Annotated in this window: 97 protein-coding genes and 5 tRNA genes (2 of these 102 running past the window's edge); 6 read left to right on the top strand and 96 right to left on the bottom strand. The window is 38.8% G+C overall.

The window, feature by feature from the left end; genetic code table 11:
* The 26 genes from QKW49_RS17550 to purR all read right to left on the bottom strand — a co-directional run.
* Positions 1–287 carry the 5' portion of a hypothetical protein gene (locus tag QKW49_RS17550; RefSeq protein WP_282863956.1) on the bottom strand. Its footprint begins 73 nt before the window's first position, so only the first 287 of its 360 coding nucleotides appear in the window; it begins with the start codon at positions 285–287; its stop codon lies beyond the left edge, outside the window.
* Positions 288–358: 71 nt separating this feature from the next.
* Complete coding sequence (spoIIE, locus tag QKW49_RS17545) at positions 359–2,764, bottom strand: stage II sporulation protein E (protein WP_282863955.1); 2,406 nt, start codon at positions 2,762–2,764, stop codon at positions 359–361.
* Positions 2,765–3,118: 354 nt separating this feature from the next.
* Positions 3,119–3,194, bottom strand: a tRNA-Val gene (locus QKW49_RS17540).
* Positions 3,195–3,201: 7 nt separating this feature from the next.
* A tRNA-Glu gene (locus QKW49_RS17535) sits at positions 3,202–3,276 on the bottom strand.
* Positions 3,277–3,282: 6 nt separating this feature from the next.
* Positions 3,283–3,359 (bottom strand) — tRNA-Met (locus QKW49_RS17530).
* Positions 3,360–3,585: 226 nt separating this feature from the next.
* On the bottom strand, positions 3,586–4,116 hold the full coding sequence (locus QKW49_RS17525) for a DUF2179 domain-containing protein (protein WP_282863954.1): 531 nt from the start codon (positions 4,114–4,116) through the stop codon (positions 3,586–3,588).
* Between the two features lie 139 nt (positions 4,117–4,255).
* Positions 4,256–4,332, bottom strand: a tRNA-Met gene (locus tag QKW49_RS17520).
* Between the two features lie 22 nt (positions 4,333–4,354).
* Positions 4,355–4,443, bottom strand: a tRNA-Leu gene (locus tag QKW49_RS17515).
* Positions 4,444–4,648: 205 nt separating this feature from the next.
* Complete coding sequence (locus QKW49_RS17510) at positions 4,649–5,092, bottom strand: S1 RNA-binding domain-containing protein (RefSeq protein WP_282863953.1); 444 nt, start codon at positions 5,090–5,092, stop codon at positions 4,649–4,651.
* A 91-nt stretch (positions 5,093–5,183) separates the two neighbouring features.
* The gene (locus QKW49_RS17505) at positions 5,184–5,468 is read right to left on the bottom strand and encodes a septum formation initiator family protein (protein ID WP_282863952.1); all 285 of its coding nucleotides are present in this window, start codon (positions 5,466–5,468) and stop codon (positions 5,184–5,186) included.
* Positions 5,469–5,571: 103 nt separating this feature from the next.
* Positions 5,572–6,081, bottom strand: a complete 510-nt coding sequence (yabQ, locus tag QKW49_RS17500) for a spore cortex biosynthesis protein YabQ (protein WP_282863951.1) — start codon at positions 6,079–6,081, stop codon at positions 5,572–5,574.
* 30 nt (positions 6,082–6,111) lie between these two features.
* On the bottom strand, positions 6,112–6,417 hold the full coding sequence (gene yabP, locus QKW49_RS17495; protein ID WP_282868169.1) for a sporulation protein YabP: 306 nt from the start codon (positions 6,415–6,417) through the stop codon (positions 6,112–6,114).
* A gap of 361 nt (positions 6,418–6,778) precedes the next feature.
* Entirely contained in the window at positions 6,779–7,027 is a 249-nt protein-coding gene (locus tag QKW49_RS17490; RefSeq protein ID WP_282863950.1) for an RNA-binding S4 domain-containing protein, read from the bottom strand.
* A 328-nt stretch (positions 7,028–7,355) separates the two neighbouring features.
* On the bottom strand, positions 7,356–9,074 hold the full coding sequence (locus tag QKW49_RS17485; RefSeq protein WP_282863949.1) for a methyl-accepting chemotaxis protein: 1,719 nt from the start codon (positions 9,072–9,074) through the stop codon (positions 7,356–7,358).
* A 90-nt stretch (positions 9,075–9,164) separates the two neighbouring features.
* Entirely contained in the window at positions 9,165–9,527 is a 363-nt protein-coding gene (locus QKW49_RS17480) for a response regulator (RefSeq protein WP_282863948.1), read from the bottom strand.
* A 705-nt stretch (positions 9,528–10,232) separates the two neighbouring features.
* Positions 10,233–10,508 carry an HU family DNA-binding protein gene (locus tag QKW49_RS17475; protein WP_282863947.1) on the bottom strand — a complete coding sequence of 92 codons (276 nt, stop codon included), beginning with the start codon at positions 10,506–10,508 and terminating at the stop codon, positions 10,233–10,235.
* 72 nt (positions 10,509–10,580) lie between these two features.
* Positions 10,581–11,393: a nucleoside triphosphate pyrophosphohydrolase gene (gene mazG, locus QKW49_RS17470; RefSeq protein ID WP_282863946.1), complete on the bottom strand. Its 813-nt coding sequence runs from the start codon at positions 11,391–11,393 to the stop codon at positions 10,581–10,583.
* Between the two features lie 278 nt (positions 11,394–11,671).
* Positions 11,672–13,276, bottom strand: a complete 1,605-nt coding sequence (locus tag QKW49_RS17465) for a polysaccharide biosynthesis protein (RefSeq protein ID WP_282863945.1) — start codon at positions 13,274–13,276, stop codon at positions 11,672–11,674.
* A gap of 224 nt (positions 13,277–13,500) precedes the next feature.
* Positions 13,501–14,049 carry a stage V sporulation protein T gene (gene spoVT / locus QKW49_RS17460; protein WP_282863944.1) on the bottom strand — a complete coding sequence of 183 codons (549 nt, stop codon included), beginning with the start codon at positions 14,047–14,049 and terminating at the stop codon, positions 13,501–13,503.
* A gap of 154 nt (positions 14,050–14,203) precedes the next feature.
* A complete protein-coding gene (locus QKW49_RS17455) occupies positions 14,204–15,250 on the bottom strand; it encodes a peptidylprolyl isomerase (RefSeq protein ID WP_282863943.1) in 1,047 nt (348 codons plus the stop codon).
* A gap of 70 nt (positions 15,251–15,320) precedes the next feature.
* Positions 15,321–18,842, bottom strand: a complete 3,522-nt coding sequence (gene mfd, locus QKW49_RS17450) for a transcription-repair coupling factor (protein WP_282863942.1) — start codon at positions 18,840–18,842, stop codon at positions 15,321–15,323.
* A gap of 1 nt (position 18,843) precedes the next feature.
* Positions 18,844–19,410: an aminoacyl-tRNA hydrolase gene (pth, locus tag QKW49_RS17445; protein WP_282863941.1), complete on the bottom strand. Its 567-nt coding sequence runs from the start codon at positions 19,408–19,410 to the stop codon at positions 18,844–18,846.
* A 212-nt stretch (positions 19,411–19,622) separates the two neighbouring features.
* Entirely contained in the window at positions 19,623–20,579 is a 957-nt protein-coding gene (locus QKW49_RS17440) for a ribose-phosphate pyrophosphokinase (RefSeq protein WP_282863940.1), read from the bottom strand.
* Entirely contained in the window at positions 20,576–21,952 is a 1,377-nt protein-coding gene (gene glmU, locus QKW49_RS17435) for a bifunctional UDP-N-acetylglucosamine diphosphorylase/glucosamine-1-phosphate N-acetyltransferase GlmU (protein WP_282863939.1), read from the bottom strand. The genes QKW49_RS17440 and glmU overlap by 4 nt, the downstream gene beginning before the upstream one ends.
* Before the next feature lie 164 nt (positions 21,953–22,116).
* Positions 22,117–22,419: a septation regulator SpoVG gene (gene spoVG / locus QKW49_RS17430; RefSeq protein WP_282863938.1), complete on the bottom strand. Its 303-nt coding sequence runs from the start codon at positions 22,417–22,419 to the stop codon at positions 22,117–22,119.
* Positions 22,420–22,587: 168 nt separating this feature from the next.
* A complete protein-coding gene (gene purR / locus QKW49_RS17425; RefSeq protein ID WP_282863937.1) occupies positions 22,588–23,406 on the bottom strand; it encodes a pur operon repressor in 819 nt (272 codons plus the stop codon).
* 351 nt (positions 23,407–23,757) lie between these two features.
* Between purR and murC the strand changes: the two genes are divergently transcribed.
* Together murC and QKW49_RS17415 are read left to right on the top strand one after the other, a co-directional pair.
* Complete coding sequence (gene murC / locus QKW49_RS17420; RefSeq protein WP_282863936.1) at positions 23,758–25,179, top strand: UDP-N-acetylmuramate--L-alanine ligase; 1,422 nt, start codon at positions 23,758–23,760, stop codon at positions 25,177–25,179.
* A gap of 156 nt (positions 25,180–25,335) precedes the next feature.
* Positions 25,336–26,829 (top strand): helix-turn-helix transcriptional regulator, encoded by a 1,494-nt coding sequence (locus tag QKW49_RS17415; RefSeq protein ID WP_282863935.1) that lies wholly within the window; start codon positions 25,336–25,338, stop codon positions 26,827–26,829.
* A 52-nt stretch (positions 26,830–26,881) separates the two neighbouring features.
* Here QKW49_RS17415 and fabZ read toward each other — a convergent pair whose 3' ends face one another.
* The 6 genes from fabZ to QKW49_RS17385 form a co-directional block, all read right to left on the bottom strand.
* Positions 26,882–27,316 carry a 3-hydroxyacyl-ACP dehydratase FabZ gene (gene fabZ / locus QKW49_RS17410; RefSeq protein ID WP_282863934.1) on the bottom strand — a complete coding sequence of 145 codons (435 nt, stop codon included), beginning with the start codon at positions 27,314–27,316 and terminating at the stop codon, positions 26,882–26,884.
* 242 nt (positions 27,317–27,558) lie between these two features.
* Entirely contained in the window at positions 27,559–28,695 is a 1,137-nt protein-coding gene (locus tag QKW49_RS17405; RefSeq protein WP_282863933.1) for a phosphodiester glycosidase family protein, read from the bottom strand.
* Between the two features lie 18 nt (positions 28,696–28,713).
* Positions 28,714–29,073, bottom strand: coding sequence for a rod-binding protein (locus QKW49_RS17400; RefSeq protein WP_282863932.1), 360 nt, complete (start codon positions 29,071–29,073; stop codon positions 28,714–28,716).
* Between the two features lie 128 nt (positions 29,074–29,201).
* Positions 29,202–30,005: a flagellar basal-body rod protein FlgG gene (gene flgG / locus QKW49_RS17395; protein ID WP_282863931.1), complete on the bottom strand. Its 804-nt coding sequence runs from the start codon at positions 30,003–30,005 to the stop codon at positions 29,202–29,204.
* A gap of 179 nt (positions 30,006–30,184) precedes the next feature.
* Positions 30,185–30,958 (bottom strand): flagellar hook-basal body protein, encoded by a 774-nt coding sequence (locus QKW49_RS17390; protein ID WP_282863930.1) that lies wholly within the window; start codon positions 30,956–30,958, stop codon positions 30,185–30,187.
* Between the two features lie 15 nt (positions 30,959–30,973).
* Positions 30,974–31,990: a rod shape-determining protein gene (locus QKW49_RS17385; protein WP_282863929.1), complete on the bottom strand. Its 1,017-nt coding sequence runs from the start codon at positions 31,988–31,990 to the stop codon at positions 30,974–30,976.
* A gap of 295 nt (positions 31,991–32,285) precedes the next feature.
* Here QKW49_RS17385 and spoIIID point away from each other — a divergent pair, with 295 nt between their 5' ends.
* The gene (gene spoIIID / locus QKW49_RS17380; RefSeq protein WP_282863928.1) at positions 32,286–32,546 is read left to right on the top strand and encodes a sporulation transcriptional regulator SpoIIID; all 261 of its coding nucleotides are present in this window, start codon (positions 32,286–32,288) and stop codon (positions 32,544–32,546) included.
* A gap of 50 nt (positions 32,547–32,596) precedes the next feature.
* Here spoIIID and QKW49_RS17375 read toward each other — a convergent pair whose 3' ends face one another.
* From QKW49_RS17375 to QKW49_RS17355, 5 genes are all read right to left on the bottom strand, one after another.
* Positions 32,597–33,454 (bottom strand): M23 family metallopeptidase, encoded by an 858-nt coding sequence (locus QKW49_RS17375; RefSeq protein WP_282863927.1) that lies wholly within the window; start codon positions 33,452–33,454, stop codon positions 32,597–32,599.
* Positions 33,455–33,541: 87 nt separating this feature from the next.
* Positions 33,542–34,888: an enolase C-terminal domain-like protein gene (locus tag QKW49_RS17370; RefSeq protein WP_282863926.1), complete on the bottom strand. Its 1,347-nt coding sequence runs from the start codon at positions 34,886–34,888 to the stop codon at positions 33,542–33,544.
* A gap of 525 nt (positions 34,889–35,413) precedes the next feature.
* Positions 35,414–36,415: a stage II sporulation protein D gene (gene spoIID, locus QKW49_RS17365; protein ID WP_282863925.1), complete on the bottom strand. Its 1,002-nt coding sequence runs from the start codon at positions 36,413–36,415 to the stop codon at positions 35,414–35,416.
* A 157-nt stretch (positions 36,416–36,572) separates the two neighbouring features.
* Positions 36,573–37,826 carry a UDP-N-acetylglucosamine 1-carboxyvinyltransferase gene (murA, locus tag QKW49_RS17360; protein WP_282863924.1) on the bottom strand — a complete coding sequence of 418 codons (1,254 nt, stop codon included), beginning with the start codon at positions 37,824–37,826 and terminating at the stop codon, positions 36,573–36,575.
* Positions 37,827–37,858: 32 nt separating this feature from the next.
* Positions 37,859–38,608 carry a YwmB family TATA-box binding protein gene (locus QKW49_RS17355; protein ID WP_282863923.1) on the bottom strand — a complete coding sequence of 250 codons (750 nt, stop codon included), beginning with the start codon at positions 38,606–38,608 and terminating at the stop codon, positions 37,859–37,861.
* Positions 38,609–38,877: 269 nt separating this feature from the next.
* On the opposite strand from QKW49_RS17355, the gene rpoN reads away from it, so the two are divergent.
* The gene (gene rpoN, locus QKW49_RS17350; protein WP_282863922.1) at positions 38,878–40,245 is read left to right on the top strand and encodes an RNA polymerase factor sigma-54; all 1,368 of its coding nucleotides are present in this window, start codon (positions 38,878–38,880) and stop codon (positions 40,243–40,245) included.
* Positions 40,246–40,345: 100 nt separating this feature from the next.
* On the opposite strand, the gene QKW49_RS17345 is transcribed toward rpoN, so the two are convergent.
* The 15 genes from QKW49_RS17345 to QKW49_RS17275 all read right to left on the bottom strand — a co-directional run bounded on the left by QKW49_RS17345 (position 40,346) and on the right by QKW49_RS17275 (position 57,185).
* Entirely contained in the window at positions 40,346–41,002 is a 657-nt protein-coding gene (locus tag QKW49_RS17345) for a V-type ATP synthase subunit D (RefSeq protein WP_282863921.1), read from the bottom strand.
* A gap of 181 nt (positions 41,003–41,183) precedes the next feature.
* A complete protein-coding gene (locus QKW49_RS17340) occupies positions 41,184–42,557 on the bottom strand; it encodes a V-type ATP synthase subunit B (protein WP_282863920.1) in 1,374 nt (457 codons plus the stop codon).
* A 1-nt stretch (position 42,558) separates the two neighbouring features.
* Positions 42,559–44,328: a V-type ATP synthase subunit A gene (locus tag QKW49_RS17335; protein WP_282863919.1), complete on the bottom strand. Its 1,770-nt coding sequence runs from the start codon at positions 44,326–44,328 to the stop codon at positions 42,559–42,561.
* Between the two features lie 247 nt (positions 44,329–44,575).
* The gene (locus QKW49_RS17330) at positions 44,576–44,896 is read right to left on the bottom strand and encodes a V-type ATP synthase subunit F (protein WP_282863918.1); all 321 of its coding nucleotides are present in this window, start codon (positions 44,894–44,896) and stop codon (positions 44,576–44,578) included.
* Complete coding sequence (locus QKW49_RS17325) at positions 44,889–45,893, bottom strand: V-type ATP synthase subunit C (RefSeq protein ID WP_282863917.1); 1,005 nt, start codon at positions 45,891–45,893, stop codon at positions 44,889–44,891. Before QKW49_RS17325 ends, QKW49_RS17330 begins: the two co-directional genes overlap by 8 nt.
* Positions 45,894–45,980: 87 nt before the next feature.
* Entirely contained in the window at positions 45,981–46,577 is a 597-nt protein-coding gene (locus QKW49_RS17320) for a V-type ATP synthase subunit E family protein (RefSeq protein ID WP_282863916.1), read from the bottom strand.
* Positions 46,578–46,593: 16 nt separating this feature from the next.
* Positions 46,594–47,088: a V-type ATP synthase subunit K gene (locus QKW49_RS17315; RefSeq protein WP_282863915.1), complete on the bottom strand. Its 495-nt coding sequence runs from the start codon at positions 47,086–47,088 to the stop codon at positions 46,594–46,596.
* Positions 47,089–47,090: 2 nt separating this feature from the next.
* On the bottom strand, positions 47,091–49,055 hold the full coding sequence (locus tag QKW49_RS17310; protein WP_282863914.1) for a V-type ATP synthase subunit I: 1,965 nt from the start codon (positions 49,053–49,055) through the stop codon (positions 47,091–47,093).
* Positions 49,042–49,368 carry a hypothetical protein gene (locus QKW49_RS17305; RefSeq protein WP_282863913.1) on the bottom strand — a complete coding sequence of 109 codons (327 nt, stop codon included), beginning with the start codon at positions 49,366–49,368 and terminating at the stop codon, positions 49,042–49,044. The genes QKW49_RS17310 and QKW49_RS17305 overlap by 14 nt, the downstream gene beginning before the upstream one ends.
* Before the next feature lie 136 nt (positions 49,369–49,504).
* Positions 49,505–50,659, bottom strand: coding sequence for a UDP-N-acetylglucosamine 2-epimerase (non-hydrolyzing) (wecB, locus tag QKW49_RS17300; RefSeq protein WP_282863912.1), 1,155 nt, complete (start codon positions 50,657–50,659; stop codon positions 49,505–49,507).
* Positions 50,660–50,946: 287 nt separating this feature from the next.
* Positions 50,947–52,029: an MraY family glycosyltransferase gene (locus QKW49_RS17295; protein ID WP_282863911.1), complete on the bottom strand. Its 1,083-nt coding sequence runs from the start codon at positions 52,027–52,029 to the stop codon at positions 50,947–50,949.
* Positions 52,030–52,353: 324 nt separating this feature from the next.
* Positions 52,354–53,358, bottom strand: coding sequence for a tryptophan--tRNA ligase (gene trpS / locus QKW49_RS17290; protein WP_282863910.1), 1,005 nt, complete (start codon positions 53,356–53,358; stop codon positions 52,354–52,356).
* A gap of 60 nt (positions 53,359–53,418) precedes the next feature.
* A complete protein-coding gene (locus QKW49_RS17285; RefSeq protein WP_282863909.1) occupies positions 53,419–53,583 on the bottom strand; it encodes a hypothetical protein in 165 nt (54 codons plus the stop codon).
* Between the two features lie 137 nt (positions 53,584–53,720).
* Complete coding sequence (locus QKW49_RS17280; protein WP_282863908.1) at positions 53,721–54,917, bottom strand: PLP-dependent aminotransferase family protein; 1,197 nt, start codon at positions 54,915–54,917, stop codon at positions 53,721–53,723.
* Between the two features lie 219 nt (positions 54,918–55,136).
* On the bottom strand, positions 55,137–57,185 hold the full coding sequence (locus QKW49_RS17275; RefSeq protein ID WP_282863907.1) for a methyl-accepting chemotaxis protein: 2,049 nt from the start codon (positions 57,183–57,185) through the stop codon (positions 55,137–55,139).
* Positions 57,186–57,492: 307 nt separating this feature from the next.
* On the opposite strand from QKW49_RS17275, the gene gltX reads away from it, so the two are divergent.
* Positions 57,493–58,947: a glutamate--tRNA ligase gene (gene gltX, locus QKW49_RS17270; RefSeq protein WP_282863906.1), complete on the top strand. Its 1,455-nt coding sequence runs from the start codon at positions 57,493–57,495 to the stop codon at positions 58,945–58,947.
* 163 nt (positions 58,948–59,110) lie between these two features.
* On the opposite strand, the gene QKW49_RS17265 is transcribed toward gltX, so the two are convergent.
* The 9 genes from QKW49_RS17265 to QKW49_RS17225 form a co-directional block, all read right to left on the bottom strand.
* The gene (locus QKW49_RS17265) at positions 59,111–67,681 is read right to left on the bottom strand and encodes a choice-of-anchor I family protein (RefSeq protein WP_282863905.1); all 8,571 of its coding nucleotides are present in this window, start codon (positions 67,679–67,681) and stop codon (positions 59,111–59,113) included.
* Positions 67,682–68,041: 360 nt separating this feature from the next.
* The gene (locus tag QKW49_RS17260; protein ID WP_282863904.1) at positions 68,042–69,733 is read right to left on the bottom strand and encodes a glutamine--tRNA ligase/YqeY domain fusion protein; all 1,692 of its coding nucleotides are present in this window, start codon (positions 69,731–69,733) and stop codon (positions 68,042–68,044) included.
* 285 nt (positions 69,734–70,018) lie between these two features.
* Positions 70,019–70,507 (bottom strand): deaminase, encoded by a 489-nt coding sequence (locus QKW49_RS17255; protein ID WP_282863903.1) that lies wholly within the window; start codon positions 70,505–70,507, stop codon positions 70,019–70,021.
* 509 nt (positions 70,508–71,016) lie between these two features.
* Positions 71,017–71,649 carry a uracil phosphoribosyltransferase gene (gene upp / locus QKW49_RS17250; protein WP_282863902.1) on the bottom strand — a complete coding sequence of 211 codons (633 nt, stop codon included), beginning with the start codon at positions 71,647–71,649 and terminating at the stop codon, positions 71,017–71,019.
* A 26-nt stretch (positions 71,650–71,675) separates the two neighbouring features.
* Positions 71,676–72,113: a ribose 5-phosphate isomerase B gene (rpiB, locus tag QKW49_RS17245; protein WP_282863901.1), complete on the bottom strand. Its 438-nt coding sequence runs from the start codon at positions 72,111–72,113 to the stop codon at positions 71,676–71,678.
* Between the two features lie 267 nt (positions 72,114–72,380).
* A complete protein-coding gene (tsaB, locus tag QKW49_RS17240; RefSeq protein WP_282863900.1) occupies positions 72,381–73,094 on the bottom strand; it encodes a tRNA (adenosine(37)-N6)-threonylcarbamoyltransferase complex dimerization subunit type 1 TsaB in 714 nt (237 codons plus the stop codon).
* Positions 73,095–73,155: 61 nt separating this feature from the next.
* Positions 73,156–73,647: a tRNA (adenosine(37)-N6)-threonylcarbamoyltransferase complex ATPase subunit type 1 TsaE gene (gene tsaE / locus QKW49_RS17235; protein WP_282863899.1), complete on the bottom strand. Its 492-nt coding sequence runs from the start codon at positions 73,645–73,647 to the stop codon at positions 73,156–73,158.
* A gap of 127 nt (positions 73,648–73,774) precedes the next feature.
* Complete coding sequence (locus QKW49_RS17230) at positions 73,775–75,445, bottom strand: formate--tetrahydrofolate ligase (RefSeq protein WP_282863898.1); 1,671 nt, start codon at positions 75,443–75,445, stop codon at positions 73,775–73,777.
* 52 nt (positions 75,446–75,497) lie between these two features.
* Complete coding sequence (locus QKW49_RS17225) at positions 75,498–75,887, bottom strand: thioesterase family protein (protein ID WP_282863897.1); 390 nt, start codon at positions 75,885–75,887, stop codon at positions 75,498–75,500.
* 186 nt (positions 75,888–76,073) lie between these two features.
* Between QKW49_RS17225 and QKW49_RS17220 the strand changes: the two genes are divergently transcribed.
* Complete coding sequence (locus QKW49_RS17220) at positions 76,074–77,231, top strand: MFS transporter (RefSeq protein ID WP_282863896.1); 1,158 nt, start codon at positions 76,074–76,076, stop codon at positions 77,229–77,231.
* A 115-nt stretch (positions 77,232–77,346) separates the two neighbouring features.
* Here the strand turns inward: QKW49_RS17220 and ftsH are convergent, their stop codons facing one another.
* The 35 genes from ftsH to secA form a co-directional block, all read right to left on the bottom strand.
* Positions 77,347–79,209 (bottom strand): ATP-dependent zinc metalloprotease FtsH, encoded by a 1,863-nt coding sequence (gene ftsH / locus QKW49_RS17215; RefSeq protein WP_282863895.1) that lies wholly within the window; start codon positions 79,207–79,209, stop codon positions 77,347–77,349.
* Between the two features lie 148 nt (positions 79,210–79,357).
* A complete protein-coding gene (hpt, locus tag QKW49_RS17210; protein WP_282863894.1) occupies positions 79,358–79,903 on the bottom strand; it encodes a hypoxanthine phosphoribosyltransferase in 546 nt (181 codons plus the stop codon).
* The gene (gene tilS, locus QKW49_RS17205) at positions 79,904–81,316 is read right to left on the bottom strand and encodes a tRNA lysidine(34) synthetase TilS (RefSeq protein ID WP_282863893.1); all 1,413 of its coding nucleotides are present in this window, start codon (positions 81,314–81,316) and stop codon (positions 79,904–79,906) included. It lies immediately after the preceding gene.
* A gap of 354 nt (positions 81,317–81,670) precedes the next feature.
* The gene (gene dnaB / locus QKW49_RS17200) at positions 81,671–83,005 is read right to left on the bottom strand and encodes a replicative DNA helicase (RefSeq protein WP_282863892.1); all 1,335 of its coding nucleotides are present in this window, start codon (positions 83,003–83,005) and stop codon (positions 81,671–81,673) included.
* A gap of 200 nt (positions 83,006–83,205) precedes the next feature.
* Entirely contained in the window at positions 83,206–83,655 is a 450-nt protein-coding gene (rplI, locus tag QKW49_RS17195) for a 50S ribosomal protein L9 (RefSeq protein ID WP_282863891.1), read from the bottom strand.
* Positions 83,656–83,896: 241 nt separating this feature from the next.
* The gene (locus QKW49_RS17190; protein WP_282863890.1) at positions 83,897–85,903 is read right to left on the bottom strand and encodes a DHH family phosphoesterase; all 2,007 of its coding nucleotides are present in this window, start codon (positions 85,901–85,903) and stop codon (positions 83,897–83,899) included.
* Positions 85,893–86,879, bottom strand: a complete 987-nt coding sequence (locus QKW49_RS17185) for a DUF2232 domain-containing protein (protein ID WP_282863889.1) — start codon at positions 86,877–86,879, stop codon at positions 85,893–85,895. Before QKW49_RS17185 ends, QKW49_RS17190 begins: the two co-directional genes overlap by 11 nt.
* Before the next feature lie 48 nt (positions 86,880–86,927).
* The gene (locus QKW49_RS17180) at positions 86,928–87,284 is read right to left on the bottom strand and encodes a MazG-like family protein (RefSeq protein WP_282863888.1); all 357 of its coding nucleotides are present in this window, start codon (positions 87,282–87,284) and stop codon (positions 86,928–86,930) included.
* A gap of 57 nt (positions 87,285–87,341) precedes the next feature.
* Positions 87,342–88,166, bottom strand: a complete 825-nt coding sequence (pheA, locus tag QKW49_RS17175) for a prephenate dehydratase (RefSeq protein ID WP_282863887.1) — start codon at positions 88,164–88,166, stop codon at positions 87,342–87,344.
* Positions 88,167–88,275: 109 nt separating this feature from the next.
* A complete protein-coding gene (gene rpsR, locus QKW49_RS17170; protein WP_282863886.1) occupies positions 88,276–88,527 on the bottom strand; it encodes a 30S ribosomal protein S18 in 252 nt (83 codons plus the stop codon).
* A gap of 35 nt (positions 88,528–88,562) precedes the next feature.
* On the bottom strand, positions 88,563–88,988 hold the full coding sequence (gene ssb, locus QKW49_RS17165; RefSeq protein ID WP_282863885.1) for a single-stranded DNA-binding protein: 426 nt from the start codon (positions 88,986–88,988) through the stop codon (positions 88,563–88,565).
* Positions 88,989–89,016: 28 nt separating this feature from the next.
* The gene (rpsF, locus tag QKW49_RS17160) at positions 89,017–89,304 is read right to left on the bottom strand and encodes a 30S ribosomal protein S6 (protein ID WP_282868168.1); all 288 of its coding nucleotides are present in this window, start codon (positions 89,302–89,304) and stop codon (positions 89,017–89,019) included.
* A gap of 205 nt (positions 89,305–89,509) precedes the next feature.
* A complete protein-coding gene (locus QKW49_RS17155) occupies positions 89,510–90,364 on the bottom strand; it encodes a class II fructose-1,6-bisphosphate aldolase (protein ID WP_282863884.1) in 855 nt (284 codons plus the stop codon).
* Positions 90,365–90,443: 79 nt separating this feature from the next.
* Entirely contained in the window at positions 90,444–91,079 is a 636-nt protein-coding gene (locus QKW49_RS17150; protein ID WP_282863883.1) for a hypothetical protein, read from the bottom strand.
* 101 nt (positions 91,080–91,180) lie between these two features.
* Positions 91,181–91,903: a DUF554 domain-containing protein gene (locus QKW49_RS17145; RefSeq protein ID WP_282863882.1), complete on the bottom strand. Its 723-nt coding sequence runs from the start codon at positions 91,901–91,903 to the stop codon at positions 91,181–91,183.
* A gap of 303 nt (positions 91,904–92,206) precedes the next feature.
* A complete protein-coding gene (locus QKW49_RS17140; RefSeq protein ID WP_282863881.1) occupies positions 92,207–93,091 on the bottom strand; it encodes a DNA glycosylase in 885 nt (294 codons plus the stop codon).
* A 1,072-nt stretch (positions 93,092–94,163) separates the two neighbouring features.
* Entirely contained in the window at positions 94,164–94,985 is an 822-nt protein-coding gene (locus tag QKW49_RS17135; protein ID WP_282863880.1) for an Asp23/Gls24 family envelope stress response protein, read from the bottom strand.
* Positions 94,986–95,003: 18 nt separating this feature from the next.
* On the bottom strand, positions 95,004–95,639 hold the full coding sequence (locus QKW49_RS17130; protein WP_282863879.1) for a redox-sensing transcriptional repressor Rex: 636 nt from the start codon (positions 95,637–95,639) through the stop codon (positions 95,004–95,006).
* 223 nt (positions 95,640–95,862) lie between these two features.
* Positions 95,863–96,543, bottom strand: coding sequence for a GntR family transcriptional regulator (locus tag QKW49_RS17125; RefSeq protein WP_282863878.1), 681 nt, complete (start codon positions 96,541–96,543; stop codon positions 95,863–95,865).
* Positions 96,544–96,786: 243 nt separating this feature from the next.
* Entirely contained in the window at positions 96,787–97,953 is a 1,167-nt protein-coding gene (locus QKW49_RS17120; protein WP_282863877.1) for an isocitrate/isopropylmalate family dehydrogenase, read from the bottom strand.
* A gap of 267 nt (positions 97,954–98,220) precedes the next feature.
* Positions 98,221–99,594: a 2-isopropylmalate synthase gene (locus QKW49_RS17115; protein WP_282863876.1), complete on the bottom strand. Its 1,374-nt coding sequence runs from the start codon at positions 99,592–99,594 to the stop codon at positions 98,221–98,223.
* A gap of 435 nt (positions 99,595–100,029) precedes the next feature.
* Positions 100,030–101,064: a tRNA (adenosine(37)-N6)-threonylcarbamoyltransferase complex transferase subunit TsaD gene (tsaD, locus tag QKW49_RS17110; RefSeq protein WP_282868167.1), complete on the bottom strand. Its 1,035-nt coding sequence runs from the start codon at positions 101,062–101,064 to the stop codon at positions 100,030–100,032.
* 19 nt (positions 101,065–101,083) lie between these two features.
* Positions 101,084–103,495 (bottom strand): ATP-binding protein, encoded by a 2,412-nt coding sequence (locus QKW49_RS17105; RefSeq protein ID WP_282863875.1) that lies wholly within the window; start codon positions 103,493–103,495, stop codon positions 101,084–101,086.
* Positions 103,496–103,519: 24 nt separating this feature from the next.
* Positions 103,520–103,963 (bottom strand): ribosomal protein S18-alanine N-acetyltransferase, encoded by a 444-nt coding sequence (gene rimI, locus QKW49_RS17100; protein ID WP_282863874.1) that lies wholly within the window; start codon positions 103,961–103,963, stop codon positions 103,520–103,522.
* Between the two features lie 47 nt (positions 103,964–104,010).
* Positions 104,011–104,493 carry a low molecular weight protein arginine phosphatase gene (locus QKW49_RS17095; RefSeq protein WP_282863873.1) on the bottom strand — a complete coding sequence of 161 codons (483 nt, stop codon included), beginning with the start codon at positions 104,491–104,493 and terminating at the stop codon, positions 104,011–104,013.
* 25 nt (positions 104,494–104,518) lie between these two features.
* Positions 104,519–105,580 carry an L-threonylcarbamoyladenylate synthase gene (locus QKW49_RS17090; RefSeq protein WP_349239136.1) on the bottom strand — a complete coding sequence of 354 codons (1,062 nt, stop codon included), beginning with the start codon at positions 105,578–105,580 and terminating at the stop codon, positions 104,519–104,521.
* Between the two features lie 417 nt (positions 105,581–105,997).
* A complete protein-coding gene (locus QKW49_RS17085; RefSeq protein ID WP_282863871.1) occupies positions 105,998–106,744 on the bottom strand; it encodes a ZIP family metal transporter in 747 nt (248 codons plus the stop codon).
* A 127-nt stretch (positions 106,745–106,871) separates the two neighbouring features.
* Positions 106,872–108,110 (bottom strand): cation:proton antiporter, encoded by a 1,239-nt coding sequence (locus QKW49_RS17080; RefSeq protein WP_282863870.1) that lies wholly within the window; start codon positions 108,108–108,110, stop codon positions 106,872–106,874.
* Between the two features lie 185 nt (positions 108,111–108,295).
* Positions 108,296–108,670, bottom strand: coding sequence for a P-II family nitrogen regulator (locus tag QKW49_RS17075; protein WP_282863869.1), 375 nt, complete (start codon positions 108,668–108,670; stop codon positions 108,296–108,298).
* Positions 108,671–108,803: 133 nt separating this feature from the next.
* On the bottom strand, positions 108,804–109,214 hold the full coding sequence (locus QKW49_RS17070; RefSeq protein WP_282863868.1) for a hypothetical protein: 411 nt from the start codon (positions 109,212–109,214) through the stop codon (positions 108,804–108,806).
* Positions 109,215–109,251: 37 nt separating this feature from the next.
* The gene (gene prfA / locus QKW49_RS17065) at positions 109,252–110,322 is read right to left on the bottom strand and encodes a peptide chain release factor 1 (protein WP_282863867.1); all 1,071 of its coding nucleotides are present in this window, start codon (positions 110,320–110,322) and stop codon (positions 109,252–109,254) included.
* Between the two features lie 130 nt (positions 110,323–110,452).
* Positions 110,453–110,701 carry a hypothetical protein gene (locus QKW49_RS17060; protein WP_282863866.1) on the bottom strand — a complete coding sequence of 83 codons (249 nt, stop codon included), beginning with the start codon at positions 110,699–110,701 and terminating at the stop codon, positions 110,453–110,455.
* A gap of 115 nt (positions 110,702–110,816) precedes the next feature.
* Positions 110,817–111,278: a chemotaxis protein CheW gene (locus QKW49_RS17055; RefSeq protein ID WP_282863865.1), complete on the bottom strand. Its 462-nt coding sequence runs from the start codon at positions 111,276–111,278 to the stop codon at positions 110,817–110,819.
* 304 nt (positions 111,279–111,582) lie between these two features.
* Positions 111,583–112,705 (bottom strand): peptide chain release factor 2 gene (gene prfB / locus QKW49_RS17050; RefSeq protein WP_282863864.1). Its coding sequence is split into 2 segments (ribosomal slippage): positions 111,583–112,629 and positions 112,631–112,705, totalling 1,122 coding nucleotides; the frame shifts between segments, so codons are not numbered across the junction.
* 349 nt (positions 112,706–113,054) lie between these two features.
* Positions 113,055–115,343, bottom strand: partial view of a preprotein translocase subunit SecA gene (gene secA, locus QKW49_RS17045; RefSeq protein WP_282863863.1) — the 3' portion only. 429 nt of this gene lie beyond the right edge of the window; 2,289 of the gene's 2,718 nt are visible here — the last part of the coding sequence; the start codon falls outside the window, past its right edge; it ends in the stop codon at positions 113,055–113,057.

Below are 115,343 nucleotides of genomic sequence, written 5' to 3'. Positions count from 1 at the left end.
ATAGGAACCTTCCTCTTCTTTGCTTGAGACTTCTTCACATTAGATGTCTTTGAAGCAGAGGTAATGTATTCATATCCTGCAGAATACTGTTTTATGTAATTATCAATGATATTTTGTGCTTCTTTTATGATATTATCACTATTTCGCGGATCATTTCCGACTCCCGGCAACCTTTTTTTGTGCCGGGTCACATCTGCGTTGCTCTTGAGCACTAAAATGGCTTCTTCAATAATATTGGAATTTATATCTTTGATAACGACAACTTGTCTAGCATTCTCATGTAACATAATCTACCTCCGCATTTCATTATATAAATACATAATGGTATTTTGTACATGTTTATGCTATTCTATACATATTATACCTTATTTTTTTTCCATACCTTAGCGACTAATACCGTCATATCGTCATCGATCTTGTTCCCCCTATTTTCAACAGCTATATTCATGATTCCATCCGCGATTTCCTGCGGGTTTGTTGATTCAATATTCAGTAGTGCGTCTTTTACCCACGTTTCTTTACTCACATCTTCTTCTTTTGAATCCAGCACACCATCGGACATCATCACAATATAGTCTCCTTCCGATACCGTTTTGCTGGATAATTCCATATCAATATGGTTAAGTATCCCGACAGGCAAGGACGTAGATCTTATCACTTCTATTCTATTCGGTTTCTTAATAAACGTTGACGCAGCACCAATTTTAACAAATTCGACATGCCCTGTGTACAGGTCTACCACCGATAAATCTATGGTCGCAAAAGATTCATCCGGCGACTTTAAAACCAGTACCGAATTAATCAGCTTCACCGCCGTATCCTTATCAAAACCCGAATCCAAGAACTGTTCAAGTAATGCAATGGTGGCGCTACTCTCCCTGGATGCCTTTCTTCCGCTTCCCATTCCGTCACTAAGCGCCAATACATGTTTGCCATCACTTAATTCCATAAAAGAATAATTATCACCGCACTCAGCTTGACCGGCTTTTTTTAATCTGGAGATCCCCGTTGATATACGATACAATTCCTCTTCAATATATTTGATTGCACAAAGAGTATCCCCTCTTTTCATGCTGCATATCTGATCCTTTTTAATCATTTTCCGCCCTAATACTTTCGTTAAAACAGGCGGGACATTATTATGGCATCTTCGGGTTCCTCCGCATGCCTTTAGGGATACTTCGACTTCATATTTACCGCTTACATTCTGCATCACTGTCACTTCTTTTACAGGAACACCCACTTTATCCAGCTCAATCATCACCTCATTTTCCATCTCTTCATCAAACTGCAAGTCAATGGTAATTTCATTTGCCAACCCCGAGATGATTCTGGATACCCCTTGAAGCTGTTGGGAAACCAAACCTCTGCTTTCCCCCACTTTATTGGCCCAAATAAGGTTCACCTTATAGATTTCAAACATAGTATTAATGGAATGAACAAACTCATCTAACCTTATACAACGCCCGGAAAAATAGTCAGGTACATCCCTCTGAGTGATATTTCCCTTCTCCTCCAGCTTTTCTAGTATTTTAAACATTACTTGATACGTATTATGAAATTCTCTTTCCCAACAATTCAGACACAACCCACAGTCTTTACATACCCGGTCAGCCACTTGGTCGAAAAGAACCGAAACATCCCTATTATTTAACGGTCTTTTTTGCTCAGCAATGCTGCTGAATGTATTAGCAAGCTGCTCAAAGGATTTGGATATACTATTCAGCTTGTCCACAGTAATTTCCTTAACCCGGTGACTATATGCTTTTCTTTCAACTAATCTATTGGTACTCTTATCTAAAAATCCTCCTACATAGTCTAATATCCTCTGCGGCATAATACTCATTACTGCAATGGCGACAAAAATATCATAAATATTGATTAACACCTCTGTAGATCCATTAATATAAATAGTCATAATCGCGTTAGCAAGAATGAATCCCAGGCTTACACCTACTTTTCCAAAAGTTTTGAATATCCCGGCAATCAAACCGCAAAACGCATAGCTTCCTATGACATAAGCCATACTGGGTGAAGACATGCTGTTAATCAATCCTATCGTCACTCCTGTAGAAGCAGCAACGCCTGCCCCATGTTTTAAACTAAAGATTAAAAGCACAAAGATACAGAGTGTATCTCTCAAAGATATCCCGCCCCAAAAATGCACATCAGTAAACCCAAGGATTATTAACCCCATCAAAATAGAAAGGCTTATAATTTCTTCATTAGCTAAAATCCTTCTATCTACCCGTTGTTTCAATATAGGAATCCCCACTCTAAATATATATACCATTACAAAACAGATAAATGATTCGAATACCAGCATAAGCGTATCATATAATAAGAAACCATTAGTCATAACAGAGGGTATCCCTGCAATCATGAGACTTGTAGAAGCGAGCATCGCAGTAAAAAAGGTGCGTTTGAACACAGTGCTTTTATTCAACAAACTAAATACAGTGAATACAGCCATCGCAACCATATATTTTATAGACATCCAGCCTATCCCTACGGTCATGAGACCGATTGAAATGCTCGATCCAATAACAAGAGTGCTTATGTCTCCCGTAAAGGTTACCGCATAAAAAGGAAGGCCAAATGGCGCTAGCCCGGATAATATGGTTGCACGCCCTAACATAAAAGCTGCAATGTCAATAATAATATCTCGTAAAGAAAAGATGTTCTTAAACAATCCCTTGTTTTTACCATTCATCTCTTTTTTATTATTTAACCTTTGATAAGGATATAACTCTGTTCTTTCCATTACTACCAACCCCCGTTTATTTTTCTATTGGATTTATCTTTGGTATATAAAGATAACCGCTATATGAATGCAAGCATTATTATACAGCATGTCCCATAAAATAATTGTCACTTCAGGCTGGTAAAACAAAAAAGACGTTGACACTATTTACTAATATTTGGTAGTTGTTTCCATTTATTGACATGGTTCTTTATAGGAAAGCATTGAAGCAATATTGATAATCTTTCCTCCACAGTTTTGTTTAACAAACTGTTTGTCTTCCCTTGTGATACAAATCGCTAAACACGAAAAAACACCACCTGCTCTATAGAATTCAATCTACAAACAAGTGATGCTTTTTACTTGTTAAATACTTGGTGGGCACAATAGGGCTCGAACCTATGACCCTCTGCTTGTAAGGCAGATGCTCTCCCAGCTGAGCTATGCGCCCAAGTAAATGGTGACCCATAGGGGACTCGAACCCCTGTTACCGCCGTGAAAGGGCGGTGTCTTAACCGCTTGACCAATGGGCCGGTTGATGGTAGCGGCAGACGGATTTGAACCATCGACACTACGGGTATGAACCGTATGCTCTAGCCAACTGAGCTATGCCGCCAAATTGTTTACTGAAGTCACAACATCATTTATTCTACCATAATCAACTCAAAAAATAAAGTATCAAATTATGGTATATAACTTTATGTCTCTTTTCAGCAGTCCGCTCTCACAAGCGACATATTGAATTTTAATATAAATAAGTGAAAAAGTCAAGAAGAAATTTAATTTTTTTTTATTTTTTTATTTTCTAATTATTTTTTTGTTAAATTCATCCATTTGTTCTGTTATTTTCTATTTTTCATTCTCTTCTTCATGTCCTTAATCAAAAATCCACCTCTGAATTTTCTTGGCTCATAAGAAATGATAAAAGCTTTAGGCTCATAGCCTTCAATATGGTTCAACAGCTCTTCTTCCCTGCTGCGCTTTGTTAGGATCTCCAATCGATACCGTTTACTGTCTCTTCCTTGACCTTCATAGACAGTAACTCCAAACCCTTCGTTCCTCAAAAAAGCAATAAGTTCTTGATTATTATTCATTAAATTAACAATAAACGTGGTATAACCAATAGCTAATTTCCTTTCTATCAGACCTCCGATAAATATCCCTATACCAAATCCCACAGCATATACCACTAATGCTATGTCACTCTTATCTCCGCCAAAAACGAGTGACAATCCAAAAACATATACCAGTGCCTCCATAAAGCCTAAAAAAGAGGCTGTAACACTCATACCCTTTACCAGAAAGATAGTCCTGAGTGTAAAAATCGGTACATAAATCAATTGTAATAATAGAATCAACGCAATTTCCTTCATTATTCAACACCTTAATATTTTGTCTTTACATTTAGCATATCATATAAAAATAAAATTATCAAACTATTCAATCCTGCCCGATTCTTTGCAATGGATAAAAAAGCAAAAGCGCTACAGCTAGCTGTAGCGCTTTTTTACTTGGTTGCGGGAGGCGGATTTGAACCACCGACCTTCGGGTTATGAGCCCGACGAGCTACCGGACTGCTCCATCCCGCGATATTGAAATATAAAGTTTTAATGGTGCCGGAGACCGGAATCGAACCGGTACGATCTTTTAGGACCGCAGGATTTTAAGTCCTGTGCGTCTGCCAGTTCCGCCACTCCGGCACGTTAAAGTGCTCTATATTACTGTATTTACTAACTCTGTCGTCCAGCGACAAATATCATTTTACATCGTTTCGACCCATTTGTCAACACTTTTTTTAAAGAAATTTTTAACAGTTTCTTTTCATATTAAAACAAGCTCACTAAGAGCATAATAAAACCGAGGTTATTCACCCCGGTACTTATTTATCTATTTAATCTATAGTCATTAAAATATGTTGGCAGACCGCTTATAACCTCCGCCTCTTTTTGATTCAATGCTTCTCTTAAGATCTTGCATTCTTTCATCACTATCCTGTTTAAACTTAGATAGCTTATCTTCAAATGATGCACTATCAAACTGGCTTTTACGCGACCAATCAATATCTACTGGTGCACTTGAAGATGTACTCGGCCTATTAGATTTATGGGATTCATTTTCAACGGCTTTTTTAATGGACAGACTTATTTTACCATCTTTATCTACTGACAGCACCCTAACCTTAACCATTTGATTCTCTCTTAAATGCTTTTTAATATCCTTTACATACTCTACAGCAACTTCAGAAATGTGAACTAAGCCTGTCTTTCCATCAGGTAGTTGAACAAAAGCTCCAAAACCCGTAATACCGGTGACTTTCCCCTCAACTACTTTTCCAACCTCAACCAGCATATTAAAAAAATTCCTCCTTTAGTTTATCCACGCCTATGCGTTTCATTACCTAAACTAATTATATATTGGTTTATTACACCTGTCAAGAAATTTACCGATTTGTAACGTCAATAAATACTTTTTCATCATGCTTTACAAAGCCTAGTTTTTCCCTGGCAATCTTCTCAATATACATATCGGTACTATACAACAATTTTTGCCGTTCTAAACGCTTTGTTTTCTCCTGCTCTTCGCTAATTTTTTGCAAATAATATTTTTCTTCCGCCCTATAAGCGTTCAGCGTAATCTGCTGCTGTATCAATATATATACTACATATACAGCACAAACACAAATCAATAATTTCTTGACTATAGATTTCGTTCCATTGTTTTTCATTTGTACACACCACTTTTCACTATTCACTCTTCACTATAACATATTCTTCATAAAATAAAAAACTCCTGCAAAGATATCCCAAATTTTCATATTCATTATCAACTTACACTTTCTTTAGTACTTTTCTTATATTTTTAAACGCTCCCAGAGCCTCGCCTACAGAATTTTTAAATATTCTCCTGAGTTTTTTAAGTATTTTTCTTATAAATCGCCCGAGCATCGCGCATGGTCTTCTAAAAATTTTATATATAATCGCAAATGGGAACAAAAGCACTTTTACAATAAATACAATGATTTTTTTTATAACATTGATAACTGATACCGAAATGCCTATGATATAGGCACTCAACAGTAAATTATAAAATATTACACCTAAAATTACACCTAAAAATTCAAACCAACGCAATTCACCATTATTCGTTACAAATACTAACGTAAAAATAATAATCGTCACTAAAATCCAAAATAATATGTCCTCAAGATAAGTAATAAAATTAGCCGTTTTTACAACCCGCCGCAATATTCTAAAAATATCAAAAACAAAGCCAACAACCAAACCTCCTACGACAGAACTCAAAAAAACATATGCCTGATTTGTTATAGAAACTTCCAAGCACCTCACCTCAATATATCACACTAATAATCACCTGAACATCTTGCCCAGAAAACCTAACCCTCTGGATTTTGAATGATCTTGATCCGTATATGTACAGCTGCTGATTTCCCCTTCAATGATCAATTCACCACTCTCTACATCCAGTTTATTAATATGGAGCTCTTCTCCCTTCACAATAAGGACACCCAACTCTGTGTGCAATATGATACCTTCCTCATCAAAGCTTTCTACATCCAATACTCCCGTAACACTTATCTTTTCTCTATTTTCCATAATCAAATTTTGTGACATCGTTTTTGTGCCTGCTTTTACAGTCTTTTTATCTTCAACCATCATAGCTGCCTCCCTCATCCGCATTTTCCACACTTATAATACTACTCTACATACATATGCGGCGGCAAGTGGAAATATGACAAGCAACCTCTTTTGATAATGGACAATGTACAATGGACATTGGACAATAAAAAGCGTGCACTACTGAATTACGCTTATCTAATTTGCAGCAAGTGTTCACTCTTCCCCATATATAAACTTTATTCAAGCTCTAATGATGGTCTGCGACAGTACACCATTCTTCTTTCTCTTAAAACACACAGTATTTTTGGGAGACTATGATAGCAATAAAAAAGATAGCACCCTATTCCAGCACTATCTCATAACATAAATTGTCCATTGTACATTGTCCATTGTACATTTAAATATTGTCTACTATCCTATACAGTCCTACCGCATCCCCTTTTGGTACATGCTCGGATATATTCAGTACTTCTACTTTAACCAACTTCTCACCAAACTGTATCTCTATCATATCTCCTACTTTCACTTCTGCTCCCGCCTTTGCTATTTTTTGATTGATTTTTACTCTCCCCTGGTCACATGCTTCATTTGCAATGGTTCTTCTCTTTATTAACCGGGAATTCTTTAAAAACTTATCTAAACGCATTATATTACTCTCCTTAAGTGAATTACTTATATAGCGCACTAAAGATTCTACGCGAGAAATACTTCTTTAAAATATATTATACCACTTTGGGGATATATATAAAAAATCAGATCTCAGCCTGATTTTTTAGAAACATACTTGTTATTTACCAACTGCATCCTTTAAACTTTTCCTGTTAAATATGCTCAAAACATAGCCTATCGCATATTTATTATTATTTCAAGTATTTATTATAACTTTTAATTTGACTATCTATATATCGATATATCCTCCTCTTTTAAACACTAAGTTCCAAATTTATATTTGAGCTTTTTTTATATAGTCTTGATTAGTACTTGCCAAACTCTTTATCACTCAATGCAATCTTAGGCTTTGAAGCAGCAGTCTCAGCATGAGCCTCTTCTATGAGGCTAAAATTCACTTTTCGCTTTTCAGTCATATGCTGAAGCATTTGTAATACTTCCGGGTTTAACTCATCCAACTTACGATAAGTTTTAATATTTTGTCTCAATTTAAATTTGCCGACCATTTCTTTTAAGAGTACGGCCTGGCTTGAAAGTTCTTCACTTGCAGCAGCACTTTCTTCGGAAGTTGCCGAGTTAGCTTGGACAACCTGGGATATCTGCATGATTCCTTGATTGACCTGTCCGATAGCTGCGGCTTGCTCATTAGAAGCAACTGCAATATCATTTACAAAGTTGGCTACCTTTTCAATACCGTTGACGATTTTATTGAGAGCTTCAGCAGTATCTCTTGCTATCTTCGTACCACCTTCTGCCTTCTTTATTGAACCTTCAATCATATCTGTTGTCTCTTTAGCAGCGTTTGCTGAACGTGCAGCAAGATTTCTTACTTCTTCTGCAACCACTGCAAAGCCCTTTCCATGCTGACCTGCTCGCGCAGCCTCAACTGCGGCGTTCAATGCAAGGATATTGGTCTGGAATGCAATTTCATCAATTACTTTTATAACTTTAGAAATATTAGCGGAAGCATCGTTGATTTCTTCGATAGCCTTTAGCATTTCTTGCATTTGCGCATTACCCTGATTAGCATTGGCTCTAGCGATCTCAGCAACGCTATTCACCTCATTTGCATTTTGAGCATTTTCTCTTGTCTGAGAGGAAATTTCTTCAATAGAAGCTGTTAATTCTTCAATTGAACTCGCCTGTTCGGTAGCTCCTTGGGACAACATCATACTGGAGCCTGATACCTGTTGTGAACCTGCAGCTACCTGCTCCGATGAAAAATTAATATTAGTCATTACATCATTTATATTATCAGTCATGGTTCTGAATGCTGTTGCCAAAGTACCTACCTCATCTTTGGCATCTACATCAATCATAACATTAAGGTCACCTTCTGCAATCTTGTTAGCAACCTCAACGAGCTGATTAAGAGGATTACTGATGATATTGGCCAGCACTAGGCCTAGTCCTATAGCAAGGATAATACTGATAGCAATAATTACAATCATGGTTAGAGACTGGCTTTGAAAATCTTCTTTATTTTGTTCTGCGTTGGCTTCTGCAGTCTTTTTGTTAAAGTCTATTAGATTTTGGACATCCGTATCAACCTGTTCCCTTGCCTGTGCAAATTCTGTGATGTTTTCTTCAGCTTCTGCAAATTTTCCTTGCTCAATCATACCAATATGCTCTGTACGGATTGCCCTGTATACTGTCAGACTTGCTTTTAACGTATCTAATAAATTCTGTTCTTCAGCTGATTTTATATTTTTTTCATAATTGGCAAGTATCTCGTTATCTTCTGCAACTAACTTATCAATTTCATCTATACGTTCTTGAAATTTCGACATATCCTTTTCATACAACATTAAAAAATAACTGGAGCGTATTATAAGTAATGCTTTCTGAATTTTAGCTAAATCTTGTGCCGGTAAAAAATTATTATTATACATGTCTTCTCCACGTTGATTGAACATATTCATATTTGCGATACCAATACTGCCTACACTACCTGTTAGGAGAGCTACTATTATAAAGCAAGACACTAATTTAGTTTTTATCTTCAAGTTACTAAACCATTTCATCGTCATTACCTCCTTTATAAACATATCAAGCATTGGTTCATGTATGTATTGGGCTGACATTTCCATCGCCCCCTCTGGCATTTATGCTTATTATACTGACAGCAACTTTTGAAGAGTTTGTATCACATGTTGTTCTTTAAAAGGTTTTACTATGAAGGATTTAGCACCACTTATAACTGCTTCCATTACTCTTGTTTCCTGTCCCATAGTAGTAATCATGACGATTTTCGCTTTCGGATCATGCTGCCTTATAGCTTTTAAAGCTTCAATGCCGTCCATTTCAGGCATTGTTATATCCATTGTTACAATATCCGGCCGGTATTCTTTGTATTTAATAACAGCCGCATTACCATTTCCTGCTTCTCCTACTATTTCATAGCCATTCTTCTCAAGAATTGTTTTGAGTGACAAGCGCATAAAGGCGGCATCATCAACAATGAGTACTTTCTTCAATACTTATTCCCTCCAATCACATTATTTTTTTACCTAATTTAAAACCCGTAATAGCATTTCAAGTGTCGCAAGCGTCCTCTCCTTAAACACAAGTTCTGTATCACGTTTTAAAACATAGAATATTTGTACGATTGATATAATCGCCGGGTAATTCTCGTAATACTCCGTATAAGATCTACTATGGTATGTAATCGCTTCTTTAGCATTTAACTTTTTTAATTACACTGATTCAAAAATATCTATATCAAACTATGAGAAGTGTTTTAATACCAACAATAATAATTCATTTTTACTTTTGAAGTGACGAAATATTGCAGCCTCAGAGATATCTTGTCTTCTAGCGATTTCTCTGGTAGATAGGCCTTAAATACCAAGCACATCTATGATTTCAATTATCATAATAATAAGACTTTCTTTTCTACGCACTGAACTAATATCCATTCTGTACCATTCTCGTAAGTAATCACTTACTCTTATATAATATATGGAAAAGGTTTCTTTGTCAATAATTGTTCTATTTTGTAAATTATTAGTGATATTTTATAAACAATGCCCCTATATGACAGCATCAAGAACATTTGCACCTGCTAATTTATTTGACCAATAAAAAAACTCCTACGTCTAATTCTACATAGGAGCTTTACGTTAGGATTTTATGTGTTTTCATGAGTATTATATGAAAACATTAACATTATTGGCTTTTAATCAACCACCAACAGCATCTTTAAAGGCTTTTCCTACTTTGAATACCGGAACCTTTGAAGCAGGGATAGTGATTTCTTCCTTAGTTTGAGGATTTCTTCCTTTTCTTTCAGCTCTTTGTCTTACTTCAAAGGAACCGAACCCAACTAACTGTACTTTGTCACCATTTACAAGTGCATCTTCAACACTTTCAATAAATGCATTTAAAACTTTCTCTGCATCCTTCTTAGATATTCCACTTTTTTCAGCCATACTGGCTACTAATTCCGCCTTATTCACACTGTATTCCTCCTATTGTAAAATTTTGTACATATAGCATATTCGCTATATCTTTAAAAAATCCTTCTTTTTTTACTCATAGTTTTTAACTTTTTTCAATAAATTATGTGTTTTAGCCTCTTCCCACAGTATATCCATCTCTTTTAATGTCAATTGTTCCATTTTTTTGTCAAATTTACTACAGTTGTTTTCAATATACTCAAACCTGCTGATAAATTTTTCTATAGTACCGCTAAGCGCTAATTCAGGCTGTATTTTTAAAAATCTGGAAACATTCACTACTGCAAAAAGAAGATCACCTATCTCATCTTCAATTTTTCCCATATTTTCCGTTTTATATACCTGCTCTACTTCATTTATCTCTTCCCGTACCTTGTCCAGCGCACCCGATACGTCATCCCAATCAAATCCCACTTTCGCCGCTTTTTGTTGAACCTTATAGCTTCTCATCAATGCAGGCAAATATGTAGAAACATCTTTTAAGACCTGGGTATGATTTTGAAGACCTTTTTCTTTTTTCTTAATCTCATCCCAATTATCCAACACTTCATCAGAAGTCTCCGCCTTAGCTTGCCCAAAAACATGGGTATGCCTATCAATCATTTTCTGGCACACCAAGGATACCACGTCATTTATATCAAAGCTGCCTTCTTCTTTGCCAATCTGCGCATGAAAGACAATTTGCAGCAGCAAATCCCCCAGCTCATCCGCAAACTTGTGTTTATCCCCAGAATCTAAGGCTTCCAGTACTTCATATGTTTCTTCTATCAAGTACTTCTTTAAACTCTCATGGGTCTGTTCTCGATCCCATGGGCACCCCTTTTCACTGCGAAGTAATATCATAATATCCAACAACTCTTGAAACGTATATTGCTTATTTGTCATTCGTACACCTCCGTTTATTAATGTACAATGGACAATGGACATTGTACAATTATATATCAAACGCACTAAAGATTTTACGTAGAATATGTTGCTTCAGTGAGGAGTGAGGAGAGCATAAAAGGCCCTAGTATTCACTCCCCGCTTATAAAAGTTTAATGTAAATCATTTTGTATTACTTATGTCTCTATATGGTTTTGATTATATATTTTTCTCCTGCTTGGCTTGGAATTCCGGAGATCTTTCATATTGGTTTTCATTGTACATTGTCCATTGTACAATTATTTCAGTAGTCCAAATTTATTAAAAAATCTCAGCAGTGTTTTTCCCTTCGGCATCATTTCAATATCGTCTCTCTTAATTCCTCCGATAGCGATGAGCATAAGTCCGTAAATTAACGCTCCAACCGTCATAGCTGCTAAAGCAGAGATACTGTTGCTTTGTGTAATACGCATTAAATTGTTATAAGTAAAAATCACTGCGATTGCCATTGAAGCAACTGCTATGATGGGCTTAATGATAAAGTCGGTAATTTTATAATTAGCATTGGTTACTTTCTTTACTTCAATAAGGTTCAAAACAATAATAATAAAGTAACATATATTTGTTCCGATAGGTGCCCCATTAATATTCATTCCCGGAATACCTACAAGTATGTAGTTGGTGATAATCTTAATAATTCCTCCGATCAGCATATTTCTTACAGGAATCATTACTCTGCCTGTAGCTTGAAGCAAAGCATTGGTTACCAAAACCATAGAAACAAACACCACCGCATAGCCTAAAATATTTAATAGCTGTTCTGCCCCTGCATCATGAAAGACCAACTGCAATATCGGTCCGGAAAGTATTGATAATCCTACTGCACTTGGCAGTGCGAATAACAAGGTAATTCGCAAAGCAGACTCTGTTGTTTTTTTAGCCTGACGTAAATTATTAACTGCGTAAGCACTTGCAATGGCAGGAACAATACTGGTACTTATCGCAACAATCAATGTCGGAGGAAGACTAAACATTGTAACAGCATATTGCGAAAGATATCCATACATTGTGCTGGCTTCTTTCTCTGTAAAGCCTATAGATTGCAGACGATTCATTATCATTGCGGCATCAATTACGCTCGTTAAACTAAATACAGATGCCCCCAACGTGATAGGTATTGCGATTCTAATAAGCTGAGATAGTATCTGTCCGGATGATCTCACTTTTACAGTATTGGAAGCTTGGCTCATTTCAGCACTAATACTTTTTTGTGAAAACCGATATATAAAATAGAGAGTAACCGCACCTAAAAACGTACCAGTAGATACCCCCAGGATCGCTCCTGCCGATGAGTATTCCACACCTCGCGAAACCCATAAGTATGCTAAAAGGAACCCTACCACCAGCTTACCTAATGCTTCTACTACCTCTGAAACAGCTGTCGGAATCATATTCTGCAAACCTTGAAAATAACCCCTATATGCCGACATGATTGCAACAAATAATAAGCTCGGAGACATTGCCATCACAGCAAGATATGCTCTTGAATTTCCAAAAGCATCCGCTAAAAATCTTGAGCCAAAAAACAGTATACTTGTGCCTGCTATACCTATAATACTTAAAAGGAAAAAAGCTATATTAAAAACCTTGTGTGCTTCACGTCGATTATCACGTGCTACACTTTCAGAAACCATTTTCGAAACCGCTACCGGCAAACCCGCCGTAGCAATGACAAACAGCCATTTATAGATCTCATATGCCGCTCCGTATATCCCCATACCATCCGGACCTAATAAATATGTTAAGGGAACTTTAAATAATGCTCCGATTACTTTCACAGTAGCGTTGGCAAATACTAATATTAACGCTCCCTGTAAAAATGTTTGCTTATATGTCTTACCCAAAACCTTCCCCTGCCTCTCGTACTTAACTCATAATTATAATACTACCAAATTCAAAACTATTACAACGAATGGTTGCCAATTTGACTTATAAAAATCATCACTTATAATTTTATTCATTCAATGTGTTATATTATACCAATCATCTCTAATAAAAGAAAGAGGCACACAAAAAAACAGATAGCTTTTCTTATGCTATCTGTTTCCTACAAGTAGTATGAATATTATTATTGTTCCAATTGCTTCCCAAGGAATCCGGCTGCAGACTGCGCAAGTTTAGTTTCTACTTCGCCCATGTTAACATTCGGATCTGTGCTCAAAAAGATAACCGAACCAATGGGGTCACCTTCGGCAATAATAGGAGCAACGACTCCGGTGGTATACCTGGTATCTCCACCATCGATAACTGCGATCTTTCTTTCTTCTCCGCCTTTTGCCACAAAATTAGTCTTTTCTTGCATCATCTTTTCCAGATCTACGCTTACCCTTTTCTCAACGAAATCTTTCTTAGGTGCTCCGGAAACAGCTATTACAGCATCCTTATCTGTGATACATATTACATGGCCACTTGTTTTCGCAAGGGTTTCAGCGTATTGGGACGCAAAATCACCTAACTCGCCAATAGGAGAGTATTTCTTAAGTATTACTTCCCCTTCTTTATCGGTAAATATCTCAAGAGGGTCTCCTTCTCTTATCCGCATGGTTCTTCTAATCTCTTTTGGAATGACTACTCTGCCAAGATCATCTATACGTCTCACTATGCCAGTCGCTTTCAAGTTATATTACCTCCTCTTAATTATAAATATTGTTAATTACAATTTTAGTATGAATATTTTACTGGTGTTTTATACATGTTTTTGTACTCTTTGCATGCTATGGAGAAAACATGCTAAAAAAAATAACCGGATTCACATCCGGTTATTCTAAAAATTATTCTGTTTCAAATTCAATTTTCTTAATGATTTCTTGATTTGATTCAACTTTCGCTTCTTCTTTCCACTTATTTACCTGCTCGTTATATTTTTGAGGGATAAGGATGTTTTCTTTAATATAGTCCTTCGTTTCCTCTATGGAATAGTAAGCCTCTATTTTATCTAACAGCTTTATAATATGATAGCCATATGCACTCTTTACAACTTCACTAACCTGCCCCGGCTCAAGACTAAAAGCAGCCTCTTCAAATTCCGGAACCATTTCGCCTTTTCCGAAAGTATATCCGTCCGGATATTGCTCCAAGCCTTCATCTTGTGAAAATTCTTTCATTAATTTGTCAAAATCTTCCCCGGCTTTGATCTTAGTGCTGATCTCATCAATGGTCTTTTTAGCCTCATCCTGCTTTTCTTGAGGTAGAGGTTGATAATCCTTATCTACTGTTTTTAAGAGTATATGCTTTGCTTTTACCTGCGGCTTATAAAACATCTGCTTATTGGCGTCATAATATGCTTGAATCTCACTATCAGAGATATTGTATTCTGTCCCTTCACCGATGACCTTATTATATAGCTTTTCAGATAATTTTAGCTTTTCCAGAATTTCAGTAAAACTTTTATCCGTCATGCCTTTCTCTTTTAAAAGCTTTTGATAATTTTCTTTTCCGCCCCAACCTTCAACATACTGTTTTTTCTCTTCCGTAATCTGTTTTGAATCTTCATCGGTAAGGGTAATCCCCATCTCTTTTGCTTTCTGCATTTGAATCTTATTACTTACTGCTGCTTCTAAAGCCTTTTCTTTTGCTACGTCAATGGCTTTTTTTCCTTCAATTTCCGTATCCCAGAAGTTTTCAACATTTGCGTTTTGGGCTTCTAATTGCATTCTTTCTTTAACAGTCCATAAAAAGAAGTTAAACTCCCTTACTGTAATCTTTTCTCCATTAATGGTGGCCACTTCTTTATTTATATCTACATTACCGCATCCAGAAAGAATAAAGCTGAACATTAATACTGCACTTAAAACCCGTGCCAAAGCCTTTACTCTCAAATACAACAACTCCTAACTATCTTCATTTTATCTTTATGATGAGTATTACTTCACTTATTATACTGGAAAATCAGCTTGTCTGCAATTCTTTCAAGTGCTGTAATATAATCTTAATATTATCCAGAAGTTTAGAACTTTTCACATCTGCAGTTTTATATGTGATATACGGCTTATCACTGGCTGTAAATAACATCTGCTTTTTATGCTGACTTACCACTGTAAATACCGATTCCATATTCAGCCCGCCATTACCCAAAAATTGAATAATAATATTATTGCCTTTTTGACTAATGGAGGATATATTCAGTTCGCTGCTCAAATTTTTTAATAAGGCAATCTTAATCAAATTCGATACTTCCGCCGGCAAGTCTCCGTAGCGGTCTTCGATCTCTTCCTCTACATCATACGAATCCTGCAAATCTGCAATAGAAGAAATTTTCTTATAGATCTCAAGCCGTTGGCTATGGTTCTTTATATAGTTTTCAGGAATGTATGCATCCACATTGATATCAATGGATGCTTCAGTTTTTTCTGCCACCGGTTCCCCTTTAAGCTCTTTTACTACCTGTTCCAGCAGTTTACAGTACATGTCATATCCTACTGCTTCCATATGTCCGTGCTGTTCCGGTCCCAGCAGATTCCCTGCACCCCGTATCTCCAAATCCCTCATCGCGATTTTGAATCCTGATCCGAATTCGGTAAACTCCTTTATCGCCTGCAGTCTTTTTTCTGCGGCCTCTTGCAGCACTTTATCTTTCCTATAAGTCAGATAGGCATAGGCCAGCCTATTGGAACGTCCGACTCTTCCTCTCAACTGATATAACTGGGATAATCCCATCCTATCGGCGTCCTCCATAATGATCGTATTCATATTAGGAATATCCAAACCGGTTTCTATAATGGTTGTGCACACCAACACGTCTATTTCACCATTTAATACCTTTAACATAGCCTCTTCCAGTTCATGTTCACTCATTTGACCATGGGCTACTGCCACCCTTGCTTCCGGAACCATCTGACGGATTTCCTCTGCTACCCTATGAATCCCTTTTACTCGATTGAATAAGTAGTATACCTGCCCACCCCTGTTGATCTCTCTTATAATCGCATCTTGAATGAGTGCATAATTATATTCCAGTACATAAGTCTGCACCGGATATCTGTCTTCGGGAGGCTCTTCAATGACACTCATATCCCGCACCCCGATCATGGACATATGAAGGGTTCTGGGAATAGGCGTAGCGGTTAGCGTCAGCACATCCACATCTTTTTTTATACTCTTTAATTTTTCTTTATGTGTCACACCAAATCTCTGCTCTTCATCTATAATCAATAAACCGAGGCTCCTAAACTGCAAATCCTTCTGAAGAATTCGATGCGTCCCGATGATGATGTCTACTTCTCCGGTTTTCAACTGCTTGACAATATGTTTTTGTTCCCCGGCACTCTTAAACCTACTAAGCATTTCCACTTTTACGGGAAAGTCTTTCATCCGCTGCATAAAATTATTATAATGCTGCTGCGCAAGAACAGTGGTAGGAACAAGATACGCTACCTGTTTCCCATCCATTACTGCTTTAAAAGCCGCCCTAATGGCGACTTCTGTCTTACCATACCCTACATCTCCGCAAAGCAGCCTCTCCATAGGTTTTGACTTTTCCATATCTTCCTTGACTTCTTCTATGCACCGCATCTGATCAGTGGTCTCTTCATAGGGAAAAGTATCTTCAAACTGTCTCTGCCATGTGGTGTCCGACGAAAAAGCATATCCTGTTACAGCCTGTCTTTGTGCGTATAGCTCCAGCAATCCCTTCGCAAGCTCTTGCACTGATTTTTTGACCTTGTTTTTTGTTTTTATCCAATCGCTGCCTCCCAGCTTATTTAACCTGGGAGCTTTACCATCGGCCCCTATATATTTTTGAATAAGGTCTAATTGACTGGCCGGCACATACAGAAAGTCCTCTCCATTATATTTTATCTTTAAGTAATCTTTTGCCGCACCTTCAACCATTAGCTTTTCTATTCCGACATACTGACCAATCCCATGACTTTGGTGCACAATATAATCACCTTTATTCAAATCAGTGAACGCCTTGATCCTATTCGCCGACTTCCTAAGTTTTGACTTGCTGACTTTCCTTTCTTGCCTGAATATTTCTTTATCGCTTATAATAACAAAGTTTATCAGCGGGTACTCAAAACCCTTATTTAAACTTCCATGGGTTACCGTGATTTGCCCTTTAGGCATCAACTCTTCTATTTGGTGCATATATACACTGTTAAGCCCCATGTCATTTAATGTCTTTACTAACTGCTCTCCCCGGTTTTTTGTCCCGGACAATACAATAATTCTATATTTTTTTTGCTTCCATTCTTTTAGATCATCATAAAGAAAATCAATTTTGCCATGAAAGGAATGCAGCGTCTTTGTGACCATATTGATCATACGTTTAGGCCTATAATCAGGACTCGAATGTGAAAGCGCACTTAGTCCGACCGCGGCACCTGCCGTTATCCGGCTGATCAACTCGGAATAATCCAACCGCAAATCATATGTTTGCTCCAATAACAGGCCTTTCTCCATCATTGTTTTAGCAGTTTCATTATATTCAAAAGCAGAAGTATCCGCTTTTTGCCGAACTCTTGAAGGCTCATCAATAAAAATAAGATCATTGCTGTTAAAATACTGCAATACAGTGGACTTATCTTCGTATACGAAAGGCAGATACTTATCAATAGAGGGGAAATACCTTTGCTGCTGTACTTGCTCAATATCTCTTTTCAAATGTTGAACAGCAGGCTCAATAAGTTCCTTTTGGCTGCTGATAGCCATTTTTCTTTCCAGCTTTTCTAAAACACCCTTCATTTTGCTTATTACTTGACTTGTTTGCCGGTTATCAAAAATCACTTCTCTCGCCGGTGCTATGCTGATCTGATTAACCTTTTCAACAGATAGCTGGGATACCACATCAAATTCTCTGATTGAATCAATTTCATCACCGAAAAACTCAATTCGATACGCATCATCAGAAACAAGAGGGTACACATCTATGATTCCCCCTCTTATGCTGAATTGCCCTTTGCCTTCCGCCATATCCACCCGCTCATAGCCCAATGTCATAAGATTTTCTACCATTTTATTCTGGTCGTATTCCATCCCTACTTCTAATACAATACTGCTCTTAATATACACTTCGGCAGGCATGATATACTGCTGCGCAGCATCGACAGAGACAATAACAATCAGATTTTCATGTTTAAAGCATAAATCATCCATTACCTTAAGTCTATTTTGCAGTATATCTGTACTGGATGCTTCAATATCATAAAAAATAAACTCTTTGGCAGGCAATAGTTTTACCCTATCACCTACAAAGAAAGATAGATCTTCATACAATTTTTTTGCTTGCAGGTCTCCATGCGTAAGAATCAGACATGATTTTCCGGTATGCCGGTATAAAGAATAAATCAGGTGTGCTTTTTGCGAATCCGAGGTCCCTGTTACGTTAATAGGGGAGTACCCCTCCTGCACACCGGATAATAAATTTTTATATTCTTCCAATTCTAAAAGGATATCTTCAAAACCTCTCATTTTATCCTCCATTAAACCTATTCATAGCTTCGGCAACTCCTGCCTGTAAAATAACAGGAACCGCATCAGCAGCTCTTTCATAAGAGTCTATTGCTATTTTCCGTTCTTCTCCCGAAAGCTTGCTCAGTACAAAATCCGCAAGATCGTACTCCGGGTGTGAAGGCTGTCCTACCCCTATTTTTATTCTCGGGAACACTTCTGACTTTAGTTGATATATAATAGATTTTATCCCGTTATGCCCCCCAGCACTTCCTTTATGCCGTATTCTTATCTTCCCCAATTCAAGACTTATATCATCATATATAACAACTATGTTGTCATGATCGATTTTATACCATTCTTTCATCTCTCTAATGCTTTCACCACTAAGATTCATGTAGGTCTGCGGCTTTGCAAGTACTACCTTCTTCCCTTGAATCAATCCTTCACCTATTAATGCTTTATGTTTGATCTTCTCTACTTTAATATGATACAAAGCAGCTAGATAATCAATAATCTCGAAACCAACATTATGCCTGGTTCCCGCATACTTGCTTCCCGGATTACCCAGGCCAACAATCAAATGCATGTCATCAGTCCTTTCAATAAAAGTTGGGAGTAAGGAGTAGGGAGTGGGGAGCAAACCAACCATCATAGATACGACTAAAAGGCCAGGCATTGAACCTGACCTATTTTATTGCTGCTTACTCCTCATTGTACAATGTCCATTGTCCATTGTCCATTATTCACTATTCACTATTCACTATTCATTATTCACTATTCATTATTCACTGTTCACTATTAAACGAACAGCGTACTTACCGATAAATCCTCGTAAATTCTTTCTATCGCTTCAGCAAATACCGGAGCAACGGATAAAACTTTAATCTTATCTATCTGTCTTTCTTGAGTAAAAGGAATTGTATCCAATACAATCAATTCTTTGATAACTGAGTTTTCTATTCTCTCAAGCGCCGGTCCGGAAAGTACACCATGGGTACAGCACGCATAAACTTCTTTTGCTCCTCTTTCAATTAATGCTTTAGCGCCATGGGTAATGGTACCGGCAGTATCGATCATATCATCTATCAATACAACCTTCTTATCTTTAATATCTCCGATGATGTTCATTACTTCCGCCACATTTGCTCTCGGTCTTCTCTTATCAATAATCGCCAAGGGAACATCCAAACGTGCTGCAAAGTTTCTCGCCCTTGTTACGCTTCCCAGATCGGGTGATACGACAACTACCTCTTCTTTATTGGATTCAAATTTAGAAGCATAGTACCGGCCTAATATAGGTACCCCCAGCAAATGATCCACCGGCACGTTAAAAAACCCTTGAATCTGTGGTGCATGAAGATCCATGGTTAATACCCTATCTGCCCCCGCAGTCGCTATAAGATCCGCTACCAGTTTTGCCGAAATAGGATCTCTGGCTTTTGACTTCCTATCTTGGCGTGCATAACCGAAGTATGGAATAACCGCTGTTATTCTTCCGGCAGAAGCTCTCTTAAACGCATCTATCATTATAAGCAGTTCCATAATATGATCATTCACAGGATAACTGGTGGACTGTACCACAAAAACATCTGAACCTCTTACTGTTTCCCCAATATTAACAAATATCTCTCCATCACTAAAAGTTCCAACCTGTGAATCTCCTAACGGAACACCGACACGCTGTGCAATTGCCTTTGCAAGGTCAGGATTTGAACTTGCCGTAAAAATCTTTATATTCTTTCCGTGAGTTATCATTTGTGTTGTCTCCCCTTTTTCTCCATCCATCCTTCTTTTACAACCTGCCGCTCTCTTGCAATGGCCAGGGAGCTTTCAGGTACGTCCTCGGTGATTGTGGAACCGGCAGCTACATATGCATTGTTTTTGACTGTTACCGGTGAAACAAGGTTCGCGTTGCATCCTATAAAAGCATTATCCCCGATGGTCGTTCTATGTTTCTTTTGTCCGTCATAGTTTACGATTACCGAGCCGCAACCCATATTCACATTCTGCCCAACATCTGCATCGCCTATATATGTCAGATGCGATACTTTGGTATAGTCTCCGATCACCGATTTTTTTACTTCTACAAAGTCACCTATTTTGACATTTTTACCTATTGTGCTTTCAGGCCTAATATATGCAAAAGGCCCTACATGTGTATTTTCACCTACACTACTGTCTATTACTACCGAGTTTTGTATTTCCGCATCATTTTCTATTACGGAGTTTACAATACGGCTATTTGGCCCTACAACACAATTTTCTCCTATCTTTGTACTGCCCTCCAGTATACAGCCCGGATAAACAATGGTATCCATTCCTATATCTACATCCGCACCTATATATGTATTAAGAGGTGAAATAATGGTAACACCGTTTTCCATATGTTTATGCAAAATTCTTTGCTGCATTACACGCTCTGCTTCCGACAGTTGGAAGCGATTGTTAATGCCTTGCAGCTCTTCCGGATCACCAATCTTCACTGCGCCTACCTTACTATTGTTTTGAAGAATAATTTCAATGGTGTCGGTAAGATAGTATTCACCTTGAGAATTGTCGTTATTCAGCTTTGCTAACGCATTTAGCAAATGTGCAGTTTTAAAGCAATAAATCCCCGAATTTATCTCTTTAATTTCCTGTTCATCTTGATTTGTATCCTTCTGCTCAACAATTTTCAGGACATTTCCCTGTACATCCCTTATAATCCTTCCGTATCCGGTAGGATTATCGACCTCCGTAGTCAGAATAGTAGCCGAGTGGTCGTTTTCAATATGATAATCAAGCGCTGACTTTATTGTTTCTCCTTTAATCAGTGGAGTATCTCCGCACAATATGATTACATGTCCTTGCATACCTGTCAACATTGGCTGTGCTTGCATTACCGCATGTCCGGTACCAAGCTGTTTCTCCTGCAAAGCGAATTTTACTTTTTGTCCCATATATGATTTAACTTGGTCTGCCTTGTGTCCTACTACCATAATACAATCCTGGATACCTGCTTCCTGTATAGAATCATATACCCACTCAATCAATGGCTTTCCGCATATTTTATGAAGCACTTTAGATGTTTTTGAATTCATTCGTTTTCCTTCGCCGGCAGCTAATATAATTGCGGACAAGTCTTTCAAACAGCAACACCGTCCTTGTTATTTTTTTACCGTTATTATTCTCTCACTTTTCTTGTACTTTTTCAACCCCAAATATAAATATTTTGTTGTTGCTAACAGAATCATTAATCAACAAAAAAAAGACACCATCTAGTGTCCTCACCATCTAGTGTCTTTATTTGATATTATTGCAGGGGTATGTTCTGCTCTTCCTGCATATTTTCATTCTCTTGAACCAGTGTTGACTCAAACTTATCCAGTATAGCCTGCTGGAGAGCCTCCCGGGTATCCGCATTAATCGGATGGGCAATATCTTTAAACTCACCATCAGGAGTTTTTCTGCTTGGCATCGCAATAAACAACTTATCCTGGCTTTCAATTACCTTAATATCATGAACTACAAACGCGTTATCAAAAGTTACCGATACCACCGCTTTCATTTTGCCTTCTGCGTTAATTTTCCGAATACGAATATCTGTTATTTCCATGATGTGTATACCTCCTCCTACGAAGCAACTGTGTTCATTGTTTTATAAACTGTCTAAACTATGCTGTCAAATCAATGCAGAAACATTTAAAATTTTATATTATTCATAAGTTTACTGTCAATAGTTTAAAGAAAAATATTAATATGTTCTTTTGTTATCATTCGCACTTTAGCTTATTTTTATACCCGGTATCAAGTCAATAATATTTTCTTGCTCATTTACATAATTTAAGGTTATTAGTGAAAAATATTCATTAATAAATTTTTTTTCCGGCTCTTTTGTAGAAATTAAAACGGCGATTCCTTCTACACTGGACTCAAACTCTCTCATAAGCTCAATAATTCCTCGTACCGTTCCCCCGCCTTTCATAAAATCATCTACAAATAGCACTGTAGAATTCTTTTTCAGCGCTCTTCTTGATAACGACATTGTTTGAATTCTTTTACTGGAGGCCGAAACATAGTTAATATTTACCGAAGACCCTTCTGTCACTTTGCTGTCTCTTCTCACGATAATCAAAGGTACATTCAAGTACTTTGCTGTCATCATCGCAATTGGAATCCCTTTTGTTTCTACCGTTACAACGTAATTGAAATTTTTAGTTATAAACTGTTCCGCAAATATCTTTCCTACATTGTCTATAACCGCAGGATTATAGATAATATCTGTCATATATAAGAAGCCACCTGACAATATGCGTGTAGGGTCTGACAGATCTTTACACAATCTATATATGATTTCTTCCTTCTTATCTTGCCCAATAAGCGGAAGATATTTTACGCCTCCTGCCGCACCTGAAATTGTCTCTACCACTCCTAAACCGAATCTTTCTACAATACCTTTTAGTATCTCAACATCTTCACTTAACGTGGATTTAGCACAGTTAAAACTTTCAACAAAAAAATTAAATGTAAACAATTGATTAGGCTGGTCACTCAATATTTTAATCAACGCTGCAATACGTTCGTTTCTTTGCAGTTTCTCCATTTATTTATCCTCCTATTACGCTCGTAGCTGAGCGTCAGGAGCTTGGAGATCCTTATTCTCCAAGCTCCACGCTTAAAGCCCAAGATATCATTACTCATCATTATACACAAAGACACGAATATTTTAAAGAATTTTTTAAAAAACATTCACTTATTATATTTTGATAATATTTCCCATATACTAATTTATGAGAAATAACCTATGAATCATCAAAAATCCTTTTCATTTATGATCTCATTCATATATAATGGAAGAAACCAATGAATATATTGTGTTATAATTGATAATAATTGATAATAACCCAAAAGTCCTAATTTTCTTTAGGTTCAGGGCAAGTGAGGAGTGTTATATTTGACAGAATTTAAACTTGAATTACTAAAGGCAGGAACGCATGTGCATTTTGTCGGAATTGGCGGCATCAGCATGAGTGCTCTGGCAGAAATACTTGTTAGCAGTGGATTCATTGTATCCGGTTCGGATATGAAAGAATCCCCATTAACCGATAAATTAAAAAGATTAGGTGTGAAATTTTTTTTACATCATTCGGAAAATAATATTGATGGTGCGGATCTTATCGTTTATACAGCTGCGGTGAAAGATTTCAATCCTGAAATTCAAGCAGGAAAAAAATTGGGAATTCCCATTATTGAACGCCCTGTGCTTCTTGGTGAGATCATGAAAAAATATCACCATGCTGTCGCAGTGGCAGGTACTCATGGAAAAACGACTACTACTTCAATGATTTCTTCTATTATGCTAAATGCCAAATTAGATCCCACTGTATTGGTAGGCGGAGAATTGGATGCTATCGGAGGCAATGTCCGCACGGGAAAAAGTACATACTTTGTAACAGAAGCATGCGAATATGTAGAAAGCTTTTTAAAATTCTATCCTTATATTGGGGTAATATTAAATATTGAGGAAGATCATCTGGACTATTTTAAAGATTTAAGCCATATTATTGAAGCATTTAGAAAATTCGCAGCATTGGTTCCTGAAGATGGATACATCGTCGCATGCGGGGATGACCCTAATGTTCTTCAAGCACTGGAAGGAATAAACTGCACCATTTTTACATACAGTATAAAAGACGGACATTACGATTGGAAAGCTGAGAATATCACATTTAGCACCTCCGGATTCCCTAAGTTTGATATTTTGTATAGAGGCAGCAAGCTTGCATCTATACAACTCAATATACCGGGCATGCATAATGTATATAATGCTTTGGCAGCAGCAGCCTGCGCTTATGCTGCCGGAATACCTGTAGAATGTATCGTTGATGGTTTGTTCTCTTTTAGAGGTACCCATCGGCGCTTTGAAATTAAAGGCTGTGCAAATGGAATCACTGTAGTGGATGATTATGCACATCACCCTACAGAAGTAAAAGCTACGCTTGGTGCAGCGTCCAGATTTCCCCACAAAAAATTATGGTGCATCTTCCAGCCGCATACTTATACCAGGACCTACGCACTGCTAAATGAGTTTTCCAATGCATTTTATCAGGCTGATAAAGTCATCATTACCGATATATATGCTGCCAGAGAACCGGATGATGGAAAAATTCATTCGAAAAACCTGGTAGAAAAACTAGCTGAAAACGGATGTAATGCGCAATACATTTCAAGCTTTGATGAAATAACATCTTATATATTGCAAAACGTCCAAGAAGGTGATGTTATCATTACAATGGGTGCCGGGGATGTTCATCGGGTAGGCGAAATGTTTTTGGAAAAATGTGAATTGGATACAACTGTAAGAGCGATGGCTTAGACAAGAAACTTCCTAAAAATATAAATGGAAATCCCCATGCGTTGAAAGCATGGGGATTTCCATTTTAAAACAACTCCTGTCGTCAATATTTTTTGATTGACAAAAAGTGGACAACTTTATTATTATTAATATATTAATTCAAAAGGTGGTGAGGTTATGGATACAAATACTTCAAAGCTTTCCTATTTGATGAATGTCACCGGGATCTCTGGCAAAGAACTGGCAAAAGCTCTTTATATAGATCACTCATTAATTAGCAAGTGGAAAAATAATCGCCGCCCTTTATCTGCTCGTTCCATTTACCTGAAGAAAATAGCTGAATATTTTTTATCTATCGAAAGAATCAGCGGACAAGACATCATAAAAGATCTGCTAACTGCTTATGATCCTCAAGTAGATACAACTTCCGGAGAAGCACTGTGTTCTTGTTTTTGCCGATGGCTGACAGACCCAAAAATGTCACCACATATTCAAGTACCCGCGGTCTCTCTTTTACACAGTCCTCAATACAGCTATGAAGCAACCTATAAAGTATACACCGGCAATGAAGGAAGACGCATTGCTGTTATCCAGTTTCTCGAATGTGTTCTTTCTATGCCGGAAGGACAACAGCTTTTATTAGTCAGCCAAGAAGACATGTCTTGGTTAACGGAAGATCCGTATTTTTTAGAAATGTGGAAAGAAAAGCTTACTAAAATTATCATGAAAAAACATAAGATTAGAATTATTCATTGGGTGGACCGGGAAGTTGAAAATCTTGCATCCATTGTTAATCAATGGCTTCCACTTCATATGACAGGAAGTGTTGAGTCATGGTTCTACCCGAGATACTCCGATACTCCATTTAAAATGACACTCTTTATCGTACAAAACGCCGCTGCCGTATCCGGAATGACTTCCATAGAGCCTTCTAAAAACCGCTATACATCTTTTTATACCGATCCGGTAACTATAAAGCAGTGTGAATGGATATTTAATACGCTCGTATCGGAATGTCGGCCATTAATTGAAAAATATTCTATGAAACGCATAGATAAATTATTAAATAAATTTATTATGGAAGGAAAGATAAGAGAATCTTCTTATTTTTATGGCGATGTACCTATCTTCTCCAGTATGCCGAGAAAATTGCTAGAAGATATTCTCATTGAGAATCAAGTGGATAGAGCACATGTGGAGCAATGCGTACAATTTCATCAGCAGCTAAATGAAAGTTTTTATGAGAATGTTTCTAAATACCACGTCCGCCATATCTATAATATCGAAAAAATAGAACAAGCTGCAAAAGAAAATAGTATTTATTGTCCTGAATTATCAACAATTGCTCAATGTGATGTGATGATTTCTAAAGATCACTTTCGCCAACATATCTATGCTTTGATTGAGCAGCTAAACAACTATCAAAACTTCGAGATTGCCTTAGTGACTCCTCCTAAAGAACTGCAATCTTTGCCGGTGAATCTATGGATAAAGCAAAATGGCATTGTAATGGCCTGGCCCATTGATGGACTGCCCTTTGCAACTTCTACATCAGAACTAACCATTGTGAACGCGTTTTATTTTAACTATGATAACAAATGGACATCGATCCCTAGAATTTGCCGCAACAAAGACTGGACAACAAAACAATTACTTATGCTGGCAGAGTAGTCTGCCGCTATTATTATGGGTTGGTATATGTATACCAACCCATTCACATCATTTACTCCATGTTATCCACGATAGCAAACATTAACTCCCCTGAAGCCGCCAGTTCATCTCCTACATAGGCAGTACCAATTGCTTTGCCTATATTTCTTCTGAGTGCAGTCATCTCTATTTCGAGCCTCAGTATATCTCCCGGTTTTACTTGTCTTTTAAACCTTAATTTATCTATTCCTGCAAAAAGGCCTATTTTACCCTTGTATTCATCCATAGAAAGTATGGCCACCGCGCCTACCTGCGCCAACGCTTCAACAATCAAGACCCCCGGCATAATTGGATTCCCGGGGAAATGTCCTTGAAAAAACGGTTCATTAATGGTTACATTCTTAATCCCTACCGCTTTTTTCCCTATCTCCATCTCTTCAATTCTATCCACCAGCATAAATGGATAGCGATGAGGAATAATTTTTTGAATCTCCGCATTCGACAGCATATCACTAACCTCCGTAATTTAATTAATAATGAATAATGAACAGTTAATAATGTTTTTATGGCTTAATCGCAAGAAACTCTTTTTTTATAAAAAGCTATTTACTCAAATTGTATACCTATTCAAGTGTCACATCCAATAACTAATTTCCATAATTCTACATTACCCAACTTCATTGTTAATTGTTAATTGTTAATTGTTAATTACTCTTATCACTTGGTGATAAAATTATATCCAATCACTTCCTACTTGTCAACTTCTATGACAACCGCTCCTCCTATCCTACGCTCCTGACCTCTGTATGAAGGTCTATTTATAATTTTCCCGTCCACTACCATCGTTGTTGAGGCGCCTCCATCCAGCATAAGTGCATTATATATGCCTTTAGACAGCAGATACTCCGCAAGTTCGTGTCCGGTCAGTCCGATACTATGCCCGGGCTGCCTGCCATCCACGGTCATGAACACTGCTGTATGATCATTTTTAACTCCTACCACTGTTCTTGGCTCACGATTGGTCATTAATCCTACCCACGGTTCTTTTTCTTTCACTACTTTTTCACCATCTTTTACAACCCAAAATCCTCCTTCCATTGCTTGGACAATGCTTCCCAAATCCGGAGTCACTTTATAGGAAAGTTCCACTTTACTTCCTTTTTTATTTAGTAAAGACCGCAGCTCTTCCGTTCGCTCTCCAGTGGCTGCGATTATTATGCCTTGACGTGAGATTTCAACTTCGTCATCATACAAACCGGATTCTGTAATAACACCCTTCTCAGTAATGACATTAAACACGGTTCTTCCTCTCAGCCTTGTGGAAAGACCGTATTCAGGTGTAAAAGCTATGATTTCATTCTTATCGGGCTCACGATTAATGCCATCAATCATTAAACTATTATTCTCCATCTTTAAAAATATGCGTAGGCCTATATTCTCCATAATCACTTTTCTATCTTGATTAATTGCAAATACGGGTATTCCGGTCATGGACACAGGAGAACACAATAATTCCCCATCTATTATAAAAAATCCCGATGGCTGCCCATAAGGATAGAAAAAACCTCCATTTACTGCTGCATAAGCATTTTTACGTTGCGCCATCGAACTGGTTTTTTCAAATCCGAAGATACTATCATGGGAAAGCACAGGAGAAATTTTTACTTTCGGATTATGAAGATTGACCTCCAGCATATGAATGACTTGTCTATTCCCATTTATGGTTTCTGTTTGCTGCCTATATACCACGGCTTCAGGGTACTTGTCTGTTATAACTGATTCAGGCTGCGGCATGCTCTTCTCATCGATGTGATATGGAGATAATAAAAAAACAGCGGTAAATATTATCACCACTGCCGCAGCTAATTTAACTAGAAATTTCTTCATTTTATACTGTCACCTATATTATTTATATTTATTCTGCATTTGCCGGGATAACTGCTTAAATAGCATTTCACCTAACCCTGTCCCTTGTCCTTTACTTGCATTCGCCGCAAACTCTTCATCCAACATTGATTCAAAAGTTTGCTTTGCAAAGCTTTCCGGAACAATATCCCATTTCGGCACTGTGGCTCTCATCTGCTTATACATCATATTTATAAATACTGTCTCAAATTCCTTACACGCGTCTCTTAGCTTCTCTTCATCTTTTTCGCTAAACGCTTTTTCCAATTCCGCCTGAAAATCCTTCTCTTTTATCTTATCGACCTTACTCTCCGGTACATTCACACTACCCACACCGGAAGACAATCCATCAACCTTCATACCATCACCTAACTTGCGCTATTATTTTATGACAGTCAACTATAAAGTTGCCTACATATGATTATATTTTGATTTCCAAATCTAATTATCTATATTGTCCATTGTACATTGTACATTAACAATAAGTGCTATCTTCTCAGATTATTCGCCATTTGCAGCATCTCATCGGAGGTCTGAATCGCTTTAGAATTAACTTCATATGCTCTTTGCGCCACAATCAGTTTAACCATTTCTTCCACTACTTGAACATTGGAAGATTCTAAAAATCCTTGCATCAGTGTGCTCTTGTTTTCAATATCCATTTCCAAAATCGGTTCTCCTGAAGCTGATGAAGGAGAAACAAAGTTTGAACCGGTCTTCAATAGTCCGTCTCTATTCTGAAACTGTACTACTTGAAGCGTCTGCCCTAAAGACTGCACTACATCATCCTCATCGATATAAGTTAATTCTCCGGTAGGCCCAACAGATAGACTATTCACATCTATTCCTGTAAGATATATTTCATTATCTCCGTCATCCAATACCGCATATCCTTCTTTTGTTACAAGTTTAGCTTCTCCATCGCTTATGCTGATCTTAAAGCTTCCGTCTCTGGTGTACGCGATTTGTTCATTAGCATCTCTTACTGCAAAAAAGCCTTCCCCATCTATGGCAAAATCCAAAGGATTATCTGTTTTTTCAAGGTTTCCCATGGTATAAGCGGTCACAGTCGAAACAGGCGCCACACCGTGCCCTACCTGCAAGTTAACCGGTCTCCCTTCGCCTTCCAGTACATTCGCCCTCGAAAGAGTCTCATATAATAAATCCTTAAATTCTACTCTCTGTTTTTTGTAACCCGTTGTATTTACGTTTGAAAGATTATTGGATATTACATCTACATTAAGCTGCTGCGCAGTCATCCCCGATGCCGCAGTCCACAACGCTCTCATCATACTAAAAAGCACCCCTTTTTTTTAATGGACAATGGACAATGCACAATGTACAATATGATATCACACCTAATATTACGCCTATCACTTAATAGAGCGATTCTATATACAATTATTCACTAGTCCTTATTCGTTATTCACTATTCACTATTAATTATTCACTATTAATTATTCACTGCTTGTCACGTTTTTCCTACTTCATTAATAACCTTCTCCAACGTATCATCATACGCTTTAATTATTTTTTGGTTTGCTTCATAGGAACGCATTACATTGATCATGCCTACCATTTCTTCAATGGAATTGATATTGGAGCTTTCAATAAACCCTTGCGCGACTTGCCCGGAAAAAGGCTGAGTAATCGCACCTTCCGGTGCCTGCAACACATTGTTTCCAAATTTCTCGAAATCAGTGGTGTCTCCAAACTCTACAATTCGCAAGGTATCTACATAAGCATTATCCAGATATATACTTCCATCTTCTTGAACATGAAAGTTATCGGAAGCGACCTGTATGTATCCATCATTACCAAAAATCCGGTACCCTTCTCTTGTGGTTAGATAACCTTCTCCATCAATGACCCATGAACTATTGCGGGTATACATCTCTTGTTCTCCACCTTCTCCAGGAACAGAAACTGCAAAAAAAGCAGTATCACTGTTTCGAATGCTTATATCAGTGGGACTATCGGTACGTATGAGCGTTCCTTGCGTAAAATCCGTATGTATCTCAACTACATCACTTCCCAAACGCATTGTACCAATATTTGCATTAGCTGGCTGCCCATTTTTTATGTCATTAATCCTTTTTGTTAATAGCTCGGGAAAAGACTGTGAAACTGCAATATCTTTTTTGTATCCTGTAGTAGAGCTATTCGCAAGATTATTCGTAATAATGTCCATTTTTTTCTGTGAATTCAACATGCTGCTTGCAGAAGTGTATAATCCTCTGATCATCAGCCAACATCCCTTCTATCTTCTTTTCATCTTCGCGATACCTTCCTGCAATACCTCAATATTTTCCAGCGCCTTGCCGGTACCTAAAGCAACGCATGAGATGGCGTCTGCCGCAATAATCACATTAATTCCTGTTTTCTCATTCAAAAGCCTGTCCAGCCCACTAATCAGACTGCCTCCACCCGTCAATACCATGCCTCTGTCACTAATATCTGAAATCAGTTCCGGTGGTGTCTTCTCCAGCACCGACAGAACGGCTTCTACTATACTGGTAACAGGCTCTTCAAACGCTTCCAGCATTTCAGTAGATGTAACTGTGATGGTTCTTGGCAGTCCCGTGATGAGGTTTCGTCCTCTGACATCCATGGTGATTTCCTGGTCTCTTGGATATACAGATCCAATGGTAACCTTCATCTCTTCAGCTGTTCTTTCACCTATCATAATATTATGCTTTTTTCGCATATATCTTACAATTGCCTCATCAAACTTGTCTCCCGCGACCTTAATGGAATTGCTTACCACTGTTCCTCCAAGCGATATGACCGCAATATCGGTAGTTCCTCCTCCAATATCTACAATCATGCTCCCACATGCCTTGGCAATATCAATTCCCGCGCCAATGGCAGCAGCGATAGGCTCTTCTATTAAATATGTTTTTCTGGCTCCTGCTTGAAGAGACGCATCGATGACCGCTCTCTCTTCCACTTCCGTAACGCCACTGGGCACGCATATAATAATACGCGGCTTAAAAATCCTATGCGCACACACTTTTTTTATGAAATATTTTAACATTCTTTCGGTTATATCGTAATCTGAAATAACTCCATCTCTAAGCGGCCTGATCGCAACAATATTTCCCGGTGTTCGACCCAACATTTTTCTTGCTTCTTCACCAACAGCGAGAAGGCGATTTGTATTCTTATCAATTGCTACTACCGAAGGTTCTCTCAGTACAATTCCTTTTCCCTTGACATACACTAATACTGTTGCAGTCCCCAAATCAATACCGATGTCCTGACCAAAACCGAACAAAATACATCTTCCTCTCAAACGTAGAAATAGTCTACTCTTATTTTTTATCGTCATGTTAATGCCATTACTTTAATTATATATATTTTTTTCAATAATTAAATACTTTTTACACAAAATTTCATCAAATTACGCACAATTTACGAAACTTTAACACTTATTCTACATCTCGGGCATCTTTTTAAACACCAATCTATGATTCCCTCATTTTTTTGATTTTTAATGATTCCATGTAATATCCGTGCAGAATGAAGCATATATATGTACAGAGCATTACGTAATAAGGGGGGCCGCTCAGTTGAAAGTATATATAGAAGAACGAACAGTAGCGCTGGCTGAATATATCATTGATAACAAAGCAACAGTACGAGAAACTGCAAAGAAATTTGGCATTTCAAAATCAACAGTACATAAAGATGTAACAGAGCGACTTCTAAAGATAAATCCTAATCTTGCCGAAAACGCAAAGATGATTTTGGAGGAAAACAAGGCAGAGAGGCATATACGGGGCGGACTGGCCACCAAGAAAAAATATAAAAAAGAACGAAAAGAGAAATAGATCAAAACATATGAAAGAGCCCGGGTATAGATCCGGGCTCTTTCATATGTTTAATTCGGCAATAGTGTAACAGGATCGACATTTTTTCCATCTTTAATGACTTCAAAATGAAGATGAGGCTGGTCACCGATTTCAAACGCCGCCGTATCTCCAACGCCGCTAATTGCTTGTCCCTGTTTTACACTTTGTTTTTCTTTAACCATATTATCTGTAGATAAGTTACAATATTTAGTTTTAAGCCCATTTCCATGGTCAATCACGATGGTGATACCAAGACCATCATCCTTATATATCTTTTCTATTATACCATCTGCTGCTGCTTTGACTTGAGTACCTCTATCACTTTTGATATCAATGCCATTATGGGTACGCCACTCCTCCAGCGTTTTTGAATACACAAGATTCTCTTTTGCATATCCTAAAATCACCTCTCCGTCTACCGGTGGGAGCAAGCGATTAATAACTTGCGTCTTTTGATCCTGTTGTTTCTGCGCATCCGATGACTTGGCACTCTCTTTCTCTACAAGTGGCTGCTCTACAACAATAATTTTTTCTTTTTGCTCATTATTTGTTTTTGCTGTCTCTTGTTTTTTCTGATCAGGTGCATTAGTATTTTCTTCATCTGCAATATCCGCAGGCTGTGTGCTGCTTGCAGAATCTGCATTTGCAATAACCGGAATATCTGATGGTTCAACGATATCGCCCGATGTTTCATCAATTACCGGTTCCTCATCAATGATCCCATTCTGTGAATAAAACTCAAGATTATTTCTGGTTACAAGAACAGCTGTAGCACCTATAATGACCACGCATACAAATAAAACCACGTAGAACCCCTTTTTATCTAAAAACTGCATAAGCTTGCCCTTAGAATCGGGGTCAAGTTTTTTTAATAATGTTTTTTTCATTTAATTCTACACCTCCGTATAGTATTATTGCCATAATTGGCAATATTATACTCAACAGAAGTGTAAGTAAATTACTTTTTTATAAAATTATCTAACCATGCATGCTTTTTTACTGTCAAATTTCCAATTGCTGATCAAATACTGCATAGCAAGGGCATCATCACGTTCGCCTGAACTCATTTTACTATATAACTTGTTTGCTTCCATTACTTTATCCATATCAATTTCGATACCCAAACCAGGCTTTCTAGGTATTTCTATTAGTCCGTCTGCAATTTGCATAGGCTCTTTGGTTAACCGCTGGCCATCCTGCCATATCCAATGGGTATCCATCGCGGTAATATCCCCGGGAGCCGCAGCGGCTACATGGGTAAAGATGGCTAATGATATATCAAAATGATTATTGGAATGGGATCCCCAGGTCAGTCCCCAGTCATCACATACTTGTGCCGCACGTACCGAACCGCTCATTGTCCAGAAATGAGGGTCAGCTAAAGGTATATCTACCGCATTCAGTACAATGGAATGATGGAATTGGCGCCAATCTGTCGCAATCATGTTTGTCGCTACCGGCAACCCGGTTACCCTTTTAAACTCAGACATAATTTCGCGCCCGGAAAAACCTTTTTCTGGGCCGCAAGGATCTTCCGCATAAGTTAAAATTCCATGCAAGCCTTTGCATAAACGTATCGCTTCATCTAAAGACCATGAACCGTTCGGATCAAGATTGATACGCGCATCCGGAAACGCCTTTGCCAATGCCTTTACCGCGTCAATTTCTTTTTCTCCTTCAAGAACTCCTCCTTTTAATTTGAAATCTTTAAACCCGTAATGTTCTTTTGCTGCATGAGCAAGCTCTACAATGGCTTCTGCTGTCATAGCCTCGCGTCTTCTCAATTTAAACCAGCTATCTTTACTGCCGCTTTCATCGATATAAGGAAGATCGGTTTTATTTTTGTCAGCTACATAAAACATGTAACCTAATAGCCGTACAGCATCTCTTTGCTTTCCATCTCCGAGCAGAGATGCAACCGGCAGATCCATATACTTTCCTAACAAATCCAATAGTGCTGACTCTACGGCTGTTTCTGCGTGAACCACAAACTTTAAATTTTTCAAATCTAAATTCTGCAACCCTTGTCCATCGTTTTCATCAGCATGATGCATTCTGTTTCTTAAACTGTTTATGATCCCTTTATGATCTCCAATAGGTTTTCCTACTACCAACGGTTTATAGTCCTCAAGAACTTCTTTGATTGCTTCGCCGCCATGGATTTCCCCAAGTCCTGTATTTCCTGAACTGTCTGTTAAAATGACGATGTTTCTAGTAAAAAAAGGATAATGCGCTCCGCTCAAACTTAAAAGCATACTATCGTAACCTGCTACCGGAATTACTTTCATGTCTGTCACAATAGGCGTCCCTTTAATATTCATATCCATCCCTCCCAAATATCTTTTGCTTATTAACAGATTCACTTTAATAGCTTTGCTTTTCTCACAAAAATATGTTTATTAATTCTCTCATTTTTGTTTTGACTACACTCTTAAACATAAGCAAACTTAATGCCAATATTTATTATGAAATAAAAAACCTTATCCTCGGCATATAATGAAGCAAAATTCACCATGACACAATCCTATTACAAAGACGGCTGCTGGCTGTCTTTGGAGACTATAGGTTATCAATGCGGACGGTCAAAGGCCGCCCCTACCGCTATGCCATGCACAAAATTTCACATAAGTCATTTCTTAATACCAAAAGACTATGGAAAATTATACTTTCTTATACGTTAAAAAAGAGAAAAATCTAAAATTGTATGATTTTTCTCTTCTCTTCGAACGAGTGTTATTTTCAATTATCGCATTCAAATAGTATTTTAATATTTGCAACGTTATATTTACTATGATTTTCATTTTTGAAACATTATATACCGATATCCAAATTGAAACCTACCCTGATTAATTAAGCAATTCATTACCTATCTTTACAATCTCTACATCCTTATAATAATGTGTTAAAATCTGATCATAGGTTTTGCCTTGATCTGCAAGGTAGTTTGCACCATATTGACTCATTCCCACACCATGGCCGTTTCCTGATACATTGAATATAACCGTATCATCTCCAAACTCGATTGTAAAATGGGCTGAATTCAATGCAAATATACTTCTGATTTCTGTTCCTTTAAATTCGCAGCCCCCTATCGTGATGTTTTTAATACTTCCTGCTTCAGTTTTTTCAATCTTTTCAATCCAAGTCTTATTATCATTTTTAAACACTATTTCCGGCTTATTATTACTTAACTTACTCTTAAATTCTGATAATGGTACTTGCACTACAGATGTATATTTGGGAGACAATTCTTCACCGTCACTGTCAACGCTTCTTAAATACGGAATCGTATTGGTCCATACTTCCTCCGAATTTTCTGTCATACCGCTGCTGGTTGAATGGAATACCGCATCAATAGGTTCAGAATCATATGTCACTATTAAATCTACCGTTTCGTCCACAGCTTTACTGATTTTGTCCCAATATTTTTGTGCAGAAAGTATTGCCCATTTGTTCATAGCATCTTCTTTACTAATCCAAGCTTTACAATGTGCCGGATTGGTGCAAATATCGGCCCCCTTATGCTCAGGTATAACGGTATTATTATTTTTATGATTGAGATATCGATGAAAAAAGTAAGTTCTAGCCACTACAGCTTGTGCTTTCAACGCTTCGATATTAAAACTGGCAGGCATTTCTGCTGCTACAACTCCTTTTAAATATTCATTAAAATCCATCTCTACTACCTTATCCTCTTGTTCGATATATACCTTAATCATTCCCACCTTTTCCTCTACCTTTTTAGGTATAGGCCGAGGCTCACTCTTACTGCATCCTTTTACAAGGACAAGAGGAATCAGTATAATGACCAACATTAAGAAAATGACTGCATATCCTAGCTGCTTCAATTCTTGCACCCCCATGCTTTGTCCATATTTATATGTATATGTCTATATTGCATAATTTAGAATAATGAGATTAACTTAAAAACAACAACGGAGGCGGTTCTTATTATAAAATTTCTTATAATAAGAACCGCCTCCGTTGTTGCCTTAAGGCTTTAATCTATTCAACTCGCCGGATCTTCGCACCTAGCGATATCAACTTCTTTTCAAAGTTATGATAACCTCTATCGATATGCTCCACTTCACCAATTTCCGTTTCTCCATCCGCTGCTAACCCCGCTAATACCAACGCAGCGCCTGCCCGCAAGTCTGTTGCTTTAACCTGCGCGCCGGTTAGTTTTTTAATACCTTCTATTACAGCCGTTCTGCCATCTATTTTTATATTTGCTCCCATTCTTTTTAATTCACTGGCATGCATAAAACGATTTTCAAAAATCGTCTCTGTAATAATACTCGTGCCATCAATAATACTCATCAATGACATAAATTGCGCCTGCATATCTGTAGGAAAACCCGGAAATGGCATAGTTTTTAAATCTGATGGTTTATATCTGTCTGCTGCACTAACACTGATTGAAGTGTCATCTTCTTTAATCCCTATTCCTATTTCTCTCATTTTCGCACTTACAGGCTTTAAATGATCCGGCATTACATTTTCTATCTTAATAGTCCCTTTGGTAATCGCAGCTGCTACCATAAAAGTTCCCGCCTCTATGCGGTCGGGAATAATGGTATGATTGCATCCTTTTAAATCTTTTACTCCTGAAATACGGATAGTATCTGTACCTGCGCCTTTAATATCCGCACCCATGCTGCTTAGAAAATTGGCAAGATCTACGATCTCAGGCTCTACCGCTGCATTCTCAATAATGGTCTGACCATCTGCCACACAAGCAGCCATGATGATATTCTCGGTCGCACCTACACTTGGAAAATCAAGATATATTTTGGCTCCTTTAAGTTTTTTGGCCTTTGCCTCAACATATCCATGCCCTTGTGTGATCTTGGCTCCCATTGCCATAAAACCTTTCAAGTGAAGATCTATAGGCCTTGTTCCAATGGGACATCCGCCCGGCAGTGAGACCCGGGTACGCCCCATACGCGCCAATAGCGGTCCCATTACCAAAAATGAAGCTCTCAATTTACTAGCCAAATCATAGGATACTTCATGATTCTTTAACTTCGATGAGCGTATCCTTACGCTGTAATTTTCCAATGGACTTACATCCAATCCTATCCATTTAATCAGTGCAATCATATTTTCTATATCTTTTAAATTAGGAATATCTTCAATAGTGCTGTCTCCATCGGCCAACAAGCAGGCAGCCAATATCGGTAAAGCTGAATTCTTTGCTCCGCTGACTCTTACTGTCCCACTCAGTGGTGGTGTATGATTAATGACTATTTTCGACACGTATATTCTTCCTTTCAATATCAATTAGCCCATTACTTAATTATTTTTGGAGCTCTAAAGGTAATGTAAGTTTTATCTTCATGTTCTGTATATCTAATGTCTAATTGCGCCTTATTGTCTCTTTGCTCTAAGGTAACCGGATTATTGTACGAACCACTAGGTTCAAAAACACTTACATAATCATCTTGTGCCTGATCAGATGGCCCTATTTTATACACATCTCCAAAAATTCCTCTATTAAGAGTTTCAATGAGACCTTCATCCATTCTTCCTCTATATGTCCCAGTAATACTGTTATTTACTTCTAAAGAGGTAACGTAGGGCATTAGTATTTGTTGAATTCTTATTTTTGTTTTGTTCAAATCATTATTGACGTCATCTTGGATTACTTCCAAAGTTATGTAACTTTTTATCTCGTTTTCTTTATCGGATCGTTCCGACCATGCGGTAATTTTGATCTTTTCGTCATCTGTCGTGCGAGAAAAAATGCTGTATTCATTGTATGAATCACTAGAGTTATTTTCCTCTTGAATTGTTGACATATCAATATTTAAATGATTTACAACCGTTTTAACAATATCTTTTAAATCTTCTGTTTGCATACTACAATTACATAACAAGCCTTTAAATGACATATTAGACATCAAGGCTTGCACATTCGTTTGATTAAAAGTACTTATCACCTCTTGTTCATAGGGTATTTTCTTATCTACTGAAGAGAAAACTAAAATAGTAAGGCTAACGAAGAGAATAATAATAAAACTATAAAATGACTTTCGCATAATGTTCGCTCCTCTTGATGTAATCTACATAATTTTGCCCGTACTACAATTATTACCTCATCAGAAAATGTATATACATGTAATATTTTTCTGCATCCCCTATAATCACCATACATTATATTATGTAACCTTGTGCGGATATGTTAACAAATGCAAGGGATAAATTACCTGCATATCTATAATCAAATTTAAAGTTTGTGTATTGTAAAGAAATATTTTATAATGTAAAGTATATAATATATAAATAAGATTTTTGGAGGGTACATGATATGATGGATATGCATATATCTAATAACATTGAGGTCACCCAAAAAGTTGTAGCTACCCCTCAGTTGCAACAATTTGTAAAAATACTTCAAATGGGTTATCAGGAATTAAATAAATTTATTGAGCAGCAATCTCTTGAGAACCCTGTAATCGAAACAGAACCAAACTATGAGGATATGGAACACTATGAAAAATTGAAAAAAAAGCTGGAATGGTTAGAAGATTCTGATGAAGAAAATCGAATCTATCATCAAGCGCCTGAAGATAAAGATGATTTTCAACACACAATCGTCTCCAACGAACAAGACAGCCTGGAGTATCATTTGCTCTCGCAATTGGAATTATTATCCCTTTCTTCTGCAGAATACAAAATAGCCAAGTATCTTATTCAATCGTTAGACCAAAACGGATATCTTGAAATGGATGTAAATGAAATTGCAGAGATATTTAAAGTAAACGTAGAAATAGTGCAAAACTGTTTAAAAATAATTCAAACTTTCGAACCCTCAGGTGTAGGTGCTCAGACATTAAAAGAATGTCTTTTGATTCAACTAAAAAATAAAGACATTCAAAATGACCAACTCTCTATGCTTATTACTCATTATCTTGATGAGCTGGGAAAAAACAAGCTGCATACAATAGCAAAAGAAATGAATATCACTATTGATGAAGTTAAAAAGCTATATTCTATTATTAAAACCCTAAATCCTTACCCCGGAAATTCATTTAGCTCCGGCCAGCAGGTAAGATATATAAAACCTGATGTCATTGTGGTCAAATTTAAGGATTACTATGAAGTCCTGCTGAATGATTTTGCATATCCAAAGATGAATATCAGCAGCTACTATAAGAGTATGCTTACTTCTGCCAATGATAATGATACCAAGAGCTATATATCGAAAAAAATCGAGCAAGCTTCATGGATCATAAAGTGTATCGACCAGCGAAACAGTACTTTATTAAATGTAGCCAAAGTCATTGTTGAAGTACAGAAAAAATTCTTTGATGTAGGCCCCGGACATCTTGTACCGATGATACTGAAAGATGTGGCCGACCTTCTCTCTGTACATGAATCTACTGTCAGCCGAACAGTAAATGATAAATATCTACAGTGTCCGTGGGGAATATTTGAATTAAAATACTTCTTCTCTTCCGGTTTTAACAATGACACGCAAGCAGATATGACTTCAGAAAATATAAAGATCGTCATTAAAGAAATTATAGACAATGAAAATAAGAAGAAGCCCTTTAGTGACCAAAAAATTACCGATTTATTAAAACAAAAAGGATTGTCTATTGCCCGGCGAACAGTTGCAAAGTATAGAGAAGAAATGAATATTCCTTCAGCATCGGGAAGAAAAGAGTTTTAATAACTGTATAGGATCTGCCTTTTACTAATAGAAACAGTATAAAGCAAAAAGAGCGTAGTTACCAACAACTACGCCCTCTTTTTATGCTTCTTTCGATATGCTATTGTGCCGCAGCCCTTCTGGCCTGCTCAATCATCATATCCTTGACTTTCATTAGTCTTGTTAATGTTCCTCTTTCGTTTTCATCAAGTTTCATAGTAATGTACTTGATGGTCTCTGTAAGCTGAGGAATCATAACATATTCCAAAGCATTTACCCTTCTTCTTGCTTTTTCTATTTCTTCAGCCAGCAACTGCGCCGATTTTTCCATCTGGGCGAGTTCCAGCATATATGGGAGTACTTCTGATAAAGTACCTATTGCACTATCTAGCTCTCCGGAAGTGGTTGCAAACCCGTACGGATATATATTGCTCTCATCTTCGCTCTGTGTCTTAAAATCCAAAACCGGAACATCAACACTCATGATATTCTTAGTAGACACGTCAAGAGACACCTGCTGTTTTGGAAACATTAAGGATTCCTCCAAGATTTCAGAAGACATGACGGCTCTTGCAATAAGAAAGTTACTGTGCACTCTCATTAACATCTCTTCTACTTTTTCTCGAAGATCCTTATTTTTCCTTACCAGTTCGAGAAACTGCTTCATCAATTCGTCTCGTTTGTCTTTCAGCAGCTTATGACCTCTTCGTGCTACCTTCAACCTTTTCTTAAGACGTGTTAACTCCATACGGGTAGGATTTACGCGCATTATCGCCATGTTACTCTCTCCTTTAACAGTGGGGAGTGGACAGTGGGGAGTTACTCCCTGCTAATCCTACTTTCCACTCCGACCCAAATACATCTAAATAAGTAATCCGATTAGATTTAATAGTTAAGAAATATGATAGTGCCGGATTGGCGAAGATTTGATCTCCCCACTCCGCACTACCCACTCCCTACTATTTTTTAGGCAAATACTTATCTAAATATTCATCCTTTATACGCTTCAATTCTCCCCTAGGCAGTATTGATAACAGTCTCCAACCAGTCTCTAATGTTTCCTCTATCGACCTGCCTTCTTCAAATCCTTGTGATACATATTCTTTTTCAAACGCATCGGCAAATTTAGCATACAGTTTATCCGCATCAGACAATGCCGCTTCACCAAGAATGACCATCAATTCTTTTGCTTCCTTACCTCTTGCATAGGCAGCAAATAACTGATTCATTGTATCCGCATGGTCTTCACGGGTTTTTCCTTTACCGATCCCTTTATCCTTTAGACGGGATAAAGAAGGTAAAACATCAATAGGAGGCATTACGCCTTTTCTATATAATTCTCTACTGAGAATAATCTGGCCCTCAGTAATATACCCTGTAAGGTCAGGAATCGGATGCGTCTTATCATCCTCAGGCATCGTCAGAATCGGTATCATTGTGATACTTCCGTTCTTATCCCTTTTTCTTCCTGCTCTTTCATAAAGTGTAGCAAGGTCGGTGTATAGGTAACCGGGATATCCTCTACGTCCCGGTACTTCTTTTCTAGCTGCGGAAACTTCACGCAATGCCTCTGCATAGTTAGTGATATCCGTCAATATGACAAGTACGTGCATATCCTTCTCAAAAGCCAAGTATTCTGCCGCAGTAAGCGCCATACGCGGTGTGTTGATACGTTCAATTGCAGGATCGTCCGCAAGGTTAATAAACATTACCGCACGGTCGATCGCACCGGTTTTCTTAAACTCGGTAGTAAAGAAGTTCGCTTCTTCAAAAGTAATACCGATCGCTGCAAATACAACTGCGAAGTTTGTATCTGCACTACGTACCTTTGCTTGTCTTGCAATCTGTGCCGCTAACTCTGCGTGAGGCAAACCTGATCCGGAGAATATCGGAAGTTTCTGTCCTCTAACCAATGTATTCAGACCATCAATAGCAGAAACACCTGTCTGTATAAACTCCGAAGGATAGTCTCTTGCCGCAGGATTCATCGGAATACCGTTAATATCCATGCGGGCATCCGGGATAATATCCGGGCCGTTATCTTTAGGTCTTCCTAATCCGTCAAATACTCTTCCCAGCATATCAATAGAAACCGGGAATTCTATTCCTCTGCCTAAAAATCTTACCTTGCTCTCTGCCAGGTTAATACCGGCTGCGCTTTCGAAAAGCTGAACCAGCGCATTGTCTTCATTTACTTCAAGAACTCTGCATCTTCTTATCTCACCGCTCGCCAGTTCAATCTCACCCAGCTCACCGTATGTTACACCTTCAACTCGTTTTACAAGCATCAAAGGACCCGCAACTTCAGATATTGTTTTATACTCTTTCAGCATATTACTCACCCTCCTTTGATACTAAAGCGCCCATTTGTTCCGCTAAATCTTTTTCAATGCCGTTAAATACCTCGTCAACCTGTTCTTCAGCGGTATACTTTGCCCTACCGATTCTATCTCTAACAGCTAGTTCGAACATTTCCTTGATACTTGCACCTGCTTCTAAGGCTTTCTTCCCTTGGTAATAGAATCCCATAATAAGCTTCAGCAATCTATACTGCTTATGAAGGGAAGTATAAGTATCTATATCATGGAAGGCGTTTTGATGCAAATAGTCTTCACGAATAGACTTGGCCGCTTCTAATGTCAATCTATCGCCGGCTGATAATGCGTCAACCCCTACCAACCTTACGATTTCTTCTAATTCAGCTTCTTCCTGAAGAACAATCATTGTATCTCTTCTTAAAGAACTCCAATCCTTCGCAACATTTTCTCCGATCCATTCGTTCAATCGTTCAACATATAACGAATAACTCTGAAGCCAGTTTATTGCAGGGAAGTGTCTTCTATATGCAAGGCTGGCATCAAGTCCCCAGAATACCTTAACGATACGAAGAGTGGCCTGTGATACCGGCTCGGAAATATCTCCTCCCGGAGGCGATACGGCTCCGATTGCCGTCAGTGCGCCTTCTCTTCCGTTGGTGCCTAAGCTTACAACTCTACCGGCTCTCTCATAGAACTGTGCAAGTCTGGAACCTAGATATGCAGGATATCCTTCTTCACCAGGCATTTCTTCCAAACGTCCGGACATTTCTCTCAGTGCTTCCGCCCAACGGGAAGTGGAGTCTGCCATCAGCGCCACGCTGTAACCCATATCTCTGAAATATTCAGCAATGGTGATCCCTGTATAAATGGATGCTTCACGCGCCGCAACCGGCATGTCTGAAGTATTGGCGATCAACACGGTTCTTTTCATTAGAGATTCCCCTGTTTTCGGGTCTTTCAATTCAGGGAATTCCATAAGAACGTCTGTCATCTCATTACCACGTTCTCCACAGCCGATATATACAACGATATCCGTATCTGCCCATTTTGCAAGCTGATGCTGTACAACTGTCTTACCGCTTCCGAAAGGTCCGGGAACGGCGGCTACGCCACCTTTTGCTATTGGAAACAGTGTATCGATAACCCTCTGTCCTGTAATCAGCGGGGTATCCGGCGGAAGTTTCTCTGCATACGGTCTTCCTTTACGTACCGGCCACTTCTGCATCATTTGAACGTTTACTTTTTCACCGTTGTTCTTTTTAATCACTGCAACCGTATCTTCAATTGTAAACTCTCCGGCAAAAATCTCTTCAACCGTTCCATCAATTCCATACGGAATCATGATCTTATGTTCAACTACTACTGTCTCCTGTACCTTACCAATAACATCCCCGGTAGTTACTTTTTCGCCTTTTTTCACTACAGGTTCAAATTTCCACTTTTTCTTCCTATCAAGAGCAGGTACATCTATACCTCTGGTGATATTACTTCCTACTCTTGCGCGCATTTCTTCCAACGGTCTCTGAATCCCGTCAAACATAGCCTCTATTAGACCTGGCCCTAATTCAACACTAAGCGGATATCCTGTAGATACAACAGGTGCACCGGGACCTAAGCCTGCGGTTTCTTCATAAACCTGAATAGAAGCTCTATCGCCATGCATCTCGATTATTTCACCAATCAGTTTATGTTCACTAACACGAACTACGTCAAACACATTTGCATCTCTCATCCCTTCAGCAATAACCAAAGGACCGGATACTTTTACGATTGTTCCCTGACTCAAATCAATCTCACCCTACTTTCTACTTGTAATGGTGGGGAGTGGGGAGTAAGGAGTGGGGAGAAAAAACTCCGGCTCATCCTACGCTCTAACCACATATCCCAGTAGCTTTCTATTTAGTTACTTAACTATCTTCATTCAATTAATTGCATATTTACAAAATTTTATTTGATATTTTTGTCTACGCTATGAAGAGGCGCTGAACTTGAGGATAGAAGATAAATACTCCCCACTCCCCACTATTCACTCCTCACTCATCTCTAAACAATATATCTGCCCCAACGGCACGTTCTACTGATTTCTTAACTCCTTGCATTCCTATCCCTAGAGCGCCCTGATTTCCCGGAATAGGGATAATCGCTGGGAACCTGTCATCTTTATATTGGTCTATACTCGAAACAATATCTTTTGCGACTTGTTCTGTGATATAAATTACCGCGTATTTATCCCGAGCCAACTCATGTAGGATTTTCTCGGCCTCAGAAGGTTGGGTGACAGAAAAAACCGACAAACCAAGCGCTTTAAACCCGAGAATACTGTCTTTATCTCCTATTACCCCAATCTTATACATAAGCTTCTCTCAGCCTTTCCCTAATAATTTCATTAGAAATATTATTGATCTTCCCAACCATAATAATTCTAGCAATCTTAATCTCATTCTCTTTTGCTATTAAATATCCAACCAATGGTTCAATACCTAAAAATATATATTTTGCTTTTTTTACAAAAGAAGTCATAAAATTGTCAGAGAGCTTTTCAAATACCGTCAAACTTCCGGTATTCTTGAAGTTCTCTATTCCTTCTTCACAAAAATGCCCGTACGATGTATATCTCAACACATCTATAAAGCTTTCCAATGTGCCTTCCAGTTTCTCAATAAATACTTTTTCATCAATCCGGCCACCGGGGATCAGTACTTTACTTAAGAAATCCCAAGATTTTTTAAGCCTCTTTACCCGTAAAAACATTTTAATATTTGCCAGATCAATCAATATTTCTACCAGCTCTATAATAAACCTAATCTTTGAACGCTGTGCTGTTTCTTTCATCAATTGAAAGCTTGCTTTATCCAAAATCAAGTCTATACTTTGAGGATCTCCGGTTCTATTAAAGGTATCTATGCATTCTTCAATGGCTTTTTGCATAATCAAAGGCATTTCCGACATATTTCTGTCTTTAATCATAATCTTTAGACGGCCAGCTGTTATAGAACCCGTATCTGTCAGCAGTTCATCAAAATCCTGCCCTAAAAACTCTGCCTTTAATATGACTTTGGTATTATGAAAATCATTATTGATCAAGAATATATCAAAAACTTCCGGCTGCGGTGCAATTTCCTTTAATAGCTTATACACCTTTTTATGTTCTTCTTTTAATAGCATTTCATATTGAAAGACATCGGATACTTCTCCGCCGGAATAGCCATAGTCAGCATCAAGTAATACTTTTAACGATTCTTCCGCCGTTTTCGCTTCCACCATTCTATCAATCTTGCTCCGATCCAGCAGCTTTCTTTCAACGGCTCTTACCCTCGCAGCAGCATATGCGTATTGTGTATCATTGCTCACTGTTCAACATTCCTCCTCTCTCATTAGGAATGTAGAATAGAGTATTGAAAGCTTATCACTTTCAATTCTCAATTCCCAATTCTCAATTTAAAATAGTGCCTTCACCACTTCTGATTCCAATTCATCACGCTGCATCCTTATAATCGCATCAAAGGAGTTGTTGATTTCTATATCACCCTGTCTTAAGACAAAACCACCATTCATATTTCTTCTCTCATCAGATAATACAATATTGCCTGGCAGCCCTTTTTCTTTTACCTTTTTATTCACTATCTGAATAAAATCTGTTCCTAACTTTTTCGCATCATTATCAGATATAATAACCTCTTCTTCGCCGGTTCCTGCCGAGCTTGCAATCATATCGGTCAAAATGCTCTGATATTTCTCAGTCGGTAAAGTGCTTAGTTTTTGTAATGTCTTTTCAAAAGACTCTTCAATAATCACCTGCTTAGCCTGAAGTTTTTGCTTTCTTCCTTCAAGTTCTGCTACAGCTATTAATCTCTTCTTTCTTTCCACTGCTTCTTTTTGAGATTTCTCAATCATTGCCTCTTTCTTTTGTTGAGCTTCTTTTTTTGCAGCTTCAAGAATATCAGCGGCTTCTTTCTCAGCCTGTTCAAGATTTTTCTGTGCCTGCAGGCGGGCTTCCTCCAGTATTTTTTCTTTTATCTTTTCTGCTCCTGCCATTTAGGACACTCCCTTATTATAAATTGATACCAAAGATCATTAATATGGATGCCAGCAATGCTAAAACGGCATATGTCTCAACCATCGCAGCAAACGTAATACCTTTTGCAAGTTCTTCAGGACGCTTTGCGATAATACCAACACCTGCTGCTGCCGCTCTACCCTGTGCAATACCTGAGAATAATCCTACGAATGCGATTGGAAGTGCAGCTGCAAGGAAATACATCCCTTGTATAGTAGTCAATTCCTGCATGGTACCGCCAACTACACCGATTCTATTCAAAATAACAAACGCTGTAAGCAAACCATAGATGCCCTGCGTTCCGGGAAGTGCCTGAAGCAATAACGCTTGACCAAATTTGCCAGGATCTTCTGTAACGACTCCTGCAGCAGCCTCACCGGCAATACCAACACCTCTTGCGGATCCTGTTCCCGCTAGCAGCACTGCCAAAGCAGCCCCTAACATTGCTAAAGAATTTCCATCAAACAATAAGTTAACCCAGTTTTCCATAATTAATTTGCCTCCTTGTCATCTACTTGAATATATTTTGTATTTATTTTTAGAGGTTCAAAGGCTTTGCCTCCGCCCTCATAGAATTTACCGAAAAACTCTACGTACTGCAAACGGCTTGCATGTACATACGCACCCAATGCGTTGATTAAGATGTTAAATGCATGCCCTCCGATGAATACAATGGTAAGAATGATAATACCTAAAACATTGAATCCGAACAGTGACCCCATGGTATTAACAACTGTGGCGATAACACCTGTGGCCAATCCAAGCGCCAAAAGTCTTGAATAGGACAAAACATCACTGAGATAACCGGTTACATTGTAAAGGCTTAATATACCTGTCAGGAGCTTTTTAAATATGCCGTTTTCATTTCTTCCTTGTGTTAGAACGAGAAGAGCTGCGCCGGCAATCGCCATATATTTTCCTGCTGCTCCAAACGATCCCCCTATGATCATAAAAGCAAGTCCCGTAAGCAGAACATACCATGACCCTACATCGAATACCGCATCAAGGACTTTGCCATCCTTGATAAATTTATATGCTTGCAATCCCATCCCTACATAGAGATGAATACCTCCAAAGATAAAGGACCATATAAGAAGTTTCATAGGATCCCCCAAAGGATCAAACCACAATGATAAATCTAAATCCGGCTGATTGGTCAATATCTGAATGATGTTTCCAAACCATCCTCCGAACAATGCTCCCCATATAAAAGTGGAGATCCCTCCAAAGAACAACATCTTTACAAGCTTATGCGCTAAACCTTCCAACTTGTATCTGGCTAGTATGATCCCTGTAATTGCTGCCAATGTAAGTCCATATCCGGCATCACTGACCATTAAGCCGAAAAACACAAAATAAAACGGAGCCATAAAAACATTAGGGTCAATACCTTTAGAGCTTGGCAAACTGTAAAGTTCGGTAATCATTTCAAAAGGCTGTACAAATGAGTTATTTCTAAGCAGTATCGGGAATTCTTCTTCCTTATCCGGCTTCTGAATATCTACCATACAATCCCACTTGCCATCAATTTCCCCTCTTACTTTACCGGAAACCTCTTCCGGAACCCATCCTTCCAGCATAAAGACTTTTCCTGTCTTCACTAGCCTGTTTAATACGTGCTTTCTATCCTTTTGTACTACAAGATCATCATGCAGCACTTCTATATTCTGCTTTTCGCTTGCCAATGCGGCAATATCTTTCTCTACCTTTTCTCTTTTTTTCTCAATATCTTTGATTTCATTTGCAGCTTTGAAAATATTATCCTCAACAGTACCCTCTAGCTCTTTAAAAGATACTTTGGTAAAACCGTATTGCTTAAGTACTCCCATTGCTTCTTCTTCGTGAGCATAGTAGTAAATAACCAGTAAATAACTTTGGTCTTTGTCCTGATTGATAAGCTCAAAATAGCTTTCCGCAACTTGGGTATATAACTCCTGCTTCATCTTATCTGCATCTACAAGAGCCGGTACAACCCCAATCGCAATTGCGGTATGTTTTGTTGAATCTGCCTCAACCGGGATACTAAGAGCTTTCCATGGTTCAAGTGATGCAATAAGATTTGAAAGCCTGTTTTCTTCTGACCGCAGTGTGGATAGTTCTTCTATGTATCCACTGATTTTGTTGACAGTATTCCATATTGTGTCTTTACTATCTATAATCTGGTCATACTGACTGCGGCTTACCTTTCTCTTAGGCTCAAACAATCCTTTCTTACGAGTATCATACTTTGACAGATACTCAATTGCAGACTTTACTGAAGCAATCTCTTCCTCTAGTTGCACTACCTCAACTTCGTCCCCATCTTTCACTACCAATTCAGACCATTCCTGCTCGGATAATCTCTGTTCGATATTGTTGATTTCCACAACGCCCATTTTCATAAGACTTTCAATAATTCGGTCTTTATCTGATTCAAGGCCGATTAGGGAAATCTTATTCATATTAACTATTGCCATGGGCTTTCACAATCCTTCCCATTATTATATCCGCTGCATTGTCAATTTTGGTACGGGCTTGCTGTTGTAAATCGGCACATTCATTTGAAATTTGTTTGTCGATCTTCTGAACTTCATCCTGTGCGGCTTGTTCTGCCTTTAAAATAATCGCGGCAGCCTCTTTTTCTGCCTCCTGCAAAGCCTGGTCTATTAGTTTATATGCCTGATTTTGGGCTTCTGAGACAATCTGGCGCGCGTCCAGTACGGACTGCTTTTTAATCTGCTCCGCCTCAAGCTCAGTTTGCTTAATAGACCTTAGAATATCAATTGACACACCATCACCACCTTGTTATAAATAAATGAATAAAGATAATAAGATTTGAAAATAATATTTTCATATAACACTTATTATACTTATATTGCATAGGGATTGTCAATATTTTAACATCATAACAATTGCATTAATTTCATTATTTTTGGTCAAAATCACTAATTCTCTCTACTGTAAGCCCAAAATAATATTGGATAGCTTGCACAATTCTGAAGGAAGCATTTCCGTCACCATAAGGGTTTACCGCCTTTGCCATTATACTGTATTCATTGTAATCATCTATAAGTATTTTTGATAACTTTACAATCTCATCCTTATTTACTCCTGCAACTTTAACTGTACCTGCGGCTACAGCTTCCGGACGTTCGGTTTCATTCCGAAGCACCAGCACCGGTTTACCCAGAGATGGCGCCTCTTCTTGCAATCCGCCCGAATCAGTAAGCACCAGATAGCATCGCTTCATCAGATTATGAAGTTCTTCAACATCCAGCGGCTCAATCAGATGGACACGAGGAACATTTCCTAATATTTCAAAAACCGTATCTTTTATTATAGGATTAAGATGTACAGGATAGACGATCTCTACATCTTCATACTGCTCCGCCAATTGCTTTAGTGCGCTGCAGATATCCCTGAGAGGTTGTCCTAGATTTTCCCTGCGATGCGCTGTGACCAGAACCGTTTTATTTTCTTCATATTTCAGGTCTTGCAGCACCTTCGTCTTAAACTTATAGTCTTCTTTTACCGTTGTCTTCAGCGCATCTATCACGGTATTCCCTGTAATATATATAGTATCTTCTTTTATCGCTTCATTTATTAAATTAAGTTTATTTGTTTCTGTGGGCGCAAAATGTAAGTCCGCTAAAACCCCGGTGAGTTTCCTATTGATTTCTTCAGGATATGGAAAATATTTGTCAAAAGTCCTCAACCCCGCTTCCACATGCCCTACCTTAACTTTGTTATAAAAAGCTGCCAAACTTCCGGCAAATGTCGTACTGGTATCTCCATGCACCAATACCATATCCGGCTGTACCTTTTTTATGACTTCATCAAGCCCTTCCAATGCCCTCGTGGTAATGGTAGTTAAACTTTGTCTCTGCTGCATAATATCCAAATCATAATCAGGCTTTATGTCAAATATATCTAGAACTTGGTCCAGCATCTCCCTGTGTTGTGCTGTTACACATACGATAGATTCTATCTTCTCACATCTTTCCAATTCTTTTACCAACGGCGCCATTTTGATTGCCTCGGGTCTGGTACCGAAAACAGTCATTACCTTTATTTTTTCCATATGTATGTTCCTTTCTTAATAAGCATGTATTTAACCATCTTCCAGCAATATACAAATATCCTAGTTAAGACTTTCAATTTATTAGACTATATGTCATGCGAGCTCTCGTAGGGGCGGACGACCCTACACCTAACCATTTAAATTGATAATAGTTAGATTGCAAATATAAAATACCTCAACATGGATTTTGATGATATATATTCATATACATGATTATAATATATAACAAATAAAAACAAAAGCCACCATACAACGAAAATCGTTGTGTGTGACTTTAATTTTATATATTAATTCTCAGGAGACTCGGTCTCCTCCGTATTGGTTTCTACCGTTTGCGGAACAGGTTCAAACTTATACCTCGCACCTGCAATCACAAAAACCAACACCGATAGAATAAGCACCATGGCGCTAAACGCCCCGCTGCCTGTTAAAACTACAGCACTCAATCCTAAAATCCCGCTTATGGTATACAATATGATGACTGTCTGTCTCTGCGAAAATCCCATATCTATCAACCGGTGATGCAAGTGTCCTCTGTCCGCCTCCATAATGGACTTGCCGTTTATCAATCTTCTCAATATGGCATATCCCGTATCAAAGATAGGCAGTCCCAAAATAAGCAGAGGTACTGCAAACGATATTACCGCATAAAATTTAAGCAAACCTTGTATGGATACCGTAGCCAAAATAAATCCCAGAAAGGTCGCACCGGTATCACCCATAAATATCTTGGCCGGGTTAAAGTTATAGGGCAAAAACCCAAGGCATGCGCCTGCCAATGCTGCCGTCATCATTGCAATATAAGTAAGATCTCCGGTAAGCAGTGAAATAAACAGCAAACAGATAGAAGCAATGGAAGAGATGCCCGCAGCCAATCCGTCCAATCCGTCAATCAAATTCACCGCATTGGTCACCCCGATAATCCACATTACCGTGACCGGAATAGACCAAATCCCTAATTGAATGGTTTCTGTACTGCTGAAAATATTAGGATTGGTAATGCCCTCAATCCGTACGCCATGAAAAACGACGATAAGTGCAGCGGCGATCTGAACGACAAGCTTTATGCTCGCCCTTAATTGTTTGACATCATCTATGATCCCCAGAAGAACAATTACCAAGGCGCCTAACAGTATGCCTCTTACACTTTCATCAATCTTCACAAAAGCTATTACGCTGATAATAAATCCATAGAAAATAGCTAGTCCCCCTAACCGCGGGATGGGTTGTTTATGTACTCTTCTCGCGTCTTTAGGAACATCTATCGCACCGACTTTATATGCAATACTTTTCGCCAAAGGAGTGGCCGCAAAAGCAATAATAAACGCAACAATAAATGAAAGCACCAAAAATAAATTTTGATAACTCAAAATATACACCCCTTTTTTTGTTAAATACTCATTAGCATATTACACCATATTTTACGTTGTCAGGCTAATTCTATATCTAATAAAATTTATTGTCAACTATATAATTGGAAAAGTTATTTAAATTTAATATTACTTTAGTGGGGAGTGAGGAGTGAATAGTGAGGAGAGCGTAAAGACTCCCCCACTCCCCACTAAATGATTCCTGATGTAAATTCTTGATTAGAACTTATATAGCTACAAAAATTTTACATAAGATATTTGGCAACAATAAAAATACTACTACGATTTACATTACTTATGACGTAGTAGTATTTTTATTGTTCCCTAATTTTTAGGTACAAAACCCACTTTTTTATAAACTTTCTTTAATGTCCTGCTTGAAATACTTAATGCTTTCTCCGCGCTTGCAGTATAGATCTGCTGCACGTAGTCTTTATCATTCATCATTTGTTTATATTTTTCCTGGATAGGCCTTAGGCTTTCAACTACAACTTCCGCTACTTCCTCTTTAAGTTGTCCATAGCCCTTGTCCGCAAAATGTTCTTCTGTTTGCTGCATATTTTTACCGGATAAACTTGAGTAAATGGAAAGCAAGTTATTTATACCGTCTTTTCCTTCGGCAAATCTTATTTCATTATCCGAGTCGGTTACCGCCCGTTTCACTTTACGCCTTATTACATCAGGACTATCCAGCAGCGCTATAAACGCGTTCTCATTATCATCCGACTTAGACATCTTTTTAGTAGGTTCCTGCAGACTCATGATTCTAGCACCCACCTCAGGAATATACCCTTCCGGAACCGTAAAAGTCTCACCATAAATATGATTGAATCGAAGCGCAATATCTCTCGCTATTTCCAAGTGCTGCTTCTGGTCGCTGCCCACAGGCACAAGGTCTGTCTGATAGAGCAGAATATCCGAAGCCATCAATACAGGATAGGTGAACAAGCCAGAATTAATATTATCTTCATGTTTGGCAGACTTATCTTTAAATTGCGTCATTCTGCTCAGTTCACCCATATATGTATAACAGTTCAAAATCCATGCCAACTCGGCATGAGTACTCACATGTGACTGGAAGAAAAGCAGATTTTTTTCAGGATCAAGTCCGCACGCAATATACTGCACTAAAAAATCCATACATCTCCTGCGAAGTTCTTTCGGGTCTTGTCTCACAGTCAAAGAATGCAAATCCACTACAGAAAAACAGCAGTTGTACTCATCCTGTAATTTTATCCAGTTTTTCAAGGCACCTATATAATTTCCCAGGGTCAAACAGCCGCTGGGTTGTATTCCACTAAAGATTACTTTCTTTTTTACCTTCTCCATCTTTATCACTCACTTTCATAATAGTTCACAGGTCACGGTTCACAGTTCACAGCCCCTAATCTAAAGTCCGATTAACCACATAGAGGAAATCGGACATGGGGACTGGTCTGCTGTCAGGCCTGGTTTTTGGCCGGACTGCGGCCCTGTCCCCGTGTCAGATTTTCGAACGATAAGCACTTTTCCAGTGATTTCGGACTGTCCCTGCTGTTTGCCTGGTTTTGGCATAACAGAGGGACTGTCCCCATGTTTGATTTTCGACCAATTAAGCACTTTTTCACAGTTCCTTATGGCGCACTTATTCCCGATCACAGTATATTTTCTGTGAACTGTTAACTGTGAACCGTGAACTGCTAAACTGTGAACTAATTGTTCATTGCTTTCAACATATCTCCAAGGATCTTAATCCCCTGCTCGATCTTTTCTTCTGTTGCGGTGGAGTAATTTAATCTAAAGCTGCTGCTTGGCTTATCCATATCTGCCATAAACGTATTGCCCGGTACAAACGCAACCTTTTTCTGTATAGCCTGCTTTGCCACTTCACCAGCATTAAACCGTTCCGGCATCATGCACCAAATGAACAAGCCGCCTTCAGGTCTTGTATAAGTGCAAAAATCCGGGAAATACTTATCCATACATTCCAGCATAAGATTGCATCGTTTCCCGTACAAATCTCTGCACTCTTGTATATGTTCTTCAATATTATAATTTTTAATATACTCAGTCGCCAATACCTGTGCGAATATATTGGTATGAACATCATTCACCTGTTTCACAACAATAATCTTATCCAGAATTTTAGAAGGTGCAACCACCCATCCCAACCTTAAACCCGGAGACAATATTTTAGAAAATGATCCGGCATACACAACCCGTCCGTTCTCATCCATGGACTTAATGGTGGGAATATCCTCTCCTCTGAACCGTAGTTCCCCATAAGGGTTATCTTCAATGATATAAACATTATACTGCTCGGCAAGTGCCAGCAGCTTCTTTCTCTTTTCCAAACTCATTGTAATACCGGATGGGTTTTGAAAAGTTGGAATAGTATAGATTAACTTTACATTATTGTTATTCTTCAATACGTCTTCCAATTGTTCTACATTCATACCGTCACTCTCAACATCTACAGGTAGAAGTTGAGCATTATATGCACGAAAAGCGTTTAATGCACCGATGAAACTAGGATTTTCAATGATAATTCCATCACCTTCATTTAAGAATACCTTGGCGGTTAAATCTATACCCTGCTGCCCGCCACTCATAATAGCAACATCATCATCCTGTTTTCCTATGCCGATCTTACTCATTCTCTGCTTTACAATCTCTTTGAGCGGCGCATATCCATCCGTCACACTATACTGAAGTGCAGCCGTACCGTTACCTAACAAGATGTCCTGAGCAATTTGCGCCAGTTCTTTTGTTGGAAATGTTTCAGGTGCGGGATTTCCTCCGGCAAATGAAATCATATCGGCATTCTGCAGTACTTTAAAAATTTCTCTAATGGCCGACCCCTTCAATCCCTTTACACGTTCTGAAAACATACTTTCTATATTGTCCATAGTTATAACACCTCTCTAATTAATAGTATTCTTTTTATTTTCAAGCCTCACTTGTTTTTTATTCATTATAGCACACTTAATTCTAGAAACACACATATATAAAGATATTCAATTTACATTCACAAGAATTTTAGTAATCATTCTTAATTAATAATATTTTACAAATTCTATCATAACAAAACTTGCATTGTCAATAATGCACAATTCCTCTAATCATTTTTATACTTTGAATTTTAGGATAATATCTTTTAAGCTATCTGCACTTTGCTGTACATAGTCTGCTTGATTTTTCACTTCATCTGCCATCTCTTTTATGTTTAATACCTTCTCGGCAATACTGCTGCTCCCTTCTGCTCCTTCATTACTTGCCTTGGATATCTCATTCATTGCTTCCGATACAGTTTTTATGGAGGCAAGAAGTTCTTCTGAAGTAGCACTCAAATCTGCTACTAGTCCATCAATATAGATTGCATCCTTATCATAATTTTCTCCTACCCGGACCGATTCTTTATAACTATCTACTACTTTTGTTTCAATATATGCTACCGTTTGTCTCGCGATATCAGCAAGATTCTCAACAGCTTCAAATACTATATTAAGCGTGTTGTGTATTTCATTAACGGTAATTTTGGAATCTTCTGCCAATTTCCTTATTTCTTCAGCAACAACGCCAAAGCCTTTTCCTGCTTTTCCCGCTCTCGCCGATTCTATAGCAGCATTTAAAGCCAAAAGATTTGTCTTTGAAGATATCTCTAAAATAGCGTCAGATAATGTTTTAATTCTTTCAACTTCTTTGGCTTTGATCAATGCTTCATCCATATTACTTTTAATAGTTACCCGCGTTTTGTCCGCATCAACCTGTAGTTCCCTCGATCGATCCTTTAATACAACTGCCTTTTTACTTATTTCACTTGCAGACATAGCTCCTTCCTGAGCTTTTTCAGCAATAATTTCTACTGCAGTTTCAATCTCAATAGCGGTAGCACTTACTTGTTGTGTAGAAGAAGCTGTTTCTTCCATTCCTGCCGACAGTTGCTGTACTGTTGCAGAAGCATCTTCAAGATTTTCTGTAAGTTCTGATATCCTTTTATTTGAAATCCTTAATGCTTTGTCCACATTATCGGTTTCGTGGATAATTGCACGGATAATATCTTTTATTGATTGTTGCATCGTATCCATTGATTTTGCCAAATCACCCAATTCATCATTTCTATTGATTTTTTCCATTTCATAAATTAAGTTACCGGTAGCTATTTGCTTCATGCCTTCTGCAATATTATGTATAACGCTAGTAATACGCCCAATAAAAATAAAAATAAAAATAATAAAAAATAGTATTGAACTTACCAAAATAGCTGCTACAATAGTGATTAGCCTATTTAATTCTTTTGAAAACTCTTCCTCCGTTAGCGTTGACACAAGATAAAACCCCGTATTTTCCAGATACTCAGAGTAATAAACTTTTGTAACTCCATTGAAATTACCTTTAATAATACCGGATGTTTTAGATAGTAATTTTTCCCCAATTCCCTTCAAACTTCCGCTGCTTATATTTAGAATAGTATCTGCTTCGGAAATATCCTCATTATAACTATATTGAGGATGAATGATAAATCGTCCATCTTTATCGAGTACAAATGGATAGCCTGTTTCACCAATTTTTTCTTGCAAAAATAACTCTTCCAGTTGAGTTAATCCTATATCCAATGCCAGAACCCCATACTCAGTACCTTCTCCTTTTCTTATTACCTGAGATAATGTAACTACAGGTTTTCTTGTATCCGAATCTATATAGATATCAGTATAGACCAGTTTTCCATTTGCTTCTACAGCCGCCTTATACCAGGGACGCTCATTTGCTTTCCAGCCAGGGGCATCCGGAATCCACCCTGAACCACAGTCAACACTACCATCAGGGTAACCTATGTAAACATCAATAATCCCGTATTCTTCTTTCAACATAGTTAACGCAGACATAAAATAAGGTTTTATATCATCCTTTACATCCAAAACTTGATCTTCTATATTTTTTCCTAGAAGATCCTCTACGTATCTCGTTTTATCTTGCAAAACTACTTGTCTTTGAGAAAAGAAATTATTGAGCTTCTCTCTCATATAGTCAGTCTTTATTATTACTTGACTATTAGATTGTTTCGTAATATTATTCTTTATCTGTACATAGCCAACCACAGTGACAACACTAAAAGAAATAATCAATAAAGAAATAATTACCAGTAGCATTTTCCCTCTTAATCCAATTTTTTTCATAAGTTACCTTCCCTATCTCAAATTTTTGAACCACGCGCCAAAAACCTCTGCTTAATCCCATGATCTCATTAGTTTCCTTAAGTTTATTTTAAGTTTATCTAAATTTTACTACTCAATTCAAAATAAATCAATTCACTTTTGAATTGTTTAAGTACATCAATATATACTTCACTAACAATTGTTAATAATGTGCAAATATCATCACCTTGACAATAAATTTCCTAAATTATATAATATCAACGATTTGAATAATTAATAACTATTCACTATTCACTATTAATTATTAACTATTTTGGAGGTTGATTCCATGATTAATACGGAAGTCCGTACCCGTTTTGCTCCCAGTCCTACAGGATATATGCATGTAGGTAATCTTCGGACCGCTTTATATGCTTATCTATTAACAAAAAGTAAAAATGGAAAATTCATACTCAGGATTGAAGATACAGATCAAGAAAGATATGTAGAAGGTGCGATTGAGATCATATATAAAACCCTTGCTGAAACAGGCCTCAAACATGATGAAGGTCCTGACCTGGGCGGAGACTACGGTCCTTATATACAAAGTGAGCGAAGAAACATTTATAAAGAATATGCTGAAAAATTAATTGAGTTAGATGGCGCCTATTATTGTTTTTGTGACAAAGAAAGATTGGATCAGCTAAAGCAGCAAGATTCTCCTAAAGCTCCTTCTAAATATGATGGACACTGCAGACGTTTATTGAAGGAAGAGATTCAAGAAAAACTAAAAAGCGGTATTCCCTATGTGATCAGACAGAAGATTCCTACTGAAGGTACGACTACCTTCCATGATGAAGTTTTCGGTTCCATCAGTGTTGAAAATGATACTTTGGATGATAATATACTCCTTAAATCCGACGGATTGCCTACATATAACTTTGCAAACGTAGTAGATGATCATTTGATGAAAATTACGCATGTGATCCGCGGAAGTGAGTATCTTTCCTCTTCTCCGAAATATAACCTTTTATATGAAGCTTTTGGTTGGGAGATTCCTACTTACATCCATGTGCCACCGGTAATGAAAACAGCATCCAAAAAGCTTAGCAAACGAGAAGGCGACGCTTCTTATGAAGATTTTATCGCTAAGGGATATTTAAAGGAAGCAATTATCAACTATATTGCCCTTTTAGGCTGGAGTCCCGGAAATGACAAAGAAATATTTACGCTGGATGAGTTGATCGAAGCTTTTGATATTGAGGGAATCAGCAAAGCTCCTGCTATATTCGATGTACAAAAGCTGGATTGGCTGAATGGCGAATACATCAGAATGCTGCCTTTGGATACATTCCATCAAATGGCCATTCCTTATTATGAAAAAGCCATTAAAACTCCAAATATTGATTTGTACAAGATCAGCAATCTGGTACAAGCGAGGACGGTTAAATTGATTGATCTTATTGAGATGCTGGATTTCATTGATGTTTTACCGGAGTACAGTACCGAATTATATATTCATAAAAAAATGAAAACGAACCCTGAAAATTCACTGGACAGCCTAAAAGCAGTTTTACCGGTATTTGAAAGTTTAGAGGAATGGGAAGAAGAAAATATTCACGATGCTGTATTCGCATTAATTGAAAAGTTAGGTGTTAAGAATGGTCAAGTGTTATGGCCTATTCGTGTAGCATTATCCGGCAAACCATCAACTCCCGGAGGCGGCATTGAGTTAGCCGTATTGCTAGGTAAGAAAGAAAGTCTGAACAGAATCAGAAAGGGTATTGGCCTTTTAGAAAGCTAAATCATAAAGATAACTAAATTAAGACTGATAATTTCTCAAGTTATATGCTATACCATGGGCAGACACAAGGCCTGCCCCTACGTTTATACATAAAATCACAAAGAAGGACCGAAGCATTGAATGCTCCGGTCCTTCTTTATAACGGTTTTTTATCAATATTCTTTTATTTTATACTTATGGGCTTGTTGCGTAAGACATAAAGCTCATATAGAATTTTTGCTGCTTGCGCTCTGGTTGCATGGCCGTCCGGGGCAAATTTATTACCGCCTACGCCATTGATAATGCCTGCCTGCTGCATTTTGGAAACAGCGTCTTTAGCATAGGATGCTATTGTCCGGTCATCGGCAAATGCTGCCGCTTGATTAGTTTTCGGAAGTTCCAACTTAACAAGCGCAGCGATTCTGCTAGCCAGTACTGCCATCTCCTGGCGTGTAATCTGCTGATCCACACCAAATGTACCGTCACCCATGCCATTTGTAATCCCCATCTTTTGTGCAGTGGCAATCGCACTGTAATACCATGTCCCGCGCTGTACATCCTTAAAGGTGGCTACGGCATTTTGATCTGCCAACCCGAAACTATTCATAAGCATTTGAATAAATTGAGCCCTTGTAATATTTGCATTTGGCGCAAACTTATGATCACCTGTGCCGTTAACAATCTTTCTCGCTGCCAAAGCTTCAATGTATTTCTTAGCCCACATTGCTTCTTCCATATCGGCAAAACTTATACTGACATGCATTGCGGTATACTTGCTGAAATGGTCTACACTGAACGTCACCTTGCCTGTTTCCGCATCATAGATACCGGATACTTCTTCCAATACCGCCGGATCTACACTATCATTGATATAGAATACAACAATATTATCAGGATTTTCTCCTGCTGCCAGCGGATAATCTACCGTAATTTGTACAGTACGCTCATTATCGAATGTATGTACCGCTTCCCCATCTACTGCAATGTTAAAGTCGTATACAGGCTTTCCTTCGACTTTTTCTTGGACATCCTGCGGCAAATCGGCAGTATTTACTTTCTCCACTGATACTTCTACTTGTGAAGAAGATGTACCCTGAATCGCCAGCGCATCCGGTGCCATTACGATGGATGCAAGTTCCGTATGGATCTCTATGGCTTCAATATTTGACTCTTTTGCATTTTGTAAAGATGCTGCCGGTAATTTCGTTGATATCTTGGAAGCACCCGGACTTTGCGGCACTTCAATGACAATTTTATTATCCTGCGCGTCCTGTATTGCTTTATCCATAGTTTCTTGGTCTACATCGGCTACTGCAGCCCCATTGCTGTCCACTTCCGGTGCAGATACTTGGATTGTTCCGTTACTTTGCGAAACGTCACCAGGATTTTGTGTATTATTGGTACTTTGGCCGCCACCACTGTCACTATCACCACTGCTGTCGTCATCATCATCATCACTACCACTACCACTACGGCTTGTTGACATTCTGCCGTCAACAACAGCATTTTTCATGCCGTTTTTATTAATATAATCCGCAACTACTTCATCCAATGCCGGATATTCACCGATAACCGCATCATCGGCAAACATAGTATAGTTGTCTCCACCGGCAGCCAAGAAGTCGTTGGTTGCTAACTTATAGGTCTTATGGATATCCAATGCCTTTCCATCGATGGTTACACTTACCACTCTATTCAGAGGCTCCGCTGCCGGATTAAAGACTACTCTCATTCCCGAGATATGCGGGAATCCGCCCAGTGTTGCCGGGTAAGCAGAAACCCCTAGTTCTAAAGCTGCCAATAAATCGGCACCGCTTACTTCTTTAAGCACCACATAGTTTCCGAACGGAAGCACCGTGATGATTTCTCCTTTTGTAATATCCCCAACATCGATGCTTGCTCTGATACCCCCGCCGTTGGTAAGTGCCACATCGGCACCGGCGGCATCTTTCATCGCGTCGGCGATTAAGTTACCAAGGTTGGTTTCCCCGGTTCTTACATTTTGTCTTTCTCCATCTAACGTTACATCCGTATGACCTATCACTAATGAAGTTATTTGCTCGTTTTCAGCTTTCAATTGGGCAATCAATGCGGTCATTTCCTCATCAGCTGCTAAAGATGCCGCTTGTTCTGCTGTGAGCAACTGTGCCGTACGGCTGATACTGCCATCTTCGTCCAGTGACAGTTCTACGATACCCAGATTTCCAAGGTATTCTCCAGTCTGTACAATGAGTGTACCGTTTACAAGTTTCCCTTGAGAAAGCGGTGTGTGGCTGTGTCCATCTACAATTACATCAATACCTGTTACCGCATTTGCTATATCTTCACTGGTGACTTCACTGGATTCATCCAATCCAATGTGTGCCAATGCGATGATCACGTCTGACTGATCTTTTAATTTTTCTACCATTTGCTGTGCAACGGTTACAGGGTCTTTAAATGTTAACCCTTCTACATTCTTCGGATGGGTCTTATAGGTTGTTTCCGGCGTTGATAGTCCGAAGATCGCAACCTTTTTACTGCCTATATCCTTAATGGTATATGGTGTCAGCAGCGTGCTTTCATCCTCTTTTACCACGTTGGCTGACAGAATCGGGAAGTTCACCAAGTCATCTAATTCCACAAGACGTTCCTGTCCATAGTTAAAGTCGTGGTTCCCTGCTGCCATCGCATCATATCCCATCTCGTTCATGATGTCTACCATGGCTTCCCCTTTAGATAGCGAGATGATGGTCTGACCGTGGAAGGTGTCTCCTGCATCCAGCACCAATACTCTGCCCGGATTTGCAGCTTCCAATTCCTTGATCTTTGTTGCAGCCTTTGCTACACCCATACCACTTCCTTCTTCCACTCTGCCGTGAATGTCGTTGGTATGTACAATGATAATCTTATTGCCTTGGGTTACCGGGTCTGCAGCCTGGATATCACTGTTATACCTTACCCGGATTCTTGCTCCTGCCGCACCATAAGAAGCGATCCCGGTTACCGATACGTTTTTTCCTATTTCTAATGCGTCCATATCGATGCCCAGATAGCCGTCTACGTGGATATAAACTTGGCCTGAGCCGTCATCCATTTTGAAATAACTTGCTGGCTCGTTTACTTCAATAATATTTCCGGTTGTTTTTACAAGCTTACCTGCATAGCTTCCATTTGCTGCATCGGTTGTAGCAATCACCTGTGGGAGGATTTCCTGTGCAGGACCTACATAAAGCACATCATAGGTGAAATCCTGATAAGATAGTTCTTTTTCATCTTCAAAGGTTTTCACCACACCGGTCGCGATCACTTCTTCTCCTATGCGCAGTTCTGCCTTCTGATCCCCGTACAGACAGATCCCGCCGGTAGCATCCTGGATGTACATGGAGTCATAGAATAAATTCGTAGGCGCCGTAATGGTTCCTTTTACAGTATAAGGCATGCCGGTCTGTGCATTTTCTCTTACCCATGCGATATCCTTAACACGGTCATATCCTGCCAGCCAGTCCATCACATTCATCGTAAAGGCTGTATTGCTGGTATCATTTACGATTTCATAGTCAGAATAGAAATGACGACCCGCAGCAATGATTTTACCATCTCCGATTTCTTCTTTAGCGATCACAGGAATGGTCTCTCCATTAAGCTGTCCTTTTTCATTGTACATATAGGCACTGCCTTCAATGACATTGTAATTATAAGAGGTGTCATTTGCCGCCAGTAAAATCTCCAGCTTGCTTGCCCCGTCATTGGTAAGTGGACCGTAATTCTCATCTACTAATGCGCATCCACTGAAAATACGGAGCGACTTCATATTTTTATTTAATCCGCCTGCCGCTTCAGGGAAGGTTTCCATATATACCGACCATACCATTCCGCCGCTGTATTTGTCGGAATCTTCCGGTTCATATACATTGTCATTGCTAAACCGTATCCCTGAATCAAGTTCTTCTAGCGTAGTATTCAACAGCTGATTATTGTATCCGTAGTTGGATTTATCAGCGATAAGCAACGATCCTCCGGCTTTTACCCACTGGGAGATGGCCGTATTCTCAGCCGTGCTTAAAGGCTTGCTTTCTGTCGGTGCGCCCAATACAAGCACATCGATATTTGCCAGTACTTCTGCCGATATTTCTTGCGTATTAAACTCCGCACTATAACCATAGGTTCTGAGCAGCTTAACAAAATCGCCTACAGTTCCGGGAACATCCGCATTACCGTGTGACTGGTCAATTAAAATGTTCTTATTATTCGGTGTCACCACAAGCACTGTTTTGGATAATTGCGTGACAGTGGTTACACCCGAGATCGGGGTTAATTTTGCGATAATATTGACTTCACCGGAGCCGGATGGTGTCCACTCCACATGGGCTGTTTTCTTTTCTCCGGCTGCAATTCGGTCAATGATCGCTGTTCCAATCAAATTACTTTGAAAAATATTTGAATGATAGAACTTTACTTCCAGATTTTCTACTGCTCTCGCACCAAAATTGGTAACGCTAGCCAGTACATCACTTTTAATGCCCGGAAGCGCAGGCTGCGGATCAACTACTAATTCGGTTAATTTCACATCATTTTCTGCACCGGTGGTCCATATCGGACTGGAAATACCGATTTTACCATTCGTATGGATTACTTTTACTACATACCAATGGTTTCCAGAGCCCGGCGTTACTTCCGGTTTCCACTGGGTACTGTTCCCATTAACATTTTGTGTATCAACCACTAGTCCGCCATTTGTGATGAGTTCCACTTTTTGTATGGAATCTTCATCATCGGCAGCATATATATTAAAATCAAGCTTTTCTCCATCGGACAATTTGAGGATACTTCCCATCCAGTAATCGTTAGCTTTCACTTTCAGCACCAGATTTCTGGTTTCTGTAGAATACACCCTGTGTGCTTTAAAGGCTTCTATAAATGATTCAAAAGTCAAATCTTCCGCCAGTACACCGGTAAGATTGTCCGGGTCTCCCCAGTTCATCGCATGATTATCCTGCGCATTGGTGGCCCCTACGTGCCAGCCATTGTCTAGGGCTTTATAATAATACTCAATAGCTCTTGCATAGCTGTATGGCGGTGCACCGTTTCCTGCTTCAATCATTTTCACCCAACGGTCGGCATCCGCATCATAAGCCAGATTATTGAAAGAATCACTCGGCCAGTTAGGATGATTAAATGCCGCCACCACTTCTTCTTTTTCAAGCCAATCATAAAAATCTGCGATTTCTGTCATGGTCTTCTTTGCTTCGGTATAATTATCGGAATCATATGCGTTCATATGCCCGTTACTGCTGTGGGTCCATTCAAACCCTCTCATCGCAATAAACTCACCGGCGTGAGCACTGTTAAACACATCTGCCATTTCTTTCGTTTTGACCCATTCGGACCCGGCTACCGGGGTAAACCGGTTATTGCTGCTGTCAAACTGGTCACCCTCCAACTGGTTGGAATGATCGGTGATAACCAAGAAGTCTAAATCCTGACCATATGCATGGGCATAAGCCTCTGCGGGAGTACCCTGCCCATCAGAATAAGCAGTATGTGCATGAGGGATCCCAAAATATACATTAAAATCATCTTGATTCTCTATGATGGTGAAGCTCCAAACCTTTTCATATTCTGCATTCTCTGCGTCTTTAATGGTAAACCTGACTTCATGTTCTCCAACGCTCAAATCCGCCGTAGGAGTATAGGTTACCGTTCCCTGTTTGGTTTCAGCATCATAGGTTTTAACTGTCTCTACAACCGCTCCGTCTACTTCAAGCTGTGCAGAATCGGAAACAAGGCTCTTCTCTCCTTCTTCATAAGTCAGAGAAATTTCCGGCCTTACTTCATAGGTTGTCATCATATTTGCCGGCGAGGTATAAAATACAGGTTCTACTGCAGCCGGTGCGCTCTGTGATTTTGTAACATCGGCTGCGCTTCTTACATGCAGCTGATAAGTAGTCTTATATTGAGAAACAATGGCAGTGACATCCACCGTATCTCCCGCAAACACACCGCTAAGTTCAGGAATCTTATAAATACCAATGGTTTTATTTGCGCCATCGGTGAGGACGGTCGTACCACCGGTATTAATATCCCCAAGCTTAACGCCTTCCAGCTTCACCAATTCGCCTTCATAATCCTCTCCGATCTGACTGATGGTTACCTTCTGCGGCATCGGCAGTGCATTCCCTTTGGAAATCACCTCGTCAACGGTAAAAGGACTGATTTCCAATAACTCGTTATAGCTTGTCAGCTTTCCTGTTACTCGAATCTTATCGCCCTGCTCTAATGTAATATTGCTGCCCTCTTGTTTATACAGGCAAATTCCGCCGGTATTATCCTGAATATAGATATTATTGGTAGAAGTTACGATCCCTTCTGCCGTTACCGTGTCACCTGCAGTCTTTGCTCTTGCTTTGGCAATGGCATACTCACTTACCTGTCCTCCGTCATATTTGACTTCAAATACCGCAAGCGTACCGCTTACTTCATTTGCCACCAATAGAAGCGGACTGCCGGACGGACTGTCTTCAGCCGGAATGAATTTAATGCCTTCCGGTGCACAGTCACCGGCAATGTCCTGACTGAAATCTCTGGTATTGATGTACTGCACAAATTTCGCATTTGCAGGATCTGTTACATCGTACACCATAATGCCGCCGATACGTTCAAGGCCTATGAATGCATAGTATTTGTCCCCTACTTTTCCAACCTTTACGTCTTCCGGCTCAGGGCCTTTGTTATCACTTCTATTATCAAAAGCTACTTCGTCATTGGTCGTGTTGAATTCATCAGGATATCTTAGTGCGGTTATCTTTTCGAAATCCGAACCGCTATCATAGACCTGGCTGAAATCCGATGTATTATAGATTGAGAAAGAACGTCCGCCAAATGTATAAAGCGCTTGGTAATCGCCTGTATCATTATTTAATCCTAGTTCGACGTGCACATTGAGTTTTCCCAGATTCTTTTTGTCACCTAGAGTGGATACCATTGCATCTAATTGATCTTGAGTATATGCGGCATAGTGATCTGCATTTAATGCCAATTTATCTTCTATATCCTCTACTCCTATTTCGTTTTCATAGTTATCATATTCTCTCCCATCACCTTCATTGGCAGTGAAGATATAGTCATTACCGTTTATGGTGGCTATATCCAGTCCATCGGGCATGTACATGCCCAATACAGGCCATGGCTGAATATTGATTTTTCCGTCTTTATTTGATGCATCTAAAGCCGACAGGGACCAATCCTTAAATCCAAGCCCTTCTACTTTTATAAATTTTTCTTGCGCAATATCAAGTGTTGCAACTGCATTGTTTTCTTGCAGTGCTACATAGGCATACGCACTCTCTTCATCTACAACGATGTATTCAGGTTCCAAATCATTTTTGACTTGTGCGCCCTCTTTGATAATTACATCCGCATCAATGGTTACACCGTCAAAAGAAGCTGTAGTGACTAAATCCTGCGTGATACTGTCAACACCACCTGAAACATCAATCACCGATACGCTTCCTTCAGGGTCTATTGAATAATCACTATTTGGTTCTCCCTCATTTGCCACCAGCAAAGCATTCCCATCCGGAGTAAATGTGAGATTGTCCGGAAGTGCCCCAACTTCAACAAAGCCCTTGTATGTATAGGCATCATCTATCGCAAAGAAAGCCACTCTGCCGTTATTGGTTTTAGTATTGTTAGGCAGCGATACGGCAAAATATTGCCCGCTAGGATGAATATCGATACAAGTAATATCTCCTGCTACAAAGCCGTCTCCGAAATCCGACAAATCATTGATGCTTACCTTTTGGGATAATGCCAGTTGTTCAACATTTCCACTGCTTGTATCCAATGCCGCCAAGTCTACGATGTCTACCGAAACAGCATTTTCCGCACCATTTACGATAAAGGCTTTCTTACTCACCTTGTCATATTTTACAATTTCAGCAACACCTTTTTCCCCATTGGCACCTTGTGCGGTAAAACGCCCTACAAGACTTAGGAGGTTATCTTTATCTTCATAAGATTGTACCTGTATTTCATAAATTGATGTTTTTGATGTTTCCCCTTCTGAATCCGCCGCTTCAATATAGTACTCTACATTTTCTCCACCTATTTGAATGTCAGCAGTGTAAATATAAACACCGTTATTCTCACTATAAGTGGCTTCAGTTACAGTATATCCCTGCGCGCTTACTACTTTTGAATATACGCTGGCTGTTACTGTGTTACTTTCACCATATACTGAGCTAACGACTGAAAAATCTACCGCAACCGTAGAATACGCATCTGCTGAAGTAATCGGATTCGGGTATTCTATTTGCAGTTCTGTGTTTGCTTTGTCTACAATCTCTATTGCGCTGGGACTTTTTAAAGCCGGTACTGTAAAATATGTTTCCAGACTTCCGGTAATTCTTACTTTTTTACCGATAAGACCCGAATTTGTTTTCAACCCGAACTGTGCTCTATAAGAAGAAGTAATTTGAACAGGCATTATTTTCTCACTCTGCGTTTCATCGGCAGAATCTGCAATTGCAAAATTATAATCATTAGTAAAAGGCTCCTCGAAGTTGTAATTTGCACTGCCACTACTTCCTCCTGTGGTATGCCCCACTATGTATCCTTCAACTGTTGCTGTACCGCTGTTATTGGCAATAGCCTCTGCGACCGTAAGAACATTGTCCGCAGCAGCTGTTTCAGGCATTATTATACCAATCATGTTGGTAATTACCAGTGCCAATATAAGCACCATACTTATACTTCTTTGAAGTTTCTTAAACAAAATACGTCGCCCCCTTCGTTTGTAATGAAATGCTGCTTATTATTCCTCTCTTATTGCTATTATGTAGAATGGCCTCACCCCTTAACCGTAAAAATGTTTTAGATATAAATAGATAACAGAAATGTATATGATCATATCTTCTGGATATAAATACATATCAATACAAATTTTATACTAATGGTTTATTGTTAAACTTAGGTTGAATAAATGTTAATAAATGTTAATATCATGTAAAAAGTACAACCTATATTTTCACAAAAAAAAGAGTTGAATTAAGTGCAAAAAACACTTAATTCAACTCTTTTTTTACTATTTAAATATTATTACAATTGAAGCAGTGAATGATCATTTAAAAATGAATCACTCAGGCTTATATGAACTCTTCAATGATACAACCCTGTTAAACACCGGCCTATCGACGGTATGATCTTTAGAATCCACGCAGAAATATCCATTCCTTACAAACTGGAATTTTTCTTCTGCAGCCGCTTCTGCTAGAGCAGGCTCAACATAGCTTTCCAAAACTTCCAAGGATTTTGGATTAAGGTTCATCCCATCCATTAATGTAGCCTCACTATCCTCATTCTCTTCAAGGAACAAATGGTCGTATAATCTTACCTCTGCCTTCACAGCATGAGCCGCAGAAACCCAATGAATGGTACCTTTGACTTTTCTACCGGTAAATCCGCTCCCGCTTTTTGTTTCAGGATCATAAGTACAACGAAGCTCTATAATCTCACCGGTTTTCTCGTCTTTTACCACTTCTTCACACTTAACAAAATAAGCATTCATTAATCTTACTTCATTTCCCGGAAACAGGCGGAAAAATTTTTTAGGCGGATTTTCCATAAAGTCATCCTGCTCAATGTAAATCTCCCTGGAGAACGGTATCTTTCTGGATCCCATTTCCGGATTTTCCTGATTGTTTTCCGCATTCATATATTCAATCTGACCTTCAGGATAATTGGTAATTACGACCTTTAATGGCTTTAACACCGCCATCATACGCGCCTTTTTCATTTTTAGGTCTTCGCGTATACAGTGCTCCAATAATTGAATGTCCACTGTGCTGATACGTTTTGCTACCCCGATTTTATCACAGAAATCTTTGATGGCCTCGGGTGTATATCCTCTTCTCCTCAATCCTGAAATGGTGGGCATACGAGGATCATCCCATCCATCCACATACTTTTCTTCCACAAGCTTTCTAAGCTTTCTTTTACTCATCACGGTATATGTAAGATCCAGCCTTGCAAATTCGATCTGTTTCGGCGGATTTTCAAATTCCAATTCCTGCAGTACCCAATCATATAGCGGACGATGATCCTCAAATTCCAATGTGCATATGGAATGGGTAATATCCTCAAGGGCATCGGATATTGGATGCGCATAGTCATACATAGGATAGATACACCATTCGTCTCCGGTTCTATGATGGTGTGTATGAGAAATCCGGTAGATTACAGGATCACGCATATTAATGTTGGGTGATGCCATATCTATTTTCGCTCTTAACACACGGGTGCCATCATTAAATTCTCCATTTCTCATTCTCGTAAACAAGTCAAGATTTTCTTCTACCGAACGGTTGCGGTACGGACTTTCTTTTCCCACTTCTGTTAATGTTCCCCGGTATTGCCGGATCTCTTCCGCCGTCAGATCACAAACATAGGCTTTTCCTTTTTTGATGAGCTGCACAGCACAATCATACAGCTTTTCAAAATAATCCGAAGCATAAAACATACGGTCTTCCCAATCGAACCCTAACCATTTGACATCCTTTTTGATGGATTCAATGTATTCAATATCTTCTTTTATCGGATTGGTATCATCAAATCTCAGATTACACAAACCTTTATATTTTTTTGCCGTACCGAAGTTCAGACAGATAGACTTTGCATGTCCGATATGCAGATAGCCGTTAGGTTCAGGCGGAAACCGTGTATGTACATTATCATATACGCCTTCTGCTAAGTCTTTATCAATAATATTATGTATAAAATTGGCAGATTGTACGTCCTTATTCATTTCATTTGCAATATTGTTGGTCATCCTTCACTTCCCCTTATTTTTGATATTATCGCTATTATATCACTAACATTATTAACGAACAAATAATTTTTTAAACTGCTTCTCTGAAAACACTATATATAATGCATTAAAGAAATTACAGTAACGGTAGGTCTGGGGTGGTGTATGTTTCTGTAAGAGACCGTCCACTGTTTGAACGAAGTGAGTTTGGGTGCGTCTCTGGAGGACACATACACCACCTCAAAATCGTTTGCCAATGTAAAAACTTTAATGCGTTATATATAGCATCATATGGGCTCGGAGTTTTTAATATCCCATCTGTCCTGTAAGCGAATCGTCATGATCAATCCATTTCTGTACTTCTATCACTCTGTAAGAGTCTTTTGTATCTCTGACAATCACCTTTTCAATGCCTGCATTGATGATTAATCTCTTGCACATCGCACATGATGTAGCGTTTTGCACCAATTCCCCTGTCTTCATATCTTTTCCGACGAGATACAAGACGGCACCGATCATGTCCTTTCTTGACGCACTGATGATACAATTGGCTTCCGAATGCACCGAACGGCAAAGCTCATATCTTTCTCCTCTCGGTATGTTTAATTGCTCTCTCATACAAAAACCGAGGTCGCTGCAATTTTTCCTGCCTCTAGGCGAACCGGTATACCCGGTTGAGAAGATTTCATCGTTCTTTACGATGATTGCACCATAATTCCTCCGAAGACACGTCCCCCGCTCCAATACTGTTTCTGCGATATCAAGATAATAGTTATGCTTGTCCCTTCTTTCCATAACCCTCGTATCCCCTTTACATATTACTTATGATTCCTTTAAATTGAAAATTATTAATTATTATAACATAAATCATAATAATAATGTAAATGCAACTCAAACATTCAAAAAAAAAATCTATTGGTTATCGAAATAACGAATAGATTTTTATATTTTAATTTTATATACGTTACAATTTTAGTTGTAATTCTCCATCTTCATTCCAATTCAAATGTTCTATGCCTAATATCTCAATATGTGGATTATCTTTAATTTCCTCTACTAGCGCTTCTGATATAAGAATTTCTATTTCTTATAGATATATGGCTTGAATGCTGTGGACATTTAAGTTCTTTAGATATATATAAGTTGAATTAAAGATTTGAGTCGGAACGGCACAGGGGCCGGTCCCTACATATAACACCAAATTCCATTCATACCGGATTTGCAACTCGTAGGGAACGCCCCCCGTGGCGTTCCGTTGACTTGTAATATCCAATTATTTAATTTAACTTATATAACCTACTTTTTTATTTAGTTCCAAAAAGCCTGTCTCCTGCGTCACCTAAACCTGGTACAATATAACCATGATCATTCAGCTTTTCGTCAACAGCAGCACAATAGATTTCCACATCCGGATGGTCTTTCGACAATTTTTCTATTGCTTCAGGTGCCGCGATCAAGCCCATAATCTTAATGTTTGTTACCCCGCGGTCTTTAATGAATTGAATTGCCGCGGAAGCAGACCCTCCTGTTGCTAACATTGGTTCAAGTATAATGATATCTCTTTCCTGCACGTCAGTAGGCAGCTTACAATAATATTCTACCGGCTGAAGGGTTTCCGGATCTCTGAAAAGACCGATATGTCCAACTTTTGCAGCAGGAATAAGTCTTAACATACCATCTACCATTCCAAGTCCCGCTCTAAGTACAGGGACAATAGCTAACTTTTTACCGGATATCACTTTTGTTTTAGCAATTGCTACCGGGGTTTCAATCTCTACTTCCTTCAACGGAAGATTTCTTGTTACCTCATATCCCATAAGCATTGCGATTTCTTCCACAAGCTCTCTAAATTCTTTTACACCTGTATTAACATCTCTTATCAATGATACTTTGTGTTGAATGAGAGGATGTTCCATAATAAAAACATTATTGCTCATCACTGATTCTCCTTTATCATGTGTTATTACTTTCCTTCCAAAGCGTGGATCTTATCGATTCTGCCCTGATGCCTTCCGCCCTGGAACTCGGCACCCAACCAAGCCTCAACGATTTCAATAGCCAATCCCGGACCCGTTACTCTTCCTCCTAAGGCAATTACATTCGCATTATTATGCTCTTTGGTCATTTTTGCAGAATAACAGTCACCGCATAAAGCAGCTCTGATTCCCTTGACCTTGTTTGCTGCAATGGAAATGCCTATCCCTGTTCCACATATCAATATTCCTCTATCACATTCACCATTCACAATGGATGAACAAACCGGATGAGCAATATCCGGATAATCTACCGAATCAGGTGTTGCTACACCAAAATCTTTAACTTCATAACCTTTTTCAGTCAAATATTTTTTTATTTCCTCTTTAAGTTCAAAACCACCATGATCACTTCCGATTGCTATCATTACATTCACGCTCCTTATAATCAGTGGGGAGTGAGGAGTGGGGAGTGGGGAGAAAATTACCCCTGAATACATATGAAAACGGCCCCTTTTTACCATCCACTATCCCTAGTATGTTATTATTGTCTATTATCTTTAAATATTGTATATAATATTAATTACAATGTCAAAACTTTTTACATGATTCTACATCTTTTCTTATCTGCACATCATACACTATTCACTATTCGCTATTCATTATTCACTAAACAACGTCCATTGTACATTTTTTTATCCGCACTCTTCTCCGCACTTTTTCTCATATTCCCTTTCAGCCTGAGATTTCCTAAGATAAAAAGGTGAAAAAGTCATATAGCTTTCCGTTTCGCCGCGATATGCTTTCTGCATAGCTAATTCAGCGATGGAAGACGCTCTCTGCATCCTGCTGCTTACAGGTGCAAATTCGCAAAGCTCCCCAAGGCCTTCAACTAATTTGTCACGGAATACCGCTACCCCATCTCCGGTAAACATCACCTTTTCATTTCTTGCCTTGAGTTCTTGTATTAACTGCTCCAGTGATATTCCCCGATATCCTTCCACCATATAAAATGTCTTGTCAATCCATTTATATAAAGCATTATATACCTGCTCTCTCCTCGCATCCATAATCGGACAGACCAGGTATTGGCAGAACGGCAGGTTAAAAGCTAATCCATCCAGCGTGGAGATGCCGACAACCGGCTTATTCACTGCATGCGCCAGTCCTTTGACCGTTGCTACACCTATCCTTAATCCGGTAAAAGATCCCGGGCCATTGGCTGCCGCAAAAACATCTATATCTTCCACTTTCAATGCAGCGCTTGAAAGAATTTCCTTAATCATAGGCATTAACTTTTGTGAGTGCGTTTTTTTATGATTCAATATGTACTCACCAATCAATTTATCGTCTTCCAATATTGCAGCCGTCGCTACAATAGAAGACGTATCCACTGCAAGTACTTTCAATTTCGTTCACTTCCTATCCGTAAAATTGAGAACAGAGAATATATCATCGAAAATTTAAACCTTATCTGACAATTTTCAATTCTTTATTCTCAACTTTCATGTCTTTATAGATATTTCCTATACTTTCAATCACGATTTCCCTGTAATTTTCGCCTTTTTCCAAATCCTTGTTGATACTGATTTGAAAATATGAAGGAGGTAAAAGATCTTTAATATTTTCCGCCCATTCAATAATAGATATACCCTCACCATAAATATATTCTTCAAATCCTATTTCAAACATTTCATCTGCATCATGGATCCGATATACATCAAAATGATAGATAGGAATAGTCCCCTCATACTCATTGACAATGGTAAAGGTCGGACTGGTAACATCTTCTCTCACCCCAAAAGCCTTTACCAATCCTTTTGTAAAAGCCGTTTTCCCTGCTCCTAAATCCCCACCGAGACATAACACATCTCCAGGCTTTAAAGCTTGTCCCAACCTATACGCAATATGTGCCGTCTCTTCCGGCGAATTGCTCTTTAATACTACACCATTACTGCTCATTAAAATACCGCACCACCTATATGGTAATAAATCTGTTCAAAAATGCAACATAATTGTCCATTGTCCATTGTACATTAATAATTATTCACTATTCCTTATTCACTATTCCTTATTCACTATTCACTATCTAAAACAGTCCTATAATCTTGCCGCTTTCGTCTATATCAATCTTCTCTGCTGCAGGCTCTTTTGGTAATCCCGGCATGGTCATAATATCTCCTGTCAGCGCTACTATGAATCCTGCTCCAGCCGAAATCCTTACTTCTTTTACAGTGACGGTAAAATCTTTCGGCATTCCTAATAATGCGGCGTCATCGGATAATGAGTACTGGGTTTTCGCCATACATATCGGTAGTTGGTCATAGCCTAAAAGCTCCAGTTGTTTAATTGCTCTTTCTGCTGAAGAAGTATATGCTACATCCCTACCGCCGTAAATACGAGTGACAATGGTATGTATCTTTTGCTTAATAGGCTGTTTCTCATCATATAGAAGATGAAATGCCGACGGCACGGTATCAATTACTTTAACCAGGGTATCGGCTAATTCCATGCCGCCCTCGCCGCCTTTTTCAAATACTTCTGAAATAGCGCATTCTACACCTAACTCAGCGCAGTACTGTTTTATAAAGGTTATCTCTTCTTTTGTATCTGTATTGAACCGGTTAATGGAAACGATAACCGGTACATCAAATCCTCTCATATTCTCTATATGTTTTTTCAGATTCACAATACCAGTAGACAATGCTTGAAGATTTTCTTCTTTTAACTCCGCTTTAGGTACACCACCATTATATTTTAACGCCCTTACCGTAGCAACAATGACAATGGCATCAGGTTTCAAGTTCCCATATCTGCATTTTATATTAAGAAACTTTTCCGCCCCGAGATCAGCGCCAAATCCCGCCTCGGTAATAACATAATCCGACAGCTTCAGTGCCAGCTTTGTTGCAGCAATACTATTGCATCCATGAGCGATATTGGCAAACGGTCCTCCATGCATCAAGCATGGTGTATTTTCAAGGGTCTGGACAAGGTTTGGCTTGATCGCATCTTTTAATAATAATGTCATCGCACCATCCACGTTCAGATCTTTTGCAGTAACCGGCTGTCCATTATAATTATATCCGATAATGATTTTTCCCAGACGATCTTTTAAATCCATCAGCCCGTCAGCAAGGCATAATATGGCCATAATCTCAGAAGCAACTGTAATCATAAAGCCGTCTTCACGGGAAAACCCGTTTATTTTTCCGCCAAGACCTACTACAATATTGCGTAATGCCCTGTCATTCATATCCAAGGCCCTTTTCCATAAGATCTGCCGGGAATCTATCCCTAATTTATTTCCCTGATGTATATGATTGTCAATGACCGCAGCCAAAAGATTATGTGCTGATGTAATCGCATGCATATCCCCGGTAAAATGAAGATTAATATCTTCCATGGGTACAACTTGTGAGTATCCGCCTCCTGCTGCACCGCCTTTCAGTCCCATTACCGGTCCCAATGAAGGCTCTCTTAGAGCGATAACGGCTTTTTTCCCGATTTTCACCATCGCTTGTCCCAATCCTACAGTAGTGGTTGTCTTTCCTTCCCCTGCGGGTGTCGGATTAATGGCTGTTACCAATATTAATTTCCCATCCGGACGGTCTTTGATCCGCTCCCAGATCACATCACTAATCTTTGCCTTATACTTTCCATAGTATTCGAGTTCATCTTCACGAATATCCAACATTTCCGCAATCTCACGTATGTGTTTCATTTCCGCTTGCTGAGCGATTTCAATATCTGTTAACATATTGGCTGTACTCCCCCTATAGCAATGTTTTCTAAACTCCATAATCTTCGAATTATTTTGTATTCACCTTATTCATAAACCGCTCAACGTCGATGATGAATCTCTCATGTGTCCCTTCTCCTATTTTCCCTTTTTCATCAAAGGCTTCCACACTAAAAACCAACTTTTTTTTGTCTATTTCTTTCAATTCCGCTTGTGCGTATACTTTCACACCTACTGGAGTCGCAGCCATATGCGAAATATCCACGCGTGTGCCAACGGTAGCTTGTGTCTCTTCAAGATATGGCTGAACACATTGGGCAGCCGCCTTCTCCATTAGAGCGATCATCATAGGCGTAGCAAATACCTCCACTGCACCGCTTCCTACTTCCTTTGCAGTAAGCTGCTCTGATACAATCATCTCTACCTTTTGTTCTAAACCGATTTTTAATTGGTCACTCATTTTTATCACCGCCAAACATAGTTTTCACAAATTAAAAATATTTTATCATATTGTACCTAACTAATCCAATGTTTTTTCAATATGCATTGAATCCCGCTAAAAATAGTTGTATTATATATGAGAACATGTTAAAACATGTAGGTTATAATATACATTGCACTAAAATTCAAAGACGTGAGGTTAGAAATGAATAATCGCAAAAAACATATTTTTTTATTCCACTTTGTTACAGGTTTTTTTTGGTTTAGTCTATACGCATACGTACCTACATTAGCAACTTATGTTGAATCGCTAGGCGCTTCTTATAAAATGGTAGGGATCGTGTTAGGCTCTTACGGCTTTACACAGATGCTTTTGCGCATACCCTTGGGAATTTTATCGGATACCCTTAACAAACGGAAAGTTTTTATTATTCTGGGTGCCGTACTGGCACTGGTCAGCAGCCTGGGCTTGTGGTTGTTCCCAAATGTCGGACTGGTATTATTGTTTCGCGCTCTTTCGGGTGTTGCTACAGTCGCTTGGGTCACTTTCACCGTACTATATTCCAGTTATTATGAAGATGACCATGCCCCTAAAGCCATCGGCATTTTAAACTCTTTCAATTTCATGGGGCAGATGGCCGCAATATTTCTCGGGGGACTTGCGGCTCAATACTTTAACCAGCAGGCTCCTTTTCTAGTGGCATCTGTTGGAGGTATTCTCGCACTTATTTTAAGTTTTGGCATCTATGAGAATAAAATTGACCGCAAACCTCTGAAGCTATCGGATATCGTAAGTGTTGCCACCGATAAAAACTTTATGTTAATATCTCTTTGCTCCATTCTATCCCAGTTTATTACCTTTGGTACAATGTACGGATTTACTCCTGTGATCGCCAAACAATTGGGGGCAACTGATTTTCAATTAAGTCTGCTTACAAATATTTCAACTATCCCTGTAATTTTTGCTTCTGCCATGAGCGGCACTCTTTTTATAAAATACCTGGGTGAAAAGTATACCGTTATGCTGGGTTTTTTAGCTGCTGCTTTAGCAAGTATAGCTACTCCTTATATGCCAAGTATCGCATGGCTTTATGTCATCCAGTTCATCGGTGGATTTGGGAGAGGATTAACGTTTACGCTGCTGATGGGAATAAGTATCAAAAATATTGAAAATTCCCGTAGAGCTACAGCTATGGGCTTTTTCCAAGCAGCCTATGGTATCGGAATGTTTTTAGGCCCTGTGGTGGTAGGATTTTTCAGTGATACACTGGGCATCTCCTCCGGCTTCTGGTTTTCGGGGTTTTTAGCAATGGTGGGTACTGTCATTACATACTTCGGTATTCAGTCTGGAACGGCGGGTTGACAATGGGCTAGTGAAAATATATTTTAGGCAGACACAAGACCTGCCACTACGACAACTGTTGCGTTATTAATGTTATAAAAAAAACCTAAGGTGCATGCACCTCAGGTTTTTTTTATTATTCTTCTTCGTTATTTTCTTCAACTTGCTGTATTTCTGTTTCCTCTTTAACTTTACCTTCAAATATTTCTTCAAACTGCGGTCCATCCAATTTTTCTTGTTCAAGAAGGGCTTGGGCAACTTTATGAAGTTTGTCGATATTATCTAGTAAAAGCTGCTCGCATTTTTTATAGGAACTATCAATAATCATTCTGATCTCATCATCTATCTCTGCTGCAACATGTTCACTATAGTTTCGAGACTGTACCATATCCCTGCCGATAAATACTTCATCCTGCTCAGAGCCGAAAGTAATCGGACCGATTTTGTCACTCATACCATACTTGGTTACCATTTTGCGTGCGATACTACTAGCTCTTTGAATATCATTTGATGCTCCGCTGCTAATGTCATCCAGTACAAGTTTCTCAGCAACACGGCCTCCCAATAGCTCAACGATATCTTCCATCATTTCCAGCTTTGACACATAGTACTTATCTTCTTTTGGAAGAGATAAGGTGTACCCTCCTGCTCTTCCGCGAGGAATAATGGATACCTGATGAACAGGGTCTTGTGTAGGAAGAAGCTTTGCAATAACCGCATGCCCGGCTTCATGATAGGCAGTGAGTCTTTTCTCCTTACCGCTAATCACTCTGGTTTTCTTCTCAGGTCCGGCTATGACTTTGATAATAGCTTCTTCTAATTCAGTCATATTAATTTGCTTTTTATTCTGTCTGGCCGCAAGCAATGCAGCTTCATTCATTAAGTTTTCGAGATCCGCACCGGTAAATCCGGGTGTTGTTTTCGCAAGTACAGATAAATCTATATCTGAGCCAAGCGGCTTGCCTTTGGAATGTACCTTTAATATTTCTTCTCTGCCTTTTACATCCGGTACTCCAACAACTACCTGCCTATCAAAACGTCCCGGTCTTAGTAACGCCGGATCAAGGATATCCGGACGGTTGGTTGCAGCTACAATAATAACACCTTCATTGATTCCGAATCCATCCATTTCAACCAAGAGCTGATTCAGTGTCTGCTCTCTTTCGTCATGTCCTCCGCCCAGACCGGCACCTCTATGCCTGCCTACCGCATCAATTTCATCAATGAATACGATACATGGGGCATTTTTCTTTGCTTGCTCAAACAAATCTCTTACCCTTGAAGCTCCGACACCAACAAACATTTCAACAAAATCGGAACCGCTTATACTAAAGAACGGAACACCTGCTTCTCCCGATACCGCTTTGGCAAGCAAGGTCTTACCTGTTCCCGGAGGTCCTACCAACAATACCCCTTTCGGTATTCTGGCACCCAATTCAATAAATTTCTTAGGTGATTTTAAAAATTCTACGATTTCTTTCAGTTCTTCTTTCTCTTCGTCAGCACCGGCAACATCATCAAAAGTTACTTTCTTCTTATCATCGGTAGCCAGCTTGGCTCTGCTTTTCCCAAAAGACATTACCCTGCTTCCTCCGCCTCCTTGCGACTGTTGGAGGAAAAATACCCAAAACAGGATAAAGATCACAACTAATCCCAGCGTAGGAAGTATGGTTACCCACCACGGAGGGGTCGGAGGTTCCTGGAAAGTTACTTTAAGCTTTCCGGAAGCTACTTGCGCTTGCCACTCATCGCCTACATCCTCTTTTAATGTGTCTACGTCAGGAATGGTAATCTCCGTTTTCGTATCATCATTTTGTGTGGATATAACTTTTCGATCTATGATTTCCAATTCTTTTACCTGTCCGGCCTGAATAAGCCTTACCAGATCAGAGTACACTTTCTGCTCGGTTTTATTGGGCAAATTGTATAAAGTAAATATCATTAATATTACTACAAAAAGTAATATATAGAAACTAATGCCCTTGAAGTATTTCTTCAATAAACTCCCTCCTCAGAACCACTGCTACTATGCGGTCATATGTAATAGTCATATGTTATAATATATTAACACAAACATTTAAAAAAAACAACTAATTTTACCAACCGGTTTTTATTATTCAAAATTTGTTTACAATTTATTATTTTACTCAATCTTTCTGCATGTATACTTCCGGTTTTAATACCCCTACAAATGGCAGATTCCTGTATTTTTCAGCATAATCCAACCCATAACCTACCACAAATTCATCAGGGATGTCGAATCCTTTGTAATCTACATGCACATCCACTTTTCTGCGGGCCGGTTTATTTAAAATTGTACAAATCTTTACACTTCCAGGTCCTCTTGAAATCAACAGTTCCTTTAAATACTTTAATGTCAATCCACTATCAATAATATCTTCTACAATTAGTATGTCCTTTCCTTGTATATCTGTTTCAAGATCTTTTAAGATTCTGACAACACCTGATGTTGATGTAGAGGCTCCATAGCTCGAAATTGCCATAAAATCCAATTCAACGGGAACAGCTATTTCTTTGATCAAGTCAGTTGTAAACATGACTCCGCCTTTCAAAACGCACAGAACCATTAAATTTTTCCCTTTATAGTCTTCACTTATTATTTTACCCATCTCTTGTGTCTTTTCCAGCAGCTGCTCCTTTGTTATCAGTACCTTTGCAATATCCTCTATCATTTACTTTACCTCCTGAAGTTCTATGATAAGTACCTTTTTTGACTCGCTGGCGCACTTAAACTTTTCACTCACTCTATATCCTGCAACCCATATGATATCATGCCCGGCAACCACTAAAGGAACTGTATCTCTTTTGTATTTCGGTACTTTTAAATCTATAAAAAAATCCTTAAGTTTTTTTGTGCCCTTCATTCCTGAAGGCATAAACGTATCTCCCGGCAGTCTATTCCTTATATATATTTCCTCTTTTATGCTATTATAATCAAAAGCTTTTGTAAAACGGTTAAATTCTATACCCTCAAGCTGCTCTGTATCTACTACACGGGCGACAGCAATCATATTTACTTCTCTAATGAGTATCGGCTCATCGATTTGCAGCAGATAATTAAAATCCCGCTGTTCTTTTTTCTTTGTTTTATCCGTCACATACAGTGCATCATAAACTACTTCCACTCTTATATGCCCCGGAAGATCTGCCGCTTTACCTGTAACCCTTTGAGCGGCTGAATCCTTAAGCATTTGCACTATTTCTTCTATATGCCGGTATTCGATATTAGCTGTATTCCCATTAAAAGCATGTATCGCTCTTCTAATGATTCTCTTTTGTATGGCAGCATGTTGTGCGGTTAAAAAATTAATAGAAATAAAAACGCCTCTTTTATCCTTTCTTATTTTTTCGCTTATTATCCCGTCAATATATTCTTCAATAAACTGATGATCTTCAGCTATTAGTTTTGCATTTTGAACAGCGGTCTGAATGAAATTCGGATTATAATCTTTTATAATCCGTGGTATTAAATCAAGCCTTAACTTATTTCTTGTATAAACCGCTTCAAGATTGGTTTCATCCAAACGAGGACGCAGATCATGTTGGATGCAGTATTCTTCTACCTGTTCTCTGGATATCTCCAGCAGCGGCCTGACCACCCCATCTTGACGATGCGGCTTTATGCCCGCCAGTCCTTCCAAACCGGCCCCTCTTATAAATCGCATTAATACGGTCTCAGCTTGATCATTCAAATGATGAGCAACCGCGATTTTTTGAGCTCCTTTTTGACGGGCTAACTCAAAAAAAAACGCATACCTCACTTCACGTCCGGCAGCTTCCTCTGAAATGCCTTTTTCTTTCGATATTCGTTTTATATCTTCAGTATTAATAAAAAAAGGAATTCTCAGCATATCACACAATTGCTTTACATACAACGCATCCTCTTCCGCATCTTGCCCCCTCAACCGGTGATTAATGTGCGCAGCATATAATCTTATGTCATACTCATCTTTAATCTCGTTAAGCACATGAAGCAGGCATACCGAATCGGGGCCGCCGGATACACCAACCACCACTCCGTCTCCCGGCTTAAACATGTTGTATTTTTCAATTGTACCCTTAATAATATTGATTATGCTTGTCACTATTCGTATTCCCTCTCAATATAATGTACAATGAACTTCGTATAAATGTACAATGTACAATGGACAATGTACAATTTTTAAAGTCCTAAATTCTTGCAGGTAATAACTTTATAGTTTCCCAAGTGATATGGTACGCTATTCATCGAGTATTGGTAGGCGCAGATTCTATATTTACCCGCGGATAACGCAATAATATATCGGGCGGACAGGGTCGTCCGCCCCTACAATACTACATGCTAGGATATTGGCTAAAGATAGTTCAAAAGTTGAGAAATATCATCCTATTTTACCATTTAACAATCCTCATAAGCACAAAAAATTGTCCATTGTACATTGTCCATTGTACATCTTTTATCACTGGTGTGCTCTATCCAGGTTGGCAAACTTGGTATACTGCCCCAACCAAACTAATTCTACTGTCCCTGTAGACCCGTTTCTGTGCTTTGCCAATATACATTCAGCTATATTTTGCTTATCCGTGTCAGGATTATAATAATCATCCCTGTATAAAAACATTACGATATCCGCGTCCTGCTCAATGGCACCGGATTCTCTTAAATCACTAAGAATGGGCCTGTGATCCGCCCTTGTTTCAGGTGCACGGCTTAGCTGCGATAACGTGATGACCGGGACATTGAGCTCTTTTGCTAGGATCTTCAGCGATCTGGATATTTCAGAGATTTCCTGCTGACGGTTATCGGTTCTTCCTCTTCCCTGCATCAATTGAAGGTAATCTATTACGATTAAGCCCAAATCTTTCTCCAGTTTTAAACGTCTGCATTTTGCACGCATTTCAGCAACAGATATTCCCGGGGTATCATCAATAAAAATCGGCGCTTCCGAAAGCGGCCCAATCACCCTTGCCAGCTTTGGCCAGTCCTCATCCTGCAGCTCACCGGTTCTTATCTTTTGACTGTCAATTAACGCTTCCGACCAAAGCATTCTATTTACCAGCTGTTCTTTAGACATTTCAAGACTAAAGACCGCTACCGGTACATTTGCATGCAGCGCAGCATATTGAGCGATATTCAACACAAAGCTTGTCTTCCCCATTGCGGGACGTGCCGCGATTAAAATAAGATCAGACGGATGCAAACCTGAAGTTTTACGATCAAGATCAGTAAACCCTGTCGGTATGCCCACAATCTTTCCTTTATTTTTGAATAACTCTTCCAGCTTATCAAAGCTATCAATCAAAACGTCTTTTATGGGTGAAAACCCTTGATTTGTCCTCTTTTGAAGAATATCAAAAATCTTTTTCTCCGCTTGGTCCATGATAAAAGTTACTTCTTCATTCGCTTCATAACTCATCCCCGCAATATCAGTAGAGGCTTTAATCAGTTTTCTCAATATTGATTTTTCTTCTACAATTCTCGCATAGTATTTTACATTGGCTGTAGTAGGTATGGAAGTGGCGATAGCAGCCATATATTCTATTCCACCTACGGCCTCCAAAGAGTCTCTTAGCTTTAATTGCTCAGTAAGCGTAATCAAGTCTACAGGCTCATTCCTATCAAAAAGATCCATCATTGATTCAAAGATCTCTTTATGGTCGTCTCTGTAGAAATCGTCACTTTTTATTATTTCTGTAACTGTTGAAATAGCTTCTTTATCTAATAGCATTGCACCTAGTACGGATTGTTCAGCTTCCAAACTAAAAGGCGGAACGCGCCCCAATGGTATATCCATAATTACACTCCATGTAAGTGGGGAGTGGACAGTGAGGAGTGGGGAGCAATTTCGTCCCACTTCCTTCGCTATCACTCTCCACTAAAATTTTTACTTAAAATACTTATGATAACACATACAAACTAAAAGCTTTTAGTGTTCAGAGTAAGTCATATGAAGCGCATCTCCCCACTATCCACTCCTCACTCCCCACTAAATATTTATTTTTCTTCTACAACACTTACTTTAATCTTCGCACTCACTTCAGGATAAACTTTAACTTCCACATCCATTGCGCCTAGTGCCTTAATAGCTTCCGGAAGATTTATTTTTCTTTTGTCAATATCAATTTTATGCTGTTCTTTCAATTTGTCGGCAACATCTTTGCTGGTAATGGAGCCAAACAGTTTGCCATGTTCCCCGGCTTTTGCCTTTATTGTAACAGTAACTTTTGATAGCTTCTCAGCCAGCTTTTTAGCAGCTTCCAATTCTTTTTCCTTTTTAAATGCTTGTGCTGCCTTTTGACTTTCGAGTACATTCATATTCGCTTTGTTTGCCTCAATGGCCAAGCCTTTCGGAAATAAGAAATTTCTAGCGTACCCATCGCTAACATTTACTAAATCCCCTTTTTTTCCTTGCCCTTTTACATCTGCTTGTAATATTACTTTCATATATAAATCCCTCCTATGGTACTTATTAATTTCAATTATAGTTTATAAAAACAGTAATCTACTGCCTTAAATATGTTCTGTAGGGGCGGACGACCCTGTCCGCCCGAATCGATAACTTTCAGAGTCCACGGGCGGACAGAGTCGTCCGCCCCTACAGGAACGCGCTTAATGGTTTGGAAACTAAATATGTGGATAGGATTCTTGTCCCCACTATCCACTCCTCACTCCCCACTAAAGTAAATCAACTTTTCTCGCTCAGATCATCATAGTATTGTTCAATCGCTGTCTTGAGTTGGATACGGGCTTCTTCCACTGAAATACCGGGAAGCTGCGCCCCTGCGACTGTCAAGTGTCCCCCACCTCCAAGTTTCTCAAGAATGACCTGTACATTAATGTCTCCTAGCGACCTTCCGCTGATAATTGTCTCTCCATTTACATTGCACATGACAAAAGAAGCGGTAATCCCGGTTATATTTAACAACTCATCGGCAGCCTGGGCAATAATTAGCTGTGCATTCTTGGTATTTTCAGGACATACGGAAATGGCAAGATTACTGTGAAATATCTCTGCTGCTTTTACTGTATTTGCTCTTGCAACAAACGTATCCAAGTCGTTCTGAAATAATTGTTTCACCGAAGTAGTATCCACCCCCATCCTCCTAAGGTATGAAGCGGCCTCAAATGTCCTTACCCCTGTCTTAAAGGAAAAGTTCTTTGTATCGACAGCTATACCGGCATAAAGGGCTTCAGCTTCAACCGTATTCAGTTTTACTTTTTCATCTATATACTGAAGTATTTCAGTAATCATCTCACAGGTAGAAGAAGCATAGGGCTCATGATATGTCAATACCGCATTTTCAATAAACTCTGCTCCTCTACGGTGATGATCGATAACTACCACATGATGGGTTTCCTTTAGTAATTCGGGGCACTCGGTGAAACTGGTTCGATGCGTATCTACCACGATCACCAACGTTTTATCACTCACCATATCCATTGCTTGATTTTTAGATATAAACACATCGTTATATTCTTCAATTTTCTCCAGTCTCAGCAGTAAGTTGCTGACGGTAGGATTAAACGAATTCAACACGATAAAAGCATTCTTACCTCTATACTTTACACCTCTATATAAACCTATAGACGCACCTACCGAATCGATATCGCCATTTTGATGCCCCATAATCATAATTTGATCAGCCTGAGCAATTAACTCTCTCAGTGCATAGGCCATCACCCTTGCCTTGACCTTTGTGCGTTTTTCCAGTTCCTTGGTCTTCCCTCCGTAGAACTTCAAAACATCTCTATCTTTTATAACAACTTGGTCTCCGCCTCTTCCAAGGGCAATATCAATAGCAGCTCTCGCATAAGTATCATTTTCCAGTATGGTCTCTCCATTCAATCCAATCCCTATACTCAAAGTCACCGGAATCTTATTCCCGATATTGATTTCCCGGATACTGTCTAAAATATCAAACTTTTTTTCTTCAAATTTGAATAAATATTTCTTCTCAAATATAAAAATGTATTTATCTCTTTCAAACTTTTTAATCACCCCATTGGTAAACGAAACCCAAGTCGTCAATCTCTTGTCAATTTCAGCTAAAACTTGAGGTCTGTTGCCATCATCGGTATTTTGCATCACTTCATCATAATTATCAATCATGATAATACTTTCGATGTTTTTTTCATCTTTATATTTGCTTTCCAGTGTTTTCAGCTCAGTATTGTCAATCCAATACAGCACAATCATGTAATTGGATTCCGGTGCCGAATCTATTTTTACAACATTTCCAACAATATGATAATATCTGTCATCATACGACAAGTTCAATGAAATGTTGCTCTCGTTCTCTATTAATGCTGCTACCTGAAGGTCTTTCACAAAATGCTGTATAGGCTTCTCAAAAAGTTCCTGCCCCTTAAATATATCGCCAAACTTAGGGTTGTACCATGTAATGATACCGTTTAAATGCAGTACCACCATCGGCAGCGGAAAGTGCAGCAATGTATCTTTTGTGGCGGAATCTACATGGAATGTAAGATTTTCAATATACTTCGTAATTTCCTTTGTTTTCAGGCTTTTACTTCTTGCGTTGTAATATAGTAAATAACAAAAAATTATAATTCCAAAGACTGCTTCAATCCAATGACCATAAAACGCCATAATGAAAATAGAGATAAATATTATCCATAAATAAAGACTTACACCAGGAATCAATATTCTATAAAACTTTTTATTGTCCATGATTCTCTCCCTTATGACTAAGCTTTCTTAAATCAAGGGCGCTGTCCACTAAAGTCAATACAATCAAAATATAAAAAGGATGCAAGACTGGTATGATCAGAGCCAATACGGTAGTGATGGAGAAACCTATGATGTATATTATAACCCTTACAATGCCGGGAATACCTGCCTTTTTTACAAAATAATCCATTACCGAAATACCGCACACCATTAATATTACAGATAATATCAGTGCAATATTGGCAATGGCAGCTGAAAAAATCGTCTGGTCGGAGAACATAAATAGTAAAAAGGAGATTGTAAAAACCCCTGTTGTGACCCTGCTCACCTTCAATTCAGAAAAAGCAGGCAAATATTTATAATCATAACCAATGCGGCATACTACCATCTTGGATAGAAACAAAGATATAAACCCGAATACGGCAGATGAAATTATAAGGAATCCCGGCACCAAATACGTTACCGTATCTTTAATAACCGCCAGCTTGTCTGAAGGTATCTGTACATTTCCCATTACATTATTCATTTGTTCCATACTTCTATCCATTGTACTTAGATATTCATTCACCAGTATATCAATCTGGTTCACCCCTGCAAGATGATTAATGAGTACTATAATGAGTAATAATGAAAAAAGGTACGCACCGGATGAAGTAATTAGCAGCTTTTGAAAATTCCATCTCCGTTTCATACCGTACCCTAATGCCAGACCTGAAAAGGAAAAACTCATCCATGTCGTAGTTGCAACAATGATTTCTCCAGTAAACATAATAATCAAAAAATATGATATGAATGCTGCTAATAAAGCTATCTTTTCATTGGTCCTAACGACTAATATTACCAGTGGCACCGTACTTAAAAAAATGGCAAAAGCCATAAAAGCCGGCAAATAAAACCCTACTACCGCAAAAAAGACTGTCATTGCAGACAGATATGCAGCTTCCAGCATACTTTTTGTATTCAGACGATTATTCATTTCAAGAACTCCTCTTATCCTTTCTGACTAGCTAAAAGCTGTTCTTAGTTACTTGTAGAAGTGGCTGCTCCTATTTTTATCTCTAGTTGAATTCAAATGCTTTGATAACTCAGACAAATCTTTATAAGATTTCTCTAGCTCATGGCCTTCAATAATGCCCAACCTTAACTTATCTTCCATCTTCAAATCAATCATATGATAACTGATACCCAGTCTTTTCCCCAGCAAGTAACATATCACAATGAGATTGGATATTGTTTCTGCCAGGATATCCTGCGCATCATCTTTCATTCCATTCATCAATGCTTTAAAAAGCGCCGCAATATCTGTTAAGAGTTCACTCTTAAGCCACTCAATCATTTTAATATTTCGGGTTATATCAAGATCCCTATCGAAAAGAGACATTATCTTCACCTCTTTGCTATTTTAAACCATAGTATATTATATCATCCAATAGGACAATTAGCAATCATAACTCTCTACCGCATAGGAACCCAGCATCTTGAAAAATGAAGTTTTTCTTCTTATCATTGTTAAAGCATCTCTAACATCCGACTGCTGCCAGTTCCCCTCTATATCTACAAAAAAGATATAGCTTCCTAAACTGTTTTTCGCCGGCCTCGATTCAATACGCGTCATGTTAATATCCCAAAGGTTAAGAATCTGAAGAACTCTATACAAGCTTCCCGGCTTATTATCAGTAGAAAAAATAATAGATGTTTTCCTTTGATTCTCCTCATTGGAATAGTCATGGGACAATACGATAAAACGTGTAACATTGCTGTCATGGTCCTGTATGGATTGATACAATGACTCAAGATCATATTCCATTGCTGCCTTTGGCGCCGCAATTGCAGCCCAATTCTCAGCGGAAGAAGCTACCTGTTGAGCTGCTTGAGCCGTACTATAAGCATACTGCACAGGCACTTTAGGATAATATTTATTCAAAAACGCTCTGCACTGTCCAACTGCCTGAGGGTGAGATAGTATCAGCGATACATCTTTCTTCCCTTTTCTAACCATGAAGTTATGTTTTATAGGAATTATAATCTCTTTTTTAATTTTTAAATCGACGTTCCACGCCATCATATCAAGTGTCACATTGACGGAACCCTCTATGGAATTCTCAATGGGTACAACCCCTTCATCTACTTCACCATTATAAATGGCATGAATCAATTCCGCTATATTCGTATATTCAACCAATTCTGCGCTGGTATTGCCGGCATAAATATCCGCTGCCTGCTGTGTGAACGTTCCTTTCGGACCCATAAACCCTACCTTCATATTTCCATTCTCCTCATTACATAATTATAAATATTCTATATTCATATCCGGCAGTTGTCAAACGCTTTAAAAATAATAAACCAGTGCATATGCACTGGTTTTATTATTCTTATTCTGATGTATACGGCAATAAAGCAATTTGTCTTGCTCTCTTGACTGCTTGGGTAAGCTGTCTTTGATGTTTTGCACAGTTACCGCTGATTCTTCTTGGAAGAATCTTAGCTCTTTCAGAAATATATCTTCTTAATTTTGAAATATCTTTATAATCGATTGTTTCTACTTTATCTACACAGAAAGAACAAACTTTCTTTTTCGCTCTTCTTCCTCTGCCAGGTCTTTCTCTTCTTTCTCTTTCAGCCATTATTCCAACCTCCTCGCACCAAATTCTATCGTACTCTAAAACGGAAGATCATCATCAGAATCGATAGGTGTAAATCCTTCTATATCTGAAGCATCGCTACCACCGAATCCCGGATTCATTCTGCTGGCATTATCGTTATCACGTTTACTATCTGCAAAGTAGGTTTCATCTACAACAACTTCAGTAACAAAATGTCTTTTACCTTCCTGATCATCCCATGACCTGGTTTGAAGACTTCCTGCAATAGCAATCATTCTACCCTTCGCAAAATATTTGCTAACAAACTCGGCATTGTTTCTCCATGCAACAACCTGAATGAAGTCCGCCTGCCTTTGTTCTCCCTGTTTCGCATAATTTCTATCTACCGCAATAGTAAAAGTGCACACAGGAACGTTACTGGGCGTATAACGAAGCTCCGGATCTTTAGTAAGTCTTCCCATCAGTATTACCTTGTTTAACATTTGTTATCACCTACCTAGATGTAAAATCTTATTCGTCTTTCTTTATAACGAGTGCTCTCATTATTCCATCAGTAATCTTGAAAACCCTTTCAAGCTCCTGAATAAATGAAGTTTCAGCATTGAAATTAATCAAAACGTAGTATCCTTCATTCAAATCATTGATTGGATATGCAAGTCTTCTTTTTCCCCATAAATCAACATTTTCAACTTGACCTGCAGATTCAATTAATGATTTAAATTTTTCAACAAGCGCCGTAATCTCTTCCTCGCCTTGATTGGAATTAATGATGAAAAGAGTTTCATACTTGTTTACGATTTTAACCATTATTTTCACCTCCTTCTGGACTATGGCCCTAACGATTGTGTTAGAGCAAGGATGGTTATTGCAAATATATACAATAATCCTACAAAGAAGTATTATATTCGATTGGAATACAGATGTCAAGCAAAAAAGGGAAATTTTGAAATAAAAGAATAAAAAAAAACTGCGAAACCCGCAGTTTTTTTATTCTTTTATATTATTATGCTTTTCCGGAACATCCAAATAATTTCATCTTGGCTTTTACTACTTTCTTCATTTCATCTTTCGCAGGACCGCAAATCTTTCTTGGATCATATTCTTCAGGTTTATTCACGATTACAGACTTCACACCTTCCGTGAAAGCAACTCTCACGTCAGTATCTATATTGATCTTGTTTACGCCCAGTGATACTGCCTTTTGAATTGCATCTTCAGGAACACCGGATGCACCATGAAGAACGATAGGAATATTTAATAAATTCTTAATGGTGGTTAATCTTTCAAAATCCAGCTTTGGCTCACCTTTATATTTTCCATGCGCAGTTCCGATAGCTATCGCCAGTGAATCTACGCCTGTTTCCTTCACAAATTTGACAGCTTCATCAGGATGGGTTAATCTTGCGTCTTTTTCATCAACGCTAATGTTATCTTCCACTCCGCCTAGTCTGCCTAACTCAGCTTCTACTGAAACACCGCATGCGTGCGCGATCTTAATAACTTCGTTTGTCACCGCAATATTTTCTTCCAGCGGATGATGAGATCCATCAATCATCACTGATGTCCATCCATTCCTGATACAACCGATAATGGTTTCAAAAGTTGTTCCATGATCCAAGTGCAGTGCTACCGGAACAGTCGCTTTTTCTGCAGCAAGACGAACCAAAGTGCTGAGATAGTCGATTCCAGCGTACTTAATAGCACCTTCTGAAGTTTGTATAATAACTGGAGCTTTTTCTTCTTCCGCGGCAGCAATAACAGCTTGGAGAATTTCCATATTGTTAACATTAAACGCTCCTACTGCATATCCTTCCTTATGGGCCTTATCCAGTATCTCTTTTCCTGTTACTAGCATCAACTCTACCTCCTAAGTTTATCTTTTATTTATGTATAATCAAAATCACTCACACTAAATATGTTTAATTTGAATGCTTCCATTATAGCTTCAAGTATTTTTTACAAATGTCATCACTGATTATAATGCTGTCTCGCTTTAATGTCAATTTTAAATCTTGATTTGTACATGCTTTGATGGTTTCGCACGCAAAACACTTATTGCATGTCAATTCTACACTATCATACAATATCCGTAAATTTATATCATAATTACCGCATTGACAAAGCAGATTATTTTTCTCCGCTATATCATGAATCCTATCAACAGTATGCAGCATGACTACACTATTAGCAAAACCATTATCGTACCCGATATCTTCCATTAATTTATCCATTTCTATTTCATATAAGTCTACTGCTTTTCTTACTGCATCATCACAACCGATAAAACATAATTCTATCTTAGTTTTAGTACACTTGAAACACATTATTCTTTTTGTCCATAAATCTTTAAAATTAATGGTATATGTATGTACTGTGTTACAAGCTATACATGGAATAAGTATATTACAAAGGCGATTATCTTTTGTTATTAATTTAACAAGTGATGCTCCACACATACATGGAAGAGTATACTCTTTTTTACCTGAAAAGTCAAAGAGTGAAATATTGTGGAATTCTATCGCACCACAAGCAGGGCATTTATATGCAATTGTGTTAAACCAATCCAGTACCATTTGCCCACCTCATCCCAGCAAAATACCTTTCTTTATTATAGTTAATATTCTGCATCAAAGAAAAAAATCCTGCCTGGAAACGAAAAAAAGTATAATATCATTTATACAGCCACTACTATCATCCCATATATCATAGGAATAAATATAGCCGGAAGCAAGTTTCCCACTTTGATCCTTTTAAGATCAAGCATGGTCATGCCAATACCTATAATAAGAATTCCACCTACCCCAGACATTGCTGCAACTACCCAGTCCATTAATAATGGCTCTACAAATGATGCAAGAAGAGTAATTGCACCTTGATATAAAAAAACAGGTATAAATGAAAACATTACCCCAACCCCAAGTGTTGAGGCAAATATCACCGCCGATACACCGTCAAGCACAGACTTTGCATAAAGAATACTGGGATCATGATTCAATCCGTCTTGAATAGAGCCCATAATCGCCATGGAACCCACGCAATATACAAGGCTTGCAATGACAAAGCCTTCTGCAAAAGTACTTACTTTTCCGCCTCTATGCACTACCTTTTGTATCCATTTTCCAAACATATCCAGTTTTGCTTCTATGTCAAGCCATTCTCCTATGATCCCGCCGATGACCAGACTAAAAATCATCAGTAAAAGCATTTCTCCACGAAAGCCATCGGGTCTTGAAACCCCTAACCCTTCCAATGCCATAGATAATCCTATTACAATTACCGAAAGAGAAATACCCTGCATCACCGTACTCTTATACTTCTCATTGATGACGCCTCCTACCGTTGCTCCAATCAAACCGCCGGTAACAATCGCCGCCGCATTCACCACCGTACCTAACATAACTTCAGCCCCCCTTGGCCACTAATCATTTTACTATATACGTCACACTAAGTACATTATATTCTCGTTCAAAAATGTAACATAGGGACGGTTGGAAACCACTGAAAAAGCGCTTCATCGTTCAGTCGCAAAGCATGGGGACGGACCTACAGCTTCCCTAAAAAGCAAGCGCAGCAGTAGGTCCGTCCCCATGCTTCACTCCTTCTGCGTGCTAAATCGGACTTTATCAGTAATCTCGGACGGTTCTCCTGTCACCCAAAACCGCATTTCATTATCCATTGTCCATTGTACATTTGCCATTACCTACCTTTTCCCTATTTTCATCTCTCTCGCATAATAAAACAAATATTGCTGTGCAAAACCTGCAAAATCACCAAACTGCTCATTGGAATACGTTTGAACATGTCCTATCGAAGCATCCTCTTGTACATAAAAAAATTCCATCACCCGTCGAATCCAAACATCGGTTGGAAAAACATCATATTTTTGTAAAGAGAATAAAAGAATACAATCCGCTACTTTCGGTCCTATACCGTTTATTTTCATTAATTCTTTCCGCGCCTCTGCAGTAGTAAGTTCTTTAATTATGTTCAACATGACACGGCGTTCCATTACAGCCCTTGCAGCATCCAAAATATACTTGCATCTATAACCGCTTTTGCAGAAATCCATATCTTCCGCCGTTTTTTGATATAGATCCTCCGGTCTTGGAAAGCTATAATAAACTCTATCATGATACTCTATGGGCTGTCCATATCTCTCACTAATACTCTTTATAATTTTTTTAATCCTTGGAATGATATTATTTGAGGAAAGAATAAATGAAACCATACATTCCCAAACCTCTTGCTGCACAATACGAATTCCCCAGCCGAATCGCGTTGCTTTAGCAAGCGCAGGATCTCTGCTTAGTTCTTCTTTAATAGTGCCATAATCCCTATCCAAATCAAAATAAGCTCTCCATATATTATTAAAATCTTCCAAATTCGTATTATTGATAATCAACCCATTGTCTTTCACAGATATATTAATAACTTTTCCAAAAGCAACACCTGTGTAACTTTCATCCTCTTGCCTATCCCATCGAAAACACTGCCCGCATTCGAAAGTATGAACGAGGTTAAAGTCTCGGATACCTTGTACAATCACTCGATTATTGTCTTCAAATATTTTATAATCATAGGCCATTTTATATTACACCTCAAGATTTTTTAGTTCACAGTTATTTTAGTTCACAGTTCACGGTTCACAGCAAAAAGCAGTAAATGGATAAATCGAAATAATCCAGACAACCAAATTTGAAGCTGTATGGATATACAGCCGAGCGGACGTATTGCCATACGTCCCTACAGAATGATAATTCCTATACTATATAAATAACACTAAGTATATTACAGTCAGGAGAGAAAGAAGAAATGTGACATACTTAGTGTGACTTATATATTAAATTATAATCTTAAAGTTCGCTACTTACAAGAATCTACAGCTTTTAAATATTATCGGAAATCAGACTTTACCATTAACTATGATAACTAATCACTATTCACTATTAATTATTCACTATTATCCGTTCACTATTCATTGTTAGCCGTTCAATGTACATTGTCCATTGTACATTTACAAAGGTCCATTGTCCATTTATAAAGGAAAGGTTCCGATGTGTTATATGTAAAAAAAATGTCCATACTATTAACAGATACTACTCATAAATGGAGGGAATAGGAATCGAAACGTTTAAGGCAATCATTCGTATAAATCATCTTCGCAAAAATGATACACAAAGAATTATTAATAAAGTCACTTCTCTCAACAGCATTGGAAAAATAATAGTGAAGCCTTCGGAAAAGGCTTTTATTATAGCCTTTGATTCCAGGGTAATTGATAAAAAAGAGATCATCCATGCTATAGAACAATTGAAATATACCGTAATATATTAATTTAATATGTTTATAGAGCCAGAAATAGTGCAAAACCACCAAAAAAGTCTGATTTAGCACGCAGAAGGAGTGAAGCATGGGGACGGACCTACTGCTGCGCTTGCTTTTTAGGGAAGCTGTAGGTCCGTCCCCATGCTTTGCGACTGACCAATCAAGCACTTTTTCAGTGATCTCGTGCATCACACCTGTCCCCCAAAAAAATCTCAACATATCTTAAGGGCAGACACAAGGCCTGCCCCTACATTAGTACAAAGATTATAATGTCCGCCGTCGCTAATATTTACAATTTTACGCACACTGCCGTACGAAGTTTAATTATTCTTTCATTTCCCTTGAACTACCAAAGACTTAACAGTAATATTTACTGCCAGCACATTGATAGCCGTATATTTCTCTACAGCATCCCTTACGGTTACTTGTATTTCCTTCGCCAATTCCTGCAATATGTTGCCATACTCCAATGTGAGTTCCATATGAATAGCCAACCCAGGGTTATCATTTTGAAGCCATACTTTACTAATCTTTTTGACTCCTGCTATTTTCATGGCTTCAAATTCACATATCGTAATGATTACTTGATTGGATATGGTGTAATTACCCATATAGCTAAAAGTAGGCCTGACAACTGATTTATCGACTACTTGTGGAATTTCATTCTTTCCTTTACGTCGAAATATCTTCAACGGATCAAGCAAATATCCCGAAAAATCTTTTTTTATTTCGAAAGTTGGTACGGGAATGACATGTTTTCCTTCAGTCCGTCTTAGTGTTCTTGCTTTTTCGATCTCATCCTTTTCAGCAACGTCTTCTATACGGATAATCCTAGAAATACCGGGAAGCTTCAATGCGCCGACAATCGCCTCCACCATTCCCTGTGAAGTTCCTAATATCAGCATCGCCGGCGGATTCTCTTCATCAATGGCTTTCATTACCTGCTGTACATGATTGCCTTCAATAAAAAGTGCCCTTCGGACGGAAGCTAGCCGTGTTTGTTCTTTTTTTGCAGAAAACCCGGCAAGGACACGGTTGCCCTTAATCAGCAGCCCGTCATCTATAATATAATTAATGTTATTCTCTTGTGCAACCCACATGGCTCTATAGCTTTTGCCAGAACCGCTAGGTCCTATAAATGCAATGACCTGCAAAGTAAAACCACCTTATCTTTACTTTCCTTCAGTAATTTGGTAGGATAAAGTCATCAAACTATCACTGAGATGGACATTTTCGATCGCAACCGTTCCTGAAATATTTAGGTCAGTGTATGAAAAATTCCACAATCCCTTAACACCAAGATCAACCAGTCGCTGCGCTACTTCCGAAACCGAGTCTTTCGGAATGGCAAGAATGCCTATATCAACTTTATTGGCCTTTATATACTCCTCTAGCTCATCCAAGTGCTTAATGGCAATCCCTCGGATTTCTTTTCCTACCACTTCCCTGTTCACATCAAATATACCAACCAATTTAAATCCTCTGCGTTCAAAGCTGGTATGATTCGCCAAGGCACGTCCAAGATTACCGGCTCCTATAATAATAGATCTGTATCCATTGTATAGTCCCAAGATATTGCCTATCTCTTTATACAAGTATTCTACATTGTATCCATAGCCTTGCTGTCCAAAACCACCAAAACAGTTCAGGTCTTGACGTATTTGAGAAGCAGTGACACCCATTCTCTGACTCAATTCTTTTGAAGAAATCCGTGTTATATCATGCCTTAAAAGTTCCTCTAAATATCTATAGTACCTTGGAAGTCTTCTGACGACTGCTATAGACACTTTTTTCCGTTCATAATCCATGTGCCATCACTCCTTTGTATATCTCATTCGTTAAAACATTACTATGATGCTGTATTACCGTACACATATCTTGCTCAATTATAACTTATTGTTAATATTTTGTCAATATATCCATATATTTATATTGTTTACTATACGCAGAAGTTGATACAATAATCTATGTATTTTTAAACAATTCCCTTTACGTAACATAAAAGGCAGTTTTTCAACTGCCTTTCACACATCAATTTTTGCTATCGTTTTTGTTCCGGATAATCAGATTGCTGCTGGCATTTTTATTATGCTCATACATAAGCTTTTGCGCTCTTTCACCATCTCTATCAATAATTGCCTGCAAAATAGCTTTATGCTCTTCCAACGCTTTTTTAGCCCTACCGGGGGTTTCAAAGGAAGTCGCTCTTGCTCTTTTGATATAATGATGAAACGTTGATAATGTATGCTTTAACGGCTTGCTTTTACACGCTTCATAGATAATTTCATGAAACTTCGAATCAAGCTTTTGTAAATGCTGCATATCATTCTTAATAGTATAAAATTCCGATAACTCCACCGACTCTTTCAACTGCTCAATTTCTTCATCCGTAATTTTTTCTGCAGCCCATCGTGCTGCCAGCCCTTCAATCAACATGCGTATCGTATATATATCTTCAATATCTTTTGTCGATACACCGAGAACTACCGCCCCTTTGTTGGGAATCGTTCTGACCAGACCCTCAAGTTCCAACTGCCTGATGGCTTCTCTGATCGGCGTACGGCTGACCCCAAACTCATCGGATAATTTTGTTTCAATTAAACTATCACCCGGCTGAAACTTTCCGTTTAATATATGTTCTTCCAATTCTTTGAATACTTTAACCCTTAATGAATAATTTTCATTATCTTGGTCGATTTGGATTTTTCCCATAGACACTTCCCTCACAAAGCTAATGCAGAATCGAGAACCGAAAATGCAGCATTTGTACCACATACACTCTATTCTCTATGCAACAAAATTTTATATTCACCGCTTAGTATCTGACTTTAATTATAAACTTCTTTTTCAATGGTTACAAGTAGTAATCTTTTTTTCTTGCTTTTTTATAATAACCCATGTCGAGTACTTTGTCTACAATTTTGTCTCTCATTCTGCATTATCAATTGTCAATGATTAATTGTCAATTGTTTGTATGGTTTGCATAATATAATCAGCAAATTCATTACCGGTTGCGCCGGTATCTCTACCGGTTACAACAAGCCTCTTTTCGGTATGCATACAAATATCCAGCGCTCTTTCCAGTTTTTGTGCTTCTTGCACATATCCTATATGTGCTAAAAGCATCACTCCAGCTCTTATGATGCTGCTTGGGTCCGCATACTGTGCTCTGCCTTCATCAACCATTCTGGGAGCAGAGCCATGAATTGCTTCAAACATCGCATATCGTTTTCCGATATTTGCACTTCCTGCCGTGCCTACTCCTCCTTGAAATTCTGCTGCTTCATCCGTTAAAATATCTCCATACAAGTTGGGCAGTATGAAAACTTGAAATTGAGTTCTTCTTTTTTCATCAACAAGTTTTGCAGTCATGATATCAATATACCAGTCATCCATTTCAATGGTCGGATAATCCTTGGCAACTTTTTGGCACAGACTTAAGAATTTCCCATCCGTTGTTTTTACTACGTTTGCCTTTGTTACAGCGGTTACTTTCTTTTTATCATTCTTTACAGCATAGTCAAATGCCGCCCGTGCGATTCTTTCGGTACCTTCTGTCGTAGTAACGGTAAAATCAATGGCTAAATCATCGTTCACATGAACGCCTTTGCTGCCAACAGCATACGCTCCTTCAGTATTCTCTCTGAAGAATGTCCAATCAATTCCTTTTTCAGGCACCTTTACAGGTCTAACATTCGCAAAAAGATCCAATTCTTTTCTCATTGCCACGTTCGCACTTTCAATATTAGGCCAAGGGTCACCGGCTCTAGGTGTGGTAGTAGGACCTTTTAGAATTACATGGCATTTTTTTAATTCTTGTAAAACATCTTCAGGGATAGGTTTCATTACTTTCACTCTATTTTCAATTGTCAAACCGTCAATGACTTTAAACTCAACTTTACCCTTATCAACCTCTTCTTTTAAAAGGAATTCAAGAATACGATGCGCTTCATTGGTAATTGCAGGTCCGATCCCATCACCACCCACAATACCAATCACAATCTTGTCCAGTTGATCATATTGAACAAAATCCTTTTCTTGATTCATCTTTTCAATTCTTTCCAATTGTTCTTCTATCAGTTTGGCAAATTTCTCTGTTGCTGATGCAATCATTTCGTTCATATGTAATTAACCTCCATTTGATATTAGTTCACAGTTCACAGAAAACTCCTATCTATACTCTGTGAATCATGAACTGTATAATATAATAACCCCTTAATTTCGTTCTCTCAGTTTTAATGTATACTGCCCTGATGGACAATTTAAAAGGTCAAGGAACACACCTTTTTTAAAGGAATGTTCCCACCATCACTCAGTTATAAACTATTCACTATTCACTATTCACTGTCCATTGTACACTGTCCATTGCACATTGTCCATTGTACATTATTATTTTTTAAATTTTCCCGGTGCATATTGTTCTACCAGTTCTTCCAATTCCTCGTCACTGATGGCAATAATACGGCCGCTTTCGTACTCTGCATCTACCCATTCTTTTATTTTCGCAATCATCGGGTCTTTCTTGTCAACTTTATCTTCATCTTTAAGCCTATAGTAACTGTTAATCCAATGCGCGATTCCTGCTAACCCCGAAAGATTGGTTACTGCTACCAGCGCCGGTCTGTTTAACAGCTTATCGGTATCAAAAATATTATATATTTCTTCATCCTTCAACAATCCGTCCGCATGTATCCCTGCTCTTGTTACATTAAAATTCTTGCCTACAAACGGTGTCATCGGGGGAATCTCATAGCCTATTTCTTTTTCAAAATATTCAGCGATTTCAGTAATAACTTCCGTATCCATACCGTCGGTCGTACCTCTCAAGCTGGCATATTCAAACACCATCGCTTCCAATGGAACATTTCCTGTCCGCTCTCCAATCCCCAGCAATGAACAATTTACTGCTGCACAACCATACAACCATGCGGTAGCAGCATTGTTTACGCCCTTATAGAAATCGTTGTGTCCGTGCCATTCAAGCAATTCTGCAGGAACATCCGAATAATGTCTCAAACCGTAGATAATTCCCTGTACGCTTCTAGGCAGCGCCACACCGGGATAAGATACGCCGTACCCCATGGTATCGCATGCTCTGATCTTGATAGGAATGTTTGCCTCTCTGGACAGTTCCATTAATTCATTTACAAATGGTACTACAAAACCATAAAAATCTGCACGGGTGATATCTTCAAGATGGCATCTTGGCTTTATACCGATGGAAAGCGCATCTTTTACTACGCTTAAATAATGTTCTGCTGCTTGTTTTCTTGTCATATTCAATTTCTTAAAAATATGATAGTCGGAACAACTAACCAGAATCCCTGTCTCTTGAATCCCTATATCTTTCACTAACTGAAAATCACTTTTAGTAGCTCTAATCCAAGTAGTAACTTCCGGGAATTCATATCCTCTCTCCAAACATTGGTTTAGCGCGTCTCTATCCTTTTGGCTATATAGGAAAAATTCTGTTTGCTTGATAATACCTTTAGGACCGCTAAGACGATGGAGCATATCAAAAATATCAACAATTTGCTTCGCATTATACGGCGTACGTGACTGCTGCCCATCTCTGAATGTAGTATCTGTAATCCATATTTCTTCCGGCACATTCATGGGAACTCGACGAAAATTGAAAGGCACCTTAGGCACTTCGTCATATGGAAACAATGTACGGTAAAGATTCGGCTCTTTAATATCCTGCAGGCTATATTTATAAGCCGCTTGTTCCAATACATTGCTCTTCTTACTAAATTCTAACATGCTTATACCCCCTAACGATTTTCAAATATGTATATCTGTATTTTACTATACATGTTTATGTGTATAATTGTATACAATTATACAATCAATGTCAATAACTAAAATAAAAAAAATATGCCCCTTATCATAAACAATTTTATTATTTTGCTTATCTACCATAAGGCGGCATACCATTTTCAGCTTTTTATTTTATTTTAAATACTGCATAAGTTTTTCCAGGAATATTTTTCATATTATTAACATAAGTTATTAATAGTTGTGCATATCTTGTTTTAAGTAATCCACAGTATCCACAGAGTTATCCACAGTCTTCGGACACTTATATAACAAACCATGCCAAGGTTTTCCACATTATTCACAATACATGTTTCAACAATATCCATATTGTGGACAAACTGTTATAGCGTGAACATAATAATGCACATATTTTCCATTCTAATTTCCAGTTGCATGCTCACCCAATTTTAAATTCGGAATCGCATTTAAATCCATATCCGCACGATTTCCCAATATATACTCATAGTAAGCCGCACACGCGATCATAGCTGCATTATCGGTACAAAGTATGGGCGATGGGTAATATACCTTCATATTTTCCTGTTCACACTTTTCTGTCAGTACCTGCCGAAGCGCACTGTTCGCTGCTACACCACCCGCCAACGCAATGGTAGCTACACCAACATTCCGGGCAGCTGTTACGGTTTTATCCGCCAATACTTCTACTACCGCAGTTTGAAAGCTTGCGGCAACATCCGCTTGATTATAAGCTTCTCCTTTTTGCTCCAGTTTATTGATATAATTTAACACTGCGGTCTTTACACCGCTAAAGCTAAAGTCCAGACTTCCGTCTTCAAAGCTGACCCGCGGGAAATTGATTGCGTGCCGGTTTCCTTCTTTTGCGAGCTTATCGATCAAAGGTCCTCCGGGATACCCTAATCCAATGACACGCGCAACTTTATCAAATGCTTCTCCCGCCGCATCATCCCTGGTTTTTCCAACAATTTCGAAAGTATTATAATCTTCAACATGTACAATATGACTATGCCCCCCGGAAGCAACAAGGCATAAATACGGCGGCTGCAAGTGCCTATGTTCCAAATAGTTAGCCGCAATATGTCCTTCAATGTGATGAACGCCTACCAGTGGCTTATTTAACGCAAAGGCAAGGGCTTTTGCCGCGGAGACACCCACAAGAAGGGCGCCTACCAATCCGGGCCCATACGTAACACCAATGATATCTATATCGTCAAAAGTTACCCCTGCTTTGTCCAATGCATCTTGAATCACAACATCAATAATTTCGACATGTTTTCTGGATGCAATCTCAGGAACAACGCCGCCGTACTTTTGATGTATGTCAATCTGTGAAGAGATGATATTTGACAATACATGCCTGCCGTTTTTAACTACAGCAGCAGAAGTCTCATCACATGAAGTCTCAATCCCTAATATTAAACAGTCCTTTTCCATTTGTTTATCATCCTTTGTTTTAATCTTTCCCAAACACCGCCACCTGTTTGGCAAAACTTTTGAGCTTTTCATATACTCTATAATTTACTGATCTTTCAGGGTATTTTCCATCCTTATCTTTCACTCCTGCCGGATATCCGGTAAGGATTTCGATTCCTTCATCTATGGTCTTTATTGCGTAAACATGAAATAAGCCTTCTTTAATCGCCGACAGCACTTCGTCTTTAAGCACCAGATTTTTTACATTCTGATGCGGGATCATTACTCCCTGACGACCGGTAAGACCTTTTTGTCTGCATACCTCAAAAAACCCTTCAATTTTCTGATTAACTCCTCCTATAGGCTGTATCTCACCCTTCTGATTAACAGATCCGGTTACGGCAATTCCTTGATTGATAGGCAATTCAGATAGACTGGATAGTATCGCGTATAGTTCGGTGCTGGAAGCACTGTCCCCGTCCACACCACTATAAAGCTGTTCAAAACAAATACTCGCGGTGAGCGCAAGCGGCATTTCCTGCGCATATTTCTGCCCAATATATCCTGATAATATCATCACACCCTTGCTGTGAGATGTACCGCTCATTTCTATCTCCCGTTCAATATTGACGATACCGCTTTTGCCAATGTAGGTTGTTGCCGTAATCCTGGAAGGCTTGCCAAAGGCATAATCCCCTAAATCCAATACCGAGAGACCGTTAATTTGCCCCACTACTTTTCCGGTGACATCAATCATAATGGTGCCTTCTTCTAATAGCTTTAATAGCTTTTCATCATATTTATTGGATCTGAATTCTTTTTCTTTTATCGCCTTATCCACATGCTTTTCATTCACATAGCAGCTTCCTTCTATAGCTGCCCACACAGAAGATTCCGCCAATATTTCCACGATATCGTTAAACCGTGTGCTTAATTTGCTGTGGTCATCTACCAGCCTGGAACTGTAATGGACTACTCGTGATACGGCTGTTTTATCAAACGAAAGAGCGGCTTCTCTTTTACAAAAAGAAGCGATAAAACGTGCGTATTTTAAAACATTATCGGTGTTTTTCTCCATCTCTTCATCGAAATCAGCTTTTATCTTAAACAGCTTTTTGAAATCTTCATCATACTGCAATAACAGATGGTAAAGTTCGGAGCTGCCCACCATAAGCACCTTAATATTTAAAGAAATAGCCTCCGGACGCAAGGTAGAAACAGCTGCGAGCCCCAAATGCTCCTGCATATTCTCTATTGTAATCTTTTTTGTGCGCAATGCCCTTTTCAACGCTTCCCATGAATGAGCATTTCTGAGGATGTCATCGGCCTGAAGAATCAAATACCCTCCATTGGCCTGATGAAGCAGTCCGGGTTTTATCATGGTATAGTCGGTAATCATCGAGCCATGGTCGGTTTCATATTCGATTCTTCCTATAAGATTATAATAAGACGGATTAAAATCCACTATCACCGGTGCACCCTTGACTTCACTATTATCGATAATCAGATTCACCTTATACTTGTCTTCAGGGCCTGATTCTTCTCCTGCCATAGAAGGGACAAGTACAATCTGCTGCTGCTCTTCACTCGCACTTTCTTCCATGAAATCTTCTAAGTTTTCCAAAATATCTTCTTGTACCTTTTCAAGATACAAAAGTACCTTATCAACCTCTTTATATTTTTCCCTTAAATCATTAATATGCATACCTACCGCATATAACGCAATTTTATGTTCCCATTCACTGATCTTTTCTTGTGCTTCTTTTTCAATATTCTTTATAGACCTAATAATATTTAGCGTTTCAAGCTGAAGCTTTTGTGATCTTTCTCTAAGGGCTATCTTTTCTTTTTCATCAAGATTTGCATACTCATCTTCTGTAAGCGTCTTTCCATCTATGATAGGTAAAAAATAGATGCCGGCATTGGTAGTATTTACTTTAAAATTCTCTTTCTCGGCATCACCGTTTAGTTGTTCAACCAGTAAACTCCTTTTATTTTGAAATTCTTTTACAATAGCAGCTTTTTCTCTTTCATAATCATCACTGCTGAAAGCTTTAGGGATTTCATTCTTAATAATGGATACAAATTGCTCCATATCTTTCTTAAATTCTTTCCCCATTCCTGCCGGCAGGCTGATGGCAATAGGATGGGTAGGTTTATCAAAATTGTAAAGATAGCACCAGTCATCGGGTGCAGCTTCCGCTGCCGCAAGCTTCTTGATATAGTTCTCAGCATAACTGGTTTTACCTGTTCCCGTTAAACCGGATAGATAAATATTGTAGCCTCTGACTTTAATTTTCAGCCCAAACTCTGTTGCTTTCACCGCTCTTTCCTGCCCAATAATATCGTACAGGGGCTCAAGCTCTTCTGTGGTATTGAATCCATACTGTTCGACATCAAAGTTGTCTCTGAGCTGATCATAAGATAATTCGTAAGTTTTCTTGCTTTTCATTGTTTTCCCCCTATTCTCTCTTCTCTATATTTCCAATGTCATTAGCAACGCATCTTCATTGTTATCCGCATAATATCCTTTTCTTCTTCCTACTACTTTGAAACCATATCCTGTATAGAGTATTTGGGCGGGTATATTGCTATCTCTTACTTCTAATGTCAGGCTTTCAATCTTTTCATTTTTGGCTATTAAAATCAATGCCTCCAGTATCGTACTGGCTACTTTCATTCTCCGATATTCAGGATGCACCGCAATATTGGTAATATGGCCTTCATCTATCACTTTCCACATTCCTCCATAGCCAACTACTTTTTCATCACACTTTGCGACAACATATATCGCATGCTTATTGCCGGCAATCTCCTGTTCAAAAGAATGCTTTGTCCACGGGATACTAAAACTCAAATGCTCTATCTCCATCACACTATCGATATCCTGCCCGTCCATGGGCATGATTTTCATCTGCATAAACTCTCCTTCTATTTAGGAATAACAAAATAATTATTGCGTCATTCCTAAGCATTTTCGTTTTTTATCTTCTCAACAACCTTTTCCAATGCCTGAACTATCTGGTCCGAACAAATACTATAGTGTTCTATGGACAGTCCGAAAGGGTCACTTATATCCACAACATCATTAGGCCGCATCCCATATGCATATTCCTTTAATGTAAAAATCTTATCTGCCGCCTCCGGACACATCGTCACTAGTGCTTGCCTATGATTGTTTGTCATGGTAAGAATGAGATCCGCCTGACCTATCATTTCACATGTGACCTGCTGAGCACGATGCTGTGTCAAATCTATCCCTTTGTCCCTCATCACCTGTATGGCCTTTTCACTTGCACCGGAAGGATAAAACACAGACGTTCCCGCAGACAGCACTTCTATTCCTTCTATCCCATGATCTTTCACCATTTCTTCAAAAAGCACTTGCGCCATACTACTCCTGCAAGTATTACCGGTACAGACAAATAATATGTTTATTTTCTTATTCATGTGCTCCACCCTTCTTTTAAACAGACTATACTCTAACAATATTATATCCCGCCGCTTTATTCAACCTATTTCTTATAGCCATCCCTATTCCCTGCTCATTTACTGATTGGGCATATATAATGTCTACACCCAGTTCATCAAATTTCCGCAGTGTATGAAACAGATTGGCAGCAATGGATTGGGGATTCCCCTCACTTCCCACCGATAGTACATGATGGGCGTGATATAACGAAGCTGTTTCATCAACCGACATCACCCCTACCTTCATCCCTTGACTGCGTTTCTCCTCCGTCATTTGGTTTATTGTCTCTATTACTTTCTGTCTATTTCCTTCAATAATAATCACTTGCGCATTTGGTGCATAATGTGTATATTTCATTCCCGGCGAGCGCGGAATAGTGCTTTTATCTATTTCTCGCGTAACAGCGGTATCTACATGCACCTCTCCCAAAACATTTCTGAGCTGCTCGATAGTGATTCCTCCCGGTCTTAACAATACAGGAATTTCATCCGTAGTATCAATCACTGTAGATTCCAACCCTACTTCCGTCGGCCCCCCATCTATGATCATATCAACCTTTCCCAACAAATCATCTATTACATGCTGCGCTATGGTCGGACTGGGCTTACCGGAACTATTGGCACTAGGAGCCGCTATCGGCAATCCGGAAGCCTTTATCAGGCTACGCGCCACAGAATGAGAGGGAAAACGAACTGCCACCGTATCCAGCCCTGCCGTAATAATTTTAGGTATGATATCGGATTTTTTCATGATAATTGTAAGCGGCCCAGGCCAGAAAGCGGATGCCAATTTTTGCACAGTTTCCGTTGTGCCTGCTACCAGCTTGTCCAACTCAATCAAATCCGAAATATGTATAATCAGCGGATTATCTGCCGGACGGCCTTTTGCATGAAATATCTTATGCACAGCTTGCTCATTTAAAGCATTCGCACCCAAACCATAAACTGTTTCGGTTGGAAATGCGACCGTCCCATTGTCCCTCAAGACCTTCGCGGCATATTCGATCTTATCCATTTCCGGCTGCACCGGATTTATCCTCAGTATCTCAGTCTTCAATACCCTCACTCCAATGAAAATATTAATTAATTCGTTTATTAATGGCATGATAAAGTGCTTAATCGTTCGGAAATCAAACATGTGGACAGTCCGAAACCGCTGAAAAAGTGCTTCATCGTTCGGAAATCTGACATGGGGACAGGGCCGCAGTCCGGCCAAAAACCAGGCCTGACAGCAGACCAGTCCCCATGTCCGACTTCCTCTTCGTGCTAAATCGGACTTTTTGACTATCTCTAAAAGTGTTAAGAGACGGCATGGCCGTCCGCATTGGTAACCTGCCGTATTTGCGGACAACCACAGGTCGCCCCCTGCAATCCACTGTATTCCGTTTCTCTTTATTGTACATTGTCCATTGTACATTGTCCATTTTTAACTATTCACTGCTCACTCTTCACTATTAATTATTCACTATTAATTATTAACTATCTAGTGTGTTCCCACAGAAATTATTATCCCTAATATTATACCCAATATATTCCCTATTGTCGATAATCTCCCTTTATACATATTCTTTGATTCCGGGATCAGATCGCCGCATACTATATACAGCATTGCTCCTCCTGCAAATCCAAGACAAATTGAGATTACTTCTTGAGATATTTCACCCAGCACAGCCCCTATAAATGCGCCTATTCCCATAGGGATCCCCGCGCACAAAGTGTATATAAAAACTTTTAAATTTCCCAAGCCCCCAGCCTTCATAGGCAACGCGACCGCAAGCCCTTCCGGAATATTGTGTACTGCAATGACAAATGTTAAACTGATGCCCAGCTTTACTGACGCATCAAACCCCGAACCAATCGCTACGCCTTCCGGAAAATTATGTAATGCAACACCTATTATCATTAGCATTCCTACCCGCAGTAATCTACTGTTAACCACTTTTAACTTTCTTCCGAACTTCATTGTTTTTATAAAATTATCCAGATAAACAATTACAGCAACACCAAAAACAATACCGATAAGCGTCCACTCCAAGCCCCCCAATTCAAAAGCATGCGGCAGCAAATCAAAACATACCACTGCCATCATCAGTCCTGCAGAAAATTCTAAAATAAAGCTCATAAATCGATTGCCTTTTCTATCAAGAAAAAAAGACCCTATTCCGCCAATCCCGGTGCCTAGCATTCCTGCGGCAAAACCTATCAATGTAATCATCCATAAACGCTCCATGATCCGTGTACCTCCCACAAATATACCTGTAACATTTTATTCATATATCGTGGGTAATAGAAGGAGAAAGTTGGCAGAAAATAAAAATGCCGGTATAAGGCCTAACCTATACCGGCATTTTTTATCTTTATATATTCGCTAATTCAGCATTTTGTTTGTTATGGTTGCCTTCATGTTCTTCATCTTCTTCCTCAGCGTCAAAAAACGCCGTATCTGCTTCAGGCTCCCCTTTAAAAGTCCATTTCAGCAGCGGAGGTGTTACCAAGGAAGTTAAGACCACGACCAGTACCATTACCGTAAATAACCGTGACTCGATAATTCCCTGTTTCAGTCCAACCGATGTAACAATAAGCGCGACTTCTCCTCTGGATACCATTCCTACCCCAATTTGCAGCGATTGCTTCAGTTTATATCCCATCATCCTCGCACCCGCGCCACAACCGATCACTTTGGACAACACTGCGGTGATTAGCGCTACCATCGCAAATGCCAGCGTAGAAGCCCCAATATTTTTAATCTCTGTACTCATACCAATCCCAACAAAGAAAATAGGAGTGAATATAAGATACGCTGAAATCTCAATATTATGAGATATTTTCGTCCTATAAGAGGTAGTGGATAAAATCACACCTGCCAAATATGCCCCTGTAATTGCAGCGATTTCCGCTTTTTCAGCATAATACGCTAAAATCAAACACATGATAAGCCCTATAATCGTGATACTTCCCGACAAATTCAGTGTATATCCATAGTTGTTAACAATCCTTTGAAATATAAAGCCAAATACAAATACAACACCAAAATATATAACAATATTAAGAATGGTAGCGCCAATATTGCTATCTCCCGTAACCATTCCCATTAGTATCGCCAGCAGGACAATTCCCATTACATCGTCAATAATCGCCGCACCAAGTATTCCCATACCTTGTTTGCTTTTGAGCTGTTTCAGTTCTCTCAATGTCTGAACGGTAATACTTACACTTGTTGCCGTAAGAATCAGACCAACAAAGGCAGCTTCTGAGAACTTATGCACTCCGAAAGCATAACACACAGCATATCCGAATATAAAAGGAAGAATTACACCACCCAGCGCAATGACAGTAAAGGACTTGGCTGATGACTTTAGTTCACTTACGTTTGTTTCCAATCCGGCTATAAACATTAGCAGAATTACACCAAGCTCTGAAAAAACATGCAGTACTTCATTCATATGAAATAAACCCAACACCGATGGCCCAATGATAATCCCCATAATCATCTCACCTAAAACTACCGGTTGATGTAATTTATGGCTTATATATCCCCCTATTCTAGCAAACACATATATCAAAGCAAGCTGTAATAATATTTCTTTTCCCTCCACGAAACATCACCCAATTTCTTTTCTAATATTTGTTTTCTATTCAGCTAAAACATAAAGTGTATTACGTCCCCGCTAATCGTTAAAAAAGCATAGAAATAGGGAATTCTCTATTTAAGCACTGTCCAATAAAGGAAGTTACCACCCCTCATCCATTATACGACACTGCATAATAGGAAGTCCCTAGCTTACAAACAATTATGATCTCTTAAATATCTGTCCAGCTCACCGCCCCGGAAATCCACAGTGGGTACGGTAAATATGATCCCCGAACCGGACTTTTTCATATTTCCTCCCAGTATCTCTTCAATGGCGTCCATAGCAGCTAAAACATGTTTCTCGCAATATACCACAGATATTATAGTTTTATTAAAAGTACCTGCATCATTCATGGTTCTGTATGCAGAACCGATCGCCGGCCGATGGCCTGAATAATGTGCACAGTAAGTGCCGCCCCCCATCGTATCAACAATAGTAGCTCCTTTTATTCCCAGCTCTCTCAACTTATTAATGACCGGTTTAACTTTTCTTACATCATTAATAACAGCAAACATCACATACATCAAGCATCCCCCCAGAAGTGCAATTAATAATTAATAGTGAATAGTGGACGTTTGCAATCAATCTGTTGGTGTAATTATACTGTTCAATCATTTACTCCAATTTGGGTACTACTCATTATCCACTATTAACTACTTAATAGTATTCGCTTTCGTATTCTTTCTTCAGGATATTTTTTTTCTCTCTGCTCTCGATGTGTCTTTCCAATTCTCCGCCTCTTAGATGTGTAACCGGTAAAACAAACATAATTCCCTTATTAGGCTTTTTCATATTTCCGCCTAATATCTTCTCTATTGCATCCATTGCGTTTTCAACCTGTTCTTTTCTTTCAATAACAGAGAAAACCGTTTTGTTTGCCCTGTTGTCTCCCTCTAATGCCCTCACAATTCCATTAAGAAAAGACATGCTTTCCATATCTCTATTTAGTATCTTCTTAGAACCCATGGTGTCGATAACGGTTGCTCCTCTTAAGCCTAAACTCTTCATTTCTGTTAAAATTTGAGTCAAGTATTCCACCTCGTTGAGAACGATAAAAAGTACGTACATTTTGACCCCCCTCTTAATCTGTAATCCGAATCATTCATTATGCAGGCTCTGCATTGAGCTTTTCACTTTGATGAGTGGTAACTAACGCATCGATCAATTCGTCTAAATCACCGTCTAAAACCGCTTCTATTTTGTGCAGTGTAAGTCCGATACGATGGTCAGTCACTCTTCCTTGAGGAAAGTTATATGTGCGGATTCTTTCACTCCGATCGCCTGTTCCTACTTGACTCTTCCTAGCTTGAGCAATTTCCGAATGCTGCTGCTCCTGCATCAGGTCATATAGTCTGGAACGCAAGATCTTCATAGCCTTATCTTTGTTTTTGTGCTGGGATTTCTCATCCTGGCAAGATACTACCAGCCCTGTTGGCAAATGCGTAACCCTTACCGCGGAGTCAGTTGTGTTTACACATTGTCCCCCGGGCCCTCCTGCTCTGAACACATCAATTCTAAGATCATTTTGATTTATTTCAACTTCAACATCCTCTACCTCGGGAAGAACTGCCACAGTAACCGTGGACGTATGGATTCTTCCACCAGACTCTGTTGAAGGAATTCGCTGAACTCTGTGTACACCGCTCTCGAACTTTAACCTGCTGTAAGCTCCTTGTCCTTCAATCATGAAAGCTACTTCTTTAAATCCTCCGATGTCGGTAGCATTGGAATTCATCATCTCTACCTTCCATCTTTTTCTTTCAGCATACCTTGAGTACATTCTTAATAAACTTGCAGCAAATAAAGCCGCCTCTTCTCCACCGGCACCGCCACGGATTTCAACAATAACGTTTTTTTCATCATTCGGATCTTTAGGAAGCAGTAAAATTTTAAGCTCTTCTTTAATCTTCTCTATCTTTTCCTTGCTTTCTTCTAATTCTAATTCAACCATTTCTTTAAAATCTTTATCCAGCTTCTCATTTAACAATTGCTTCGCTTCAGTCAGAGTATCATTAACACCCTTATACTCTCTATATTTATTAACAATAGGAGTTATATCTGCATGCTCTTTACAATATTTTCTCCACTGTTCCTGGTCTGCAATTACTTCCGGGTCACTTATCTTCTTGCTTAAATCCTCATATCTTTCTTCAATGAAAGCAAGTTTATCAAACATTCATCCACCTCAATCATTTAATATATTGCACTAATATAAAATTATATCATACTTTATCAAAAAAAAGAAGCAAAGAATTTGATTCAATTCCTGCCTCTGTTTTATTCAGTGAGAATTATTCTCTATTTTATTACTTCATTTCCATGCTCTTTACGTCTACTCCCTCAATAGAAGTCAGTTCACCCATTAGTTGATGAATCTTGTCTTCCTTGTCTCTTACATTTAATGTGATGAGACCGTGTTGTTCTTCTCCCGGATCATGAATGCCGAATCTCCCAACGATACTATCACCAAATTTGGTAAGTACCTCTTGTACCCTTGGAGCCGCATCTGTTCTTTTATCTACCATTATGCCTACTATGCCAAGATTTCTTTTCATTATCTCACCCTTTCATAATAAAAATAGCCAATAACAAATATTTCTACATTCATTATTGGCTATTTCTCACTATTTATTCTTTATTTATAATTTTTAACACTAATGTGGATAACGATCAACTATTAACAGCTAATTCTTTTATCTCTTCCTGCTCTGTTACTGTAAAGACCAGATTCAAATCTAACAGTATGATCATTCTATCTTCAATTTTCCCCACACCACTTATGTACTTATGGTTAACTCCCGTAACTAATCCAGGAGCGTCTTCAATCTGTTCATTGTCTATACGTACGATTTCACTAACCTGATCAACGATAAACCCAACATTAGAATCATTTACATTTACAATTACTATTTTAGTATCATCATCAAAAGCCTTAGTATCAAATTTAAACTTTTTTCTTAAATTAAATATCGGGTGAACTCTTCCTCTAAGATTAATAATACCTTCAATAAACGTTGGCGTGTTAGGTACTTTTACAATCTGAACCGGCTTAATGATCTCGCGTACTCTCATAATCTCAACACCAAATTCTTCATCTTCCAACTTAAAGATAACAAATTGCGTACTAGCCATGTTAAAGACCTCCTTCTCGTTAGTGGGGGGAGTGGGGAGTGGGAAGTGATGAGTGATTCCCTCGCTCCATTTATTAATTAATTATATAATACCATGCTTTCATATGTTTTTAAACAGTTAAATGTCAAAAAACTATACCTAAAAATAAATTCCATCTTAAAAGCAACTGCTGTAGGTTCGACCTGTGGTCGTCCGGGAATACTATAGATCATTACTCCGAATGACCACAGGTCACCCCTACACACATGCTATCTGTTATTCACTATTCACTATTCACTATTCACTGTTCACTATTCATTATTCACTACTTCAGGTTTAGTTGCCCCAAACTTGCAGCTTTAAGATATTCATTGATAAAACCATCCAATTCCCCATCCATCACTGCACCGGTATTTCCCATTTCATAATTAGTACGATGATCTTTGACAAGGTTATACGGATGAAATACATAAGATCTTATTTGGCTTCCCCATGCAATATCTTTCTGTACGCCTTTGATATCCTCGATCTTTTCTTTTTGTTCTCTTTCTTTGATTTCGACCAGCTTTGCCTTCAGCATCTTCATCGCAATATCCTTATTCTGATGCTGAGAACGCTCATTCTGACACTGCACTACCACGCCGGAAGGAATATGGGTAATTCTGATGGCAGACTCCGTCTTATTCACGTGCTGACCACCCGCACCGCCTGCGCGGTATGTATCTATTTTTAAATCCTCCGGATTGATATCTATCTCAATATCATCATCGATTTCAGGCATTACATCCAGGGATGCAAAGGAGGTATGTCTTCTTCCCGAAGCATCAAAAGGAGATATCCTTACAAGTCGGTGTACCCCTTTTTCACTCTTCGTATATCCGTATGCATTAATCCCTTGAATAAGTATAGTGGCACTTTTTACACCGGCATCATCACCGGCCAGATAATCCAGGGTTTTTACGCTGTATCCCCTGCGTTCCGCCCACCGTGTATACATCCTTAGAAGCATCTCCACCCAATCCTGTGCTTCTGTACCGCCGGCACCGGCATGAAGAGAAAGAATAGCATTATTCTTATCATAAGGCCCGCTCAAAAGCGTCTCTAACTTCAAGTCTTCCAGGTCTTTCTGAAGCTTTGTGAATCCTTCACTTACTTCACCAAGTACTGAAAGGTCTTCTTCTTCATTCGCCAACTCTACAAGTGTTGTCAGGTCTTCCCACTCCTGCTGTAAATTTTCGAATCTCTGTACTTTTTCTTTGAGTGCTTTTGTCTTTTGCAGAATCTTTTGAGAATTGTCCATATCATTCCAGAAGTTCGGGTCCGCTGATTGCTCCTCAAGCTCTTTAATCTCATTCTTCACTTTAGCGATGTCAAAGTGAAGCCCCCATTTCATTGATATGCTCTTCAATCTCCTCTAGGTCTAGCCTATACTGTTCAAATTCCAACATCAAATTCACTTCCTTATATAAAATAGTGGGGAGAATCCTCCCCCTCCTACTCCTCACTCCATTAATAACAATATCATTTCTTGTACTATATAAGTTGAATTAAAGATTTGAGTCGGAACGGCACAGGGGCCGTTCCCTACATATAACACCAAATTCCATTCATACCGGATTTGCAACTCGTAGGGAACGCCCCCCGTGGCGTTCCGTTGACTTGCAATATCCAATTATTTAATTCAACTTATATAGTTCCATATCATTTTGTACTAGCACAACATGTTAACTTATAATCTCTTTGCAGTCGGGCACAATTATTCACTATTCACTATTCACTATTCACTATTAACTGCCCTTACTGTCCGCAACACTTCTTATACTTCTTCCCGCTTCCGCAAGGACACGGATCATTTCTTCCTACCTTTTCCCCTTTTACAACAGGTTGCGCAGGTCCATCCCCATGCGACGCTTCGATAGGTTCGGCGACGCGTTCTCTTTCCGGCGGACGTTCAATATGCGCGTGGTAGATGATTCGTACCGTATCCTCTTGAATATTTTTAATCATCTCTTCAAACATGTCAAAGCCTTCAAACTTATATTCTACAACAGGATCACGCTGTCCGTAAGCCCTTAGTCCGATTCCCTGTCTAAGCTGATCCATGTTGTCAATATGGTCCATCCATTTTTGGTCTACCACTTTCAACATTACGACACGTTCCAACTCTCTCATGTTCTCGGAACCGACTTCTTGTTCTTTGGCTTCGTATGCCTCAAGAGCGATCTTCATCAATCTTTCTCTTACATCTTCTTTTGTGAGGTCTTCCAATTCTTCTCTTGAATACTCCAAGCTGCCTTCCGGCATGAACATGCCTTCGGCATATTCTTTTAATCCCGTCCAGTTCCAGTCGTCGGGATGCGGACTTTCACCGGTATATAAACGAAGCATATTATCTATGATCCCATCCAATGATTTAAGGATGGCAGATTTTAAATCTTCACCATTCAGCACCTTTTGTCTTTGTCCATAAATCACTTCTCTTTGTTGATTCATGACATCGTCATACTGCAGCACATGCTTACGGATATCAAAGTTTCTGCCTTCAACTTTTTTCTGCGCATTTTCAATAGCATTAGAAAGCATTTTATGCTCAATAGGCTGGTCTTCTTCTAACCCCAACGCTTCCACGACGCCTGCAATTCTCTCGGATCCGAATAACCGCATCAAGTCATCTTCCAATGAGATATAGAATCTTGATGCTCCCGGATCTCCTTGACGTCCTGAACGACCGCGCAGCTGATTATCGATTCTTCTGCTCTCATGCCTTTCGGTACCGACGATTTGCAATCCTCCTGCCGCTACTACCGCATCACGCTCCGTATTGGTAAACTGTTTGAATTTATCATATAATTCCCTGAACACCTTACGTGCTTCCAATATTTCAGCATCATCGGTATCGGCAAATCCTGTTGCTTCATTAATAAGATAGTCCGAATATCCCTTTTTCTTCATTTCATGTCGTGCCATCGCTTCAGAGTTACCCCCTAGTACGATATCAGTACCACGACCGGCCATGTTGGTGGCAATGGTTACCGCACCCTTTTTCCCCGCCTGAGACACGATCTCTGCTTCCTTCTCATGATACTTTGCGTTCAGCACCTCGTGAGGAATGCCTCTTTTCTTTAGCATATGGCTGAGTTCCTCAGACTTTTCAATGGTGATAGTACCTACAAGCACCGGCTGTCCTTTCTGATGGCATTCGATAATATGCTCCACGACGGCATTAAATTTTCCACGTTCATTTTTATATATTACATCAGGCAAATCCATTCTCTGCAACGGCCTGTTGGTAGGCATTACAATAACATCAAGATTATAAATCGCACGAAACTCTTCTTCTTCTGTCTGCGCCGTACCCGTCATCCCCGAAAGCTTGGTATACATCCTGAAATAGTTCTGGAAGGTAATAGTCGCCAAGGTTTTACTTTCTCGTTCTACTTTTACACCTTCTTTGGCTTCAATCGCCTGATGCAGGCCATCGCTGTATCTTCTCCCGAACATCAGTCTTCCGGTGAACTCATCAACGATAATGACTTCTCCGTCTTTTACCACGTAATCTTTGTCCAGCTTCATGATCCCATGCGCTTTAAGAGCTTGATTGATATGATGTGAAAGAGTAAGGTTTTCGGGATCTGATAAATTCTCTATCCCAAAAGCCTGCTCAGCCTTTCTAATCCCTTTATGAGTTAATGTAGCCGTATGCGCCTTTTCATCTACGATATAGTCTGCCTCAATATCATCATCCAGCTTTTTATCATCAGCCTCAATAATCTTATGGATTTTCAGTTTTTTCACAAAATCATTCGCTTTATGATAAAGCACGGTAGACTTATCCCCTGCTCCGGAAATAATCAACGGCGTTCTGGCTTCATCGATGAGGATACTATCCACTTCATCCACAATCGCATAGTGCAGACCTCTCTGCACCATATCTTCCTTGTAAATAACCATATTATCTCTAAGGTAATCAAATCCATATTCATTATTTGTTCCATATGTGATATCCGCGTTATAGGCTTGTTTCTTCTGGCCCGAATTCAGACCATGTACCACCAACCCTACCGATAAGCCTAGAAAATGATATAA

The organism is Petroclostridium sp. X23 (genome assembly GCF_030013905.1).
Classification (GTDB): domain Bacteria; phylum Bacillota; class Clostridia; order SK-Y3; family SK-Y3; genus X23.
Note: the sequence above shows the minus strand (reverse complement) of the source record. Positions and strands in the feature narration are given on the sequence as shown.

Coding starts and splice junctions, on each gene's coding strand:
- spoIIE (WP_282863955.1), bottom strand. CDS start 2,764: ATGGAAAGAACAGAGTTATATCCTTATCAAAGGTTAAATAATAAAAAA.
- QKW49_RS17525 (WP_282863954.1), bottom strand. CDS start 4,116: ATGAAGGAAATTGCGTTGATTCTATTATTACAATTGATTTATGTACCG.
- QKW49_RS17510 (WP_282863953.1), bottom strand. CDS start 5,092: ATGCTGGTTGAGGTTGGAAAAGTAGTTGAGGGGAAAGTCACCGGTATT.
- QKW49_RS17505 (WP_282863952.1), bottom strand. CDS start 5,468: ATGAAAAACAATGGAACGAAATCTATAGTCAAGAAATTATTGATTTGT.
- yabP (WP_282868169.1), bottom strand. CDS start 6,417: ATGGTTGAAGATAAAAAGACTGTAAAAGCAGGCACAAAAACGATGTCA.
- QKW49_RS17490 (WP_282863950.1), bottom strand. CDS start 7,027: ATGCGTTTAGATAAGTTTTTAAAGAATTCCCGGTTAATAAAGAGAAGA.
- QKW49_RS17485 (WP_282863949.1), bottom strand. CDS start 9,074: ATGAAATGGTTTAGTAACTTGAAGATAAAAACTAAATTAGTGTCTTGC.
- mazG (WP_282863946.1), bottom strand. CDS start 11,393: ATGACAAATAAGCAATATACGTTTCAAGAGTTGTTGGATATTATGATA.
- mfd (WP_282863942.1), bottom strand. CDS start 18,842: ATGAGAGGTTTTGAAGATATCCTTTTAGAATTGGAAGAATATAAAAAT.
- pth (WP_282863941.1), bottom strand. CDS start 19,410: ATGCATTTGATTGTTGGCCTGGGTAATCCGGGAAGCAAGTATGCGGGA.
- QKW49_RS17440 (WP_282863940.1), bottom strand. CDS start 20,579: ATGATAACTCACGGAAAGAATATAAAGATTTTTACGGCAAGTTCAAAT.
- spoVG (WP_282863938.1), bottom strand. CDS start 22,419: ATGGAAATAACAGATATTCGTATTCGGAAAATTAACGCAGAAGGCAAA.
- purR (WP_282863937.1), bottom strand. CDS start 23,406: ATGGAGAAACTGCAAAGAAACGAACGTATTGCAGCGTTGATTAAAATA.
- QKW49_RS17415 (WP_282863935.1), top strand. CDS start 25,336: ATGGATACAAATACTTCAAAGCTTTCCTATTTGATGAATGTCACCGGG.
- fabZ (WP_282863934.1), bottom strand. CDS start 27,316: ATGCTGTCGAATGCGGAGATTCAAAAAATTATTCCTCATCGCTATCCA.
- QKW49_RS17405 (WP_282863933.1), bottom strand. CDS start 28,695: ATGAAGAAATTTCTAGTTAAATTAGCTGCGGCAGTGGTGATAATATTT.
- QKW49_RS17400 (WP_282863932.1), bottom strand. CDS start 29,073: ATGAAGGTTGATGGATTGTCTTCCGGTGTGGGTAGTGTGAATGTACCG.
- flgG (WP_282863931.1), bottom strand. CDS start 30,005: ATGATGAGAGCGTTGTGGACTGCGGCATCGGGGATGACTGCGCAGCAG.
- QKW49_RS17390 (WP_282863930.1), bottom strand. CDS start 30,958: ATGATCAGAGGATTATACACTTCTGCAAGCAGCATGTTGAATTCACAG.
- QKW49_RS17375 (WP_282863927.1), bottom strand. CDS start 33,454: ATGAAAAAAACATTATTAAAAAAACTTGACCCCGATTCTAAGGGCAAG.
- QKW49_RS17370 (WP_282863926.1), bottom strand. CDS start 34,888: ATGAATATTAAAGGGACGCCTATTGTGACAGACATGAAAGTAATTCCG.
- QKW49_RS17355 (WP_282863923.1), bottom strand. CDS start 38,608: ATGCGAAAGTCATTTTATAGTTTTATTATTATTCTCTTCGTTAGCCTT.
- rpoN (WP_282863922.1), top strand. CDS start 38,878: ATGATGGATATGCATATATCTAATAACATTGAGGTCACCCAAAAAGTT.
- QKW49_RS17345 (WP_282863921.1), bottom strand. CDS start 41,002: ATGGCGATAATGCGCGTAAATCCTACCCGTATGGAGTTAACACGTCTT.
- QKW49_RS17340 (WP_282863920.1), bottom strand. CDS start 42,557: ATGCTGAAAGAGTATAAAACAATATCTGAAGTTGCGGGTCCTTTGATG.
- QKW49_RS17330 (WP_282863918.1), bottom strand. CDS start 44,896: ATGTATAAGATTGGGGTAATAGGAGATAAAGACAGTATTCTCGGGTTT.
- QKW49_RS17320 (WP_282863916.1), bottom strand. CDS start 46,577: ATGGCAGGAGCAGAAAAGATAAAAGAAAAAATACTGGAGGAAGCCCGC.
- QKW49_RS17315 (WP_282863915.1), bottom strand. CDS start 47,088: ATGGAAAACTGGGTTAACTTATTGTTTGATGGAAATTCTTTAGCAATG.
- QKW49_RS17310 (WP_282863914.1), bottom strand. CDS start 49,055: ATGGCAATAGTTAATATGAATAAGATTTCCCTAATCGGCCTTGAATCA.
- wecB (WP_282863912.1), bottom strand. CDS start 50,659: ATGGAAAAAATAAAGGTAATGACTGTTTTCGGTACCAGACCCGAGGCA.
- trpS (WP_282863910.1), bottom strand. CDS start 53,358: ATGGAGAAGGTAAAAAAGAAAGTAATCTTTAGTGGAATACAACCCAGC.
- QKW49_RS17285 (WP_282863909.1), bottom strand. CDS start 53,583: ATGCCAAAACCAGGCAAACAGCAGGGACAGTCCGAAATCACTGGAAAA.
- QKW49_RS17280 (WP_282863908.1), bottom strand. CDS start 54,917: ATGGACAATATAGAAAGTATGTTTTCAGAACGTGTAAAGGGATTGAAG.
- QKW49_RS17275 (WP_282863907.1), bottom strand. CDS start 57,185: ATGAAAAAAATTGGATTAAGAGGGAAAATGCTACTGGTAATTATTTCT.
- gltX (WP_282863906.1), top strand. CDS start 57,493: ATGATTAATACGGAAGTCCGTACCCGTTTTGCTCCCAGTCCTACAGGA.
- QKW49_RS17260 (WP_282863904.1), bottom strand. CDS start 69,733: ATGACCAACAATATTGCAAATGAAATGAATAAGGACGTACAATCTGCC.
- QKW49_RS17255 (WP_282863903.1), bottom strand. CDS start 70,507: ATGGAAAGAAGGGACAAGCATAACTATTATCTTGATATCGCAGAAACA.
- upp (WP_282863902.1), bottom strand. CDS start 71,649: ATGAGCAATAATGTTTTTATTATGGAACATCCTCTCATTCAACACAAA.
- rpiB (WP_282863901.1), bottom strand. CDS start 72,113: ATGATAGCAATCGGAAGTGATCATGGTGGTTTTGAACTTAAAGAGGAA.
- tsaE (WP_282863899.1), bottom strand. CDS start 73,647: ATGAGCAGTAATGGTGTAGTATTAAAGAGCAATTCGCCGGAAGAGACG.
- QKW49_RS17230 (WP_282863898.1), bottom strand. CDS start 75,445: ATGTTAACAGATATTGAAATCGCTCAGCAAGCGGAAATGAAACACATA.
- QKW49_RS17225 (WP_282863897.1), bottom strand. CDS start 75,887: ATGAGTGACCAATTAAAAATCGGTTTAGAACAAAAGGTAGAGATGATT.
- QKW49_RS17220 (WP_282863896.1), top strand. CDS start 76,074: ATGAATAATCGCAAAAAACATATTTTTTTATTCCACTTTGTTACAGGT.
- hpt (WP_282863894.1), bottom strand. CDS start 79,903: ATGATAGAGGATATTGCAAAGGTACTGATAACAAAGGAGCAGCTGCTG.
- dnaB (WP_282863892.1), bottom strand. CDS start 83,005: ATGGATATACCATTGGGGCGCGTTCCGCCTTTTAGTTTGGAAGCTGAA.
- rplI (WP_282863891.1), bottom strand. CDS start 83,655: ATGAAAGTAATATTACAAGCAGATGTAAAAGGGCAAGGAAAAAAAGGG.
- QKW49_RS17190 (WP_282863890.1), bottom strand. CDS start 85,903: ATGGACAATAAAAAGTTTTATAGAATATTGATTCCTGGTGTAAGTCTT.
- QKW49_RS17185 (WP_282863889.1), bottom strand. CDS start 86,879: ATGAATAATCGTCTGAATACAAAAAGTATGCTGGAAGCTGCATATCTG.
- QKW49_RS17180 (WP_282863888.1), bottom strand. CDS start 87,284: ATGTCTCTTTTCGATAGGGATCTTGATATAACCCGAAATATTAAAATG.
- pheA (WP_282863887.1), bottom strand. CDS start 88,166: ATGAAGGTAGGGTTTATGGGTCCGAAAGGAACGTTCACACAGCAGGCA.
- rpsR (WP_282863886.1), bottom strand. CDS start 88,527: ATGGCTGAAAGAGAAAGAAGAGAAAGACCTGGCAGAGGAAGAAGAGCG.
- ssb (WP_282863885.1), bottom strand. CDS start 88,988: ATGTTAAACAAGGTAATACTGATGGGAAGACTTACTAAAGATCCGGAG.
- QKW49_RS17150 (WP_282863883.1), bottom strand. CDS start 91,079: ATGGTACTGGATTGGTTTAACACAATTGCATATAAATGCCCTGCTTGT.
- QKW49_RS17145 (WP_282863882.1), bottom strand. CDS start 91,903: ATGTTAGGTACGGTGGTGAATGCGGCGGCGATTGTTACCGGCGGTTTG.
- QKW49_RS17140 (WP_282863881.1), bottom strand. CDS start 93,091: ATGGCCTATGATTATAAAATATTTGAAGACAATAATCGAGTGATTGTA.
- QKW49_RS17130 (WP_282863879.1), bottom strand. CDS start 95,639: ATGGATTATGAACGGAAAAAAGTGTCTATAGCAGTCGTCAGAAGACTT.
- QKW49_RS17125 (WP_282863878.1), bottom strand. CDS start 96,543: ATGGGAAAAATCCAAATCGACCAAGATAATGAAAATTATTCATTAAGG.
- QKW49_RS17120 (WP_282863877.1), bottom strand. CDS start 97,953: ATGAACGAAATGATTGCATCAGCAACAGAGAAATTTGCCAAACTGATA.
- QKW49_RS17115 (WP_282863876.1), bottom strand. CDS start 99,594: ATGTTAGAATTTAGTAAGAAGAGCAATGTATTGGAACAAGCGGCTTAT.
- tsaD (WP_282868167.1), bottom strand. CDS start 101,064: ATGGAAAAGGACTGTTTAATATTAGGGATTGAGACTTCATGTGATGAG.
- QKW49_RS17105 (WP_282863875.1), bottom strand. CDS start 103,495: ATGAAAAGCAAGAAAACTTACGAATTATCTTATGATCAGCTCAGAGAC.
- rimI (WP_282863874.1), bottom strand. CDS start 103,963: ATGCAGATGAAAATCATGCCCATGGACGGGCAGGATATCGATAGTGTG.
- QKW49_RS17095 (WP_282863873.1), bottom strand. CDS start 104,493: ATGAATAAGAAAATAAACATATTATTTGTCTGTACCGGTAATACTTGC.
- QKW49_RS17085 (WP_282863871.1), bottom strand. CDS start 106,744: ATGGAGCGTTTATGGATGATTACATTGATAGGTTTTGCCGCAGGAATG.
- QKW49_RS17075 (WP_282863869.1), bottom strand. CDS start 108,670: ATGTATGTGATGTTTGCTGTTATTAATGATGTAAGAAAAGTTAAACCG.
- QKW49_RS17070 (WP_282863868.1), bottom strand. CDS start 109,214: ATGTACGTACTTTTTATCGTTCTCAACGAGGTGGAATACTTGACTCAA.
- prfA (WP_282863867.1), bottom strand. CDS start 110,322: ATGTTTGATAAACTTGCTTTCATTGAAGAAAGATATGAGGATTTAAGC.
- QKW49_RS17060 (WP_282863866.1), bottom strand. CDS start 110,701: ATGAAAAGAAATCTTGGCATAGTAGGCATAATGGTAGATAAAAGAACA.
- QKW49_RS17055 (WP_282863865.1), bottom strand. CDS start 111,278: ATGGCTAGTACGCAATTTGTTATCTTTAAGTTGGAAGATGAAGAATTT.